Below are 112,904 nucleotides of genomic sequence, written 5' to 3' on the forward strand. Positions count from 1 at the left end.
GGCCGGCACTACCGCCTTGGAACCGGCCGCTGGCCGGCTCCATCCCGCGGCGGTCCTGACCGGCCGGTGAAGTCCGCCCGCCGCCGGGGTGGCAGCGGCCACCGGAAACCCGGATAATGCACAAAAGCCGGACGGGCACTCTGTTTCAGAGTCACTCGTCCGGCTTTTTCCGTGTCTGGGTACCCCAGCGTCGGCGCGCTCCCCGCTGGAGCCCGCCAACCCGCGCTGATCGGCCCCCCCGGCATGGTCCCAAACCCGCGGCCCCGATGGCCGCACAAAAACCAGGAGTTACCCGTCATGGGTCAGTCAGTTGTCGTGTTGGGTGCCCAGTGGGGCGATGAAGGCAAGGGCAAGATCGTCGATCTGCTCACCGAGGAAATCGGCGCTGTCGTGCGCTTCCAGGGCGGCCACAATGCCGGCCACACGCTGGTCATCAATGGCAAGAAGACCGTCCTGCACCTGATTCCGTCGGGCATCCTGCGTGAAGACGCCCTGTGCCTGATCGGCAACGGCGTGGTGATCTCGCCGGCCGCGCTGCAGAAGGAAATCGCCGAGCTGGAAACCTCCGGCGTGGAAGTGCGTTCGCGCCTGAAGATCTCGCCGGCCGCGCCGCTGATCATGCCGTACCACATCGCCCTGGACCAGGCGCGCGAACGTGCTGCCGGTGGCAAGGCGATCGGCACCACCGGCCGTGGCATCGGCCCGGCGTACGAAGACAAGGTGGCGCGTCGCGGCATCCGCATCGCCGACCTGCATTACCCGGCCCAGTTGGAAGAGCTCCTGCGCACCGCGCTGGATTACCACAACTTCGTGCTGACCAATTACCTCAAGACCGACGCGGTCGACTTCCAGAAGACCTACGACGAAGCACTGGCTTTCGGCGAGTACGTCGAGCCGATGAAGTCCGACGTCGCCGGCATCCTGCACGACCTGCGCAAGCAGGGTAAGCGCGTGCTGTTCGAAGGCGCCCAGGGCGCGCTGCTGGACATCGACCACGGCACCTACCCGTACGTCACCAGCTCCAACACCACCGTCGGTGGCGCACTGGCCGGTGCCGGCGTGGGCGCCGATGCGATCGACTACGTGCTGGGTATCGCCAAGGCCTACGCGACCCGCGTCGGCGGTGGCCCGTTCCCGACCGAGCTGGACGATGAAGTCGGCCAGGGCATCCGCGACCGCGGTGCCGAGTACGGCGCCTCGACCGGCCGCCCGCGTCGCTGCGGCTGGATGGACATCGTCGCGCTCAAGCGCGCCGTGGCCATCAACGGCATCAGCGGCCTGTGCATCACCAAGCTGGACGTGCTCGACGGCATGGAGAAGCTGAAGGTCTGCATCGCCTACGAATACCGCGGCAAGCGTACCGAGTATGCCCCGCTGGACGCGCAGGGCTGGGAAGAGTGCACGCCGGTGTACCTGGAGTTCCCGGGCTGGACCGAGAACACCCACGGCATCACCAACTGGGACGACCTGCCGCCGGCCGCCCGCGCTTACCTGCGCGCGCTGGAAGAGCTGGCCGGTTGCCCGGTCAGCATCGTCTCGACCGGCCCGGACCGCGACCACACCATGGTCCTGCAGGATCCGTTCGCCTGATCAGGCGCGTAGTCCCGGGCCATGTCCGGTATGGCGTGAAGGTCTAAGGCGTAAAGAAAAGCCCCGCGCAAGCGGGGCTTTTCCGTTGCCGAGCCCGGGTCAGCGCCGGCCGATGCCCATCTGCAGTTCCGACAGTTCCAGATTCTCATCGTGGTTGGCATCCAGGTTCTGGAAACGCATCTCCGATGAGCGACGCATCTCCTCGGCACTCAATTCGCCGTCGCCGTTGAGGTCGGCGATGCGGACCCATTCGGCCGCCGAGAACTCGCCGTCACGCTGCGGGCCGAGCACCGCCTGCACTTCCTCCACGCTCACCCGGTAATTGTGATCCGCATCGACCAGGCGGAAGAAAGCATCTCCGTCGTACTCATCGCGACTGACCTTGCCGTCGCCATTACGGTCCAGCATCGCGAAACGATCCGGCGCGGTGGCGGGCAGGTCCTGCGCCGCGGCGGCACTTGCGGCGACAGCGCCGCAGAGAAGGAGCAGGGCAACGCGGTGCGCGAGCATCATCACAGTTGTCTCCAAGACCGCAGGGGGAGGGGGGGGGCATGCCTTCAGCACGCAGTGTCCGCCGCGTGGATGCCCGGGGCAACGGCAATTTCCCGCATTCGCGCCAGTAGTTTTACTGGTTGCCCGCGCCCATCGGACCGGCGTGGCCACGTCCGCCAGCGCGGGGCCATGGCATGCTGTGCAGCCTCACCAATCAGCAGGGGCGACAGGGTGTCTGAAGATCACGTGGCCACCGGCATGAGCAGCGCGGACCGCGCGTTGCATGCGGTGGTGTCCGAGCTTGAAGCGTTGCTGCGCGGCGACGGGGAAACCCACTGGGCCGACTGGATGCAGCGGGTCATCACCCAGCTTGAGCAGGGCGATCCAGGCGCGCCGGAAAGCGTGCTGCGCGCCTATGGCGGCATGGGGTCGTTCAATGATGTTGCGTTGGGCCTGGATTACAGCAACGGCCACTTCCAGTGGCGCGCAGACGCGGGTGAACTCAATGAGCGCCTGGATGCACTGCGCGGTCGTGCCTGGCAACTGGCGCGGGCGATCCGGGACGCCCCCCCCGGTACGCGTTGATCAAAGGGCCTGCTGCCCCTTCAACACCGGATACGGATTGATCGATTCGCCTTTCCACCACTGCTTTTCCGGACCCAGTACATGGATCTCGAAATGCAGGTGGGGCGCCTCGGGACTGGCGTTGCCGGTGCTGCCGACATAGCCGATCACCTCACCGCGCTTGATCGTCTTCCGCTCGGCCAACCCATCGGCGTAGCGGTCCAGATGCGCGTAGTAGTAGCAGTAGCGACCGCTTGGCTCGAACTGGTACACCGTCAGGCCGCCCCGCACGCTGTCGAACAGTTTTTCCACGGTCCCGTCGGCGACGGCCAGTACCGGCGTCCCGTTCGGCGCCAGGATGTCGATCGCATCATGTACGCGGCCTTCGCTGCGCGCATCGGTGAAGGTGTCCTGCAGCTGATCGGCCCCTACGCCCTGCACGGGCAGCAGCAGCGCGCCCGCCGCGCCGCTTGTCGGTGCGGGTGTCGAACCGCCCGCGTCCGGCGCGGGCGGTGTGGCTGAGGTGTCGGCGGACACGGGTGTGGTGGCGGGCGTCGGTGGCGGCGGGGCATCAAGCGCAGCGCGGGCCGAACTGGTGGCCGATCCCACCTTGGCCGGTTCGGCGGCACCAAGCCGGGATGAGGGGCCCGGCCCCAGCAGCCAGTAGCCGACCACGCCGATCACCAGTCCTACTGCCAGCAGTCGAAAGGTCTTCATGGCTTACTCCTGCATCACGACCGGCACCGAGGCATCGACCGCAGCGGCGACCTGCAGCGCATCCCAGTTGGTCATGCGCACACAGCCGTGCGATTCGGTCTTGCCGACATGGCCGGGTTCGGGCGTGCCGTGCAGGCCGTAGTGGGGCTTGGAGATGTCGATCCAGACCACGCCGACCGGATTGTTCGGGCCCGGCGGCAGGACCGCCTTGCTGTCGCCCGCCTTGGCATCCCAGAACAGCTTGGGGTTGTAGTGGAAGGTGGGATCGCGGGAGATGCCCAGGATCTTCCATTTCCCGATCGGCAGCGGGTCATGCTTGCTGCCCGAGGACACCGGGAACTGCGCGTAGACTTTGCCGTCCGCATCGAACAGCCGCAGCGTGGAGTCGGATTTGTCGATCACCAGCTTGCTGGCCTTCGGCAGCGGGGCGGCCGCGATGTTCGGCACCTGGATCACGCTGCCGGCTTTGCCCAGGTCTACGCCCGGATTGAGCGTCTTCAACAGCTCGGGGGAGGCGCGGAAGCGCTCGCCCAGCGCTTCTTCGATCGAACCGAAGCCCAGGGTTTTCAGCTTGGCCTGCGCGGCCGGACCCTTGGGCACCGGCTGGAACGGACCGGCCACGTCTTCCGCGGTGAGCGTGTAGCGCACCAGCGGCGGGGCGGCATCCGGCTGCAGAGCCTTCCAGGTGGCATCGTCCAGTTCCCCACTGACCTTCAGCCCGCGTGCGGCCTGGAAGCCGGACACGGCGCGCTTCTGGTTGGAGCCGCGCTCCCCATCGATCTGGCCGGGGGAGAAGTGCGCGCGGTCCAGCAGCACCTGCGCATGCAGATCCGAGCGTGGACCGGTCGCCAGCGGTGTCGCGTCGGCGTCCGGGATCGCGGCGGGCGCGGGTGCCGTCTGTGCGACCGCCCAACCGGAGGAGGCCCCCAGGGCGAGGGCGAGCGCGGTGAGGCGGGCGATACGGTGCAGGCGAAGGGACATCGGCAACTCCAGCGGGAACGTGTTTCCACCATGCCTGCCGGGCGTGCGCACTTGCCGTGAAAAGCCTGACGGGGGGCTGAGCGGCGACGCGGGGGTAATGCCGGCGTTATGTGAATCCATTCACAGCGGGCTCACGGCCGTCGGTCAAGGCGCTGCGTTTGGCGCCGATACCAGCCCACCCCCCCACGTTTTTCGGATGTCTCATGGAATTTTTGCGGAACGTCAGCGTTGTCTGGCGTCTAGGTATGGGCTTTGGCCTGTTGTTGCTGCTGGTCGCGGCCGTCGTCGCCACCGGCGCCACCGGGAGTGCGGTACAGAAGCGCGCGATGCAGCAGGTGGTCGAGGTCAACGTGGCCAAGGTGCGGCTGCTCTCGGACATGCTCGATGCCAACAACCAGATGATGGTCGTGCGCCGGGAGATGCTGATCCGCCAGGGCGACGGTCTGGCCGAGGATGAGGCGCGCATCGCCGCGCTGGTCGCGCGCTATGAAGCCAGCTGGGCCGCCTACCAGGCCCTGCCCACGCAACCCGAGGACAAGGCCATCGGCGACGCCATCGCGGCCGCCCGCGCGGTGGCCCGTCCGCTCAACAAGCAGATGAGCGAACAGCTGCAGCAGGGCGATTTTGCCGCTGCCACGGCCCTGACCCTGGGCGCCGTGCAGGCCGCTGCCAAGGGCTGGAACCAGGCGCTCAGCGATGGCGTGGTCTACGAGGAAAAGGAAAGCCGCGAGGCCGCTGCCGAAGCGATCCGGCTGGGCGAGCGGACCCTGCTGCAGCTGCTGGTGCTGGGCGCGATCGCGCTGGTGGTCGGCATCGCCGCCTCCGTGCTGATCGGGCGCAGCCTGACCGGTCCGCTGGCCCGCGCCGTCGGCCTGGCCACCCGGATGGCCAAGGGTGATCTGGCCCATGACGTCCATCTGGGCGGTCGCGATGAGATCACCCAGCTCGGCAACGCCATGGCCACGGTCCGCCAGAGCGTCCAGGGCGCGATCACCGCGCAGCTGGACATGGCTCGCCAGCATGAGGCCGGTGCCATCAGCCATCGCATGGACGAAACGGCCTTCCCGGGCGATTTCGGCCGGATGATCCGCGCCACCAACGAACTGGTCGGTTCGCACGTGGCCGTCGAGTTCCACATGGTCGAGGTGATGCAGCGCTACGCCATCGGCGACCTGAGCCGTGATCTGGACAGCTACCCGGGCGAGAAGGCCGTGCTGACCACCACCATGGCCACCGTCAAGGCCAGCCTGATGGCGATCAACCAGCAGATCGAGACACTGGCTTCGGCCGCGCGTGCCGGCGACTTCTCCGTGCGCGGCGACGAGCCGGCGTTCCAGTTCCAGTTCCGCGCGATGGTCGCCCAGCTCAACGGGATGATGGCCAGCTCGCAGGCCAGCATCGCGGACCTGTCGCAGGTACTGCGCGCGATTTCCACCGGCGACCTGACCTCGCGCATGGACGGCCGGTACGAAGGTGTCTTTGCGCAGATGCGCGACGATGCCAACGCCACCGCGGTGCAGCTGACCGGCATCGTGCAGCAGATCCAGGGCGCGGCCGGCAGCATCAACGATGCCGCGCAGGAACTGGCGGCCGGCCACAATGACCTGTCGCGCCGTACCGAGCAGCAGGCAGCCAACCTGGAAGAAGCGGCGGCCTCGATGGAGGAGCTGACCTCCACGGTCCGGCAGAACGCCGAGCTGGCCAACCAGGCCGACCATGAAGCCCATGCGGCGGGTGCGGCGGTCAAGGCGACCGAGCAGGCGATCGCGCAGATGGCCGCGGTGATGAGTGAGATCGACCAGTCCTCGGCGCGTATCTCCGAGATTTCCTCGGTGATCGACGGCATCGCCTTCCAGACCAACATCCTCGCCCTGAACGCGGCCGTCGAAGCGGCCCGTGCCGGTGAGAACGGACGCGGCTTCGCGGTGGTGGCCACCGAGGTACGCACGTTGGCGCAGCGCGCCGGCACGGCGGCCAAGGAGATCAAGGACCTGATCGATGAGTCCAGCAGCAAGGTCAAGACCGGGTTGAGCGTCACCGTGCAGTCCGAAGCGGCGATCGCCCGCCTGACCCAGGCCAGCTCGCGCACCAATCAGCTGATGAGCGACATTGCCGCCGCGACCAAGGAACAGGCCGCCGGCATCGAGCAGGTGAACCAGGTGGTCGTGCAGATGGACCAGGTGACCCAGCAGAACGCGGCGCTGGTGGAGGAAGCCACCGCCGCCAGCCGCGCGCTGGAGCAGCAGGCGCACGCACTGACCGAATCGGTGGCGGTGTTCACGCTGGAGGACCCCGCTGCAGGCCTGCGCCGCCCAGCGTCACTGCAGGCCGCGTGACGGCACCTGCGCGCTGAGTTGGACGGAAAAGCCCCGCATCGGCGGGGCTTTTTTCATGCTGATCCAGCCGCCCGACGCAGCGGCGCGCCCCGCTCAGTCCTCGTTTTCTTCGGCGGCTTCGCGACCCTGCTGGCGGATCAGCGCTTCCTCGCGCGCATCGTTGATGGCGTGGCGCACGCCATCCAGGTCGATGGTGCTTTCATCCTGCTCGAACTCGCCGGTCAGCACGCTGTCCGGGAGCAGATCGCCGGCCTCGAACAGCGCCCACATCTCCTCGCCGTACCAGGTCTCCAGCAGCTCCGGCGCCCAGCGGCCGAGGTAGGCGGTGAGGTTGTTGACGTCGCGCAGCAGCATCGTGCGTGCGGCGTTGTTGCCTGCCGCGCTGACCACCTGCGGGAAATCGATCACCACCGGGCCTTCCGGGCCGACCAGTACGTTGTACGGCGACAGATCGCCGTGGATCAGCCCGCAGCACAGCATGCGCACGACCTGGCGGACCAGGATCTGGTGGAATGCGCGTGCCTGTTCCGGGCTCAGTTCGACCTCGCCCAGGCGCGCGGCGGAATAGCCCTCGGCATCGGTGACCAGTTCCATCACCAGCACGCCGTGGAAATAGCCATACGGCTCGGGCACGCGCACGCCGGCATCGCGCAGCTGGTACAGCGCATCGACCTCGGTGTTCTTCCAGGCCGCTTCCTGCTGCTTGCGGCCGTAATTGCTGGCCTTGCCCACGGCGCGCGCTTCGCGGCTGCCACGGACCTTGCGGCCTTCCTGGTACTGCACGCGCTGCTGGAAGCTGCGCTGGGCCATGTCCTTGTAGACCTTGGCGCAGCGCACATCGTCGCCGCTGCGGACCACGTATACCGCTGCTTCCTTGCCGCTCTTGAGCGGGCGGAGCACTTCATCGATCACGCCGTCGTCGATCAGCGCCTGCAAGCCTTGGGGGGTCTTCACGGTATCTCGGGAATCGGCGGGCGCGGGGCCTGCCCTGGAGGGGGAGGGATTTTCGCATCTTCGGGCCGAGGGAGCCATCGACACGGCACCCGGCGGCCGGGTTGTTCAGCTGTGTGCACGCCGGCGCCGGCTTGAAATCTGCTTCACATCCGCGCGGCAGGCTGGGGTCACTTCCCAAGGAGTGCCGCTCATGATCCTGTCCCTGCTGCGCCGCACCGGTGCCGTCCTGGCCCTGCTGCTGGCCGTCCCGACACTGCACGCCCGCCCCGCGGCGTCCGATACGGTGCTGATCGTGGTCAGCGGCGAAGGACGCGATCACGGCAAGACCCGGCCTGGCTTCGAGATGGACGAGTTCGCCCAGGCCTACCTGATCTTCCGCGACAACGGCCTGGCCGTGCAGGTCGCCAGCCCGCGGGGCGGGCCGGTGGAAGCCGACAGATTCGATCCGAAGGAGCCGTTCAACGCGCGCGTCCTGGCTGATCCGGCGGCGACCGCGCTGCTGGCCGATACCCGCGCCACCGCGACGCTCAGCGCGGCCGACTACGCGGCGGTCTACGTGGTCGGCGGCAAGGGCGCGATGTTCGACCTGCCTGCCGATGGCGCACTGCGCGCTCTGCTGGGCACGGTGCACGACCGCGGCGGCGTGGTCGCGGCGGTCTGCCACGGCCCGGCGGCGCTGGTGGAGGTGCGGCAGGCGGATGGATCCCGGCTGGTCGCCGGGCGCCGCATGACCGGCTTCACCAACGCGGAGGAGGGCGTGTTCGGCAAACGCTGGGCGAAGGAGTTCCCGTTCCTGCTGGAAACCGCGCTGCGCGAGCGCGGTGCGCACTGGGAGCAGGCGCCGCTGATGATGCCCAAGCTGGTGGTGGACGGTCGGCTGATCACCGGGCAGAACCCGTACTCCACCCCGGCGGTCGCAGAAGCGATCGTGCGCGCCATCGGTCGCACCCCGGTCGCCCGCACGCCGTGGCGCGATGAAGCCAGCATGGCGCTGGTGCAGCGCCTGCTCGACGGCGAGGGTGACGCGGTCAGGCGCACGCTGGCCAGCGACCGCACCGGCTATCACGACCAGTTGATCGGAGTGCTCGGTTACTACCAGTTGCAGGCCGCGCAGGACGACGCTGCGGTGCGTGATGCGCTGGCGATCATGCAGTTGGCTGCGCCCTACATGAGCGAGCCGCAGCTGCCGCTGGGCATCGCACAGGCACATTGGCGGCTGGGCGAGGTGGCGCAGGCGCGCAGCGTGCTCGGCAAACTGCTGGAATCCCACCCCGACATGGCCGAAGCTAAGCAGCTCAAGGCCACGATCGAAGGCTGACCCCATGCACGACGGCCTGCACATCCTGGTCATCGAGGACAACCCGGCGCTGCGCGCCGGCATGGCCACGCTGCTGGAGGCGCGTGGTCATCGCGTGGCCTTTGCCGCGGATGGCCGCAGCGGCCTGCAGATGGCGCTGGACGAACCTCCCGATGTGCTGGTGCTGGATCTGACCCTGCCGGGGATGGACGGCCTGCGCGTGTGCAGTCATCTGCGCGAACAGGCCGACCGCCACGTCCCCATCCTGATGCTGACCGCGCGCGATACGCTGGGCGACAAACTGATCGGCTTCCAGGCCGGTGCCGATGACTACCTGGTCAAGCCGTTCGCCGGCGAGGAACTGTTGGCGCGATGCTTGGCGCTCGCCCATCGGCACGGCCGACGCGACGGGCACGTGCTGCGCATCGGGTCGCTCGGCATCGACCGCCGTAGCGGCGCCGTGTGCCGCAGTGGGCAGACGATCGAGTTGCCACAGACGGCCTATCGGCTGCTGGTGCTGCTCGCCGAAGCCTGGCCGCGCACGGTGACCCGCAGCGAGTTGATCCGCCGTCTCTGGGGTGATGAAGCGCCGCCATCGGATCCGCTGCGCTCGCACCTGTACCTGCTGCGCCAAGCCTTGGACAGGCCGTTCGAGCGGCCGATGCTCAAGACCGTGCACGATGTCGGCTTCAAGCTGGAGGCCGACGCATGACGGCACCGGTGCACCGCCTGCGCAACCGCTTGATGCTGGCCTTCGCGGTGTTCGCACTCGCGGTGGCCAGCCTGTTCGGCCTGTACGTGGCGGTGTTCGTGTACAGCGTGGAAGATCGCTTCTTCGAGGCGATGCTTGAACAGGAAGCGCAACAGCAGCTGGAGCAGCGGGCCACCCGTGGGACGTGGTCGCCGCCGCGCAATGCCTTCATGACGATGCACGACAGCCCTGCGACGTTCCCGGCGGATCTCAAGGTCGCCTTCAATGCCGAGCCGTGGCGCCGCGAGATCGCCGGCACCGAGGGACGCCACTATCACCTGCGCGCGCTGCAGCCGGGCGGATCCGGTGCACCGGGGTGGCTGGTCGCCGAGGTCAGCCAGCAGCTGGTGGTCCGGCCGATGCGCCGCCAGATTCTGGCGTTGCTGGCCTGGTCCGGCGTGGCCGTGGTCGTGGTCGCGGTGCTGGCCGGTGCGTGGCTGGCGCGACGTACCACGCGGCCGCTGTCGAAACTCGCGGCACTGGTGGATGACATGGCACCGGCGCGTTTGCCGGTCGGGTTTGCGGGTGACTTCCCCGATGACGAGGTCGGTGTGCTGGCCCGTGGCCTGGACAGGCTGAGCGGGCAGGTGCGCGCCTTCGTTGCGCGCGAACATGCTTTCACCCGCGATGCCAGCCATGAGCTGCGCACGCCATTGGCCGTGATCCGCAGCGCGATCGAACAGCTGGCCCACGAACCGGGGCTGTCTGCGGCCGGGCGGTTGCAGCTCGACCATGTACAACAGTCCGCGCGTCACCTCGAACAGACCGTGATCACCCTGCTCACGCTGGCCCGCGAAGAGAACGTGGAACGGGACGCGACGCCGCTGGCGGTGCTGCCGGTGCTGGAACAGGTGGTGGTCGAGCAGGCGGCGCTGCTGGAGGGCAAGCCGGTGGTGGTGCGGGTCGATGTGCCCGGCGATGTGCGCCTGACGGTGCCCGGGCCGGTCCTGCACATGCTGCTGGCCAATCTGGTGGGCAATGCATTCGCGCACACGCGGGCGGGGGAAGTGCACATCGATGTCGCGGCCGGACGGCTGCGCATCCGCAACACGGCGCCGGCAGGCGACCCCGACACGATCGTGCGGCCCTTCGCGAAAGGCGAGGGCAGTGCCGGCTTCGGGCTCGGCCTGGCGATCGTGCACCGGCTGTGCGACCGCTTCGCCATCGACCTGCGCATCGAGGGAACCGAGCACGCCACGGTCGCCAGTTTCAGCGTCCAGCAAGGCCGCGCTCACGGCTGCCCCACGCAGGGCGTGGCAACGGGGGCCGGCCCGCTTCCGTCGACCGCAAAAGTACGCGATGCTCTGCCGAACGGGGGAGGGGCGGATGGGAAACAGGGACGAGGGCAGTATCCACGGTGACGTACCGGCGGGCATCGCGACCACCGCTGGCGGTGAGTCGCAGGCACCGGTGGATGATCAGGCACCGACCGACTGGTCGTTGCTGCCGGTCACGCACGGCAATGAAGATTCGATGGTCGCGGTGATCTGGCGCCTGCTGCGGCAGGAGCCGGCGCTGATGGTGAGCGCCGGCTACGTGTTCCTCTCCGTGCTGGGGTTGTGGTCGAGCTACTTCTTCTATTTCAAATTCCGGCTGTCGATCCTGGACTACCTGCAGGTCAGCGACTTCCTGGTCGCCGGGCTGCGCGATCCGGCCTACGTCCTGATCCTGCTGCTGGGCGCGCTGCTGGCAGTGCTGCTGGGCTGGCCGGAAACACTGCGTCGGCGCAACCCGGCCAAGGTGGCACGCCTGCGTGCGCGGCACTGGGGATGGCGGATGCTGTTCTCGGAGTCGCCGTGGATGAACTGGGAATTCTCCGGGCTGCGTCCGCTGACCGGTATGTGCATTGCGGTGGTCTGCTTCATGGCATTCGGCGCGGCGCTGTATGCCCTGAGCTCGGCCGAGAAGATCCTCGAGGGCAGGGGCGGTACGTCGGTGCAGGTCGTGCTCGGTGATGACGCGGCGGCGCTTCCCGGCACCGCGAAACTGCTGGGATCCAGCAGTGCCTTCGTGTTCCTGTGGTGGCCGGAGCAGCGGCGCGCCGAAGCAGTGCCGATCGGCTCGATCCGTCGGCTGCAGTCGATGCCTGTGCCGGTGAAGCCGGCGCCGGTGTCCAAGCCGGCCCCGGCGGCCCCCGCGCCGCGCTGAGATCAGCACGGCGCACCGCGCACGGCTCAGGCGAGCGTGCGCACCTTCGGCTCGCGGGCCCACTGGCGGGTGGCGGCAGCAGCGAGGAACGCCTTGGCATCCTCGGCCTCGACCACGCCGGCATCGTTGCCGACGCGGGCCACCTTCAGCAGCGCCTGTGCCCCATCGTCGGCGGCGATCGCCTTCAGATGCGCCCAGGCGTCGCTGACGAAGTCGATCGCGGCCGACTCCCTGCTCAGCTTCTTGGCCGCGTCATTGCTGAGCACGACGGCGACCGCATCGAAGATCACCGACGGCGTGCCTGCCAGCTGGCCGTCCGCCGCCAGCGTCTTGCCGTCACTGAGCTTGGCGCCACCGATCTTCGGCGCCACCAGCTTGACGCTGGCGCCGGCCTTGTCGGCGGCCTTGCGCAGGTTGGCGATCAGCGCGGCATCGGAGCCCTCGTCGAACAGGATGCCGATGCAGCGTCCCTTGAGCAGGTCCTTGGTGCGGCCGATGATGCGCACCTCCGGTGCCTTCGGGAAATCCTGCGCCGGGGTCTGCGTGGCGGCCGGCTCGGGCAGGGCAGGCATCGCCAGTCCGTCGGCGACCCGCTTGGCCAGCGCGTCGTCGATGTTGCGCAGGTGGCTCACGGTGCGCTCGCGCACCTTGACCGTCTCCACCTTGGACAGCTCGAACACGAGCGCCGAGGCCAGGTGCGCCTGCTCCGGGGCTTCCAGGCTGCGGAAGAACATCCTGGCCTGGCTGTAGTGATCGGCAAAGCTCTCCGCACGCACGCGGCCCTTGCGGCCATCATCCGGCGCGGTGGTGTGGCTGGGGAAGCCGTCGGGGGTCTCGCGCGGGGTGTCGCCCTGCAGGGAGCTGGGATCGTAGGCAACCCGCCCCTTCGGGATGCTCATCTGCATGTGGCCGTCGCGCTGGTGGTTGGCGAACGGACACTTGGGGGCGTTGACCGGAATCTGGTGGAAGTTCGGACCGCCCAGGCGGCTGAGCTGGGTATCCAGATACGAGAACAGGCGCCCCTGCAGCAGCGGATCGTTGCTGAAATCAATGCCCGGCGGCACGTTGGCCGGGCAGTAGGCGACCTGCTCGGTCTCGGCGAAAAAGTTGTCCGGCCAGCGGTCCAGCACCATGCGTCCGATCACGGTCAGCGGGACCAGCGACTCGGGAATGATCTTGGTCGAATCCAGGTGGTCGAACGGGAACGACTCGGCCTGTTCCTCGGTGAACAGCTGCACGGCCAGCTCCCACTCGGGGAAGTCGCCGGCGGTGATCGCCTCGAACAGATCGCGCCGGTGGAAGTCGTTGTCCGCGCTCTGCAGCTTGACCGCCTCGTCCCATACCGTGGACTGGAGGCCCAGCTTCGGCCGCCAGTGGAATTTGACGAAGGTCGATTCGCCGGCATCGTTGATCAGCCGGAAGCTGTGGATGCCGAAGCCTTCGATGGTGCGCAGCGAGCGCGGGATGGTGCGGTCGCTCATCGCCCACATGATCATGTGCATCGACTCGGGCATCAGCGACACGAAGTCCCAGAAGGTGTCGTGCGCGCTGGCCGCCTGCGGGAAGGCGCGGTCCGGCTCCATCTTCACGGCATGGATCAGGTCCGGGAACTTGATCGCGTCCTGGATGAAGAACACCGGGATGTTGTTGCCGACCAGGTCCCAGTTGCCTTCCTTGGTATAGAACTTCACCGCGAAGCCGCGCACATCGCGCGGGGTGTCGACCGAACCGGCGCCGCCGGCCACGGTGGAGAAGCGGGTGAACAGCGGGGTGCGCACGCCCACTTCGCTGAGGATCCGGGCGCGGGTGTACTCGCCGAGCGAGCGGGTCAGCTCGAAGTAGCCGTGCGCTGCGCTGCCGCGCGCATGCACGATGCGCTCGGGGATGCGCTCATGGTCGAAGTGGGTGATCTTCTCGCGCAGGATGAAGTCTTCCAGCAGGGTCGGCCCGCGCGGGGTGGCCCGCAGCGAGTTCTGGTTGTCACCGACCGGGATGCCCTGGTTGGTGGTCAGCACCGGGTGGCCGTTGCCCGCACGCTGGTGCAGTTCATCCCCCTCGCCGCGGACATCGGTGGCAGGTGCGGGGGCGTTCTTCGTGCTTTTCTTGCTGGCGGCCATGAGGCGACTCCGGGAGCTGGCGGGAAGGGGATCGCCTCACACTGGCGGCCGGGGCGTTAATCGAGGGTGCGAATACGCGGCCCTGCTTGCACCCGCGCTTCACATGCCGCATCCGGCCGCTGTGTGGGCGAGGCCCGGGCAGGTATCCTTGGGCGCGTCTTCTCCTGTGTTTTCCAGCCGCATGCGCGTTGAACCCGCCGACATCGAAGCCCTGTTTGATGCGATCCCCGACGTCCTGTTCTTCATGAAGGACTGCAACGGGCGCTATACGCACATCAACCAGACCATGCTGCGCCGGCTCGGCCTGAAGTCGCGCAAGGAGGTGATCGGGCGCACCGCAGCGGAGATCTATCCCACCGGGCTGGGCGCGGATTACGCGACCCAGGACGAACAGGTGCTGGCCGGCAAGGTCATCGAGAACCTGATGGAACTGCATCTGTTCGCCAACCGCGAGCCGGGCTGGTGCCTGACCTGCAAGCGGCCGCTGCTGGTCGACGGGCAGATCCGCGGGCTGATCGGAATCTCGCGCGACCTGGGGCAGAAGGACAGCCTGGGCACCCAGTACGAACAGCTCCGCCTGGCCCTTGCCCATCTGAATGCGCATTACGCGGAGAACGTGCGCATGCAGACCCTGCTCGACATCACCGGGTTCTCGCTGTCCAAGCTGGAGCGCACCTTCCGCAAGGTGTTCCAGATGACCCCGCAGCAGGTCCTGACCCGCCTGCGCATCCAGATGGCGGTGCACCTGCTGCATGGCCCGGACAGCATCGCCAGCATCGGCCAGGCCTGCGGCTTCACCGACCAGAGTGCCTTCACCCGCAAGTTCAAGGCCGAAGTCGGGCTGTCGCCCCGGGCCTACCGCGCCCAGATCGGCGAGCGCGCCGCCGCCTGAGGCGGGGAGGGGCTTCCGGCCTATGCCGCCGCGCGGCCGACAGGGTATGGTGTCGCACTTGTTGCCCGCCAATCGATTCCGATGCCCGCATCCCAGACTCCGGCTCCCGCCACTCCGCCCGCCGCTGCCCGTCTCGGGCACGCGCTGAAGCCCCGCCAGCTGATCATGATGGGCCTGGGCAGCGCGATCGGCGCCGGCCTGTTCCTCGGCTCCGGTGTGGGTGTCCAGGCCGCCGGCCCGGCGGTCCTGTTGTCGTATCTCGTCGCCGGCGCGCTGGTGATCATCGTGATGAACGCACTGGGCGAAATGGCCGCGGCCAAGCCGACCAGCGGCGCGTTCTCGGTGTATGCCGCCGACGCGATGGGGGCCACCGCCGGCGCAACGGTGGGTTGGCTGTGGTGGGTGCAGCTGGTGATCGTGATCGCCGCCGAGGCGGTCGGTGCGGCCGGCCTGCTCGCCACGGTATGGCCGGCGATTCCGGTCCCGATGGCGGCGCTGGCGTTCATGCTGTTCTTCACCGCGATCAACCTGCTCGGGGTGAAGAACTTCGGCGAGTTCGAATTCTGGTTTGCGATCCTCAAGGTCGCCGCGATCGTCGGCTTCATCCTGATCGGCGTGGCGCTGCTGATGGGCTGGCTGCCGGACGTGGCTTCGCCGGGCCTGCGCAACTTCACCGAGCACGGCGGCTTCATGCCCAAGGGGCTGGCCGGCATCGGCGCGGCCCTGCTGGTGGTGATATTCGCCTTTGGCGGCACCGAGATCGTGGCGGTGGCCGCGGCCGAAACCGAGGATCCCGAGCGCAGCATCGCCCGTGCGATCCGCACCGTGGCCTGGCGCATCCTGGTGTTCTACATCGGTTCGCTGAGCGTGATCATCGCGGTGGTGCCGTGGACCAGCGAGGCGCTGAAGTCGCCGTTCGCGGCGGTGCTGGAAGCGGCCAAGATTCCGGGCGCGGCGACGGCGATCACGCTGATCGCGGTGATCGCGCTGTTGTCGGCGTTGAACGCCAATCTCTACGGTGCGTCGCGGATGATGTATTCGCTGGCGCAGCGTCGCGAGGCGCCGGCGGTGCTGGGCTGGGCCGACCCGCGCCAGGTGCCGATCATCGCGGTGCTGGCCAGTGTGCTGTTCGGTTTCGCGGCGACGGTGATGGAGCTGCTGTTCCCGGACAAGGTGCTGCCGGTGCTGCTCAATATCGTGGGTTCGACGTGTCTGCTGGTGTGGACGATTTCGTTGTTGTCCCAGTTGATCCTGCGCCATCGTGCGAACCGCGATGGGACGCGTCTGCCGTTCCGGATGGCGGGGTATCCGTATCTGACGGTGTTCGGGTTGGGGGTGCTGGCGCTGATCTTCGGTCTGTTGCTGTCCGAGGCGCACACGCGGGTGCAGTTCCTGTCGATGGCGGCGCTGACGGTGGTGATTGCGGCGAGCAGTGAGATCGCGCGTCGGGTGCGTGCTGGTCGGGGCAGCTGACGGCCGACAGCCGACAGCCAACAGCCGCAGGTTTGAGCCTCCGCTCGCCTTGGCGGGCACGGGTGGGTTGTCGGGACCCGCTGCAAGTACGTCCATGTAAGCTCGTATGCCGCCATCCATGGCGGCATACGGTCCCGCCAACCCACCCGTGCCCACCCTTTGACAGGGGGCTGGTGGGCAATGGAAAGCCCAACGCAGAACGCAGCCGAGCTGGCGCTGCGCTGCTCGCTTCTCGAATCTGGATACTCAGCGCTCAGCGCTCAGCGCTCAATGCTCAATGCACGACGCACGACGCACGACGCACGATGCTCAGTGCTCAGTGCTCAGTGCTCAGTGCTCAGTGCTCAATGTTCAACGCCAACGCCAACGCCAACGCCAACGTCGATACAGATGCTGATGCTGATGCCTAGGTGATTGACTGCAACGTGACGCGACGACTGCATGACGTACTGACGCTCGTCTCCGCCGCGCGGCATCTGCGTTTGTTTTCTCATAGGCGACCGACCCATTGTCGAGGGGCTGGGGTGTGTGGGTTGGCGGGACCATGAGCGCCATGGATGGCGCGACATGAGCCTCCATGGATGGATTCACGGCGTGTCCCGCGAACCCACACACCCCCGCCCCAGCCTGCAGAATCTTAGGGCCGCTCTCCTCCAAAGCGCGCGGGAACCGGGAGTCGGGAGGCGGGGAGTCGGCAGCAGCCCATAACAAAAACGGCCCGCTTGCGCGGGCCGTCTGCTGTGGCCTCAGGGCAGGAGGGCTTAGACCTCCACGCCCTCGTCTTCCTTGTACGCATCGACCGGGATGCAGGCGCACATCACGTTCTTGTCGCCGTAGACGTTGTCCACGCGCGCCACCGGCGGCCAGTACTTCTGCTGGCGCAGGCTGGCCAGCGGGAAGGCCGCCAGTTCGCGCGGGTAGGCATGGGCCCACTCGCTGGCCGAGACCGCCGTGGCGGTGTGCGGGGCGTGCTTGAGCGGGTTGTCCTCGCGATCCAGGCGGCCGTCTTCGATCGCGGCGATTTCCTCGCGGATCTGGATCATCGCGTTGATGAAGCGATCCAGCTCGTGCAGCGATTCGCTTTCGGTCGGTTCCACCATCAGCGTGCCGGCGACCGGGAAGCTCAGGGTCGGGGCGTGGAAGCCGAAGTCGATCAGGCGCTTGGCCACGTCCTCGGCGCCGATGCCGGAGGTCTTCTCCAGCGGACGCACGTCCAGGATGCACTCGTGTGCCACCAGCCCGTTGCGGCCGGTGTACAGCGTCTTGAAGTGCGGGGCCAGGCGCTTGGCTATGTAGTTGGCGTTGAGCAGCGCGACCTGGGTCGCCTTGCGCAGGCCGGCGGTGCCCATCAGCGTGATGTACATCCAGCTGATCGGCAGGATCGAGGCGCTGCCGAAGCTGGCCGCGCTGACCATGCCGACATCGCCTTCGCCGCCCAGCACCTTCGGCAGGAACGGGGCGAGGTGCGACTTGACCGCGCACGGGCCGACGCCCGGGCCGCCGCCGCCGTGCGGGATGCAGAAGGTCTTGTGCAGGTTCAGGTGCGACACGTCCGAGCCCCACTTGCCGGGCTTGGCCACGCCGACCAGGGCGTTCATGTTGGCGCCGTCGGTGTACACCTGGCCGCCGTGCTTGTGCACGATCTCGCAGATGTCCACCACCTCTTCCTCGAACACGCCATGCGTGGACGGGTAGGTGATCATCAGCGCGGCCAGGCGGTCGCTGTACTTCTCCGCATTGACGCGGATGTCGTCCAGATCGACGTTGCCGTTGGCATCGGTCTTGGTCACCACGACCTTCATGCCGCACATCTGCGCGGAGGCCGGGTTGGTGCCGTGCGCCGAATCCGGGATCAGGCAGACGTCGCGGTGGCCTTCGCCGCGCGAGCGGTGGTAGGCGCGGATCGCCAGCAGGCCGGCGTATTCGCCCTGCGCGCCGGAGTTCGGCTGCAGGCTGACCGCGTCGTAGCCGGTGCACTCGACCAGCATCGCTTCGAGGCCGTCGATCAGTTCCTTGTAGCCGGTGGCCTGGTCGGCCGGGGCCAGCGGATGGATGTTGGCGAACTCCGGCCAGGTCACCGGGATCATCTCGGCGGTGGCGTTGAGCTTCATGGTGCAGCTGCCCAGCGGGATCATGGTGCGATCCATGGCCAAGTCCTTGTCCGCCAGCGAACGCAGGTAACGCAGCAGTTCGTGTTCGCTGTGGTGGGTGTTGAACACCGGGTGGGTCAGGAAGGCGCTGGTGCGCACCAGATCGGCCGGCAGCGCATCGGCGGTGGCCGCATCCAGTGCGTCCACGTCGACGGTCGCACCGAACAGCTGGCCGAGCGCGACGATGTCGGCGCGGGTGGCGGTTTCATCCAGGCTGATGCCGACCGCATCGCTGTCGATCGCGCGCAGATTGATGCGCGCCGCGGCGGCCTTGGCGTGGATCGCCTTGGCGTCGATGTCCTTGACGTGCAGGGTGTCGAAGAAGTGCTCGCCCACGTTGACGCCGGCGCTGCGCAGGGCAGCGGCCAGGATCGCGGCCAGGCGGTGGGTGCGGCGGGCGATGCGGGTCAGGCCTTCCGGACCGTGGTACACGGCATACATCGAGGCCATCACCGCCAGCAGCACCTGGGCGGTACAGATGTTGGAGGTCGCCTTCTCGCGGCGGATGTGCTGCTCGCGGGTCTGCAGGGTCAGGCGGTAGGCGGCATTGCCCTGCGCATCGACCGAGACGCCGATCAGGCGGCCCGGCATCGAGCGCTTGTACGCATCGCGGCAGGCCATGAAGGCGGCGTGCGGGCCACCGAAGCCGAATGGCACGCCGAAGCGCTGCGAGTTGCCGACCACGATGTCCGCGCCCCATTCGCCGGGGGCGGCGATCAGGGTCAGCGCCAGCAGGTCGGTCGCCACCGCGACCAGGCCGCCGCGCGCGTGCACGGCATCGGCCAGCGCCTTGTAGTCGCCGATATGGCCGAAGGTATCCGGGTACTGCAGCAGCACGCCGTAAGCCTCGGCTTCCATCGCCTCGGCCGGGGTGCCCACGCGCAGCACGATGCCCATCGGCTCGGCGCGGGTGCGCAGCAGTTCCAGCGTCTGCGGGTGCACGGCGTCGTGCACGAAGAAGGTGTCGGACTTCGACCTGGCCGAGCGCTTGGCCAGCGTCATCGCTTCAGCGGCGGCGGTGGCTTCATCCAGCAGCGAGGCGTTGGCGATCTCCATGCCGGTCAGGTCGGCGCACAGGGTCTGGAAGTTGATCAGCGCTTCCATGCGGCCCTGCGAGATCTCGGCCTGGTACGGGGTGTAGGCGGTGTACCACGCCGGGTTTTCCAGCACGTTGCGCAGGATGACGTTCGGGGTCAGCGTGCCGTAGTAGCCCTGGCCGATGAAGGTGCGGAACACCTGGTTCTTGTCGGCGATGGCGCGGATCTTGGCCAGTGCCTGCACTTCGGTCAGCGACTCGGGCAGGTCCAGCGGTGCCGGCGACTTGATCCCGGCCGGGACGATCGCATCGGTCAGCGCGTCCAGCGAGGCGTGGCCGACCACGTCGAGCATCTGCGCGATTTCGGCGTCGTTGGGGCCGATGTGGCGTTCGACGAACGCGTGGCTGTGTTCAAGCTCGCGCAGGGAGGGGGTGTTCTGGGACATGGCTGGCATCTCGGAGAGTGGGCACGCACGTTCGGAAGGCGGTCGGGCCAGGGCGCGTCGCGGGCGACAGCGATCCACCGGACCTTGCGGTCTTCCTGGGTGCCCCTCTGTCCTTTTGCCTGAGAGTTTAAAAGCGCGCATCTGCGTGCTTCGTGCCCCTTCGGCGCCGGCATTCGCCGGTCTCTCCAGAGTTTTGATGCGGGTGGTATCGGGCCTGAGCGATTACGGGCGTTGCGCCTTCGGCAGCGGGTGTCCGCTTCTCCCACCATGTAGCCCGGCGATTATAGCCCAGCGCTTTCGGCCGCTGGGCCTTTCCAGCACATGAATACGGGGCCGTCCGGACCCCGGAAACGTGCCCCCGGGCATGGTGCCGGGCGCGGCAAAGGCCTATGATCGCTGGATCCTCGTATTCATCTGGCGCCGCCCGTACCGGGCTGGCGCCCGCCGCGCATTGCGCACGGCCGCTGACGGAAGCCCGCATGACGCCCGCCTCACCCTCGACCCGCCGCCTGGCCCTGCTGCTCGCAGGCCTGGCGATGTTCGGTCCGTTCTCGATCGACACCATTTTCCCGGCCTTCCTGCTGCTGGGTGACCGCATGCAGGTGGACCAGGTCGCGGTGCAGCAGACCATCAGCGTGTACCTGCTGTTCTACGGCCTGATGAGCCTGGCGCACGGCCCCCTCTCGGATGCGTTCGGCCGCCGGCGGGTGATCATCGGCGGGCTGGTGCTGTTCATCGGCGCCTCGATTGGTTGTGCGCTGTCGCGCGACATGACCACGCTGCTGCTGTTCCGCGCGCTGCAGGGCGTGACCGCCGGTGTCGGCGTGATCGTCGGCCGCGCGGTGATCCGTGATCTGTACCACGGTGCCGATGCGCAGCGATTGATGAGCCAGGTCTCGATGATCTTCGGTGTCGCGCCGGCGATCGCGCCGATCATCGGTGGCTGGATCCTGCTGGGCGGCGGCGACTGGCCGTTGATCTTCTGGTTCCTGGTGCTGTTCGGCGTGGTGCTGCTGCTGGCCACCAGCAAATGGCTGCCCGAAACCCACCCGGTGGAAGCACGCACGCCGCTGTCGATGCGCGAACTGCTGCGCAGCTACGCGCGCATGGGGTCCAACCCGCGCCTGCTGCGCCTGGCCGCGGCCGGTGCGTTCAATTTCTCCGGCATCTTCCTGTACATCGCCTCGGCGCCGGTGTTCGTGATGCAGCACTTGCAACTGGGCGAGGGCGGCTTTGCGTGGCTGTTCATTCCGACCATCGGCGGCATGACCGTGGGCTCGTTCCTGTCCGGTCGCATGGCCGGGCGGATCGTGCCGCAGCGACAGATCGCGATCGGCTTCGCGCTGTGCGCGGTCTCGGCGCTGCTGAACTTCGGCTACGTGGTGTCGGTGCCGCAGATCGCATTGCCGTGGGCGGTGATGCCGATCTTCCTGGGCGGTGTCGGCATGGCGCTGATCTTCCCGATCCTGGCGCTGGCCGTGCTGGACATGTATCCGCATCAGCGCGGCTTGGCCTCGTCCATGCAGATGTTCATCCAGCTGATGATCAACACGGTGGTGGCCGGCGTGGTCTCGCCGATGCTCAGCAGCAGCCCCCTGCATCTGGCCCTGGGCTACGCGGCGTTCTTCGCCATCGGTGGCAGTTTCTGGTACTGGGAGCGGCACGCCGAGCGCCGCCGTGAAGTACTGACGCCCATCGAGTGACCCCCCTGCCGCACAGGCCCGCCAGGGGCCGTGCGGTATCCTTGGCGCTTTGACGCAGTCCGGATTTTCCCATGTCGACCACCTCCAAACTGCGCCGCGACATCCGCCGGCGCCGCGAAACCCAGGCCGCCAACCGCGAGCAGGCCACCGCCACGCCGGTTGAGCCGCATGCCGAACTGCGCGACCAGCAGCGCACGCTGCTGGCCGGCATCGTCCGCCGGGACGGCGAGTGGGTGCTGGGCATGGATGGTCGCATCGCCGGCCAGACGCCGAGCGCGGCGCGGGTGCTGGCCCTGATCATGCAGGCCGCCGAACTGCACGAACGCCAGGGAACGCCGGTGCGCCTGGTGTATTCGGATGCACTGAAGGACGCCGCGCATGCCGAGGCGAAAGCGGACGGCATGGATTTCGAGCAGTTCAAGGTCGAGCTGGCGGCAGCCTTGAAACCGAAGTCATAACGCCGCGCCCTGCGCGGATGCGTTGCGTGGCCGTGCCTGTCCCCCGGCTGCAGCCCCCGATGTGCGCATAAAAAAAACCGGCCTTGCGGCCGGTTTTTCGTTTTACCGCTGTCGCCGGGAGGGCCCCGGCGGCAGCCGTTACGGTGCCTTGGGGGCCACCGGTGCAGCCGCGGCCGTCGGAGCCTGCCAGCCACACATCTGGCCCTGGTTCTGCTGCTTGAGCCACTCGTTGACCGGGGTGAAGTATTCGATCATCGGGCCGGCATCGAGCTTGTCGCCGCCGGTGATTTCCTTCAGCGTGGCCTGCCACGGCTGGCTGGCGCCCTTGCTCAGCATCGCCCAGAACTTCTGCCCGGCTTCCTTGTTGCCGTAGAAGCTGCACTGGTGCAGCGGGCCCTTGTAGCCGGACGCATCGCACAGGCCCTTGTAGAACTGGAACTGCAGGATGCGCGCCAGGAAGTAGCGGGTGTACGGGGTGTTGCCTGGCACGTGGTACTTGGCACCCGCGTCGAAGAACTCCTCACCGCGCGCGCTGGCCGGGGCCACGCCCTGGTACTTGGCCTTCAGGTCCCACCAGGCCTGGTTGTAATGGTCCGGGGTGATCGAACCGTCGAACACGCCCCAGCGCCAGCGGTCGATCATCAGGCCGAACGGCAGGAACGACACACCGCTCAGGGCCATGCGCATCTGCGCGTTGATGGTCGCCTCGCGGCTTTCCTGCGGCGTGTCGACCAGGCCGATCGAGTTGAGGTACTGCGGCGTCATCGCGAGCACGATGGTATCGCCGATGGCTTCGTGGAAGCCGTCGTTGGCGCCACCCTGGAACAACGGCGGCAGCGGGTTGTAGGCCAGGTCGTAATAGATATGGCCCAGCTCGTGGTAGATCGTGGTGAAGTTCTCTTCGTTGGGCTTGATGCACATCTTGGTGCGCACGTCGCCGTCCATGTTCATGTCCCACGCGCTGGCGTGGCAGACCACATCACGATCCAGCGGCTTGATGAACTGGGTCTTGTCCCAGTACGACTTCGGCAGAGCCGGCATGCCGAGCGAGACGTAGAAGTCCTGCGCGCGCTCGGTCATCTGCTTGGCGGTGCGCAGTTCGGCCTCACGCTGCGCCTTGTACAGCGCCTCCACGTTCGCGCCGCTGCCGGCCTTGGCCAGCGCGCCGCTGAGGTTGGTCTGGTACTGCTTTTCCAGTGCGGCGGTGATGTCCAGGTTGCCGGCGCCGGGGTACGGTTCCAGCTGGTCCCACAGGTTGGACCAGTCCTGCTGCCACATGTTGCCGGTCAGGTGCGCGGCGATCAGGCCGCCGTTGACCTCGGCTTTGTCCTTGCCGTAGGTGGCGTCGAGCTTGGTACGTGCATAGCAGTGCAGCTGCTCGTACATCGGCTTGACCTGGTCCCACAGGCGGTCGGTTTCCGGTCCGATCTGGTCGGCGGGCATGTCGTAGCCGCTGCGCCACATCTGGCCGGCGTCGGCGAAGCCCATTTCCTTGGCGCCTTCATTGACCAGGCTGACGAAGCGTTCGTAATCGGCGCGCATCGGCTTGGTGGTGCCGTGCCAGCCCTGCCAGGCGTCGAGCTGCGTGTCGTAGTCGCGGCTGCGGGCGAGCACCTGCTCCAGGTCGCCGAGCTGGCGGCAGGTCTGCGGGTTGGCTTCGTCGGTGCAGTACTTGCCGGAGCCGTAGGCGCCTTCCATGCGGCTGGCGATGCGGGTCAGCTCGGAGAGCTTGGCCGGGTCGCGCGGGGCGGGCATGGAGGTCATCAGCTTGAGCAGGTGGATCTGGCGCTTGGTGTCTTCGCTCATGGGCTGGCCGTCGTACTGGCCGGCCTGGGTGATCCAGCCGTTGAGGACGGTAAGCCAGCGTTCGTTGGCCTTGGCCGCGACGCGCTCGGAATCGTCATTGATGTAGGTGGAGGAGAGCCACTGCGCCGAGGTCATTTCCGGGTACATGGCCTTGTACTCGGCGTTGACGCGGGCGATGAACTGGTCCGCGGTTTCCTTGGACTGGGTGGCGCCCGCAGCCGGTGCATCGGCGGGGGACGGTTCCTTCTGGCAGGCCGCCAGCGTCAGTGCGGCAGCACTGACTGCCAGGGCCAGCAGGAGCGGGCGGTGGTTCACGGGCACATCCTTGGGTGGTGACAGACCGGCGAAGGCTAGTGAAGCGCCGGGCGCACCGCAAGGGGCAGGGCAGCAGGGGCCCCCACACCGCCCCGTCGACAGTGGGCCGGTGCGCATGGAAACCGCCTTGTCATCCCTCGCATGCCGCGAACAGATCCCGGTCACGTTCATACACCGACGTCTTGACCTGCATCAGCCCGAGGACCGACGGGAACAGATTGTCGTGGTCGGTGTACTTGCCCGCGCGCTCCCGCACGCAGGCCAGGTTGAGCCCACGGTTGGCGGCGAAGGACGGCGAGAACCACATCGTCATCGGTACGCGGGTCTGTTCCTGCGGCGCGATCGCGTACGGCACGCCGTGCAGGTACAGACCCTTCTCGCCCAGCGACTCGCCGTGATCGGAGAGGTAGATCATCGCGGTGTCGTAGTCGTCCATGCCCTTGAGGGTGCCGATCGTGCGCGAGAGCAGGTGATCGGTGTACAGCAGCGCGTTGTCGTAACTGTTGGTGATCTGCTGGCGGCTGCACTTGCCGAGGTCCGGTGTATCGCAGGTGGGGGTGAAGCGGCGGAAGCGTACCGGATAGCGTTCGAAGTAGCTTGGCCCGTGGTTGCCCAGCTGATGCAGCACCACCACGCGGTCGCCGGGTCTGGCGCGGACCTGGGCGGCGAGGTCGTCGATCAGGATTTCATCCATGCAGCGCCCGTTGGTGCACAGGGGCGGGTGCTTGGCATCGTCCAGTGCCTGCATCTCCAGGCCCTCGCAGACGCCCTTGCAACCGGACTGGTTGTCGCGCCACAACGTGGCGATGCCGGCGTGGTCCAGCACGTGCAGCAGCGACTGGTGCGCGCGGATCTTCTTCTCGTCGTAGTCGTGGCGGCCGTAGGGCGAGAACAGGCAGGGCAGCGAGACTTCGGTGCTGGTGCCGCATGAATGCATGTCGGGGAAGTTGATCACCCCGGCCTGGGCCAGTTCCGGCGTGGTCTGCCTGGTGTAGCCGTTGAGCCCCCAGTTCTGCGCGCGCGCGGTTTCACCCATGACGATCACCAGCAGGCGCGGGCGGCTGCCGGCGGCACGCGGGGGCGCCTTGGCATCCATGCCGATCGGCAGCTTGGGGGCGCGCTGGATCGGATTGTCACCGCGCAGTGCCTTGGGCAGGCCGAGCAGGACGTTGCCGGGCGTGGCCAGGTAGCGCACTTCGCGTTGGTTGCGCATCAGCGACGACATTTCCTGGAAGGACAGCATCGCCCCGCCGAAGGCGATCAACGCCGAGAGCAGCAGAAAACCGATACGCCACAGCAGCGCCGCGCCCAGCGTGCGCCGGCGCAGCTGCACGCGCCACAGCAGCAGCATGGGTGCGAAGGCCAACAGCAGCAACGGCAGGATCAGGGTGGGCGTGATCAGTTCCCGGCTTTCCTTGTGGTCGGTCGCCAGCACGTTGCGCAGCATGTCCGCATCCAGATAGATGTGGTAACTGCCCATGTAGTGCGCAGCCAGTGCGGTGCAGATCAGCAGCACGCTGAGGACCACTTTGGCATTCCAACGCCAGACCAGCAGCCCCATCAGCAGGCTGTGCGCGCCGACCAGGAACAGGAACAGCGAGAGTGCGAATCCAATGCTGCCCGGGTGGGTCGCCATCGCGCTGTGCCAGAACAGGCCGTTGCAGGCGACCGCGAAGAACACGCTGGTGAGCAGGATCAGGGTCTCGGTGGTGCACTGCGGGCGCCAGGCGCGCAGGGTGGCCAGCGCCGGGAAGCGTGTAGCACGCGGGAGGGCGGCGCTCATGCCATGTCTCCCTGTGCACTGACGGGCGCCGCGCTGCGTTCGAGCACGCGGATGCGTTCCACCAGCAGGTACAGGGCCAGCGACACCGCCCAGCAGGTGGCCAGCGTCCACAGATCATGTGAGAGGAAATGCGCGCCACGCAGTTGCTGCGAGACCCCGAACACGCCGCCGGCCAGCAGGCCGACCGCGAGGCCGCGCCAGCGCCAGGCGGGGCGCACCATCAGGGCGAAGAAGTACAGGCTGATCCATGCAAAGCCTGCGCTGGAGTGCCCGCCAGGGAAGCACACCCCGCGCGGCATGCCCGGTGGGCGTGTGGCGAAGAGGCCGATGAACTCGCGGGTGCCGCCGTAGCGGGTCAGATCCCACGGGCAGTCCATGTTGGTGAATGACTTGAGCAGCGAGACCAGACCGGTGCCCAGCGCGACCGCCAGCACCAGGTACAGCAGCGGCCAGCGCCACTCGGCCGCACGCTCGCTGCGCCACGCGTGGAAGCACAGCACGATCGCCACGAGCGCCGCCACACTGCTGGCCCATTTGCCGGCCTGATGGATCAGATGCGTGGTGAACCAGGCGTTCTGCAGCGCCCACTGCTGGCCTTCCAGGCGATACCACTGGTCGGCCAGCCACTGGTCGCCCCCGGCGCCCATCAGCACCGCACTGGCGAGCAGGGTCAACGCCAGCGGAGCCCAGAGATGGTCGCGGAGGAAACCCGGCGTGGCCGTGGCAGCGGGCGCGGAGGAAAGAGCAACGGTGGACGCTGGGAACATGGACAAAGGGGCCGGCGGAGATTCCGGCGCCATGGTCGTCAGCGGGATGTCGGAGAGCGGTCGGAGCGATGTTGGCCGCCGGTTAAGCGCGACCGGCCGTTCAGTCTTCCTCGTCCTGCGCGGTGTCGGTCGCGGTCACCGCCGCGTGGCAGTCGGCCTGCCACGCGGTGCCCGGGAACAGCAGCCAGCGGTTGCGGTTCGCGCTGCCGATCTCGATCACGGCCGCGGGGTCCACGCAGGGACTGATCGCTTCATCCAGCACCAGCAGCCAGCGCTGCGCGGGCGCCTGCGCCAGCCACGGGCCGGCGGCCTGCCACTGCTGCTCCCACGGTGTCTTGAAACCGAAGTCGGTGACGGGGCGGTCGGCCTGCAGCAGGTTCTGCTCGCGCCAGGCGACCACGCCCAGTTCGGCCTGCGGGCCGATCCGCGCGCCCACCTGCCGCATCACGGCGGAGGCGGAGCTGTACGGATCCAGGGTCGGCATCAGTACCCAGCCATACAGATTCCAGAGCAGGAATGACGTCGCCACCACCAGCGCGCCGACACGGCGTGGCCGCCACCAGAGTGCCAAGGCCAGCAGCACCACGCCGAAGGCGAGCAGCCAGCCGCCGAGCACCGGCAGCAGGCTGTCGGGCATGGCGCGCCGTGCCAGTTGCGCATGCGCCCACGCACTGCCGTTCCAGAGCTGCAGGCCGATGTACAACCCGGCCGCGCCCAGCAGAACGACATAGGCCCATAGCAGCCAACGCAGCCCGCCACGACGCAGCAGGCCGGGCAGCAGGGGCGCGGCGGCCAGGCACAGCGCGGGCAGCATCGGGAAGATGTAGACCTCGCGCTTGCCAGGGCTGGCGCTGAAGAAGGCCAGCACCAGCAGGGCCCAGCCCAGCAGCAGCCACCAGCGCCCGTCCAGGCGCTTGAGGCGCCGCCACCATGCCGGCATCAGCGCGGGCAGCAGCAGGCTGCCGGGCAGCCACAAGGTCGCCATCACCTGCAGGTAGTACCAGGCCGGCTTTACGTGGTGCCAGGCGTTGGCGTAGCGGGTGCCGGTCTGTTTGAACAGCAGTTCACGCGCATACGCGTGCAGGGCCGGATCGGGCGAGTGCAGCAGTGCCACCCCCAACGGCGCCAGCCAGACCGCGGTGCCGAGCAGGAACGCCGGCAGCAGCCACCACAGATCGCGCGCGGTGCCCGGCGGCAGCGCCGTGGCACGGGTGCGCCAGCGCCAGAGGGCAAACGGCACCAGCACCAGCAGCGGCAGGAAGCCGACGCCCTTGGTCACCGTGCCGAGACCGGCCGCGAAGCCGGCCAGCCACAGCGCCGGCCGGTTGCGACCCTCCAGCAGGTGGCGCAGCAGCCCCCAGAGCGACAGGGTGGTCATCGCCACCAACACCATGTCGATCTGGGCCCGTTTGGCCATCAGGCCGAACTGCAGGCAACTGAACAAGGCGAGCATGGCCCACCACCCGACGCGCCGGGTCCACAGCCGCCGACCCAGATCCCAGGTCAGCCACAGGGTCAGCAGGGCAGCCAGCAGCGAGGGCACCAGGAAGGCAAGGGCCCAGCCGCCGAACAGCTGGTGGCTGGCCGCCTGCATCCACATGAAAACAGGGGGTTTTTCCGCATAGAGTTCGCTGCCGCGGTGGGGCAGCAGCCACTGGCCGGAGTCGACCATGGCACGGGCCGCCAGCACGAAACGCGGCTCATCCGGCGGCGAGGGCTGGCGCAGGCCGATGCCGGCCGCCAGCGCCACCAGCAGGGCAAGGCAGACCAGCACACGCGGCCAGCGCCGCAGGAAGAAGGATTCGGTCACGCCCAGGCTCATCGGCAAAACAGCCACTGTCTCCCCGACAGCGTAGGAAAAGCGTCGTAACCACCCCATTGCGACCGGATTCCGACATGGTTCCCGCTACCATGCGCCCAACCGGTCAAGAGAGTGTCCCATGCGGCTGCTGGTCATTGAAGACAACCGTCAGCTGGTTGCCAATCTTTTCGATTACTTCGAATCCCGGGGCCATGTGCTCGATGTCGCGCCCGACGGCGTGACCGGGCTGCACCTGGCCGTGTCGCAGCCCTATGACGCGCTGATCCTGGACTGGATGCTGCCGCGCATGGAAGGCCCGGAAGTGCTGCGACGGTTGCGCGCCGACCACGGTTCGGAAGTGCCGGTGATCATGCTGACCGCCCGCGACGAGCTGCCGGACAAGATCGCCGGTTTCCGCGCCGGCGCGGATGATTACCTGACCAAGCCGTTCGCGCTGCCGGAGCTGGAAGTGCGCCTGGAAGCATTGATGGTGCGTGCCAACGGTCGCAACCCGCGCAAGGTGCTGGAGGTGGCCGATCTCAGGCTGGATCTGGCCACGCTGGAGGCGCAGCGCGACGGCAAGCCACTGCACCTGTACCCGGCCTGCCGCAAGCTGCTGGAAGTGTTGATGCGCGCCAGCCCGGGGGCGGTCACCCGCCAGCAGCTGGAGTTCGCGCTGTGGGGCGACGAGCTGCCCGACGGCGACCTGCTGCGCTCGCATGTCTACGAGCTGCGCCGCAGCGTGGATGGCCCGTTCCAGCAGAAGCTGATCCATACCCTGCCGCGGGTGGGGTACCGCCTGGGCGTGTCGGCTGCGGACAGTTCCGATGCAGTGGCATAAGCGCGTGGCCAAGCCAGCGCCGATGCACCGGCGCATGGTGTGGTGGCTGCTGGGCTATCTGGCGCTGATCTCACTGGCGGTGTTCAGCGTGGGCAACTATGTGCATGAACACGCCGAGCACTCGGCATGGCGCGCGCTGCTCAACTCCGAGCTGGACAGCATCGTCAACCACATCGAACACGAGCCGCACTACCGGTGGCAGGATTCGGACACCCTGCGGCTGTTCTACATCAACGGCAGCCCTGCGGTGCCGGAGAGCCTGCGCACGCTGCACCCGGGCCTGCACGACGGGGTGATGGTCAATGACCGCCAGAGTGCGGTGATGATCCGTGAGACCCCGCAGCTGGGACGGCTGGCGCTGGTGCTGGACATCAACGATTTCCATGAGCTGGAACAGTTCGCCACGCGCTGGGTGTTGCTGGCCGGCGTGCTGATGATCATCGTCACGGTGCTGATGGCGTCCTTCGGCGTCGGCCGGTTGGTGCGCCCGCTGAGCTCGCTGGCCAGGCGCATCGATGAGCTGCACCCGGGTGTTCCCGGGCAGCGGGTGGAGGTGGACCCGCGTGCCAGCTCGGAGCTGTACGTCATCGCCAATGCGCTCAACGATTACCTGGCGCGCAACGAACAGTTCGTCGAGCGCGAGCGCGTCTTCATCAGCACCGCCAGCCATGAGCTGCGTACGCCGATCGCGGTGATCACCGGGGCCTCGGAGCTGGCACTCGGCCAGCCTGACATCCCTGAGCGTGCACGACAGCAGATGCAGCGCGTGCATCGCACTGCCCAGGGCGTGGAGCAGCTGATCCAGCTGCTGCTGGTGCTCGCGCGCGATCCTGCGCGGTTGGCCGCACTGGGCGAACGCATTCCCTTGGACCTGCTGGTACCGGACATCATCGAAGACCATCGTCACCTGATGGGCGACAAGGACCTGCGCATCGAGATCGATGGCCTGGCGCGGGTGGACATCATCGCGCCGCTGGGCGTGGTGCAGGCAGCGATCGGCAACCTGCTGCGCAACGCGATCGAGAACAGTGGCCGCGGCACCATCCACATCCAGGTCTCCGACCAGGCGGTGGTGACCCTGCAGGATCCGGGGCTCGGCATGAGCCCGGAAGAGATCGCGGCGGTCCACGCGCGCATGGCGCGGGGCGACCGCAACGAACAGAGCGGGATCGGCCTGGAGCTGATCGCCCGGCTCTGCGAACACCTGGGCTGGGCGCTGCAGATCCAGCCCTGCGTGCCGCGCGGAACCTGCGTGATCCTCGATCTGGGTGCTTCGCTGCCGGAGCGCAGTGACAGGGGCTCGCTGCCAGCGTCGTCACCGCCCTGATCGCTGCGCTGCAAAGTGTGGCCTCGTGAAGACAATGTTAAGCTCCGGAGGCGCCGCTCTATGCGGCGCTTTTTTTATCCCTTCGATCGACAGAGGATGGCGTGATGCCGACCGAACCCAGTACTGCCCTGATCACCAATGACATCGTCGGCCTCGGCCTGATCGCCGCCACGCTCGCCGTGATTTTCTGGGCCGCCAGCGGCCCGACGCCGTTGCTCAAGAAGGTGTTCGCCTGGGTGCCGGCGTTGCTGCTGTGTTACTTCATCCCGGCCATCTACAACACCGCCGGCCTCATCGATGGCCACAACACCTCGCTCTACAACCCGATCGCCCGTGACGTGCTGCTACCCGCCGCGCTGGTGCTGCTGACGCTCTCGATCGACCTGAAGGGCATCATGAAGCTCGGCCCGAAGCTGCTGGTGATGTTCTGCGCCGGCACGCTGGGCATCATCCTCGGCGCCATCGTGTCGTTCCAGACCATGTCCTGGATCCACCCGGCCACCGTGGCCGGTGATACCTGGAAGGGCATGGCGGCCCTGGCCGGCAGCTGGATCGGCGGCGGCGCCAACATGGTGGCGATGCGTGAAGTATTCGGCACCGATGCGACCACGTTCGGCCAGTTCGCCGTGGTCGATGTGGCCTGCGCGAGCCTGTGGATGGCGGTCCTGCTGTTCCTGGCCAACCGCGCCAAGCAGATCGATGCCCGCAGCGGGGCCGATACCCGCGCCATTGATGAGATGAAGGAGCGCATCTCGGCATACGAAGCCCAGAATGCCCGCATTCCCAGCCTGACCGACCTGATGGTGATCGTCGGTGTGGCACTGGGCGGTGTCGGCCTGGCGCATGCCATCGCGGCACCGCTGAGCGGGTGGTTCAAAGCCAACGTGAGCTGGGCCAGCCAGTTCAGCCTGGACAGCGCGTTCGTCTGGGTGGTGCTGTTGTCCACCGCGCTCGGCCTGGGCCTGAGCTTCACCCGCGCGCGGCGCCTGGAGTCGGCCGGTGCCTCGCGCCTGGGCACGCTGTTCCTGTACTTCCTGATCGCCTGCATCGGCATGCAGATGGATCTGCTCTCGCTGCTCGACCGTCCGTGGCTGTTCGCGCTCGGTGCGATCTGGATGCTCACGCACATCCTGGTGCTGTGGATCGCCGCCAAGCTGCTGCGTGCGCCGCTGTTCTTCTTCGCGATCGGCTCGCAGGGCAACATCGGTGCAGCGGCATCGGCCCCGGTGGTCGCCGCGGCATTCCACCCGTCGCTGGCCCCGGTCGGCGTGCTGCTGGGCACCGTGGGCTATGCCACCGGGACCGGGCTGGCCTATGTGACCGGCCTGATCCTGAAGTGGATGGCCGGCGCGTAGCAGGATCCTGATCGCGCGCTTCCCGGCAGCGTCCGGGACGCGCAATCCAGTAGTGCCGGCCGCTGGCCGGCTTCCCCTTCGTCAGAGTGTACTGAGGGCCGACCAACGGCCTACACCACATCTGGGAGATACGCGTGACACCTCATTGTTCTTCGTTCATTGCCGTCAGTCTGGATGGTTGCATCGCGCGCGCGGATGGCAGCCTGGACTGGCTCGACCTGGCCCAACAGAGCGTGCCAGCCGGTGAAGATTGTGGATACGCAGCCTACATGGCGCCGATCAAGGCGATCGTGATGGGGCGGGGCACCTTCGAGAAGGTGCTGTCGTTTCCCGAATGGCCGTATGCGGATCTGCCGGTCTACGTGCTGAGCCACTCCCTGCAAGCCGTTCCCGAGGCGGCGCCAAACTCGGTGCGGCTGCACGCAGGGACGTTGTCCACGCTGATGGAGGAGGTGGCAGCGCGTGGTCTGGACCGCCTGTACATCGACGGCGGCCGCACGGTGCAGTCCTTCCTTGCCGCCGGCCTGTTGCGGGAGATCACCGTGACCACGATTCCGGTGCTGATCGGTGGTGGCCTGCGGTTGTTCGGCGAGATGGGGGCCGAAGCGCGGCTGACGCATCGCGCCACGGTCGTGTATCCGTTCGGATTCGTGCAGACGCGCTACGCCATCGGCAGCGCAGACTGATATGACCGTCGGCCACGCGTCGGTCTGCGGGTCATCAACAAAAACGGCGGCGCTTTCGCGCCGCCGTTTTTTTGTAGCGGTGTCCCGATCAACGGTCGGGACCGTGCGGACGCTGCGGCTTCAGCAGCACCGTCCCCCGTTCTTGCCGCTGTAACGCGCCTCCTGGCGCTCGCGGAAGAACGTCTTGTAGTCCATCGGCACGCGGTCCGGATGCTTTTCCAGCACATGCCGGACGTAGTTGTCGTAGTCGGGAATCCCGCAGCACAACCGCGCGGTCTGCACCAGGCGCCGCCAGATGCGGCGGTGGGCCTGGTACTGACCGGCGGGGACAAGTTCGGTACTCATCACAGGTCCGCCATCTGGTGCGGCTCCAGCGCCACGTACGGGGTTTCCCTGTCGGTCCGCTGCGGGGTGCGGCGGGCCATGAAGATGGTCTTGATCGCGTAGAACAGGATCGAGAACACCACGAACAGGAACAACACGGTCAGGCCGGTGTTGACGTAGGCGTTGACCACGATCTGGTGCATCTGGCCCACGGTCTTGGCCGGCGCGGTCAGGGTGCCGGTGGCGATCGCATCCTGGTACTTGTGTGCCTGTGCCAGGAAGCCCTGTGCCGGGTTGCTGTCGAAGATCTTGATCAGGCCCGCATAGGTGGTGCAGATCAGCAGCCACACCGCCGGCACGCCGGTCACCCAGGCGAAGCGGTCACGCTTCATCTTGAACAGCACCACGGTGCCGAGCATCAGTGCGATACCCGCCAGCATCTGGTTGGAGATGCCGAACAGCGGCCACAGGGTCTGGATACCACCGAAGGGATCGACCACGCCCGTATAGAGCAGGTAGCCCCACAGCGCCACGCAGCCGGCGGTGGCGATGATGTTGGCGGTCCACGATTCGGTCTTCTTCAGGGCCGGGATGAAGTTGCCCAGCAGGTCCTGCAGCATGAAGCGACCGGCACGGGTACCGGCATCGACCGCAGTGAGGATGAACAAGGCTTCGAACAGGATCGCGAAGTGGTACCAGAACGCCATCATCGCGTTGCTGCCGCTCGGGATCGCCTCGTGCAGGATCTGCGCGATGCCCACCGCCAGCGTCGGTGCGCCACCGGCGCGGTGCAGGATGGTCGGCTCGCCGATGGCGGCGGCCGTAGCCTCCAGCTGCTCGGGGGTGATGACGAAGCCCCACGTATTGCTGATGTAGGCCGCAGCGGAGACCGCATCCGGACCGATCACGGCGGCCGGCGCGTTCATGGCGAAGTAGATGCCCGGATCGATGATCGAGGCGGCCACCAGCGCCATCACCGCGACGAACGATTCCATCAGCATGCCGCCGTAGCCGATGTAGCGCATGTGGCGCTCATTGGCGAGCAGCTTGGGCGTGGTGCCCGAGGCGATCAGCGCATGGAAACCGGACACCGCGCCGCAGGCGATGGTGATGAACAGGAACGGGAACATCCCGCCTTTCCAGACCGGCCCGTCGCCACTGGCGGCGAACTGGGTCAGCGCCGGCATCTTCAGTTCCGGCATGACGATCAGGATGCCGATCGCCAGCGCCACGATGGTGCCGATCTTGAGGAAGGTGGATAGGTAATCGCGCGGCGCCAGCAGCAGCCACACCGGCAGCACCGAGGCGACGAAGCCGTAGCCGATCAGCATCCAGGTGATCTGGATGCCGGTGAAGGTGAAGGCCGGGCCCCAGACCGGATCGGCGGCGACCTTGCCACCGAACCAGATCGCGGCCAGCAGCAGGATCAGGCCGACCACGGAAATCTCACCGATCTTGCCCGGGCGGATGTAGCGCATGTACACGCCCATCAGGATCGCGATCGGCATGGTCGCGATGACCGTGAACATGCCCCAGGGGCTTTCGGCCAGCGCCTTGACCACTACCATCGCCAGCACCGCGAGGATGATGATCATGATCAGGAAGGCACCGAACAAGGCGATGGTGCCGGGCACCGGCCCCATTTCCTCGCGCACCAGATCGCCCAGCGAGCGACCGTTGCGACGGCTGGAGAGGAACAGGATCATGAAATCCTGCACCGCGCCGGCCACGACCACGCCCACCACCAGCCAGAGCAGGCCGGGCAGGTAGCCCATCTGCGCGGCCAGCACCGGCCCGACCAGCGGGCCCGCACCGGCGATGGCGGCGAAGTGGTGGCCGAACAGCACGTGCTTGTTGGTCGGGACGTAATCCAGGCCATCGTTGTTGATCACCGCGGGCGTGGCCCGGGTCGGATCGAGCTGCATCACCTTGTCGGCGATGAACAGGCTGTAGAAGCGATACGCGATGAGATAGATGGAGACCGCAGCGACGACGATCCACAGCGCATTGATGGGTTCACCGCGGCGCAGCGCGACGGTGCCTAGACAGAATGCGCCAAGCAGTGCGATGACTGCCCAACCCAGTTTCGAAAAACCTTTCATGAGATTGCGTCTCCCTGGAGATCGTCGTAAGAGTCCGCCTTGGCACTGACGGGGTCAATGCAATGGCGGGGGCTTGCCGCTAGTACTTTGGTCGTAGGGTGGGTGGGGAGCGTGCCCGTGCACGTCATCGGAACATCACGCTTGGAACAATCGGTTGCGGGCATGACGGTTGGCCGGCGGGGCCGGCGAGGCCATCTTGTCGATAGATCACCGACCCTGGAGTCACCATGAGCAGCCCAACCCCGGTGCGCGTGCTGCGCACCATCCGTGGCATGGCCACCTCCGATGGCGCCGGCGTCCGCCTGACGCGGGTCATCGGTGGGCCGTCGCTGCCTGACCTGGATCCGTTCCTGCTGCTCGATGAATTCGGCACGGACCGTGCCGAGGACTACATCGCCGGCTTCCCCAGCCATCCGCACCGCGGGTTCGAGACCGTCACCTACATGCTCGACGGCCGGATGCGGCACAAGGACAACCACGGCAACGAGGGCCTGCTCACGCCGGGCAGCGTGCAGTGGATGACCGCCGGACGCGGCCTGATCCACTCGGAGATGCCCGAGCAGGAATCCGGCCAGATGCGCGGTTTCCAGCTGTGGGTGAACCTCCCTGCGCGCGACAAGATGACGGACCCGAAATACCAGGAGTTCGCGCCGGACCATATCCCGGTGATGGCGCCGGCCGAGGGCGTGCAGGTCAAGGTGATCGCCGGGCAGGTGGGTGACACCGTCGGGCCGATCGTGCAGCCGGCCACCGACCCGGTGTATCTGGACATCACCCTGGAGGCGCGCGCGGGCTGGAGCTACACGCTGCCCGATGGCCACAACGCCTTTGCCTACGTGTTCGAAGGGGGACTGGAGATCGGCGAGGGCGACGATGCGCGCTCGGTAGCCAAGCAGGAAATGGCGGTGCTGGGCGGCGGTGAGCAGTTGGCGCTGCGCGCAGGCGAAACCGGTGCGCGGCTGATCCTGGTGGCGGGCCGCCCGCTGCGCGAGCCGGTCATGCGGCACGGTCCGTTCGTGATGAACACCAAGCAGGAGCTGATGCAGGCCTTCGTGGATTTCCAGGAAGGCCGCTTCTGAGGCCCGTGGGCGCCGGTCGCAGGCCGGCAACCGCATGACACCTGACGGTGTAGGAGGCGCCGGCCAGCGGCCGGCGCTGCCATGGAGGACGGGATGAGTGCGGTGCACCGTCCCGTCCTCTTCCTCAGCGCCCGGCGGCGACAGCCGAGGGCGTCAGGTTCATGCCCTGCGCAAGCGACTGCAGCGAACCGAGTTCGCTCCTGTCGCCCGCGTACAACGCAATCTGCGCGAAGCGGTTCTTGTCGAACTTCACCACGGTAATGCGGCGGGTGTCGTAGCCCGGCGGTTTCTGGCCGCCCAGGTCGGGCTGGTACCAGTACAGCGTTTCACCCGCGAAGCTGCCTTTTTCCTGGCGCAGCGCGCGGTTCAACGGCAGCTCGGGGTTGCGGGCGCTCATGGTGAGGCTGAGCACTTCACGCCCATCGGCGGTCCTGGCCTTGCACAGGATCAGATCCCGCTGGGCCAGTTCCTGCCACTGCAGGCCGCTGCTGGCGGGCAGGGACGGACATTCGCTGGTGGATTGCGCCGCAACGGCGCCGGCAGACATCGACAGACACACACACACGACAGCGCGCAGGACGTTCATGGTTCCCCCAGGGTCGATGATCGCGTCCGTCGCTGACAGGCATTCCGGCGGCCGTCGACAACCCAGGCCGTGGTGGCGCATTCCCCGCGCGCGTACCGGATGACTCGCTGCCGTCAATGTCGGACGAGTGATCCGGACCTTAACGGAATGTGACTCAGTGTACAAATAACGGTTTCAGGTGAATCTTTCTCCACCGGGGTGCCGGGCAGCGCGCGGCCGCCCGGCCGGATCCTCAGCGGGGTGCGGCCCCCATCCATTTGTAGACGATGCCGCCGATCAGGCCGCCCAGCAGCGGCGCCAGCCAGAACAGCCAGAGCTGGCTCAGCGCACCGCTGCCGGCGAACAGGGCCACGGCGGTGGAGCGGGCCGGGTTGACCGAGGTATTGGTGACCGGAATGCTGATCAGGTGGATCAGGGTCAGGGCCAGGCCGATCGCGATCGGAGCAAAGCCCGCCGGTGCGTTGCCGTGGGTCGAGCCCATGATGACGATCAGGAAGAAGGCGGTCAGCACCACTTCGCACAGGAACGCGGCCGCGACGCTGTAGCCTCCCGGTGAGAGTGCGCCATACCCGTTGCTGGCGAATGCGCCGGCCTGGCTGCCATCGATCTGGAAGCCGGGCGCGCCGGAGGCGATCTGCAGCAGGATGAAGCCGGCCAGCGCACCGCCGAGCACCTGCGCGACGATGTAGGGGAGCAGGTCACGGGCCGGGAAGCGGCCGCCGGCCCACAGGCCGACGCTGACCGCTGGATTGAAGTGCGCGCCGGAGACATGCCCGAACGCATAGGCGCCGGTCAGCACGGTCAGGCCGAAGGCCAGCGCGACGCCCACGAAACCGATCCCCAGCGGATTGCCGTCGCCGCCGAACCTGGCGGCCAGCACCGCGCTGCCACACCCACCCAATACCAACCAGAACGTGCCCAGGAACTCGGCGGCCAGACGCTTGCCCATGCTCATCGATGTGCTCCACGTTATGCCCGGGGTGGGCAGGCGCAACGTAGCTGAATCGGGGTTCATCGGGGTGACGGTCACGTCAAGACCCGACGAACGGTTGGCCGCCGGGTGTGCGGCTCAGTACGCGGGCAGCGGAATGAACTCTTTGTCGTCCCCCGGAATCGTGCCGAAGCGGCCGGATTCCCAGTCGTGCTTGGCCTGCTCGATCCGCTCGGTGGAGCTGGAGACGAAGTTCCACCAGAGATGGCGCTGGCCATCGAGTGGCTCGCCGCCCATCAGCATCGCCTTGATCGGTGTCTTGGCGCGCAGGCGGCCGCGGGCGCCGGGCTCGGGGATGATCAGGTGCTGGGCGGGAACGTCCACGCCATCGAGCTGGGCCTGGCCTTCGAGAATGTAGAGCGAACGCTCGGCGTGGCCGGTATCCAGGTCGATCTCCGCATCGGCGTCGAGATCGATGGCGACGTTGAGGGTCTCGGCGAACACCTTGACCGGGGATTCTTCGCCGTACGCGCGGCCGGCGATGACGCGCAGCCACGCACCGTTGCGGCGCTGCTGGGGCAGGGTGTCGGCGGCATGGTGGTAGAACGCGGGATCGGTCTCTTCCGCACTCTTCGGCAGCGCCAGCCAGGTCTGCATGCCGTGCAGCGGATGGTCGTGCTCGCGCTCGAGGGCAGGCGTGCGTTCGGAGTGGGCGATGCCGCGGCCGGCGGTCATCCAGTTGACGTCGCCGGGGCGGATGACCTGGTCCGAGCCGAGCGTGTCGCGGTGGCCGATGGCGCCGGACCACAGGAAGGTGACGGTGGCCAGGCCGATGTGCGGGTGCGGGCGGACGTCGATGCCGGTGCCGGGGGAGAGCACGGCCGGGCCCATCTGGTCGACGAAGACGAAGGGGCCGACGCTGCGCGCCTGCAGGGTCGGCACGGTGCGGCGCACCTGCAGGCCACCGATGTCATGGATGCGGGGGGCGATGATGGTCGTCATGCGGGCGGTCTCGCTGGCGGGGACAGAGCGGGAGGATCGCATGCGGGGTGTGGGGGTGGGAGGCCTGTATCGGTAACAGGGTGTTCTGGTTGCACGCCGGCGGCGGAAACAACAACGCCACCCTGCGGTGGCGTCGTCGTTTCAGGTCACGGCGATCCTCAGATCACCGGTTCGCGCAGTACCGGCGAATCCCAGCCCGGGCGGGGCGCGAAACGGTCGCCATGGCGCTGCTGCAGGACCTTGAGCCGTTCGAGCAGGGCGTCGGCACCGGTGGCGCGGATGTACTGGATCGGGCCGCCGCGGAACGGGGCGAAACCGGTGCCGAAGATCACGCCGGCATCGAGCAGGTCGGCATCGGCGACGACGCCGTCGTGCAGGCAGGCCACCGCTTCGTTGAGCAGCGGCAGGATCAGGCGGTCCTCCAGATCGGCCGGCACCTCGTAGTTGGCGGGGACGTCCGGCTTCTGCGCGCGGCCGTTCTCCCACTTGTACAGGCCCTGGCCGTCCTTCTTGCCGCGCTTGCCCTGTTCCACGGTCGCCAGTGCGGCCGGCACCTGCAGGCCGAGAAACGGCGCCAGTTCCTTGCCCACGCCGGCCGCCACATCCAGGCCGACGGTGTCGAGCAGTTCGATCGGGCCCATCGGCATGCCGAACTTGACCGCGGCCTTGTCCAGCACCGGGCCCGGGACGCCTTCGGCATACGCGGTGGCGGCTTCAAGCATGTACGGGAACAGCACGCGGTTGACCAGGAAGCCGGGCGTGCCGGCGACCGGTACCGGAAACTTGCCCAGCGCCTTGCAGAACGAGGCCAGGCGGCGCTCGGTCTCCGGCGCCATGCCGTCGTGATGGATGATTTCCACCAGCGGCATCTGCGCGACCGGATTGAAGTAATGCAGGCCGGCGAACTGCGCCGGACGCTGGATGTGGTCGCGAAGTTCGTCCAGCGGGATCGAGGAGGTGTTGGTGGTCAGCAGCGCATCGGCCTTCATCTTCGGCTCCAGCGACTGGTACAACTCGCGCTTGGCCTCCGGGTTCTCGATGATGGCTTCGATCACCAGATCCGCCTGGGCCACGCCCTCGCCGGCAAGATCCGCCTTCAGGCGTGCCGCCACGGCCGGGCGCTTGCTGTCGTCCTTGACCCGCTTGGCGAACAGCGCCTGCGCGCGTTCCATGGCCGGCTCGATGAAGCGCTGCTCGCGGTCCTGCAGGGTCACGTTGAAGCCCTTGTAGGCCGACCACGCGGCGATGTCACCGCCCATCACACCGGCACCGACGACGTGCACGTGCTGGATGCCGTGGTCCTTGCCGCCGAGGGCCTTCAGGCGTTCGGTCAGGAAGAAGATGCGGATCAGGTTGCGGGCGGTCGGGGTGCCGGCCAGCTTGACCACGGCACGGCGTTCGGCATCCAGACGGGTCTGGATCGGGCTGCCGCCGGTGCGTGCCCAGGTGTTGATCAGCGCGTACGGTGCCGGGTAATGCTCCTTGCGCGCCTTGCGGGCGACCTGCTTGGCCATCTGCGGGGCGAGCAGCTTGCGGGCCAGCCAGGTATTGGTGATCCACGCGGTCGCGCGCTGTTTGAACGGGCGGGTGGTGCCCTTCAGCGCGAGCGACACGGCGGTATCGAGCAGCACGGCCGGTGCGACGACCTTGTCGACCAGGCCGATGTTGCGTGCGGCTGAGGCCGACAGGTTGCGGCCGGTCAGCATCATGTCCATCGCGGCCGGTGCGCCGACCAGCTGCGGCAGGCGCGAGCTGCCGCCCCAGCCCGGGAAGATGCCCAGCTGGGTCTCCGGCAGGCCGATCCGGGTGGAGGGATCGTTCGATGCCACGCGGTAACGACAGGCCAGGGCCAGCTCGGTGCCGCCGCCCAGGCAATGGCCGTGGATCGCGGCGACGGTCGGGCAGGGCAGCTCGGCCAGCTTCTGGTAGGTGCTCTGGCCACGGCGGATCGCGTCATTGACGGTGCCGCGGCGGTCGAATTCCTGGAATTCCTTCAGGTCCGCCCCGGCGATGAAGCCGGCCGCCTTGATCGACTGGATCACCACCGCCTTGGGCGGGTCCATCGCGATCCGCTCGATCAGGTCGCCCAGTTCGAGCAGCACGTCCTGCGACATGGCATTGACGCTGCTGTCCTGGCGGTCGAGGCTGAGCACGACGACGCCATCGTCACGGATCTGCGGGTGCCAATGCGAGAAGCGGAGCCCATCGAAGCCTGAGAGCATGGGAACGTTCCATCCGGTTGTGTATGGAGAAGGGGGCTATGATCCAGAGGTTGTTTCCTCCCCGTCAAATCCCTATAGCTGGGGGAGAGAAGCCGTCGATCCATTGCCTGGATCGGAAACCTTAACGGAACGGTGGTTAAAAGCTGGTGCGGCGCGGTGTGATCGCGCGCTGAACTTTTCCCGGGATTGGCAGTCTCATTGCCCGACGTCGGTTGGGCTGACAGGAGTGCGGCCCCCCATGGCCGAGGTTGAAACACCACAGGAGCTGGACCTGGAACTGGTCCGACGTGTGCAGCGTGGCGAGAGCGCGGCGTTCGATGTCCTGGTACGCAAGTACCAGCATCGGATCATCGCGCTGATCGGGCGCTACATCGCGGACTGGAGTGAATGTCAGGACGTGGCCCAGGACACTTTCGTCCGCGCGTATCGCGCGATCGGCAGTTTCCGGGGCGACGCCCAGTTCTATACCTGGCTGCACAGGATCGCCGTGAACACTGCCAAGAACCATCTCGCCGCCCACAACCGCCGCCCGCCCACCGATGACATCGAGATCGGGGACGCCGAGCAGTACGACAGCGGCACGCGCCTGCGCGACACCGACACGCCCGAGCGCGAGTTGATGCGCCAGGAGCTGGAGCAGACGGTGATGAAGGCGGTCTCCGCGCTGCCTGAAGAACTGCGCTCGGCCATCACCATGCGCGAGGTGGAGGGCCTGAGTTATGACGAAATCGCGCAGAAGATGGGGTGCCCGATCGGCACCGTGCGGTCGCGGATCTTCCGTGCCCGCGAGGCGATCGACACTGAACTTCGGCCGCTGCTCGATGTGGGCAGCGCCACCCGCGAGAAGAGCCGCGCATGAGCCACGATATGTCCAATGATGCTTCCCGGGGCGCGTCCCCCGATAAATTCGACGCCCATTACCGGCAGCAGTTGTCGTCGTTGATCGACGGTGAGCTGTCGGCCGATGAAGCCCGTTTCATGCTGCGTCGGCTGGAACACGATGAGTTCCTGTCGAGCTGCAACGAACGCTGGCAGATGCTCGGCGATGTGCTGCGGGGGCAGGCCTGCGCGCCGGCCCCGGTGGATTTCGCCGACCGTGTGCGCGCCTCCGTTGCGTCGGAGCCGGCCCCGGTAATGCAGGCCAGGGTCGAGCGCGGCCCGGACCGCCAGGAGCGTCGCGGCGGATGGCGACGCTGGGGTGGCGGTGCGGCGTTGGCCGCCTCCGTCGCGGCCGTGGCGATGTTCATGACCCGCGAGCAGTTGCCGGCGCCGGCACCACTGGACGCGCCGACCACCATCATCGCCAGCCAGGCCGAATTGCCTGCGGCGCCGGTGACCGAGGCGTCGGCCGCCGGACAGGCACTCGCCGTGGCGGCAGTGCCGGCCGCGGCCGTGGCGGCGGCCAGCCGCCGCCAGGACGTGGCAACTGCACGCCGCGCCAGCGCCAGTGCCACGCGTACCCAGCAGGCCGCGCGCAGCGCCGCCGAGCGCAGTGCCGAACCGCAGCGGGCGGTCGCCAGCCAGGCGCCGTTGACCCCGGCCGTGCCGGCAGCCACCCCGCGGCAGTTCCCGTTCGGTGAGGTCGGCAGCCTGCAGGCCAAGCCCTGGCCGCGGTCCAGCCTGGCCCCTGCCGCGGGTGGCGCGCTCAATGCGAGCTTCTCCACGCAGGCCCCGCAGGCCCCGCAGGCCGCGTTCTATCCGTTCGAGCCGCGTCTGCAGGAGTCGGCCGAGTCGGCCGAACCCGCGCGCCGGCACCGCGACTGAGCATCGTCGCCCTGACGTTCCGCTCCGGCCTGTGCGCCGGAGCGTTCCCCTCCTTTGTTCCCTGACCCGGAGGTTCGTGTCTGATGACCGCCCGTATCCGTACCCACGCCCTGGCGCTGATCGCCATGACGCTCCCGCTGGTGGCCTGCGCCCAGTCGCCGTCGCCGGCCACCTCGGCCGCCCCGGCGGCGGCCGCCGCACCGCGCGCGCCTGCACCGCAGCTGGTCAGCGGCCTGCCGGACTTCACCAACCTGGTCGAACAGGTGGGCCCGGGGGTCGTCAATGTCGAGACCACCATCGTGCGCAGCAATCGCCAGGCCCGCATGGCCGGGCCGGCCGACCAGGACATGCCCGAGTTCTTCCGCCGTTTCTTCGGCCCGGACTTCCAGATGCCGGGGCAGGGCGCGGACGGCCCCGATGACGGCACCCCGAGCATCCGCGGTCGCGGCATGGGCTCGGGCTTCATCATCTCCGCCGACGGCTACGTGTTGACCAATCACCACGTCGTGGCCGATGCCAGCGAGGTGAAGGTCAAGCTCGGTGATCGTCGTGAGTTCACCGCCAAGGTGGTCGGCAGCGACCAGCAGTACGACGTGGCCCTGCTCAAGATTGACGGCAAGAATCTGCCGACGGTGCGCGTGGGTGATTCCAATACGCTCAAGCCGGGTCAGTGGGTGGTCGCGATCGGCTCGCCGTTCGGACTGGACCACTCGGTCACCGCCGGCGTGGTCAGCGCGGTCGGCCGCAGCACCGGCGGCCCGGACCAGCGCTATGTGCCCTTCATCCAGACCGACGTGGCGATCAACCAGGGCAACTCCGGCGGCCCGCTGCTCAACACCCGCGGTGAAGTGGTCGGCATCAACTCGCAGATCTTCTCCGCTTCAGGCGGGTACATGGGCATCAGCTTCGCGATCCCGATCGACCTGGCCATGGGTGCGGTCGAACAGATCAAGAAGACCGGCCGGGTCAGCCGCGGCCAGCTCGGCGCGGCGGTCGGCCCCATCGATGGCCTGAAGGCCCAGGGGCTGGGCCTGCCGGACAGCCGCGGCGCGCTGGTCAACGAAGTGGTCGCAGGCAGCGCGGCGCTCAAGGCCGGTATCGAGCCGGGGGACGTGATCCGCTCGGTCAACGGCAGCCCGATCAATACCTTCAGCGATCTGCCGCCGGCCATCGGCGCGCTGCCGCCGGGCAGCAAGGTGCGCCTGAGCGTGCTGCGCGATGGCAAGGAGCGGGAGATCACCGCCACCCTCACCGAGCTGGCCGAAGACGCCGAGCGCGGTCCGGCCCGTCCGGCCGCGGAAACGACCAAGCCGGAGACCGGTGCCAATGCCCTGCTGGGGGTGGAGGTGGCCGATCTGACCGCCCCGCAGCGCCAGCAGTTGGGCCTGTCGGCGGGCGAGGGCGTGCGCATCACCCGGGTCAATGGCCAGTCGGCGCGTGACGCCGGGCTGTCGCCGGGCCTGGTGGTGCTGCAGGTCGGCCGGACCCCGGTCGGCAGCGTGGCCGCGCTGAACAAGGCGTTGGGCGGCTACTCCAAGGGCGATGTGGTCATGCTGTTGATCCGCGCCAACGGCAACAGCGCCTTCGTGGCGGTCAAGGCCGGGCAGTAAGCCCCGCCCCGCCTGCGTTTCCGGGCCCGCTTCGGCGGGCCCGGTCGTTTCTGGCGGGCCGATCACGCCAATCGCGGGCGGCCGCACGCGGGACCGGGCCGGCCATGCGATAATCCGCAGTCATCCTGACGACGCGACGCGCCGCCGCCACCTATGTCTTCTGATTCGATGCGGTTCATCCGCAACTTCTCCATCATCGCCCACGTCGACCACGGCAAGTCCACGCTGGCCGATCGCATCATCCAGCTTTGCGGCGGCCTCCAGGCCCGTGAGATGGAGGCGCAGGTGCTCGACTCGAACCCGATCGAGCGCGAGCGTGGCATCACCATCAAGGCCCAGTCGGTCTCGCTGCCGTATGTCGCCAAAGACGGCCACACCTACCACCTGAACTTCATCGACACCCCCGGGCATGTCGACTTCTCCTATGAAGTCAGCCGCTCGCTCGCCGCCTGCGAAGGCGCGCTGCTGGTGGTCGATGCGGCCCAGGGCGTGGAAGCGCAGTCCGTGGCCAACTGCTACACGGCCGTCGAGCAGGGGCTGGAAGTGGTGCCGGTGATCAACAAGATCGACCTGCCCACCGCCGACATCGACCGTGCCAAGGCCGAGATCGAGGCCGTGATCGGCATCGATGCCACCGACGCCGTGGCGGTCAGCGCCAAGACCGGCCTGAACGTGGGCGACGTGCTGGAAGCGATCGTGCATCGCATCCCGCCGCCGGTGCCGCGCGATACCGACAAGCTGCAGGCGCTGATCATCGACTCGTGGTTCGACAATTACCTGGGCGTGGTCTCGCTGGTGCGCGTGATGCAGGGCCAGATCAAGGCCGGCGACAAGCTGCAGGTGATGTCCACCGGCCGCAATCACCAGGTCGACAACGTCGGCGTGTTCACCCCCAAGCGCAAGGTGCTGCCGGCACTGAACGCCGGTGAGGTGGGCTGGGTGACGGCCAGCATCAAGGACGTGCACGGTGCGCCGGTCGGCGACACCCTGACCCTGGCCGCCGATCCGGCCGCCAAGCCGCTGCCGGGCTTCCAGGAAATGCAGCCGCGCGTGTTCGCCGGCCTGTTCCCGGTCGATGCCGAGGATTACCCGGACCTGCGCGAAGCGCTGGACAAGCTGCGCCTGAACGATGCCGCGCTGCGCTTCGAGCCGGAAAGCTCCGAAGCGATGGGCTTCGGCTTCCGCTGCGGCTTCCTGGGCATGCTGCACATGGAAATCGTGCAGGAGCGCCTGGAGCGCGAGTACAACCTGGACCTGATCAGCACTGCGCCGACCGTGGTCTATGAAGTGCTCAAGACCGACGGCACCATCATCAACATGGACAACCCGGCCAAGCTGCCGCCGGTGAACATGGTCGATGAGATCCGCGAGCCGATCATCCGCGCCAACGTACTCACCCCCGAGGAGTACATCGGCAACATCATCAAGCTGTGCGAAGAAAAGCGCGGCAGCCAGATCGGCATCAACTACCTGGGCAGCCAGGTGCAGATCAGCTATGAGCTGCCGATGGCCGAAGTGGTGCTGGACTTCTTCGACAAGCTCAAATCGGTCAGCCGTGGCTATGCCTCGCTGGACTATCACTTCGTGCGCTTCGATGCTGGCCCGTTCGTCCGCGTGGACGTGCTGATCAACGGCGACAAGGTCGATGCGCTGTCGCTGATCGTGCACCGCAGCCATGCCGACCGCCGCGGCCGCGAGCTGTGCGAGAAGATGAAGGAACTGATCCCGCGCCAGCAGTTCGACGTGGCGATCCAGGCCGCCGTCGGCTCGCAGATCATCTCGCGCACCACGGTCAAGGCGATGCGCAAGAACGTGCTGGCCAAGTGCTATGGTGGCGACGTTTCGCGCAAGAAGAAGCTGCTCGAGAAACAGAAGGAAGGCAAGAAGCGCATGAAGCAGGTCGGCCGCGTGGAAATCCCGCAGGAAGCCTTCCTGGCCGTGCTGCAGATGGACAAGTAAGGCCGGATGGCTTTCCCGGCAGCGGCGGGCGGCACCGGATCGGTGTCGCCGGACGCGCAGGGGCACACCACACCGCTGCAATCGTTCCCAAGGACACTGCATGAAATTGTTTGAGCTCCTCCTGGTCGTACTGACGTTGGCCTCGGGCCTGATCCTGCTGGCCGAAAAGCTGTACTTCGCCAAGCGCCGCGCCCAGCGCGCCGGCCTGCTGGACACCGAGCCGGTGATGGTCGATTACGCGCGGGCGTTCTTCCCGGTGCTGGCGATCGTGCTGGTGGTGCGCAGCTTCATCGCCGAACCGTACAAGATCCCGTCCAGCTCGATGATGCCCAACCTGCTGATCGGCGATTTCATCCTGGTCAACAAGTTCTCGTACGGCCTGCGCCTGCCGCTGAACAATGCCAAGGTGATCCCGTTCGGCGAGCCCAAGCGCGGCGACGTGGTGGTGTTCCACTTCCCGGGCCATTCGGACAACGATCCGGCCAAGGGCGAGAACTTCATCAAGCGCGTGATCGGCGTGCCGGGCGACCAGATCGAGTTCCAGGGCAATGGCCTGATCCTCAATGGCGAGCCGGTCAAATACGACAACAAGGGCCTGTACGCCGGCCACAACGGCCAGGGCGAGGGCAGTTCGCTGCTGGTCGAGCACCTGCCGGGCCGCACGCATACCGTGCTGGAGACCGATTACGCCCGCGGTGAAGGGCAGTGGACCGTCCCGGCCGGCAGGTATCTGGTGATGGGCGACAATCGCGACAACAGTGACGACGGCCGTTTCTGGGGCCTGCTGCCGGAAGAGAACCTCCGCGGCAAGGCATTCCTGATCTGGCTGAACTGCTCGGGCTGGTTCTGCAAGGACGGCTTCGAACCGTCGCGGATCGGCACGGCCATCCATTGATTCATGGCACACGCGTATCTGGGGAGAACGCAATGAAGAACAGGACATCGCAGCGCGGCATCACCTTGACCTCGTTCCTGGTGGTGCTCATCGTGGTCGCCTTCGGCCTGTACATCGGCATGAAGCTGTTCCCGATGTATCAGGAGTATTACGCCGTGCGTACGGCGCTGAAGAGCCTGGCCAAGGAGCCGGGCGTGGCCAACATGGAGCCGGCACGGGTCCAGGAACTGTTCTTCAAGCGCATTCACATGAGCTACTCCGAAAACCTCAAGCCCTCTGATATCAAGTTCGATCGCATCGATGGCGGCTGGAACTTGAAGGTCAACTACGAAGTACGTCGTCCGTTGATCGGCAACCTTGATGTCGTGGGCAAATTTGACACAAACCAGGATCTGACTCTCCGCGGTGCCGACTAAGACCTTCCAACGCGGTGACCTGATCGGTCACGCCTTCAACGATCCGGGCCTGCTCCAGCAGGCGCTGACGCATCGCAGCGCCGGCACGCCCAATAATGAGCGGCTGGAATTCCTCGGCGACAGCATCGTCAACATGATGGTGGCCCAGGCGCTCTACGAACGCTGGCCCAAGGCCGACGAGGGCGCGCTGACCCGTGCCCGCGCCGAGCTGGTGCGTGAAGGCGCGCTGGCGGTGATCGCGCGCGAGCTGCAGCTGGGCGAGCGCCTGATTCTGGGCCCCGGCGAGATGAAGACCGGCGGTCACCGCCGCGACTCCATCCTGGCCGATGCACTGGAGGCGGTCGTCGCCGCGATCTACCTCGATGCCGGGTTTGCCGCCTGCCGCACGGTGGTGCTGCCCTGGTTCAGCGCCTCGATGCAGGCCCTGCCGGCCACCGGCAAGCCCGAGAAAGACCCCAAGACGCGGCTGCAGGAATGGCTGCAGGCCCGACAGAAGGCGCTGCCCCAGTACGAGCTGGTGTCAGAATCGGGTGACGATCATGCCAAGACCTTCCGGGTACGCTGCGGCGTAACCGACCCCGCTGTCAGCACCGAAGGCGAAGGTGCCTCGCGACGGCTGGCCGAACAACAAGCGGCTGCCGCCGCCCTTGAGCAACTGGATTCCAAGTGAACGAAGCAACCCCCCATCGTTCCGGCAGCGTGGCCGTCATCGGTCGCCCCAACGTCGGCAAATCCACCCTGACCAACGCCCTGGTGGGCGCCAAGGTCAGCATCGTCTCCAACCGCCCGCAGACCACGCGGCACCGGTTGCTCGGCATCGCCAGCTACCCGGACGGCCAGATCGTGCTGGTCGACACCCCCGGCCTGCACCGTGCGCAGAAGCGCGCCATGAACCGGGTGATGAACCGCGCCGCGCGCGGCTCGCTCGAGGGCGTGGACGCCGGCATGCTGGTGATCGAAGCCGGCCGCTGGGATGACGAAGACACCCTGGCCTTCAACGTGCTCAGCGACTCGGGCATCCCGGTGGTGCTGGTGGTCAACAAGATCGACCGCCTGAAGGACAAAGGCGCCCTGCTGCCGTTCCTGCAGCAGGTCACCGAAGGCCGCACGTTCGCGGCCGTGCATCCGATCTCCGCGCAGAAGCGCAACGGCCTGGAGTCGCTGGTCCGCGACCTGATGAAGCTGTTGCCGGAAGCCCCGCCGATGTTCGGCGAGGACGAGATCACCGACCGCAGCCAGCGTTTCCTGGCCGGTGAACTGGTGCGCGAGCAGCTGATGCGCCAGCTCGGTGAGGAACTGCCGTATGCGACCACGGTCGAGATCGAGCGCTTCGTCGAAGACGGCAACCTGCTGCGCATCGGCGCGGTGATCTGGGTCGAGCGCGAAGGCCAGAAGGCGATCGTGATCGGCAAGGCCGGCACCCGCCTGAAGGAAATCGGGGCCAAGTCGCGCCTGCAGATGGAGCGCCTGTTCGGGGCCAAGGTCTTCCTGGAAACCTGGGTCCGCGTGCGCGAAGGCTGGTCGGACGACGAAGCCGCGCTCAAGGCGTTCGGCTACGAATAAGCCGGCCACCCCGGCCCCGGGCGGGTGAGTCATGCGCATCGACGATGAGCCGGCGTTCGTACTGCATGCCCGGGCGTGGCGGGAGACCAGCCTGCTGGTTGAAGTGCTGACCGAGCAGTACGGCCGGATCGGGGTGCTCGCCCGGGGGGTCTCCAGCCCGCGCAGCCAGGCGCTGCGCGCGGCTCTGCAGCCGTTGCAGTGGATCCGCCTGACCGCCGTGCAGCGGGGCGAACTGGCCCAGCTGCGTGGGGCCGAAGCGCTCGATGCCGCGCCGCGGCTGACCGGCGACGCGATGCTGGCCGGGTTCTACATCAACGAACTGATGATGCGGCTGGCACCCCGCCAGGACCCGCTGCCCGAGCTCTACGACCACTACGCGCAGGTGCGTGCGCGGTTGCGCGATGGCGAGCCCTTGGCCTGGACGCTGCGGCGTTTCGAGCGCGATCTGCTGGAGGCACTGGGTTTCGGCTTCGATCTGCTGCACGGCAGCGACGACGAGCCGGTCGACCCGGCCGCGCGCTACGAACTGGACCCGCAGGAGGGGCCGCGTCGGCTGCTCAGCGACCGCGGTGTCGATCAGCGCCGTGGCACGGCAACTGGCAGCGCCTTGCTGGCGCTGGCCGCCGATGCGATGCCCGGGCCCGAGGATCTGGGCAGCCTGCGCCGGCCGATGCGCGCGGTGCTGATGCACCACCTGGGCGGACGCGGCCTGAAATCCTGGGAAATGCTCGAGGATCTGGCCCGGCGCCGCCCGTAGCGCCGGGGATCTACTGCAGCAGCGCGTCGACCGCGACGCGGAAGCGGCCCTGGGCACCGGTGGAATCCGGGGCCTGGTGCAGCTGGCGGACCGCTCGCGCCAGGCGTGCGGCGCCGACGAACCCGCAGCTGGCCTGCAGCCGGTGCAGCTGCCCACGCAGGGCCCGCACATCGTCCTCGCGCAGGGCCTGGGCCACGGCGTCGCGTACCCCCGGCAACTCGGCCAGGAACAGTTCGCGCAGGGCGATCAAGTGGTGGCGCTGCCCATTCAGCGCAGCGAGGGCGGTGGTCTCGTCCCAATCCTGGCGCAGGCTGTCGGCATCCTCCGCGTCCGGGTCGAGCGGGGCCGACAGGCTGCCGGCGGTATGCACCAGCGCACGACGGACCGCCTTGAGCAGGTGCTCGCGGCTCAGCGGCTTGACCAGGGTTTCGCTGAAGCCGGCATCGCGCAGGCGCGAGTGGATCGAAGTATCGCCGTCGGCAGTGTGCGCCAGCGCCGGAGTGTCCGGTCGCGAGCGGCGCAGCTCCTGCAGCAGCTGGGTGCCATTGCCGTCGGGCAGGTTGACGTCGATCAGCCACAGGTCATGCTGGCTGCCGCGGGCGCGGTCCATGGCCGTGGCCAGTGAATCGGCGGTATCGACCTGGGCCGGCAGGGTTTCCAGCGCGGCCTTGAAGAAGCCGCGGCTGATGGTGTCGTCCTCGACGAGCAGGAATCGGGGCATGGGATCCCTCGGGGTCATCTGCATATGGGCTGCCTCCATGTCAGCTGCCTCCATAGTAAACGCGAAGGCTCCGCCTGCAAGCGGTTTCAGCGGGCGGCAAGTCAGTTGGAAGTTGGTATCTGCGACAATACGCACCCTTTTTGCCCGCAGCCTGTTGCCACGTGGCCCGAACCCGCTCCCGCCTCGACCGTACCCCCTTCCAGACCGACATCCTCGACCTCAGCCATGACGGCCGTGGCGTTGCCCGCCGCGACGGCGAGGGTGGCAAGGTCACCTTCATCACCGGCGCGCTGCCGGGCGAGGTGGTGACCGCCGAACCGACCGCGCGCAACCGCCATTTCGATGAAGCCCGGACCCTCGAGGTGGTACAGGCCTCGCCGCAGCGGGTGACCCCGCGCTGCCCGCATTTCGGCGTCTGCGCCGGCTGCGTGCTGCAGCACCTGGAGGAGTCGCAGCAGATCGTGGCCAAGCAGCGCGTGCTGATCGACAACCTGACCCGGATCGGCCACGTCAGCCCCGGCACCGTGCTGCCGCCGCTGGTCGGCGACAGCTGGGGCTACCGCCGCAAGGGCCGCTTCTCGGTGCGCCGCGTCGAGAAGAAAGACAAGACCCTGGTCGGCTTCCGCGAGCTGGATCCGCGTTTCGTCGCGGACCTGAGCCAGTGCCTGACGGTCATTCCCGAGATCGGCATGAAGGTCGGCGTGCTGTCCGAGTTCATCGAAACGCTCGATGGCAAACGCGATATCCCCCAGATCGAATTCATCGCCGGCGATGACGCGATCGTCCTGACCATCCGCCACATGCAGCCGCTCAGCGACGCTGACCGCGCGGCCTGGACCGCCTTCGGGCAGGAGCACGGCTTCGCGATCTCGCTGCAGCCCGGTGGCGTGGAGTCCGTGCATCCGCTGTGGCCGGCCGAAGTACCGCTGTCGTTCAAGCTGGCCCCGTGGGACGTCGAGCTGGCGTTCCGCCCGCTGGACTTCATCCAGGTCAACGCCAAGCTCAACGTGCAGATGATCGCGCACGCGCTCGCGCTGCTCGATGCCGGCCCTGACGAGCGCGTGCTCGATCTGTTCTGTGGCCTGGGCAACTTCACCCTGCCGCTGGCGCGTACCGTGCGCAACGTGGTCGGCGTGGAAGGCGATCCCGGCCTGGTGGCGCGTGCCAAAGAGAATGCCGTGCGCAACGGCCTGGAGAATGCCGAGTTCCATGCCGCCGACCTGACCCAGGACCAGCGCCAGGCGTCGTGGATGCGCCAGGGCTTCGACAAGCTGCTGCTGGATCCGCCGCGCTCGGGTGCGATCGAAGTGCTGCAGCAGCTGCCGCTGAAGCAGTTCAAGCGGATCGTCTACGTGAGCTGCCATCCGGGCTCGCTGGCGCGCGACGCCGGCTACCTGGTCAACGAGCAGGGTTTCACCCTGGTCTCGGCCGGCGCGATGGACATGTTCCCGCACACCGCGCACGTGGAAAGCATCGCGGTGTTCGAAAAGCGCTGACCGCGTTCGGGCTCAGCGGCGCTCTTCCGGCGCGGCGTTCTGCCACTGCCCCTGTGCATCGAACACATAGGTCTGCGGGTCGGTACCGCGCTCGGTGCCGTCCCCGGCGGTGACGTCGCAGCGGATTTCCGGCGCCTGCATGGTGTGCAGTTCGCAGTCCTCGATCGCCAGGATCTGCAGGCCCTGCTGGAAGGCGCGCAGTTCCTCGCGGGCAGCAGCATCGTCGATGGCCGCGGCACGATGATCGAGCTGCTCGATGAGCAGTTCGCGGACACGCTCACGCGGAGGAACCGGCGCGTCGACATCGGCGCGCTGCATCGCCCAGCCCATCCCCTGCGGGACGAAGCGCAGCATCCGGTAGCGGTTCTTGAGACCGATCTCCATGCCGACCAGGCACTCGTACGCGCCGGTCACCGTCGTGCTCGCGAAGCACGGCCCGTGGTCGAATCCGCGCGGCGTGAACATCGACTGCAGCACCAGATCCTGGGCGGAGGCGGCCGGTTTCTTCTCGGCCTCGATCATGGCCATGATGGCCGCTTCGATCTGCGCGTGCGTGGGTGGCGTAGCGGCGGACACGCCCAGCGGCAGCAACGACAGCAGCAGGGTGGGGAACAGGGGTTTCATCGGGCGTCCTTGCAGGGCAGCCGGCCAGTATAGAAGCAGCGCGTGGCCGCCGTGCCGGGATCGCCCCATACTGTGCGCATGGGCATCGAAATCGAACGCAAATACCTCGTCACCGGTGAAGGCTGGCGCACCGCCGCACACGCGGTGATTCCGATGGCGCAGGGCTATCTCAACGACACCGCCTCGCTCGACAGTGGCGCACAGAAGGCCTCCGTGCGCGTGCGCATCCAGGGGGAACAGGCCTTCCTCAACATGAAATCGCGCGAGATCGGGCATACCCGGCAGGAGTTCGATTACCCGATCCCGGTGGACGATGCGCGCGCGCTGCTGGCGCTGTGTGTCGGCGGGCTGATCGACAAGCGCCGGCATCTGGTCGAGCACGAAGGGCTGCTCTGGGAAGTGGACGAGTTCCTGGGCGAGAACGCCGGGCTGGTGGTGGCCGAAGTCGAGCTCGAGCACGCCGATCAGGCGGTCACGCTGCCCGACTGGGCCGGTGCTGAAGTGACCGACGAGGTCCGTTATTACAATCTGGCGCTGGCCGCGCACCCGTTTTCACGCTGGTCCAGCGCTGAACGCGGCTGACCGCCAGACCTTGTAAACGCCCCGCGGCACCCACAATCTGGCCAGATGAAAATCGATATCTGGTCGGATGTGGTGTGCCCCTGGTGCTGGATCGGCAAGCACCGGTTCCAGCAGGGCCTGGCGTTGCTGGGCGATGACGCGCCCGAGGTGGAGGTGCACTGGCACCCGTTCCTGCTCGACCCCGATGCGGGAACCACGCCCGTTCCACTCCGCGAGGCCTACGCGGCCAAGTTCGGCAGCGCCGAGCGCACCGAACAGATCCTGACCCAGACCCAGACCGCGGCGCGCGCCGAAGGCCTGCCGATGGACTTCGACCAGGGCCAGGTCCGGGTCACCACGCTGCCGGCGCACCGTCTGATGTGGCTGGCCGGGCGTGAAGGCGTCCAGGCGGCGGTCGGCGAGGCGCTGTTCCGCGCGCATTTCGTCGAAGGCCGCAACCTGGCCGACCCGCAGACCCTGATCGCCGCCGGCGCTGCCGGTGGTCTCGACGCCGGGCGCATCACTGCGCTGCTGGCGGGCGAGGAGGGGCTGGAAGAGATCCAGGCCCAGCTGGCACAGGCGCAGCGGTTTGGCATTCAGTCGGTGCCCACCTTTGTGATCGACGACAAGTACGCCATCCAGGGCGCCCAGCCGCCGGAGGCCTTCGCCCAGGCACTGCGCCAGATCGCGGCGGAGAGCTCGCCCGCAGGGGCTGCCAGGCAGGGCGATGGCTGCGGCCCGGACGGCTGCGAGGTCTGACGCTGCGCGCGGGTTCTGCGACAATGCGGCGGTGCGCCATGGTGGCGCCCCGTATTGGAGACACCCCATGCTCGTGATCGGCGTTGCCGGGACCGAACTCACCGCCCAGGAACGCGAATGGCTGCAGCACGACGCCGTGGCCGGCGTCATCCTGTTCAAGCGCAACTTCGCCTCGCGCGAGCAGGTGGCCGAGCTGTCGGCGGCGATCCGTGCCGCCGCGCCGCGCCCGCAGCTGATCTGCGTGGACCAGGAAGGCGGACGCGTGCAGCGCTTCCGTGAGGGCTACAGCGCCCTGCCGGCGCTGCAGGGCTTCGATGCCCTGTATGCCACCGATCCGCAGGCCGCGCTGGCCCTGGCCGAGCAGCACGCCTGGCTGATGGCCAGCGAAGTGCGCGCCAGCGGCGTGGACCTCAGCTTCGCCCCCGTGGTCGATCTGGGTCGCGGCAATCGGGCCATCGGCGATCGCGCTTTCAGCGCAGATCCGCAGGTGGTGGCTGCGTTCACCGCGGCCTATGTGCGCGGGATGCACAGCGTCGGCATGGCCGCCACGCTCAAGCATTTCCCGGGCCACGGCACCGTGCTGGAAGACACCCACTTCGACGATGCCAGCGATCCGCGCACGCTCGATGAACTGCGCGCGCTGGACCTGATCCCGTTCGCGGCCGGCATCCGCGCCGGCGCCGATGCGGTGATGATGGCCCACGTGGTCTACCCGCAGGTCGCGCCGGAGCCGGCCGGCTACTCGCCGCGCTGGATCCAGCAGATCCTGCGCGAGGAGATGGGCTTCCGCGGCGTGGTCTTCTCCGATGACATCGGCATGGCGGCCTCGTTCTCGGCCGGTGGCGTCAAGGCGCGCGTGGATGCGCATCTGGACGCCGGCTGCGACGTGGTGCTGGTCTGCCACCCCGAACTGGTGGAAGAATCGCTGCGCGCGGTCGAAGGCCGCACTCTCAACACTGCTGCGCTGCTCGGCCTGATCGGTCGCGGCGCGCTGGGCTGGGACGGCCTGCTGGCCGATTCCCGCCATGGCACCACCCAATCCCGTTTGCTTGACACCCTTGGAAGAACCGTCTGATGCCCAACCTCACCATTTCCCAGGCCCTGGCCCAGGCCGACCTGCTGGTCGACCGTCCCACCATCGACAAGGCCATCGCTGGCATCGCCGACGCCATCGCGCGCGATTACAAGGGCGAGGTCCCGCTGTTCCTGTCGATCATGCATGGCGCGCTGCCGTTCGCCGGCCAGCTCGCGCTGGAACTGGGCGCACGTGGCCAGGATGTGCAGTTCGATTACCTGCACGCCACCCGCTACCGCGGTGAAACCACCGGCGGCGACCTGGTCTGGAAGCACAAGCCGGCCACCGCGCTGTTCGGCCGCCGCGTGCTGCTGGTCGATGACATCCTCGACGAGGGCTACACGCTGCAGGGCGTGCGCACCTGGTGCCTGGAGCAGGGCGCGACCGACGTGCGCATCGCCGCGCTGACGGTCAAGCTGCACGACCGCGCGCTGCCGGACGTCAAGGCCGACTACGCCGGCATCGACCTGCCGGACCGCTATGTGTTCGGTTTCGGCATGGACGTCAACGAGACGCTGCGCTGCGTGCCGGCCATCTACGCGATGAAGGAATGATGGAACACATTTCCCTCGCCGTCATCGGCGGCACCGGCGTCTACAAGCTGGCCCAGCTCGACGACGTGAGCAGCCACCAGGTCGAGACCCGTTACGGCACGCCGTCCGGTCCGATCCGCGTCGGCACGCTGCTGGGCCAGCGCGTGGCCTTCCTCGCGCGCCATGGCGAAGGCCATTCGCTGCCGCCGCACAAGATCAACTACCGCGCCAACCTCGCGGCGCTCCAGCAGATCGGCGCGCAGCGCGTGCTTGCGCTCAACACGGTCGGCGGGATCACCGAGCACTTCGGCCCGCGCGTGCTGGCCTGCCCGGACCAGCTGATCGACTACACCTGGGGGCGCATCTCGACCCTGTGCGAAGAGCCGGGTACCGACGTGCTGCATGTCGATTTTGGCCATCCCTACACGCCGATGCTGCGCAGCAAGGTGCTGGCCGCGGCGAAAGTCACCGGCGTACGCCTGCAGGACGGTGGCTGCTACGGCGCCACCCAGGGCCCGCGGCTGGAAACCAATGCGGAAATCGCGCGCATGCGCCGTGATGGCTGCGATCTGGTCGGCATGACCGGCATGCCCGAAGCCAGCCTGGCCCGCGAGCTTGGGCTGGACTACGCCTGCCTGGCGATCGTGGCCAACTGGGCCGCCGGCTGTGGCGATGGTGATGAGATCACGATGGCCGAAGTGCTGGCCAATGTGGACGCTGCCTCCTCCGGTCTGCCCGAATTGATCGGTGAATTGGCACGGGGGTGATTGTCATTCCGGTACAAGGTTTGCATACTCCGCCAGTGCGCTGGTTGAGCGTACACCACCCATTCATAGAAGAAGGTCTCGCATCACCATGCCGAACGGTACCGTCAAGTGGTTCAACGACGCCAAGGGATTTGGCTTTATCTCGCCGGAGGACGGCAGCGCCGACGTCTTCGCGCACTTCTCCGCGATCAACTCCAAGGGCTTCCGCAGTCTGCAGGAAGGCCAGAAGGTCACCTATGACGTGACCCAGGGCCCGAAGGGCGCCCAAGCCTCGAACATCGTGCCGGCTGAGTGATTTTTTCAGCTGCGCATTGAAAACCCCGCTTCGGCGGGGTTTTTTTTATCAGTGAGGCCGCGCATGACCCCTCGTCGCACCATCGCCATCGTCGGCTACGGCACGGCTGGCCAAGCCTTGTCGATCCTGCTTTCACGTGAGCATCACGACGTGCACGTGTTCGAGCGTGCCGCCACGCCCGGTCCGGTCGGGGCAGGGTTCCTGCTCCAGCCCAGCGGCCTGGACGTGCTCTGGCAGATGGAGCTGCTGCCGGCGGTGCTCCGTCATGGCGCCGCCGTGCGCCGGCTGTACGGCGAGACCCCGTGCGGACGCGCGGTGATGGACATGCGCTATGCCGACCTGGATCCATCGCTGCACGGTGTGGGGATGCAGCGCGGCGCGCTGTTCTCGCTGCTGGCCGACGCGTGGGAGCACCCGGGCAACCTGCAGGCCGACACCGCCATCGTCGCGGTGGACGCCGCACAGGGGCGCCTGCGCGACGCACACGGGCACTGGCATGGCCCTTACGATCTGGTGATCGCCGCCGATGGCGCCGCCTCGTCGCTGCGCGCGCAGGTGCAGGGCACGGTGCTGGACCGCGAGTACCCGTGGGGCGCGCTGTGGTGCCTGCTGCCGCGCGCCGATTGGCCGCACATCGATGAACTGCGGCAGCGCTACGTGGCCGCGCGCAGGATGATCGGCCTGCTGCCGGTGGGGACGCGACCGGGCAACGACACGCCACAGCTGAGTTTCTTCTGGAGCCTGCCCCGCGACCGGTTCGCGCAATGGGAGCGTGACGGCATGGCGCGCTGGCTCGATGAGGTCGCCGCGCTGTGGCCGCAGGCGCATGAGCGCCTCGCCGGCGTGACCGGACCGGCGCAACTGGCCCGCGCCGGCTATCGCGATGCGGTGCTCTCGCGTTGGCATCGCGAGCGGCTGGTGCTGGTCGGCGATGCCGCCCACGCGATGAGTCCGCAGCTGGGGCAGGGCGTGAACATGGCCCTGATGGACGCGATGGCCCTGCGCGATGCGCTGCGCACGCATGCCGATCACGACGCCGCGCTGCAGGCCTACCAGGCGCAGCGCCGCGCCCACGTCGCGATCTACCAGTACTGGAGCCGCTGGCTGACGCCGTTGTTCCAGTCCGAGCGCGACGGCTGGGCGCGCGCACGCGATCTGTTGTTCCAGCCGATGGGCCGCGTGCCCGGCGGGCGCGGGCACATGCTCCGCGTGCTCAGCGGCACGCAGCACGGCTGGCTCGGCAGACTGCCGTTGTCGCCCGGCTTCGCGCAGGCGATGCGCGCGTTGCACGCACCCGATGGCATCAGCTGACAACGCGGCGTAGCGGTGCCTGCGCGCCGATGTGAGGACGTGAATAACATTCATTGACGGTGGACTCACCGTCGGCATGGGACAACAGCGTGGCAAACGCAGCGTACGCGGCTTTTCTTCCTGCGCCCCGTGCTGCTCACGCCGAAGCGGTGTCCGATTCCTGATCGCTTGGAGGCCCGCGACTGACGGGTGGTAGGGTGGTGCTGCGTTTGCGACCTACGGTCCGGTGGACCGATCGCAACCCAAGGAGATTGAAATGCTGTTCTCGGCCGAAACTCTGGAAAGTGAAATCCGCAAACTGCGCGGACTACTGCAGATGCTGCATGAGGATCAGCCGGACGTGATGGAAGACGTGTTCGAGTTCCATGTGACCAGCCTCATCACGCACGCCGCGCCGGAGCACCATCCGCGCATCCGTGCCGCCGCCCACGAGATGTTGACCGCGATCCAGCGGCAACCAGTGCGGCCCAATCCGCACGCGCCGGATATCCGGCTGATGCCGGACCTGCTGGTCTCGGCGGCCTGATCCACATACGTTGACTGAGTGACTGTTGTCGCGCGCTGCTCGACCTAGCGCGCCGGCAACGCGATGGCCTGGTCTTCGACGCAGGCCACCAGTCTTTCGCCCGTGCCCAGCACCGGCGCGATACCTGCGGTGAATCCTGAGAAGGCGGGCAGGATCGTCATTCCCTCGCGAAGCCAGAACGATGGCCAGCGCCGCTGCATGCCCGGCAGCCTGGCCAGTGGATGCAGGTGGCCGCACACCACGTGCAGGCCGGGGTGACGCTGCGGTGCGTGACGCAGCAGGAACGGTCCCTCCTGGACACGTTCACCCAGCAGTTCAATGCCGAGATCGGCTTTGGGCAGCACCCGGTCATGATTGCCCTCCAGCGCGCCGATCCAGAGCCCGGGATGTTGTTCGCGCCAGCCCTGCCATTGGCGGTACCACGCGGCGCGGTGTGCAGCGCCATGCAGTACATCGCCGAGTATCCACAGCTGGCGCACCGCGTGCTGCTGCACCATCGTGCCCAAGCGCTGCAGATCATCGGAGGTGCCCCCGCTGGGCAGGCCGATGCCCGAGCGCCGGAACAGGTCCGCCTTGCCCAGATGCAGATCGGCGATCAGCAGGCCCTGACGCGCGGGCCAATGCAGCGCACGCGCGCCAAGCAGCTGGACGGTTTCGCCGGCGAGGGTGATCGGCAGTTCAGGCGCCATGGCGTTTCTCCAGTTGCTGTGCGGCGCGCAGGACGCGGGTCTTCCAGTCTTCGTTGCTGAGCTGGCCGCGCAGTCGTTCGGCCCACAACGGGAAGGACAGCGGGCCCAGGCTGCTGGGGTGCTGCAGGCTCAACGTGCGAGCCTGGCAGGACGCCAACGCACGGGCCAGGCTGTCGAGATCGAGTTGATCGTGCAGCACCTCGTGTTCGGCCAGCGTCAGCAGGATGTGATCCGGATCATGCTGGCGCAGCACGTCGTACAGCAGCCCGCTGGAGGCCTGCAGCTGGCGCAGGCTGCGTGGCGTACGGCCAGGCAGTGCCGGCACCAGCATGCCGGACACGCGCGCGATGTCGCGGAACTGGCGTCGCGCCAGTTCGCCCAGGTTGAGGCTCTCGCGCAGATCCGTGAGCAGTCCTTCCGGTTCCAGCAGGGTGCGCACGCGCGCGGCATCGATTTCGACAGCACGGGCCGGCGCCAGCACGAACCCATAGTCGTTGGCCGCGTAGCCGAACGTATTGGTCTGCAGGCGCGTCCAGCGCATCGCCATCAACGCGGCCAGCCCTTCATTGACCTGGCGGCCGGCGAAGGGGTACACGAACACGAACTGACCGTCGCGGCGGCGGACGTGTTCCACCAGCAGCAGTTCGGGCGCGGGCAACGCGGACAGGCGCGCCTGCAGCGACAGCAGCGGCGCCAGCCACTGCATCTCCGGACTCTCCGGCGGGCGGGCCAGCACCGCTTCCATTTCATGCCCCAGCGCCTCGGAGAGCGGAAGGCGCCCGCCCTGCCAACGAGGCACCACACCGTCGCCGCCGCGCGCCAGTCGCACGTACGCGGTCAGATTCTCCAGGCGCACCAGTTCGAGCAGGCGCCCGGCGAACTGGAAGCGATCCCCCGGGCGCAGCCGGCTGAGGAACTGTTCCTCCACCGCGCCGAGCCGGCCGCCGCGAAGGAACTGCACCATGACGCTGCCATCGCTGGTGATGGTGCCGATCGACAAACGATGTCGCAGCGCGACGTGACGGTCATGCACGCGGTAAATGCCATCTTCATCGCGCACGACTTTGTGGAAATCCGGATACTGCGACAGCGCGCGACCGCCCTGCACGATGAACTCCAGCACGCCCTCCCAGTGCGCGGGGTCCAGTGCGGCGAAGGCATGCGTGCGTCGCACCTGCGCGAACAGCGCCTCGGGATCGAAGCCACCGCCGAGCGCGCAGCTCACCGCGTGCTGCGCCAGGACGTCCAGGGACAGCCGCAGCGGCCGGCGGGCCTCGATATGGCCCTGGGCCAGCGCACGTCGCGCCGCGGCGTACTCGACCAGCTCCAGCGCATGCGAGGGCACGCACACGATGTGCCCGGATTCGCCGGGGCGATGTCTGGCGCGGCCGGCACGTTGCAGCAGCCGGGCAATGCCCTTGGGGCTGCCGATCTGCAGGACCTGGTCGACACTGGGGAAGTCGACGCCAAGATCAAGGCTGGACGTGGCGACCACGCAGCGCAGCCGGCCTTCGCGCAGGCCTTGCTCCGCGGCGCGGCGCAGGGCCGGGTCGAGCGAGCCGTGATGCAGGGCGAGGGTATCCGGATCTTCCGGCCACACCGCCGACAGTGCCTGGTGCCACAGTTCGGCGTGGGCGCGCGTGTTGGTGAACAGCAGGCTGGTGCGCACCGCCAGCAGTTTTTCCAGGACACGCTGCAGCTGCGACAGGCCCAGATGACCGGCCCACGGGAAACGCTCGCCCTGGGCCGGCAGCAGCGTCTCCACGCTGACCGGGCGCGGCCGCGCGCCGGCCACCAGCGGCGCGTCGGGCACGTCCGGCAGCAGAACATCGCGCGCCTCGTCCAGGTTGCCGAGCGTCGCCGAGAGCCCCCACACCTGCAGGGTGGGCAGGGCATCGCGCAGGCGGCGCAGGTTCAACTGCAGCAGTACGCCGCGCTTGTTGCCCAGCAGTTCGTGCCACTCATCCACGACCACGCAGCGCAGGTGCTGCAGGCGCGCCATCGTGTCGGGATAGCTCAGCAGCAACGCCAGCGACTCCGGGGTGGTCACCAGCACATCGAGCCGGCCCTCGCGCGCCAGGCGCTTGTCGCGCGCGCTGGCATCGCCGGTGCGCAGGCCCACCTGCCAGTCCAGCCCGAGCGCGTCCAGCGGCTCACGCAGCGCGCGCGCGGTGTCGGCGGCCAGCGCACGCAGCGGCGTGATCCACAGGACCTGCAGGACCGGCACCGGTGTCTTCGCACGGCCGCGGGTCGTCCGTGGCGGCGGATCGTGCAGCGCCTGCAGCAGCGGACCGCCGAACATCGCCAGTGTCTTGCCGCTGCCGGTCGGTGTGTGCAGCAGGCCGGACTCGCCGGCCAGATAGTGCCGCCACATCGCTTTCTGGAAGGGCAGCGGCGCCCAGCCCCGGCTGGCGAACCACGCCGTCAGGCGGGCCATGGCCTCCCGTCGCGTCACCGCGCCAGCGCCTGCAGCTGGGCCAGGGTGTCGGCCTCGCTGGCCGGCTTGTCGTGCCGCCAGCGCAGGATGCGGGGGAAGCGCACCGCGATGCCGGACTTGTGGCGCTTGCTGCGGTTCACCGCTTCAAAGCCGAGTTCGAACACCTGCTCGCCACGGACGCTGCGCACCGGCCCGAACCGTTCGATCGTGTTAGCGCGGATCCAGCGGTCCAGCGCGAGGATTTCCTTGTCGTCCAGGCCAGAGTACGCCTTGGCCACCGGCACCAGGGTCTCGCCATCCCACACCCCGAAGGTGTAATCGGTGTACAGCGTGCTGCGCCGGCCATGACCGGACTGCGCATAGATCATCACCGCATCGATGGTCAGTGGATCGATTTTCCATTTCCACCAGTCGCCGCGCCGGCGTCCCGCCTGGTAGACCGAATCGCGTCGCTTGAGCATCAACCCTTCCACACCACGCTCGCGGGCGAGATCGCGGTGCCGGGCGGCGGCGCTCCAGTCCGCGACGCTGACCTCCGGCGACAGCATCAGGCGCGGGTCGTCCAGCGTGGCGAGTACGTCGGCCAGGCGCGCACGCCGTTGCGCGAGCGACAGCGCGCGCAGGTCTTCACCACCCAGCTCGAGCAGATCGTAGGCGAGCACGCGCACCGGCGTATCGCGCAGTGTCTTCGGCCCGGGCTTGAGCCGCTGGATGCGGGTCTGCAGCGCGGTGAACGGCAGCGGCAGTGCGTCGCCGTCGGCCCAGGCCAGCAGCTCGCCATCGATCACGCAGCCATCGGGCAACGCCATCGCCGCCGCGTCGATTTCAGGGAAGCGGCCGTCCAGCCGCTCTTCGCCGCGCGACCACAGCGCGACCTCGCCCTGGCGGCGCAGCACCTGCAGGCGGATGCCGTCCCACTTCCATTCCAGCAGCCAGTCTTCGATCGGACCAAGCGTGTCGACCTCCGCCTCCAGCGGCGAGGCCAGGAAGAACGGGTAGGGCTGCTGGCGATCTTCAGGGCGCTCTTCGGGTGACAGCAGGGCCGCCAGCAATCCGGGCGTCGGCACCCAGCTGCCGAGCATGCGCTGGGCGATGCGCGCGATATCGATCCCCGACCACTCCGCCAGTGCCTGCTGCACCAGCCGCTGTGAGACGCCCACGCGCAGCGCACCCGTCAGCAGCTTGTTGAACACCAGCCGCTCGTCGAAGGCGAGCTGTTGCCACGCCCCGGTGATGGCCGCGTGGCGTACCGGTTCGGGCTGATTGGCGACCGGCAGCAGTTTCTGCTCGATCCAGTCGGCCAGCGCGATATCCGCGCCGACCTGCAGCGGATCGTCCATCAGCAGGGTCAGCGTCTCGGCCAGGTCGCCCACCTGGTCGTAGCTGTCGTCCACCAGCCAGGTTGGCGTGTCGGAGATCTCCGCGACCCACGCGCGCAGCTCGGCGTTGCCGGCGATCTTCCGGCGCGCGCTGGTGACCTTGCCGCCGGCCAGCAGGAACAGCGCCCACGCCGCGTCGTGCGGGGGCGCCTGCTGGAAGTAGCGCACCAGCGCGGCGCGCTTGTCGCCGGTGGCAGTGCTGCGGTCGAGTTCACTGTAGAGCGCGGCGAAGCGTTTCATTCTTCGTCCCCGTAGCCGGTGGCGAAGGCCTCGGCGGCGACGCCGCGCTCGCGCAGGAAGCGGATCAGCGCGTCGGTGTTGCCGTGGGTGGCGATGACGCGGCGGGCACCGGTCTCGGCGATGGTGCGCAGCAGGTCGGGCCAGTCGGCATGATCGGAGACGACGAAGCCACGGTCGTAGTTGCGGCGGCGGCGGTTGCCGCGCACCCGCATCCATCCCGACGCGAAACCAAGCTGCGCGCGTTTGAAGCGGCGCATCCACGCACTCCCCGCCGCCGAGGGCGGGGCCAGGATCAGCTTGCCGGCGAACTCCGCACCGCGCGCCTGCTCGCTGACCGGCTCGGTGGCGAGCATCGGAATCCCGGCCTCGCGGTAGACCGCCACGCCGGTGGCGATCGCACCATGCAGCAGCGCCGGCTGCGTATCCAGCGGGAGCAGTTCGGCCAGGATCCGCTGTGCCTTGCCCAGCGCGTAGCAGAGCAGCACGGCCGCCTCGCCGCGCGCTTCGCATTCGCGCCGCCACGCCACGATGTCCGCCGCGACCTGCGACGTGTCCGGCCAGCGGTACACCGGCAGGCCGAAGGTCGCCTCGGTGATGAAGGTGTCGCAGGGCACCACCTCGAACGGGTCGCAGCTCGGATCGTGCTGCCGCTTGTAGTCGCCCGAGGCGACCCAGACCCGCCCCGCATGCGCGATCCGCACCTGGGCCGAGCCGAGCACGTGCCCGGCCGAATGCAGGGAGACCTCGGTGTCGCCGAGGGTGAAGCGTTCACCGTACGCGTGTGCGCTGCAGTCCACATCGCCCAGCCGCCAGCGCAGGATCGGCAGGGTCTGCGTGGTGCAGTGGTAGTGGCCCATGCCGTTGCGCGCGTGATCGCCATGGCCGTGCGTGATCACCGCCCGCGGCACCGGTCGCCACGGGTCGATGTGGAAATCACCGGCGGGGCAGTACAGCCCCTCGGGCCGGAGCACCACCAGGTCGTCGTTGTCGGCATCCGCGTTCATGCCTGCACTGTGCCGCCGGGCTCGTGCAGGAGGTGAGAATCCGCATGAACGGCGGCCTGCAGGGGGATGCGGCAGAATCGGTGCATCTGTCTGCAAGGAGCTCGCCGTGATGACATCAGCACTGCCCGCGTTCGAAACGCACGAGGTGAGCAACCAGCCGCCACCTTTCGGGGGGCGCAATCTATGGGCCGACGACGTCGCACTGGCCGAGGCAGTGCAGCGCGAAGGAGGCGCCGCGTTCGCGGGCCAGCTGGCGCGCTATGGCGGCCTCGCCGGCGATGAGCTGTACCGGATCGGCTTCGACGCCAATCGCGATCGGCCGCGCCTGCGCACCCACGATGCGCAGGGCCATCGCATCGATACGGTCGAGTTCCATCCGGCGTACCACCAGCTGATGACGGCGGCGAAGACGCACGGCGTGGCCGGGCTGTCCTGGCACGATGGTGGGCCGGGTGCGCATGTCGCGCGCGCGGCGTTGAGTTATCTGCATCACCAGGCCGAGGCGGGGACCAGTTGTCCGCTGACGATGACCCACGCCGCCGTCGCCGTGCTGCGCCAGGATCCGTCGCTCGCCGCCTGGGCGGACAAGGCGGCGGCCCCGCATTACGACCCGCGTGACGTGCCGATCGCGGACAAGGCCGGGATCACCCTGGGCATGGGCATGACCGAGAAGCAGGGCGGCTCGGACGTGCGCAGCAACACCACGCGGGCCGAGCCCCAGGTCGATGGCAGCTATGCGTTGGTCGGCCACAAGTGGTTCTTCTCCGCGCCGATGTCCGATGGTTTCCTGGTGCTGGCGCAGGCGCCGGGAGGCCTGAGTTGCTTCCTGATGCCGCGACGCCTGCCCGATGGCGACCGCAACGCGTTCCGGCTGATGCGCTTGAAAGACAAGCTTGGCGACTGGTCCAACGCCTCCAGCGAGGTGGAGCTGTGCGGTGCCTGGGCGCAGCGTGTCGGCGAAGAAGGGCGCGGGGTGGCCACCATCATCGGGATGGTCATGATGACGCGGCTGGACTGCATGCTCGGTGCCGCCGCCGAGATGCGCATGGCCCTGGCCCAGGCGCTGCACCACACACGGCACCGCAGCAGCTTCGGCACGCGGCTGAGCGAGCAGCCGCTGATGGCCAACGTCCTGGCCGATCTGGCGATCGAATCCGAAGCGGCCACGGTGTTCGCCATGCGTGTGGCACGCGCGGTGGACCAGTCCGCGGCCGATCCGCAGCAGGCCGCGTTCGCGCGCATCGCCACGGGCGTGGGCAAGTACTGGGTGTGCAAGCGTGCGGCCATGTTCGTCAATGAAGCGCAGGAGTGCCTCGGCGGCGCGGGCTATGTGGAGGAGTCGATGCTGCCGCGGCTGTACCGGCAGGCGCCGTTGAATTCGATCTGGGAAGGCAGCGGAAACATCCAGTGCCTGGACGTACTGCGTGCCCTGTCACGCGAACCGCAGGTGCTGCACGCGCTGGATGCGGAATTGAATGCGGTGGCCGGTGCCGATGCGATCTATGACGCCGCACTGCGGGCGTTGCGCGTCCAGCTCGCGGCCACGCCGGAGCAGGCACAGGCCCGCCGTATCACCGAACGCCTGGCGCTGCTGTTGCAGGCCGCGGTACTGCTGCGGGCGCAGAGTCCGAACACCTCCGTCTTCATCCGTTCACGGCTCGGGGCCGAGCACGGGATGGCCTTCGGCACGCTGCCGGCGGATATCGATGTCGGCGCCGTGCTGGGCCGCGCACTGCCATAACGCAGACGCCCCCTCCAAGGGAGGGGGCGTCGTGACCGACGTGATGCACTTGAAGGGGCGGCCGGACTCAGCGCTTGGCTTCGTTGGCGTTCTTGTTGGCATCGTCGGCGACGTCGCGCGCCTTGTCGGCGACCTTCTGCGCGGCATCGGCGGTGGACTCGCTGGCGTGGGCAGCCGCATCCTTGGCGGCGACCTTGGCTTCGCCGGCAGCCTCGGAGGTGGCCGCAGCAGCGCGGTCGAGTGCCTGCTGGGTATCGGCGGCAGCGCGCTCGGAGGCGGCCGCGGCATCGTCGGCAGCACTGCGGGTGGCCGCAGCGGCCTTGTCGACGGCTTCGCGCGCGGCGGCATTGGTGCTGTCGGCGGCCTGCGCGGCGTCACGGCGGGCCTGTTCGGCCTCCGGGCCCTTGCACGCGGCCAGGCCGAGCAGCAGGGAAGCGGCCAGCAGGGAGGTGGTCAGCGGACGGATCTTCATGTGGCGCTCCAGAACGGCGATGGATGGGAGGCCAGCCTATTCATGCGCCTGTGAAGACGCGGTGCGCGCGGCAGCGCGGCAAAGAACACCCAAAGAAAAAGCCGCTGGCGAACCAGCGGCTTCTTCAGACTTGCTTGAAGAAAGAAGTGATTACTTCTTGGCTTCTTCAGCAGCGTCCTTGGCCTGCTCAGCGGTGTTTTCCGCAGTCTTGGCAGCGTCCTTCGCCTGCTCAGCAGCAGCGTCGGTGGCAGCGCCAGCAGCCTGGGCAGCGGCATCAGCCGAAGCGTCAGCAGCGGTGGTGGCGGTGTCAGCAGCAGCCTGGGCAGCGTCAGCAGCCGGGGCGCCAGCAGCAGCGGCCTGGTCAGCAGCGGCCTGGGCGTCAGCGGCGGCTTCGTTGGCCGAAGCGGCAGCGTCAGCAGCCTGCTCCTGCTTCGAGCAGGCGGTCAGAGCCAGGCCCAGGGCCATTGCGATCAGCAGCTTGTTGATGCTCATTGTTGTGAATCCTCGTCGTTAGATTAGGCAACGCGCTATTGCGCGCCCGGCAACATGATGACAAGCCACGATTGGCTGTCAAGCGATCGCGCATTCAGTTTTGAGAAATGCGCGTTAAACCAAATCAAATCAATTCGATAGCGATGGCGGTTGCTTCGCCGCCGCCAATGCACAGGGTAGCAATTCCGCGCTTGGCGTCGCGCTTGCGCAACGCGTTCACCAGCGTGACCACCAAGCGTGCACCCGACGCACCGATGGGATGACCCAATGCGCAGGCACCGCCATTGACGTTGACCTTGTCATGCGGAATGCCCAGCTCGCGGATCGGCGCCATCGCGACCACGGCGAAGGCTTCGTTGATCTCGAACAGATCCACCTGGTCCAGCGTCCAGCCGGTCTTTTCCAGAAGCTTGTGGATCGCACCGATCGGCGCGGTGGTGAACCACTCCGGCGCCTGCGAATGGGTGGCGTGGCCGACGATGCGGGCCAGCGGCTGCAGGCCGCGGGCGGCGGCGTCCTCCTCGGTGAGCAGCACGACCGCGGCGGCGCCGTCGGAGATGCTCGAGGAGCTGGCGGCGGTGACCGTGCCGTCCTTCTTGAACGCCGGGCGCAGGGTCGGGATCTTGGCGATGTCCGAGCGGCTCGGCTGTTCGTCCTGTGCGTACTCGACCTCACCCTTGCGGGTGCTGACCTTCACCGGCACGATTTCTCCGTCGAAGGCGCCATTGGCCTGCGCGGCCTGCGCGCGGCGGACCGATTCGATGGCGAAGGCATCCTGGTCCTCGCGGCTGACCTGGTACTTCTCCACCGTGCATTCGGCGAACTCGCCCATGGCCTTGCCGTCGTAGGCATTGACCAGGCCGTCGTGCGCCATGTGGTCGATCACCTGGAAGTTGCCGAAGCGGTTGCCGGTGCGCGAGTTGGGGATCATGTGCGGGGCGTTGGACATCGACTCCATGCCACCGGCGACCACGATGCTGGCCGAGCCGGCCTTGATCAGGTCATGCCCCAGCATGATGGCCTTCATGCCCGAGCCGCACACCTTGTTGAGGGTGGTGGCGCCGGTGGAGACCGGAATCCCGGCGGCGATCGCGGCCTGGCGGGCCGGCGCCTGGCCGAGGTTGGCCGGCAGCACGCAGCCCATGATCACTTCGGAAACGTCCGCAGCCGGTACTCCGGACTGCTCCAGGGCCGCTGCGATCACGGTGGCCCCCAGGGTCGGGGATGGCACGCCGTTGAACTGGCCCAGGAAGGAGCCGATGGCGGTGCGCTTGGCGGCGGCGATGACGATGTTGGACATGTGCAATCTCTTTGGTGCGTGAGCGAAGAGCGGAATGGGAACGCGGGCGTTGGAAGCCGACGCATTTCCCGGCAGACTGCGTGGGGGTCGGTCCAGTATAGAGGGTCGGCATTGACCGCCGGTGTCTGCCCGGGAGGCAGGCAGGTGGGGAAGGTCCATTCACAAGGGGAGCAGGGATGAAGCAGGTTGTGATCGGCAGGTCGGCCTTGGCCGCGGCATTGGCGTTGGCATTGAGTGCCTGCGGAGGCGGAGGCAGCAATGTCCGCGGGGATCTGGAGCCGTCGCCGCCTCCGACCCAGCCCCCGTCGCCGCCCCCCACCACGCCACCTTCTCCACCGCCGACCACGGCGCCGACGCCGCAGCCGGCGATCGACGCGCACCTGGCCATCGTCCAGGCGGGGCCGGCGCAGTCCGCCGGCTGGACCGGTGCCGGCGTGCGCATCGGCATCGTCGATTCGGGCGTGAACCGTGAGCATCCCGCGCTCAGCGGGCGGGTGCTGGCGAACTACACCTACGTCGATCCGCGCGTGAACAACGTCAATGTGGACGACGTGGTCGGCCACGGCACCGTCGTCGCCGAACTGGCCGCCGGTCGCCGGGTAGGCAGCTGGCCGGGCGGCGTGGCCAGCGAAGCGCAGATCGTCTCGGCGCGCATCATCGCCGACAAGCGTCCCGTCGATGACGGCTCAGGCAGTGGCAACGAAGTGACCGGTGCGATCGGCCTGGACGGCGTGCATCAGGACCTGATCGCGGCCGGCGTCAAGATCATGAACAACTCGTGGGGTGGCCTGTACTGGACCAACCCGTCGGCCACCGCGCCGATCGCCCAGGAATACCGGCCCTTCATCATCAGCAACGGCGGCCTGGTGGTGTTCGCCACCGGCAACGAGAGCAAGCCCAATCCCTCCAGCATGGCGGCGCTGCCCAGCCAGGTCGGTCCGGGCGGCAGCCTGCCCGCCGCGGATCTGGAACGCGGCTGGCTGAGCGTGACCGCCGTCGATACCGCAGACCCGGGCAAGCTGGCTTCGTATGCCAACGCCTGCGGCGTCGCGGCGCAGTATTGCCTCGCCGCACCGGGCACGGTGGCCTATGTCGATCCGGCCAACAAGGGCGGCACGCCGGAGTACTACTATGGCTCGGGCACGTCCTATGCGGCGCCGCTGGTCTCCGGCGCGGCGGCGCTGGTGTGGCAGAAATATCCGTATTTCACCAACGACCTGGTGCGCCAGACGCTGCTGGGCACCGCGACCGATCTCGGCGCGGCCGGCGTGGACCGGACGTTCGGCTACGGCCTGCTCAACATCGCCAAGGCGATCAATGGTCCGGCCAGGCTGGACTGGGGCGATGTGACGGTCAATGTCGCCACGCTGGGGCTGGATTCGGTGTGGAGCAACGACATCAGCGGCAACGGCGGGCTGACCAAGCAGGGTGCGGGTGCGCTGACCCTGGCCGGCGCCAATACCTACACCGGTGACACCATCATCGAGCGCGGCACCCTCGCGCTGCGCGGCGGTGCGTCGCTGCGGTCCAACGTGCTCATCGCGCCGCAGGCGGGCAATCCCAATGCTGCGGCGCTGCAGTTCATGAACGGCACGACGCGGGTCAGCGGCAACGTGGACAATGGCGCCAGCGTGATCCTGCGCAGCGACAACATCGATGCGGTCATCGAAGGCAACTACATCCAGCGTGCCAGCGCGCAACTGGTGGTCGCACTGGGTGCCAACCCGCTCATGGTGAACGGCAGCGCCACGCTGGCCGGCACGGTGCGCGTGGACAGCATCATCAGCGGCTACGTGCCCCAGGACGGACGCACGCAGCCGCTGCTGCATGCCGATGGTGGGGTGACCGGCACCTTCGCCAGCGTCACCAACGGGCTGGCGCCCGGCACCCTGCTCCAGGCGAGCCTGCTGCATGCGAACAACGACGTCACCCTGGTCACCGACCGCATCAACGTGACCAGCGCGAGCCTGCAGGCCGGCCTCGGTGGAACCGCCCTGGCGTCGGCGGCGCGCGTGGAATCCGCGTTCGAGGTGCTCGATGGCAAGGGGGCGGCGCTGGACGGGTTCGCGGACGCGGCCGGCCAGCTGCAGCAGGTCGACGGGGCCAACGCCTTGCAGGCGAGCCTGGACAGCCTGTCCGGCAAGGCGCATGCGCTGGCGACGGCGGCGACCTTCGACAGCATCGACATGAACCGTCGTGCGCTGTCGGCACGGGTGGGTGACGTGCAGGCCGCGCCGCGCCTGCGCGGTGCCTGGCAGAGCGCGTTGGGCGAGGCGGGCCAGGGCAGCTTCGCCGGCAACGGGGTGGCGACCCGGGGCTGGATGATGGGCCAGGACATGGCGCTGGGCAGCCACGGCATGCTCGGTTTCGCGTTCGGCGAAACCCGCAGCTACGGCAGCCGCGAGTGGGGTAGTGACCGCGGCCGCGACCGTCAATCGCAGGCGCAGGTCTATGCGGGCTGGGGGACCGGCCGTGCGTATGCGATGGGCCAGATCGGCGCCGGCCAGTTCACCCGTGAGATCGATCGCCAACTGCTGCTGGGTGCCGGCCAGTACGGGGTCAATGCGCGCTACGGCGGCAGCTTCAGCGCGGCCAGCGTGGAGTCGGGTTACCGCTTCGGCAGCGCCACGGCATCGCTGACGCCTTACCTGGGCGCCGAGTACGCCCGGGTGGACAGCGACGGCTTCAGCGAAGCGGGCGGCATGGGCTTTGGCCTGCGCGCGCACGATGCCGTGAGCACGCGCAGCCAGGCCCTGGCCGGTCTGCGTGCCGAGCGTCGCTGGGGCGGCTGGTCGCTGCGCGGCTATGCCGAGTGGCAACAGCATCTGTCCAGCGACGGCCTGGCCTTGGACGCCAGCTTCGTCGGGGTCGAGGCCTGGGCACCAGTGGCCGGGTTGCAGCCGGCCCGCTCGGGCGGGCTGTTCGGGCTCTCGGTGGAGTCGTGGCTGAGCCGCACCAGCCGCCTGGCGTTCGGCTACGACCAGCGCTTCGGCCCGCGGGGCGATCTGCGCCAGGTGCAGTTGCGCTATTCGGCCGGGTTCTGACAGCCGGTCTCACTGCGACGTGTGTAAAAAAAGAGGGCGCGATCAATGATCGCGCCCTCTTTCGTTGTATCACCCAACGGCTCAGTTGCCGCGCAGGGTGCCCCGGCGCGGCGTGCTGGGACCCAGCGGCATCTTCAGTTTGCCGATCGACAGGATGCGCGATTCGGCGATCTGGTCGGCGGCGCGCTGCGGGGCGATGCCCTCGCTCTGCGACAGCGCGAAGATGCGGCCGAGGTTGTGGTAAATGCTGCGGATCAGGCGCATCGCACGCTCGCGGTTGTAGCCGTCGATCTCGAGCGAGACGTTCATGACACCGCCGGCATTGACCGCGTAATCCGGCGCGTAGAGGATGCCGCGGGCATGCAGTTCGTCACCCACTTCCAGGCTCGAGAGCTGGTTGTTGGCGGTGCCGCAGACGATCTTGCACTTCAGCCGCGGCAGCGTATCCGGATTGATCGCGCCTTCCAGCGCGCACGGCGCGAAGATGTCCGCGTTGACGTCGTAGATATCCTCCGGCTTGACCGCTTCGGCACCGTATTCGGTGACCGCACGCTCAACGCGCGCGCTGTCCAGGTCGCTGACGTACAGCTTGGCGCCGCGGTCACGCAGCAGCTTCACCAGTTCCATGCCGATGTGGCCCAGCCCCTGCACCGCGATGCTGGCCTTGCCGACTTCTTCATGGCCGAGCTTGTGCTGCATCGACGCCATCAACGCCTGCAGGGCGCCATACGCCGTGAACGGCGCCGGATCGCCGGAGCCGCCATGCACCTGGTGTACGCCGGTGACGTACTCGCTCTCCAGGTAGATGTTCTCCATGTCGTTGACATCGGTGCCGACGTCCTCGGCGGTGATGTAGCGGCCGCCCAGCGAATCCACGTAACGGCCGAACGCGCGGAACAGCACCTCGGACTTGTCGCGCTTCGGGTCGCCGATGATCACCGCCTTGCCGCCGCCCACGTTCAGACCGGCCAGCGCGTTCTTGTAGGTCATGGTGCGGCTCAGCCGCAGCGCGTCGGCCAGGGCCTCGTCGGTGCTGGCGTAGGGACGCATGCGCACACCGCCCAGGGCCGGGCCGAGCGTGGTGTTGTGGATGGCGATGATCGCCCTCAGACCGGCGTCGCGGCTGTGGCAGAACACCACTTGTTCGTGACCGGTGGTTTCGAGGGTTTCAAATAACATGGTGGCTCCGATGGTGCGAACGGTGGCGAACAGCGGTGAACGCGCCAGCAAAAGGTGGTTTGTAAAACAAAAAAAGCGACGTCGTCGGGTCTCGGACGGGTCGCGCGGCGCCATTCTAGTGCATTCCGGCGGAGGGTGTTGTCAGGGCTCTCCCGTCGCGTCGTCATTAAAGTTGCTGAAGCGCAGGCCGATGCCGTGGCAACGGTGTGGATGGCCGGTCATCGCAGGAAGAATCACGTGGGCGCAGTCGCAACAAGGCAAGTGCGGGATCCGGCGTGTGCAGGGCCGTGGGCGTGATCGGCGTGATGCTCGTAAGCGCCGCCGTGCTGGCGTTGCTGGGGGGAATCGGCCTGGTCCGCCACCGGCGTGCCGTGGCGCAGCCATCGAGGGGCCGTGCCGCCGCCGCGCAGGCGGGGGCAACGGCAGTGCCTGCCGCCGCTCTGTCGCCGGGCACCGATCCGGTCGCAGTGCTGCAGGCCGGGCTGCACACGCTCGCGCTGGTCCCCCGCAGTGGCGATGCCGCCGATGCCGCGGCCCCGCACACAGTGGAACTGCGCGATGCCGTCACGGCGTCGCTGCTGGCCCGTGACTGGTCGGCCAAGCACCTGCCACGCCGGCCGCAGCTGCTGCCGCAGCTGATCCAGACCGTCAACGACAGCGATGCATCGGCACGTGCGATGGCCGCGATCATCAGCCAGGATCCGGTGCTGACCGGCAACCTGCTGCGCATCGCCAACAGCCCGGTCTACCGGGTGCAGGCGCGCCCGGTGGAGACGCTGCAGCGCGCAGTCACCCTGGTAGGGACCGATGGCATCCGCCAGATCATCAGCGCCGTGCTGGTGCAGCCGGTGATGCAGCTGCAGTGCGATGCGTTTCCGCAGTTCAGTGCGGTGATCTGGGAACACGCGCTGCTGGCCTCGCGCGCGGCCGCCGACCATGCCCGGACGGTGACCCACGAAGATGGCTTCGCCGCGCAGTGGCTGGGCCTGACCCAGGGCCTGGGCGCGGCCCTGGTGATGCGCCACCTGCTCGATGCCTGTGCGCAGCAGTCGGTGGCCGCGCCGCCGCGTGCACTGGCGGCGGACCTGCTCGACAGCTGGACGCTGCCGGTGGCCAGCCGCATCGCGGCGGCATGGGAGCTGCCCAAGGCCGTGCACGACGCCTTGATCCGCCAGAGCGGCAGTGGACTGGCGGCGAGCCTGCGTTTCGCCCGCGCGGCGGCGGCGGCCAGCCTGCTGTGCCGGCACGGCCAGATCGGCCAGGTCCAGGCGCTGGCCCTGCTGGAACAACTGGACGGCACGCCGCCGCATGCGCTGCAGTGGATCTGGCGGCGCGTGCACGGGCGCGCGGTGGAGACCCTGGACGGTGATGAGGCCGAGCTCGAAGTTGCCGGGGCCGGCTGAGCTACAGCTGGGATTCCAGCGGCAGCCAGCTGATCGCACGCGCGCTGGCGCGCAACCAGAACCCGGTATCCGGTTCGGTATACAGCCACTGCGGTGGCTGGGCATCGCGTTCCAGCCAGCGGACGTCACCTTCCGGCCCCAGCGCCACCCAGTAGCTCTGGCTCGGGCTGGCCAGGCGCAGGTACTCCTGGCGCAGCTGCCCGGCCAGCACGGGGTCGTCGAACAGCACGCCCATCTCGGTGTTGAGATAGGCCGAACGCGGGTCGAGGTTGAACGAGCCCACGAAGCCCCGCCGGTCATCGACCATGAAGGCCTTGGTGTGCAGGCTGGCGCCGCTGCTGCCGAACAGGCCGCCGCCATCGACGTTGCCGCGCGATTTGAGCTCGTACAGCTGCACGCCACTGCGCAGCAGCGGCGCCCGGTAGTGCATGTAGCCACTGTGCACGGCGGCCACGTCATTGGCGGCCAGTGAGTTGGTGATCACCCCGACCTGGGCACCGCGCGCGACCATCGCGCCCAGCCCTTCGGTGCCGTCCTCGCCGGGCACGAAATAGGGCGAGATCAGCAGCGCCTTGTGCTGTGCGCTTTCCAGTTCCTCGACCAGGCGCGTCACCAGCCAGCCGGCCTGATCGTCGCGGCGATGCTTCATCGGCGGATCCGAGGCGATCTCCACGGTGGGCGTCCAGTGCAGGTCGAGCGCATCGCGGTAATAGGAGCGCTCCGCCTGCGAACGGGCCACGCGCGCCAGGTACGGCTTGGCACTGTCCAGCCGCGCTTCGTGTTCGCTTTCGCGGATCAGCAGGCGCAGCTGCGGTTCGGTGTAGAACGCCAGGGCGCGGATCGGCACCGCGGTGTCGCTGTTCCAGTAGTCGTCGAAGATCGTGTTGGCCTGCTGCACCGCCTCGCCGGCCACCAGCAGGTCCAGGTCGCGGAAGTTCACGTCGGGGCGGGCGCTGAAATATTCCTCGCCGATGTTGCGGCCGCCGACGATCGCCACGCGTCCGTCGGCGATCCATGACTTGTTGTGCATGCGGTGGTTGACGCTGAAAACGCGCTGCACCATCTCGACCAGGCGCCAGAGCCCGCTGCGGTTGCGGAACGGGTTGTACAGGCGGATCTCGATGTTGGGATGTGCATCGAGCGCCATCATCAGCGCGTCCTTGTCCTGCGCGTTCATGTCGTCGAGCAGGATCCGCACGCGCACGCCGCGCTCGGCCGCGCGGTACAGCTCGTTGGCCATGAGGTGGCCGATCAGGTCGTCGTGCCAGATGTAGTACTGCAGGTCCAGGCTGCGGCCGGCGTGCTGGGTGATCACCGCGCGCGCGGCGTAGGCGTCCAGTCCATCGGACAGGAAGGCGACGCCGCTCTGGCCGGGGTGTTCGGCCTGCAGGCGGACCAGCTCTCGATCGATCGCGGTCTGGTCGGCCTGCGTGGGCAGCACCGTGGAATGCTCGCCCACGGCCTGCGGGGTCAGGTGATCGGCCAGCAGCAGGCCGCTGAGCACCAGCAGGATCAGCAGGGCGACAACGATTCCCAGCCAGCGCAGCAGCCGGCGCCAGAGCGGTTTTTTCTCGGTCATGCCCCGATCGTAAGCGGCAGGGGCGTGCAGGGCGAGTGCTGGCGCGGTTTAGAAGCGCTCGTCCGGCGCCAGGTAACGCCACTGGCCCGGCACCAGCTTGCCCATCGCCACGCGGCCGATGCGCAGGCGGCGGATGCTGATGACCTCCAGCCCGACCTGGGCGCACATGTCGCGCAGCTGGCCCGGATGCACCGGCTTGATCGCAAAGCGCAGGCGGGTTTCGTTCTGCCAGCTCACCTTGCACGGTGGCAACGGCCAGCTGCGGAAGCTCAGGCCGTGCGCGAGCCGCTTCATGCCGTAGGGCGCCAGCTCGCCACTGACTTCGACCAGATATTCCTGCTCCAGCGTCGCACCGCGATCCTTCAGGTGCGAGATCACGCGTCCGTCCTGGCTGACGACCACGAGGCCGCTCTCGTCGTCGGACAGCGGCATCACCAGCTGCAGGGCGTGGAAATGCCGCTGCAGCAGGGTCACGCCGGTGGCATCGAGGTCGCTGCGGCTCTCCGGGGTGACCAGCGCGCACAGTTCGTCCGAGCGCATGCCGGCCGGCTTGTGCAGCAGCATGCTCACGGTTTCGGTACGGGTCGCTTCGGCGTTCTCGCGCAGCACGATCGTCTCGTCGGTGACCATCGTCTGCGGTTGTTCGACGACCTGGCCGTTGACGGTCACCCAGCCGCCCTCGATATAGCGCTGGGCGTCGCCACGGGAGCAGCCGATCAGGCTGGTCAGGCGTTTGTCGAGTCGGATCGGGTCGGTCATCGGGCAGGCAACATAAAACGGGAAGCGGGCGGGGAGTGTACTGGCTGGGGCCCGGCGCTGCGCGATGACAGCCGCCGCGGCTCAGCCCGGCGTGCGTTCCAGGTGGGTCAGGTACAGGCGCAGGTCGAACTCGAGCTGGTGGTAATCCGCTTCCATGTGGGTGCACAACTGGTAGAAGGCCTTGTTGTGGTCCGATTCCTTCAGGTGGGCCAGTTCATGCACCACGATCATCTTCAGGAACGGGGCCGGGGCCTCGCGGAAGACGGTGGCGATGCGGATTTCGCGGCTGGCCTTGAGCCGGCTGCCCTGGACCCGCGAGACCGTGGTGTGGGTGCCCAGTGCGTGTTTGAGGACCTGGAGCCTGCTGTCGTAGATCACCTTGGACAGGGGCGCGGACTGGCGCAGGTAGCGCTCTTTCAGGCCCTGGGTGTAGTCGTACAGCTGGCGGTCGTTGCGCACCGTGTGCAGCTCGGCGTAGCGGCGTTCCAGCCACGGCCCCAGCCGGTCGCCCGCGATCAGCTCGCGCACCTGCTGCTGCAGGGCGTCGGGATAGCCGGCGAGGTACTTCAGGGCAGTCATGCAGGCGGTTGGGGCGGGGCGGGCAGACCAGTATGATGGGCTCCGGAATCCCGCAACAACAGATGCTAGGCGTATGGCGAAGGCAAATCCCCTGCAGGAGCAGCTGCTCAAGGCTGGGCTGGTCAAGAAATCCCAGGTCTCCCAAGCCGCCCGTGAACAGGTGAAAGCCCGCCACGGCAAGGCCCCGGTCGCGCCCAGCGAGAGCCAGCGCGAGGCCGAACGCCTGCGCGCGGAGAAGGCCGAGCGCGATCGCGCGCTGGAAGCCGACCGCAAGGCCAAGGCCCACGCCCAGGAACTGCAGGCCCAGGTCCGCCAGATCATCGAGGCGCACAAGGTCAAGCGGGACGGCGAGAGCGAGTACCGCTTCAACGACGGCACGCTGATCCGCACCCTGCTGGTCAACAACGTGCTGCGCCGCCAGCTGGCCTCGGGCAGCCTGGTGATCGCCCGCCACGGCGACGGCTTCGAACTGCTGCCGCGCGCCGCCGCCGAGAAGGTCCGCGAGCGCGATGCCAGCGTGATCGTGCTCGACAACAGCCAGCCCGGCAGCGAACCGAGCACCGGCAACGCCGAGGACGATGCGTACTACGCCCAGTTCCAGGTGCCGGACGACCTGGTCTGGTAAGCCTCGCCTGAAGCGTTCACCCGGTGCCGCGCGCGTTCAGCCCTACGTCGGCTGGGCACCGGGGCCCGGGTCTATGCTGGAGACCTGACACCGGCATGGGAGATACATCATGGCGACAGGTTGGGCAGGCGACGGCGCGGTCCAGGATCAGATCGACGCCACCGTCGATGACGCCATCCAGCGGGCGCGCGCACAACTGCGCGACGGCCCCGGGCTGACCCACTGCGAACAGTGCGAGGCACCCATTCCCGAGGCGCGGCGCAAGGCCGTCCCCGGCGTTCGCCTGTGCGTGCGCTGCCAGGAAGAAGAAGACGCCGCCCAGCACGAAGGCAGCGGCTACAACCGGCGCGGCAGCAAGGACAGCCAGCTTCGGTAGGTGCCGACCGTTGGTCGGCACGCAATAACGCATACCGACCAACGGTCGGTATCTAAAACCGGCGTGGCACGCTCCCTCAACCGTCCCCCTGGATCCCGCCGGGTGCCTGCGACGGATCCCGCCACCGGCGTACCGTGCGCTGGAAGAACATGTTGTTCGGCATCTGCAGCACCGTGCCTTCATGGCCGTTGCCGGTTTCCTGCAGCGTGGTGTAGATCAGGTTGATGTCGATCACCCGGCCCTTGAGCCCGGGCTTCTCGCCGTTCTCCAGCAGCTCGATGTAGTCGTGCAGGCGGAACGGACGTGTGGTGAAGATCAGCAACGTGCAGAAGATGTTGGACAGCACGCTCCACGCGGCGAAGAACGCCACCGCGCCGACGGCGGCGAAACCGGTGAAGGCAGTCCACAGCACCGAGGCCGATGCGCCGACGATGCTCAGCACGATCAGCACCGCACCGAAATTGATCACGAAGCTGCTGATGCGGCGCGCGCCCATCACCATTTCCGGCGGCAGGGTGTAATGCTCACCGAGGCGGCGGATCAGCCTGCGCGCGATCAGGCGCAGCAGCCAGGCCACCAGCACGGTCACCAGGATCTGCAGGGCAGGGACACCGTATTGCAGCCAGTCGTGGGTCCAGGCGGGCAGATGGTCTTTCATGGGGGCGGAATTCCTTTGCAGCGATAGTGCCGATCCCGCCATGGTAATGCCGATGCGCGTCAGCGCATCGTGGTGCCCGCTTACTGCACGGGCCTGCCGTACACGTCGAACGCAGCGATCATGGTGGAAGCGCACAACGGCGCATTCTGTGCGTACTGCACACAGACATCCGGCGCCTCGGGCGCCAGCGTGACCCGGATCTGCAGCGGGCTCCACGGCAGCGTGCAGCCGGTGGCCAGTGAGAGCAGCACGGCCAGGCAACTGGATGACATGGGGATACTCCTTGGCGAGCGCCGGTAGTGACAAGGGATTGGATGCCGCTGCCACCGGAAAGGTTTAAAGGCCGCGCAGAAAAAGAAATCCACCGGCGGCTTAAACCTTTTCCATGCCCCCCGCATCCAACGGATATGCTCGACACGACCATGCCCACTTCCAGCGCCCCGACCGAGGCCGATGCCGCCGATGACCACGCCCTGGTGCGTGCCGCGGCGGCCGGTGACGTCGCGGCGTACGAGCGCATCTACCGGCGGCATTCGCCGCGGGTGTACGCCGTGCTGTGGCGCCTGTGTGGCGGCCATTCGGCCCGCGCCGAGGATGCCCTGCAGGAGGCCTTCCTGCAGGCATGGCGCGCGCTGCCGGGCTTCCGTTTCGAAAGCAGCCTGGGCACCTGGCTGCACCGCTTGGGCGTCAACGCCGCGCTGATGGAGCTGCGTGCCAACGCCACCGGCGATGCACGCGATGCCGGCGAGGAGGGCTGGGAGTCACTGGCGATGCTGCCGGCCCAGGACCGCTGCGCCGGCACCTCGATGGACCTGGAGCGGGCGCTGGAAACGTTGCCGCCACGGGCCCGGGCGGTCCTGGTCCTGCATGACATCGAAGGGTGGAAACACCAGGAAATCGCTGACCAGCTGCAGATGGCCGTCGGCAGTTCCAAAGCACAGTTGCACCGTGCGCGCGGCCTGCTGCGTGCGCGCCTAGGAGAAACCGCATGAACCCCCATGATTCCGATCACGACGAGCTGACTGCACACCTGCATGCCCTGCCGACCGAGCGCGTCCCGCCGGCGCGGGTGTGGCAGGCCATCGCCGCCCAACTGCCGGCCCAGAGCGCGGCCCCGTCCCCGGCGGCGACCGTGCCCACGTTGTCAACGCGTCACCGGCGTCGGCGCTGGCCGCTGCGCATCGGGCTCGGCCTGGCGGCCGCGCTGGCGGTGCTGATGGTGGTGCCGACCCCGGTCCCGCATACGCCGGCACCGTCGCTGCTGCAGCGCCAGGCCGATGCGATGGCCGGCGAGTACCAGCAGGCCATCGCGGCCCTGCCCAATGCCGAGGTCACCGAGGAATGGCGCCCGGCCCTGCACGAACTCGACGCCAGTGCGGACAACATCCGTGCGGCCATCGCTGAAAATCCCCGCTCGCGCTATCTGCTCGGGCAACTGCAGCGTACCTATGCGCTGCGGCTGGAACTGACCCAGCAGGCGGTGTTGTCCACCGGCCTGCCCACCTGAAGGAGAACCCCATGCGTATTCCTCTGTCCCTGATCGCCGCGCTCGCCCTGTGCCTGCCGCTGGTCGCCCAGGCCGCTACCAGCATCAACGAGCGCCATCCCCTGGGCGCTGGCGGGCGCGTGGAAATCAGCAACATCTCCGGCAAGGTCACTGTCCGTGGCTGGGATCGCAGTGACGTGGCGCTGACCGGCTCATTGGCCGACGGGCTCACCCTCAAGCAGGACAAGAGCAGCAACCGCGTGCGCTGGGAAGTGGAGTATCCGCGCGGGCGCAGCAACGGCGGGGCGACCCTGGAGCTGCGCGTGCCGCGTTCGGTGGAAGTGCAGCTGGGCACCATCAGCGCGGACATCGACGTGGCCGACATCGACGTACGCCGCCTGCAGGCCAACAGTGTCAGCGGCAGCATCACCGCGGCCGGGCGCAGTGGCGAGACCACGTTGAACACGGTCAGCGGCAGCATCCGTTCGCAGCTGCAGACCGCACGGCTGGATGCGCGCACGGTCAGCGGCCAGCTGCTGGCCGGCGGTGGGGCATCGGGGGAAGTGGCGGCCGAATCGGTCTCCGGCCGGGTCAATGTCAATGCCGGGCGGATCCAGCGGCTGGCGGTGGAAACCGTCTCGGGCAGCCTGGACGTGAGCGCGACCGGCATGGCGCCGGGCGGCAAGGTGACGATGCAGACGGTCAGCGGTTCGGTCGCGCTGAAGCTGCCGGTGAACGTATCGGCGCAGTTGAACGTCAAGACGTTCAGTGGCGGGATCCAGTCCGATGCCGGGCAGGTGGAGAAGCCGCGCTATGGCCCGGGCAGCAGCCTGGATGCGCGTCTTGGCTCGGGCGATGGGGATATTTCGATCAACGCCCATTCCGGGAGCGTGCGGGTCAGCCTGGGCCGCTGAGTGCGGCCACCGCACCGGCCGATGCCGGTGCGGTCGGCAGCAATGTCAGCCGGCTTTTTTCAGTGCCAGGGTATTGCCCAGCACTTCGATCTTGCCGCCACCCTTGCGGAAGGCAGCCAGATCCGCAGCGATGCTCTGGCTGCTGACGGCGGAATTGGACCCTTGCTTGCGGTCAACGCGAACGGTGTTGCTTGCCTTGGGGGAGGTCTTTGGCGTACGAGCCATGGATGCTCCTGCTATGGATGAAGCGTGGAAGAAAACGTCGACAGATCCTGCTGTTGTCGACGGTAGTCCTGCCGCACGAGGCGGCAATCATCGCCGCCCATGTCGAACTGGCGGCAGATCGCGGGTCGCTGCGAGTAGATCGTGCAGCGCAGGTGATAGGGGTCGATCGCGGCGCACCAGCCTTCTTCGTTGCGTGCCATCACCGTGCCGCCACGCGCATCGGTGTCCAGCAGATAGCCGGGCACGTTGTCGTCGGGCATCACGGTGACGGTGAGCCGGCAACACACCGCATCGCAACGACGGCAGTCGATGGGGTCGGGCTCGGACGATGTAAGGAGTGCAGCCAGGCGTTCGCCCAATCTGAGTGTCTCTTTGGCGGCTCGGGGTGAAGCATGCTGTGAACGAGCCGGATCACAGCGATGAGCGATCCCGGCACCGCGGACAGGCCGACGGTGGCAGTATCGAAGAGGACGGTGGCCAGTCAGGCCCGGAAGACGATGCTGGGTGCATCAAGCGCATTGCGCTTTGAAGCCGAAAGATGATAGCGCTTTCGGCGTAACGTTTTGTTAATAAGGCCTTTCACGCCTCTTCAGGCCTTGTGGGACAAGGCCTGGCGCAACAGCGGGGTCAGTGGGCGGCGGCCAGTGCCAGCCCGTGGACTACACCGAAGGACGGATTGCCGCGGACCAGGGTCGAGCCCGGGAAGGCGTTGGCTACCGCCTGCTGCAGATAGCCGGCGCGCGACATGCCGCCGGTCAGGAACACGGCGGCCGGGTCGTGGCCGATATCGCTGCGCACCTGCTCCAGCAGGGCGGTCAGCTCGCCGAGGTAGCCGCCGGCGGCGGTTTCCAGCCGCGCGGCGTCGATCTGCACCTGCAGGCCACGCTCGATGAAGTCCAGCGCACTGTCATGGCGGGTCACGCTGCTCAGGGCGATCTTGCAGCGCTCGACTTCGCGGTACAGGCGCGCGGTATTGCCGGTGTCCTGCAGGGCGGTCAGGCGCGGACCGAACGGCGCATCCACGTCGCGGTAGGTGTGCTGGCGGAAATCGCGCTGGCGGGTCATGTCCTGGACCATCGCCGCTTCCACGTAATGGTGGGCCGGCACCCGGGTGATGCCGCGGCCGAACAGCGGCATGTAGCCGCCCAGGCTGAGGGCCAGGTCGATATCGGTACCGCCGCGGGCGATGCCCCAGGCGCGGTGGATGGTCGGGGCCTGGCCACCGCCGACGCGGGCATGCGCGACGTCGGTGGTACCGCCGCCGATGTCCACCACCACGGCGTCGTGCTCCTGCGGGCTCTCGGCGTGGTAATGCATCGCGGCGGCCGCCGGCTCTTCGAGGAAGTCGATGCTGTCGAAGCCGGCCGCGATCGCCGCGCCATGCAGGATGTCCAGCGCCTGTGCGTTGCCGGCCTCGCCGATCGAGCTGCGGAACTGCACCGGGCGGCCCAGCGTGGCGGTGCGGATGGGGGTGTCCAGCTGGCGCGAGGCGGTCAGGCGGATGTGCTCGAGGATGTGCGTGGCGATGCCGGCGATGGTCTGGCGCGCGCGCGGGTGCAGGTTGTAGCCGAGCATCGACTTGGGGCTCTGCACCAGGTTGCCTTCGTTCTCTTCGAAGTAGGCTTCCAGCGCGTCGTCGCCGTAGACCGCGTTCTGCAGCAGGGTGGTGGAGCTGAGCGGGGCGCGCATCTGCTCTTCCATCCACTGCCGGCGCACCACGCGCAGGGCCTCGCGGCGCAGTGCATCGGGCGTGCGCTCCTGGCCGGCGGCGCGGGCATCGCGCGCGGCCGCATCGACCAGCCGGGCCAGATCGTGCTCCAGCGCCGGGGTCAGTTCGAAGTCGTTCGGGTCGCGCATCACCTCGGGGAAATACACGGTGGTGCGGAACTGTTCGGCCTGGCCGAACTGGATCGGCACGACCTTGCCGTCGATCACCACGGCGGCGGCGGAGTTGCTGGTGCCAAAGTCGATGCCGAGTTTCATGCGCGGGCCGGGCCGGTGGTCAGGGGGCGCGCACTTTGCGGCAACGGGACCGCCGACGCAAGGGCAGGGGGTAACGGGCGGTTACAATGGCGGCCGTTTCGTTACCGAAGAGCTGTCGATGTCCGCCATTCCCGCCTGCCCGCAGTGCACCCTGGAAAACACCTATGCCGATGGCGCGCTGTTCATCTGCGCGGACTGCGGCCACGAGTGGGCGGCCGGTGATGGCGGCGGCGAGGCCCTGGTGGTACGCGACAGCAACGGCAACGTGCTGGCCGCCGGCGACACCGTCACCGTGATCAAGGACCTGAAGGTGAAGGGCTCCTCGATCCCGCTCAAGCAGGGCACCGTGATCCGCAACATCCGTCTGGTCGAGGACGATGCCGAGCACATCGAAGGCAACTCGGAAAAGATCAAGGGGCTGGTCCTGAAGACCTGCTTCCTCAAGAAGGCCTGATCGGCCTCAGTCGGCGTGGGCGCCCCGCTGGCGCCAGCGCTGCAGGCTGTCCAGCTTGGCCTGGTAGCGGGATTGGAGCGCATCGCCGTTTTCCGCGGCCAGGTCACGCGCGCGCTGCATCTCCTGCGAGGCGCGGTTCGGGTTGCCGGCCAGGAAGTAGGCGCGGGCCAGGGCGAAGTGGAACGGGTGGGCCGTGTCATACAGGCGCACCGCGCGGCGGTAGAAGCGGACGGCCCCTGCATAATCGCGCCGCTGTTCCGCCCGTGCCCCGAGGATGTACTGCGCGAAGGGGTCGTTGCGCTGCACCCGGGCCAGACGGTCGTCCAGCCGCTCGGCCTCCCGGGTATCGCCCAGCCGACGGTAGAGCGCGCTGGCGTTGCTCAGGCTGGCACCGTGCCGTGGCTGCAGCCGCAGGGCGGTTTCATAGTCCCTGCGGGCCTGGGCGGTGTCGCCAATGCGCGCATCGAGCACGCCGAGATTGTTCCAGCTCCCCACGAAGTCCGGCGCCATGCGCAGCGCGGCCTGGAAGTTGGCGCGCGCGCCGGCGGAATCCCCGGCGGCCATCCGGTCGGCCCCCCGGTTGTTGTAGAAATGGGCCAGTGCCCGCTGCCGGTTGATCTTCTGCGGCCCGTAGCGGTCATACAGCACGTTGTGGTCCAGATCGACGGTGCCGCTGCGCCCGTCCAGCACGATGCCGGCATTGACGTGGCCAACGCTGTAGATCACCCCGGAGGCCTGGTACCAGCTCACCACCTGGGCCACCTCCTGCACATGCGCGTCGATGCCGGCGAGGTTGGCCAGGGTGACGAACAGCAGGGTGAACGACAGGCAGTTGGCGCGCCGGGTCTGCCATGTCTCGCCGATCGTGTGGGTTGCATCGGCGTCGTAGGCCAGGTGCAGTCCCTGCGCGTCGAAGATCATCTCGACCAGACGCTGCAGGCGGCGCTCGCGCGAGTAACCGGGATCGATGACCCGCTCGTGCAGCAGGGCCAGCAGCGGGGCCGGCACGTCCAGAATCTGCGCCGGCGTGGGCAGGGCGGTAGTGCCCGGTTCGGCGGCGATGGACGGCGGCGTGGTGTCGGCCGCCCAGACCGGCGCGGCGGCCAGGGCCATCCACAGGATCACTACTCTGCATGCGGTCATCGCCGTCACCTCGCGGGGCGCTGGGGTCCGTCGGGCCCAGTCTAGGCGCGTTGTCGGAGGGCGGCGTGCCGTTCATCGGCTGTCCGCACCATCCACAGAGGATGTGGACCAGCGGTCGACAAACATGTGGATAACCGTGCGCAGCCACTGCGCGGCAACGGGTCTGTGAAGGTGGTCAAAAAAACACCGTCCGGCTTGCCAGCGCCGCCGCGACGGCCAATCATGGCGGCATGCACTTTGAACCGATCCCCCTCCCTGCCGGGCAGCTCGCCGCGCTGGAAACCGCCTACGCCGTGCCGCCGCGGGCGTACCACAACTGGTCGCACGTGCAGGCCGTCCTGCAGCACTGCCGCACGGTCGCCGAGGCCGGGCCGGGCTGGAGCCGTCCGCGCGAGGTGCAGCTGGCTGCGCTCTACCACGACGCCATCTACGACGCGGGCCGTGGCGACAACGAAGCGCGCTCGGCGGACATGGCGCGCGAGGCCATCGCGCGCTGGTTGCCGGATGCCGGGATCGATGCGGCGCGCGTGGTCGAGCTGATCGAACTGACCGCGCGCCACAGCAGACTCGCGCCTGGCGATGTGGACCCCGAGGCCGCGCTGTTCCTGGACTGCGACATGGCCATTCTGGGTGCGCCGGCGGCGGTGTTCGATGCCTACGACCGGGGCATCGCGGAGGAATACGCCGGCCACGTGCCGGGCTTCCTGTTCCGGCTGAATCGACGACGCTTCCTGAAGCAGGTGCTGGGCCAGCCGCGCATCTTCCTGAGCGACTTCTTCCACCAGCGCCTGGATGCGGCGGCGCGCGACAATCTCCGTCGCCGGGTTGAGCGCTGAACCACGCCCGCTACACTGTGCGCGCTGTTTTCCCTCCGTGTGTGGCCATGTCCGTGTCCGTTCCAGATTCCGATCCGCGTCCGCAGCCGCCGGAAGAACCCGGCCCCAACGAGTGCTGCGGCAGCGGCTGCCCGCTGTGCGTGCTGGATCTGTACAGCGATGAGCTGCAGCGCTACCGCGCTGCGCTGGCGGCGTGGAAACAGCGCCACCCCGAGGCCACCGACTGAGCAAAGGTGCTGCGATGTCGCTTCCCCTGCCACGCTCCTCCCGCTGGCCGCCGACGCATCACGGACGGGTCGCCCTGGCCACGCTGCTGGCCTTGGGACTGTTCATCGCCACCGCGCTGTGGACGCAATGGGCACGGGATGACCTGGACTGGGTGCAGGCCACGCTGAGCCTGTACCTGCACGGGCCGTGGGGGCTGGCGTTGCGCAGCGCCTACTGTGTCCTGGCGCTGGCGATCATGCTGCTGGCCCTGTCCCTGCATGCCAACAGCCGTTCACCGCGCCGCAGTGCGGCCGCACCGCTGCTGTTCTCGGTCGCCGCGCTGGGGCTGATGGGGGTGGCGATCGGCGACAGCTGGTTGCCCGGGCGCGCGCCCCTGCTGGCACCGCTGGTGCACGGGGTGTCGGCGAATACCGCCTTCCTGTGCGTGAGCGTGGCGATGCTGCTGCAGAGCTGGTACCTGCGCGCCGACCCCCGCTGGCGCGACTGGGCCGGTCCGGCGTGGTGGTGGGCCTGGCTGTGCTTCGTGCTGTTGTGGCTCCACGTGCTCTGGCGCGGGCCGCCGCGCGGCGCCGGTCAGAAGCTGGTGATCGCAGTGGTGCTGGTCTGGCTGGTGTCGGTGGCCTGGCAGCTGTGGCGGCAGGCACGCCGCGACGCGCGCTGAGCGTCCGGCCACGCTGTGTACATGCCCTTGGCAGGGCAGGGGCGTATCGTTGGCGCACTAGTCATGGGATGCGCGACGATGCGGCGAGCCGGTTGGGGGATGATGCTGGGTGTGGTGCTGGCGGGGATGTCCGGACAGGCGCTGGCCGCGCCGCCGCAGCAGCTCAGTCACGGGCGTTTCGAGAACGTGCCGGTGTACCTGCCGGACGGTCGTCCGCAACGGGTGGTGGTGTGGTTCGACGGCACCGCCGGCCATGCCGACAGCCAACAGCGCATCGATGCACTGCGTGCCGAGGGCGCCCTGGTCGCCCAGATCGATGTCGCGCATCTGCGCCAGGTGCTGGCCCGCGAGAAGAGCGGTGACTGCGCATTCGGGGCCGGTGACGTGGAGAATTTCTCGCGCTGGTTCCAGGCCTACCTGCACGTCCCGGGCTACCACCTGCCGCTGATCGGCGGCGATGGCGAGGGCGCCGCGCTGGCCTATGCCGTGGCCGCCCAGGCCGACACCCAGGTGTTCGCCGGGCTGCTCACCACCGGCTTCTGCCCATCGGGGGTACGCGAGCGCAAGGTCTGCGGTGCCGGCAGCAGCCATGGCCGCCTGCAGCCGGCCGAACTGAATTTCCCGTGGTTGAACGCGGCCGGCGATGTGCATTGCCCGGCCGGCGAGTCGGCCGCGTTCGTGCGCAGGGTCGGCATGGGGCGCCAGTTCGAGCGCACCGCACGGGGCGACGCGTTGCCCGGCCTGCTGGCCGCGGCAAAGGTGATCGGGGCGCAGAAGGGCGTCAGCCTGGCGCCGCCGCCGGATGATCTCAAGGGCCTGCCGGTGGTCGACGTGCCCTCGAGCAAGGCCGGCGATACCTTCGCCATCTTCGTCTCCGGCGACGGCGGCTGGGCAGGCCTGGACAAAGAGGTGGCCGCCTCGTTGAGCGAGGCCGGGGTGCCGGTGGTCGGCGTGGACTCGCTGCGCTACTTCTGGACCGCACGCACCCCCGAAGGCTTCGCGCGCGACCTGGAGCGCATCGCCAATCACTACAGCCGCCAGTGGCAGCGCCGCAACGTGGTGCTGGTCGGTTTCTCGCAGGGGGCCGATGTACTGCCGGCGGCGATCAATCAGCTGTCACCGGCCACGCGGGAGTCGGTGTCGATGATTGCGCTGTTGTCGGTCGGCAAGACCGCGGACTACGAATTCCATGTCAGCAACTGGCTCGGCGGCGGCGGCGATGGCCTGCCGATCGCGCCGGAGGTGGCCCGGCTGCCGGCCGGCAGGACGCTGTGCGTGTACGGCCAGGACGATGGGGACGCGCTCTGCCCGTCGCTCCCGCCCGGTGGCAACGCGCAGATCATCGCGCTGCCCGGCGATCACCATTTCAAGGGCGATTACGATCGTCTCGCGGACACCATCGTGCAGCACCTGCCCGCGCGTTGAGCGCCAGCGCCAGCGGCCAGCACCGACGCTGCGTGCCGGCACGCGATCAATCGTGCCGGCGCGGGTCCAACGAGATCAGCCGGGTTGCATCGAGCAGGGCGGCAGGCAGGTGCACGCCGCCTGGCGCGGCCAGATAGCGGGCCCGCCAGACCGGCGCGAACTTCGACTTGAAGCGACGCAGCCCGCTGAAGCCATAGAAGCGCTCACCGTGCCGCGCCACCACATTGGCGAAGCGGTTCCAGCGCCCGGCCAGGCGATGCTGGGCGAGCCCGGACAGCGGCGCCATGCCCAGCGAGAACCGGTGGAAGCCCTGTTGGCGCCCCCACAGGAACAGCTCGATGAACAGGAAATCCATGGTCCCCTTGGGCGCGTCATCGACATGCCGCATCAGGTCGACCGACAGTTCGTTCCCGGCCGGCGCCTGCCACAGATTGGCGAAGGCCACGATACGGCCCTCGGCCTCGACCAGCGCCACCGGGAAGCGTGACAGGTAGGCCGCATCGAAGCTGCCCAGCGAGAAGCCCTTTTCATCGCCGGCCTTGTCGTCCAGCCACTGCTGGGAGACCACCGACAATGCCGGCAGCAATGCTGGTACGTCCTCGGGCGTCGCAACCCGGAAGCTCAAGCCACCGCGCTTGCCGCGGTTCCAGGCCTGGCGCAGATCGGCGCGATCGCGGCCTTCCAGCGTGAAGTCCTGCAGCGGCACCATCGCCTCTTCACCGAGCTTGACCAGGGTCAGGCCGAGGTCGAGGTAGGTCTGCCAGTGCGCTTCACCGACCTGGTAGAACACCGGGCGCAGGCCCAGCCGGTCGGCCTCCTCGCGGAAGCGCCAGATCAGCGCGCGCACCACCTCCGGTGGGCCGACCGGATCGCCCATCGCGATCAGCGAACCGCCGTAGCGCTGCATCATCACGAAGCCGCGCTGCGAATCATCACGCAGCACCGCCTTGTCCGCGGTGAGCACCAGGCAGGCCTGGGTGTCCTCGGCGGCGGCCAGGATCGGGGCGAGCGCGTCCAGCGTGGACGCATCGGCGGCTGGCAGCGGACTGCGCGTGCTGTGCAGCAACCGCGCCAGGCCGAAGATGGTCAGCGCGATCGCCACCAGCAGCAACGCACGCAACGCACGTGGCGCGTTGCCCTGCAGCGCGAACTGCCACCACAGCTCGTTCTGGTATTCCACGTGGCTGTAGACGAAGAACAGCAGCCAGATCACGGCGACCAGGACCAGCCCGAGGTTGCGGATCCACGGCCATGACCAGGCTTCATCCAGCAGCGCACCCTGGCGGTAGAACTCGCGGCGCGAGGCCCACAGCGCCGCGGCCACCAGCAGCGCCGACAGCGCGATCAGTACCTGCCCACCGCGCAGCCAGATCGGCAAGGGGGAGAGCACACAGATGCCGAGTGCGAGCATCCACGCGGCATGGCTGCGTCGCTGCAGGCCCTGGCCGATCAGCAGCAGCGCGACACCCGCCAGACTGCCCAGCAGGTGCGAGGTCTCCAGGATCGGCAGCGAGGCGGTGACCAGGTGCCGGCGCGACGTGGGCAGGGTGCCGTCGATCACCAGCGCGGCGCCGACGCTGAACACCGCCAGCGCGATGATCTGGGGCAGCCACGGGCGCAGCGCGGTCCAGCCGACCCGGGTCGCCCCGGCACCGGCGCGCAGCGGGCGGCGCAGCGCCGGCGCGACCGCCAGCACCGTGGCCAGCAACAGCGGCAGCACGTAATAGGTGACACGGTAGATCAGCGCGGCGGCCAGCACCGCGGCCGGGGCCACCTGCGGCAGCAGCTTGAGCAGGCTCCACTCGAACACGCCCAGGCCGGCCGGCACGCTGGAGATCAGGCCGGCCAGCACCGCCACCAGATACAGCCCGACGAAACCGGGCAGACCGGTCGGGGTATCCATCGGCAGCAGCACATAGAAGGCCGCGCTGGCCAGCACCAGCTCGACCACGCTCAGCGCGGTGACGCCCAGCATGGTGCGCCGGTCGGGCAGCCACAGCGCGTGCCCGCGGATCTGGAAACTGCGGCCCTCGCGGCCGACCAGCAGCACCGTGCCCGCATACGCGAGCAGGCCCGCAATGCCGATCGCGCGCACCGCCTGCACCGGGATCGGCAGGGCCAGCGCCGCCGCGCCCGGTTCAAGCACGAAGGCCAGCGCCAGCAGCAGCCACGCGCCGAACACGAAGCCCAGGGTGCTCATCAACACGACCTGGCCGATCTCGCCCAGGCTCAGGCCGGCACGGCCATAGCCGCGCAGGCGTACCGCCCCCCCGGTGAGCGCGGCAAAGCCCAGCGTCTGCCCCAGCGTATGCGCGAGGAACGCGGTGATGCCGACTCGTGCCGGATGCAGGCGCTTGCCGCTGCGGCGCAGGCCGATCGCATCGAAGCCGATCAGGCACGCATAGCTGGCCAGCCCGAGCAGCACGGTCAGCGCGATCTGTCCGGCGCCGAGATGGTGGAAGGCCTCGCGGATCGCGCGGTAGCCGTGCGCGTCGAATTCGTTGGCCAGGCCGCGCAGGGCCAGGGCCAGGATCACCAGCGGGATGACGACGGTGGCGGCGCGGCGCCAGGGGGCGCGGGCCGGGGTTGGAGCAGCGGCGGTGTCGGTCATCGGTACAGCGTGCTCCGGGGTGGGCGATGAAGGAGTCAACGCAGGCGTGGCCGCCTGGCCGGCAAATCGTGCGCCTGATGCCGACGCTTGCCAAGCGGGTGCGCTGTGCATGCTGTGGCCGCTTTGCGCGCAGCATCCGGCAGGCGCGCGCCGCATCGGTGACAATGCGGTTTCATCCAGAGGAGTAATTGCCATGTTGGAACGTTTCGATGTCGGCCCGCGCATGTCCGAAATGACCGTGCACAACAAGGTCGCCTATCTCTCCGGGCAGATCCCCGAAGACACCAGCCAGGACATCACCGGCCAGACCCGTCAGGTGCTGGAAGAAATCGACAAGCTGCTGGCGCTGGTGGCCAGCGACAAGCAGCACATCCTGCGTGCGGAGATTTTCCTCGCCGACATCGGCGATTTCGCCGGCATGAATGCCGCGTGGGATGAGTGGGTGGTGGCAGGCATGACCCCGGCACGCGCCACGGTGGAAGCCAAGCTGGCCGATCCGAGCTGGAAAGTCGAGATCGTGGTGACGGCGGCCCTGCCGTAACCGCACCCTCCCGCGGCCGTCGCGAGGCGTCCAGCGCCCCGCGTTACGGCCGGCGCGCGCTGACCAGGTCGATGCAGTCCACCGGACACGGCGGGATGCAGAGCTCGCAGCCGGTGCACAGATCGGCGATGACGGTGTGCATGTACTTGGCACCGCCGACGATCGCATCGACCGGGCAGGCCTGGATGCATTTGGTGCATCCGATGCAGTCCGCTTCGATCACCACCGCGACCTGCGGTGCCTTGTGTTCGCCGCGCGAGCGGTCGAATGGCACCGCCGGCACGCCCAGCACATCCGCCAGCGCGCGCGCGCCCGCATCGCCGCCGGGCGGGCAGTGATCGATGCCCGCCGCGCCACGCGCCATGGCCTCGGCATACGGGCGGCAGCCGTCGTAGCCGCATTGCCCGCATTGGGTCTGCGGCAACAGTCGATCGAGGCGTTCGGTCAAGGTGTCGATGGTGGGGCTCATGGCGTGGCGGTGGCTGCGCGGTGGGGCATCAGGCCCGGCTGTGCCGGGCAGTGGGCGTGCTCGCCGGTTCCGCCCGACGGGACTTGATGGGCTTGCCGCGATACCAGGGCTCGTGGGCGAGCGCGAGCATGGGGCGGTCTTCGCGGCTGTCGCCGTAGGCGTGGATGCGCAGGTAGCGCGCGAGGTCGTAACGCCGGCGGATGTGCTCCACCTTGCGCGGCCCGCAGTCGCCCTCGGCGTAGCGCCCGGTGAGGCGTCCGTCGCGGCTTTCCAGCCGGTTGCAGATCAGGTCCAGCCCCAGCGCCTCGCACCACGGCCGCAGATACAGGTCCAGCGAGCCGGACACGATCACCACGGTGTGCTGCTGCGTGAGGTGCCAGTGGATCTGGTCGAGCATCTCCGGCCGCATCACCTCGGGCAGCACGTCACGCGCATAGCCCGCGGCCTGCGCGGTGATGTCCTCGACATGGCGGTCGGTGAAGGTCAGGCGGGTGACGCGCGCGCGCAGGCGCTTGGCCGAGATCAGCTTGAGGCGGTAGGCCAGCAGCCACGGACCCACTTTCCACCAGGCCCGTGCAAGCTGTTCGGGGGTGGCCACACGGCGCAGGAAGCGGCCGTAGGTATCGCAGGTGGTGACCGTGTGGTCGAAATCGAACAGCGCCAGTTCCAACCCACACCTCCAGGCAGAAGAGCGTGGCAGGGCGACCGCGTGGCCGCCCTGCCGCCGCGGTCAGCGGATCGGCATGCCCGGCAGCGCGGCGCTGTCGGCGTCCAGCAGGGCGAGCGCGCCACCGTCGAAACCGGCCGACAGGATCATGCCTTCGCTCAGGCCGAAGCGCATCTTGCGCGGGGCCAGGTTGGCGATGAACACCACGCTGCGGCCGACCAGCTGTTCCGGCTCGCCGTAGCTGGCGCGGATGCCGGAGAAGATCTGGCGCTTGCCCAGGTCACCGGCATCGAGTTCGAAGCGCAGCAGCTTGTCCGAGCCTTCCACGAACTCGCAGACCAGCACCTTGCCGATGCGCAGATCCAGCTTGGCGAAGTCGTCGATGCCGATGTAGGCCGGTGCGGCCTCGCCATCGGCCGCAGCGACCGGCGCCGGTGCGGCAGCGGGCTTGGCCGGTTTGGCCGGGGCGGCGGGGGCCGGGATGGCGGCCTGCAGGGTGTCCTTGGAAGCGTCGGTCATGGCGTCGATTTTTTTCGGGTCGATACGGGTGAACAGGGGCTCGTACACCGCGATGGTGTGCGCGGTCAGCGGGGCGGCGATGTCGGTCCAGGCGTGCACCGGCGCGGCCAGGAAGGCCTCTGCCTGCGCGGCGGTGGCCGGCAGCACCGGCTTGAGCGCGGTGACCAGCACGCGGAACAGGTTCAGGCCCTGGGTACAGACCGACTGCAGCTGCGCGTCCGCGCCCTCCTGCTTGGCGATCACCCACGGCTTTTCATCGTCGATGTAGCGGTTGGCCTCGTCGGCCAGTGCCATGGTCTGGCGCAGCGCGCTGGCCGGATCGTTGCGCTCGTACGCCTCGCGGATCGGCGCCAGCGCGGCGACGAAGCGGTCGTACTGGGCCGCATCGGGCAGCGCAGCGGCCAGGCGACCTTCGAAGCGCTTGCTGATGAAGCCGGCGCAGCGGCTGGCCAGGTTGACGAACTTGCCGACCAGGTCCGCGTTGACGCGCGCGATGAAGTCGCCCAGGTTGAGGTCGAGATCGTCCACGCCGCCGGAGGACTTGGCCGCGAAGTAATAGCGCAGCGCTTCCGGTTCGAGCCCTTCATCCAGGTAGGTGCGGGCCATCACGAAGGTGCCGCGCGACTTGGACATCTTGGCGCCGTCCACGGTCAGGTAGCCGTTGACGTGCAGGCGGGTCGGCGCACGGTGGCCGGTGCCATGCAGCACCGCCGGCCAGAACAGACCGTGGAAGTTCACGATGTCCTTGCCGATGAAGTGGTGCAGCTCGGTGCTGGTGCCGGCGCGCAGGTGCGCGTCGAAGTCTTCGCCGGTCTTCGCGCACAGGGCCTGGAAGCTGGACAGGTAACCGATCGGCGCGTCGAGCCAGACGTAGAAGTACTTGCCCGGGTGGCCCGGAATCTGGAAGCCGAAGTACGGCGCATCGCGCGAAATGTCCCACGCGCGGAGGCCGCCTTCGGCGTTGAGCCACTCACCCAGCTTGGCCTTGACGCCGGGCAGGGCGACGTCGCCGGCCAGCCACTCGCGCAGGAAGCCTTCGAAGCGGCCGACCTCGAAGAAGAAATGCTCCGAATCGCGGATTTCCGGCGTGGCGCCGGAGATCACCGATTTCGGGTCCTTCAGGTCGGTAGGACTATAGGTGGCACCACACACTTCGCAGTTGTCGCCGTACTGGTCCGGGGTGCCGCAGTTCGGGCAGATGCCCTTGATGTAGCGATCCGGCAGGAACATGCCTTTGGCCGGGTCATAGAACTGGGCCACGGAGCGGCGCGCGATGTGGCCTTCGGCCTCGAGCTTGAGGTAGAAGGCTTCGGTCAGCGCCTTGTTGGCCGCCGAGTTGGTGGAGTCGTAGTGGTCGAACGCAACGCCGAACGCGGCGAAATCGCGCTCATGGCTGGCCTGGATGTTGGCGATGAAGGCCTCCGGGGTCACGCCGGCCTTTTCGGCCGCGAGCATGATCGGGGTGCCATGGGTGTCATCGGCGCAGACGAACCAGGTCTTGCCGCCGCTCATTCGACGCGCGCGCACCCAGATGTCAGCCTGGATGTAGCCGACCAGGTGGCCCAGGTGCAGCGGGCCGTTGGCGTAGGGCAGGGCGGTGGTGACGAGAGCGGTGCGGGTCATGATGGGCGCTGTTGCCAGGGGAACCGGGGATTATCGCACGCCAAAACGCAGTAACCCGGCCGAAGCCGGGTTACGGGGGCTGGAACCCGCGCCGGGCTTACTCGCGGACCCAGGTCTGGGCGCGGCAGATGAAGGCCACGCAGCCGGACACGTCCAGCTTGGCGCCGCCGGTCTGCAGCTTCATCTTGGACTTGTAGGTCTTGCCGTTGCCCGGATCCAGGATGGTGCCGCCGGACCAGGCGTTGGCGCCATCGGCCTTCAGGTTCCACAGGATGGTCATGCCCTTGACCGGCTTGTTCTTGTTGGCGCCCTCGCAGCCGTCGCAGACCGGATTGGGGCCCTTGTCGGAGTGCAGGATGTCCACGACCTTGCCGGTCAGGGTGCCGTTGGTGGCCTGGGTGATCTCCACGATCGACTTCACCTTGCCTGTCTTGTCGTCGATGGTCTTCCAGCGGCCGACGGCGCCGTCGGCGGCGCTGGCCGACATCGCGGCCATCATCAGCGGCAGCGCCAGCAACAGGGTCTTGAAAGTCTTGCGCATGTTCCCCTCCCAGGGATGTCCGTGAACGCCGGCGCAGGCGGCCGGTACAGGGCCGACTGTATACCCATTCGCTCCGGTACGGAACGTGCCCGGCGCACGGTTCAGCCGGCGTCGGCCGGGATCTCGTACAGCTCCAGCGGCAGGTCGTCCGGGTCGGCGAAGAAGGTGAACCGGCGGCCGGTGTACTCGTCCACCCGGATCGGCTCGCAGGCCACGCCGGCCGCGGTCAGCCGCTCGATCATCGGTTCCAGCGCGTGCACGCGGAAGGCCAGGTGGCGCAGGCCCTGCGCCTCCGGGCGGCTGGGGCGGGGCGGTGCGCCCGGGAAGGAGAACAGCTCCAGCTGGCTGCCGTCGGGCAGGGCCAGGTCGAGCTTCCAGGAGTCGCGCGCCTGCCGGTAGTTCTCGGCGATGACCCGCAGCCCGAGCACGCGCGTGTAGAACGCCTTCGAGCGTGCGTAGTCCGCGGCGATCAACGCCACGTGGTGCACGCCGAACAAGAGAGAAGTGTGCGTATCGTTCATTGCAGGGTGTCCAGCCAGCGCCGGGCGATCTGCAGCGCCAGCGGATAGGGTTCGGGGGCGTTGCGGTTGCTGAGCACGATCACCGTGAGGCGCTGCGCCGGATAGCGCAGGATCACGTTGCGGAAGCCGATGCTCTCGCCGCTGTGCCACTGCGCGCCACCGTTGAGACGCCAGCCGAAACCGTAGAACGGCACGTCCGGCTCGGCGGTGCGCGTGGCAGGCGAGAACATCTGCTTCAACGATGTCGCCTTCAGCAGGCGCTGGTCATAGAGCGCCGCGTCCCAGCGGGCCAGGTCATCCAGCGACGCATACACGCCGCCATCGCCGAGCACCGCACTGGTCGGGCTCTGGTCGGTGCGCTGCCAGCGCCCGTCTTGCTCGCTGTAACCGTAGGCGCGGCGCGCGATATCGTACACGCCGTCCTGGTGGGCGACGCTGTCGTGCATGCCGAGCGGCAGGAAGATGCGCTGGCGCAGGAAGCGGGCGAAATCGGTGCCGGAGGCCTTGCCGACCACCAGCGCCAGCAGCGCGTAACCGCTGTTGCTGTAGCGGTAGGTCGTGCCCGGGGCGAAGTACGTTCGATCCTGGCCTTCCAGTAGATGCAGGACATCCTGGTCATGCACCTGCGCGGTCGCGTCGGCGGCCATCAGGTCTTCGTAATCGAGCAGGCCGCCGGTGTGGCTGAGCAGCTGGCGCAGGGTGATCGCATCCGCCGCAGCCGGCAGCGAGGGCAGCCAGCGTTTCACGGGATCGTCCAGGGTCAGCGCGCCATCTTCGGCCAGCAGCAGGATCGCCGCGGCGGTGAACTGCTTGCTGACCGAGGCCAGGCGGAAATTGGTCTGCGCAGTCACCGCGGTGCCATCTTCCAGCACCGCCAACCCGTAGCCGCGACGGAACACCGGTTTGCCGTCGTGCAGTACCAGCACTGCCGCGCCCGGAACCTGGCCGTCGTAGCGCTGCATCAGCGCATCGATGCCCGGGTCCGGTGGCGTCAGCACCGGCGCTGCCACGACAGCACCGCTCCCGGCGATGCACATCGCACTGATCCACACACGCAGATGCCGGACGATGTGCATGCTCGTTTCCTTCGGGGGTCAGGGCGCAGGTGTTGTCGCACCCTTCTGGCTGGCGATCCAGCGGGCGATCTTGGCATCCAGGATGTCCAGCGGCATCGAGCCGTCGCGCAGCACTTCCTCATGGAAGCGGCGCGCGTCGAAACGCGGCCCCAGCGCCGCCTTGGCCTTGTCGCGCAGCTCCATCATCTTCAGCTCGCCCAGCCCGTTGGCCAGGGTCTGGCCGGGCAGGGCCATGAAGCGCTCGACTTCGGCGGTGGCATCGGCGGCGCTCATGTCCGCGGTCTTGACCAGGTAATCGACCGCCTGGCGCTTGCTCCAGCCCTGCGCGTGCACGCCGGTGTCGGCGGACATGCGCGCGGCGCGGGTCAGCGCGGCCTGCAGGTAGCCGATGCGCTCGTACGGATCCCGGTAGACGCCCAGTTCCTCGCCCAGCGATTCGGCGTACAGGCCCCAGCCTTCGACGAAGGCGATGTCGCCGCCCAGGCGACGGAAGCGCGGCAGCTTGTCCAGTTCCTGCTGCAGGCCCAGCTGCACGTGATGGCCCGGGATGCCCTCATGCAGGAACTGCATCGGCGCGGACCAGCGGCGGCGGCTCGGCAGATCGCCGGTGTTGATGTACAGCACGCCCGGGCGCATCCCGTCCGGCAGCGGCTGCTGGTAGCTCACCGCGCCGGCGGTGGCCGTGCGCTCGGGCTCGACCGCGCGGATCTCCATCGGCGCCTTCGGCAGCGTGCCGAGCAGGGTCGGCAGGCGCGCATTGACCTGGCTCTGCAGCTGCTTGTACCGGTTGATCAGCGCATCGGCGTTGGCGTACTGGAAATCGCGGTCGGTACGCATGGTGCGCAGCAGCTTCTGCTGCGAGCCGCGAAGCCTGTTCTCTTTCATGATCGTGGCGATCTGCGCCTGCAGCGAGGCCACGCGCTGTTCGGCCAGTGCATGGATCTGCTCGGGCGTCAGCGTGGAGGCGGTGCTCTGCACGATGGTCTGCGCATACCAGGCCTTGCCGCCGGGCAGGCCGGCCAGGCCATCGGTGCTGCGCGCGGCGGGCAGGTACTCGGTGGCGATGAAACCGCGCAGGGCGCGGTAGGACGGCATGATGCGGAACTCGATCATGCGCTTGTACTCGGCGGTGATCCGCGCCTTGTCGGCCGCCGGGAAATCCTCGGGCAGGTTGCGCACCGGCGCCCAGAAGATGCTCTCTTCGGCGGTCGGCTTGATCACCGCATCCAGCTGCGGCAGCACTTTTTCCATCAGATCGCGCGGCTGCACCACGCCGGCGGCCATGCCCTGGCGCATGTTCGCGATGGCCTGTTCGAACAGGGCGGGAATGCCCAGCGAACGGCGCGACCAGCCGTCGTAATCCTGCACCGTGTTGAACGGCTGCGCGCCGGAGCCGGAGCCGAGGATGGCCATGATGCTGCCCAGGTTGTAGTACTGGCTCACCGGCAACATCCAGCCGGGGAACTGCTCGGCGGCCAGCGACATGCGCGCGTCGCGCACGAAGATCTCGTAGCTGAGCAGGTCCTGGCCGCTCAGTCCGTCCGGACCGATCTTCTCGACCTTGCCCAGCCATTCCACGGTGAAGTCATGCGACTGCTGCCGATAGGCGGCCGAAAGGATGTTGGAGAGCTGGTCGTTGTGGCGGCTGTCGCCCTGGAAGGTGGCCTGCAGCGGATTGAGCCGCATCGAGGCATCCCAGTATTCGTCGTAGATGCGGTCCAGCTGGGCGGCCTTGCTCTGCTGGCGCACCAGCGGCTGGCGGGCCGGGGCGGCGGCCGGGCGTGCACGCGGCTTGGCCTTGGGCTTGGCGGCGGGCCGGGACTGCGTCGCGGCGGGCCGGGTGGCCTTTTTCTTGGCAGCTTCGGCCGGGGCGGCGGCGCTGAAGGCCATCAATGCGGCGATGGCAAGCGCCAGGGCGCGGGCGGGGTGGGGCATCGGCTGTTTCCGTAAACGCACAGACACGGGAGCTTGCCCGATTCGCCTGCGTACGGCCAGCATCGCTCCCCGGTCAGCTTTGTCATGTACGGCGCCCAGTCAGCTGCGGCAGCGCAGGGCTGCCGCAGGCATCAGCGATCGCCGGCGCGGGTGAACGGCATGGTTTCCGGGGCGACCGCGCCGCCGGAGATGATGAAACTCATCGCCTGGTCCACGGTCCAGTCGGTGGGCGTCAACAGCTCGACCGGCACGATTTCCAGATAGCCCGACGTCGGATTGGGGGTGGTGGGTACGTATACAGCGGCCAGCTCGCGGCCGCTGCCTTCTTCCTTCATCACCCGCGTCACCAGGCCGACCGACTTCATGTCGCGATGCGGGAAGTCGATCAGCACCACGCGCTGGGTGCTGCCCGGTTCGGTCTGCAGCATGTCCAGCAGCTTCTTGGCGCTGTCGTAGATGATGCTCGCCAGCGGGATGCGCTTGATCACCGCACCGAACCAGCGCAGCAGGCGCTGGCCGATCACGCGGCGGCTGAGCACGCCGACCGACAGGATCACCAGCAGGGTGGCGGCCAGGGCGATGATGTCCTGCATCCACTCGACCTTGATCCAGCCCAGGTAATGCGGGAACGAGGCGGCGATCTGCTCGGACAGCGGCACCACCAGCGGGCTGGAAATGCCCGAGAGCAGCACGAACACGAATTTGACCACCACCCAGGTCAGCCAGATCGGCAGCAGGGTCAGCAGGCCGGTCAGGAACAGCCGCTGCAGGGAGGGACGCGGAACGAGTTGGGGGGCTTCGGGCGACATCCGCGCATTGTAGCGGGGGCGATGCCCGGTTTACGCTGCCGGTCCCCGCAGGACGCGGGGTCCGGGGAGAACACTGTGGTGAGGAATGGACTGAAATGGGTGGTCGTCTCGATCCTGAGCCTGCTGCTGGCCGTGGCCGGACTCTGGGCCGCCTCGCGGTTCTGGCCGCTGCCGGCCGAGCAGCGCGAGGCGATGCGGCTGCTGCAGGCACCGCTGCCCACGCCCGGCGCGAATGGCTTCAGCGCGTTGTGGACCCTGCGCCATGACGGCCTGGATGCCGCCGGCCGCGAGGCCGTGATGGCGCAGGATGCCGCGCGTTGGCGCCAGGGGACGCCCGGCCAGCGGCCCCAGGACTCCAGCGCGGACGGGCGCTACCCCACGACCCTGCGTCCGGGCTCGGCGAGCTGCGGCCGCCGGGCCGTCGGCTGTCTCGAGGCGGTGCGCGCCGACCCCGACAGGTTCCAGGCCGCGCATGCCGGCCACGAAGCGTTTCACCAGCGCGTGGCTGCGATCGCCGGCTACGGTCACTTCGTCTCCCCGTTCACGCCGTTCGACACCGATCCGATGGTGCCGCTGCCGGCCTTCCAGCCGGTGTTCGATCCGGTGTCCGCGCACGCGCTTGCCCATGTGCGTGGCGACAGTGGCGCCGCACTGGCCGGTGCCTGTGGGGACATCCTCAGTGGGCGCCGGATGGCCGGGCAGGGCGACACCCTGGTCACCAGCATGATCGGCGCGGCGATGGTGGAGAGCAACGCGCGGGTGCTGGCCGACATCCTGGTCGAACTGCCCGCGGATGCGCCCGTGCCTGCGGTCTGCGACGCTGCTCTGGCGCCAATGACGCCTGACGAGCAGAGCCTGTGCACCGCGATGCGCGGTGAGTTCGCGCTGGCCGGGGCGGGGCTGCGTCTATCGAGCGGGGATCCGGAGGGAAATCGCCTGCTGTTGGATGTGCCACGCACCCAGGCACGCATCGCGCCGCGCTACGCGTGGGCATGCGCGGCGAGCGCCGAGCTGGTGGCCGCGCGGGATGCGCCCACGCCGATTCCCGGGCCGGCGCAGGATCGCTTCGCCTGCATCGCCAATCCGCTGGGCTGCACCCTGGCCAACATCAGCGGACCGGACATGCGGCAGTACGCGGGCCGCCCGCAGGACGCCGCCGCGATGCTGCGCCTGGTGGCGGCGCAGCGCTGGCTGCGGCAACAGCCCGTGGCGGCGTCCGTGGCGCTGCAGACGTTGCCGGAGGCGCTGCGCTCGCCCACGCGCACGCCGGTGCTCAGCGAAGAGGGGCAGTGGTTGCAGGTGGATCGGCGCGTGGTCGTGGACGAGCTCGGGCCGACACTGCGGGTGCCGATGCGCGCGCCGGCACGGTAAGCGGCGCGCGGTTGGCGGCGTCCTAGCGGTCGTCCGTCGCCTCCAAGGGCTGGAATGCACTGCCATCGCCCACCGTCTCCAGCGTCCAGCGGCGTGGCGAGGTGAGGGTCTCCCAGCGCACGCTGTCTTCGTCCGAGTCGATGCTGCCCTCGGTGTAGCGCACGCGGCGGGTCGCGTAGTTGATGCTCAGGCTTTCGGTGTGGCCCGAGTTGCGCATCAGCGAGCTGTTGTCGTAGCCGATCAACGCGAAAGCGCCGTCCTGCCAGCGGAAGGTGAAGCTGGCCGAACCCGTCGACCAGCTGCCGGCGTTGGAGAAGAAGTACAGCGTGGTGCGCAGCGTGCCGCGCACGATCGAGACGCCGGGACCGTCCTCGAAGACATCGGACAGGTTCGGCGCCTCGTGGCGGGTGATCAACGTGTGGTTCTGCGCGGCGAGCGTGTAACCGCCCGCCGGGCCAGCGAACGCAATGGCGAGCATGCGCGGGTTGCTGTCCAGCGGGCTGATGCCGAAGCCATCGTGTTCGACGATGTTGCGCGGGTCCTGCTGGCGCAGCACCAGCACGAGATCATCGCGTTTGTCGCCGTTGAGATCGCCGCTGAGCTGTTCCTCGATGCGCCACCCGGACGGCAGGAAACCCTCGGCCGTGGTGGCGCGCGCCGGCAGCACCGGATAGTCGACCGGCGGTATCCGCAGTTCCTGCGCAGACGCGGTCAGGGCGGTGAGCAGCAGCGGGGTCAACAGGAGCAGGCGCATGGTCTTCCGTGGCGGTGATCAGGCGCGCGAGCATAGCAAGCGCGACATGACTCACCCCGCGCGTTGGCGTGCCTCGGGCTTGAGCCGCAGGTAGACCTGCTTGCGCACGCGGGCGATCACCTCGCCGTTGGCATCGACGATGTCATTGCTGAACCAGTGCAGGTATTTCCCGCCGCTGGCGGTGGCGGCGCGCAGCTGGTCGAGCAGTGCCTCGTCCAGCCGGAACTCGGCCACCACCGTGCCGCGTCCCGGCTTGAGGAACTCGATCTCGCCGGCGCGATCCCAGACGTAGTAATCACGGCCGAGGTTCTGCATCACGGTGAGCATCCAGAACGGATCGGTCATCGCGAACAGGCTGCCGCCGAAATGCGTGCCCACGTAGTTGCGGTTCCACGGGCGCATGCGCAGCTCGACGCGCACATGGCGGTAGTCCGGACTGACATCGGTCACGTGGATGCCGGTGAACAGGAACGGCGGCCATAGATTGATGCCGTGGCGGAAGACGGAGGCCTTCATTCGGATCACGTCACGCTGGGGAGGTGATCGGAGTCTACCATTCGCTTGCGTATGGTGGGCGGTGGAGGCTCAGCCGGGGCCGCCGTCGTCGACCGCATAGCCGTTCCGCCCTGCGGCCTTGGCCTGGTAAAGCGCCGCGTCGGCCCCTTCGAAATAATGCCGGGGCTCCGTGCCGGGGCTCGGGATGCGGGTGAACACGCCCGCGCTCAGGGTGATATGCGTGGTCGCGCCGCGGCCGGCTGGAATCTCCAGGCCCTGCGCCCGGGCCACCAGATCCTGCACCACCTGCACCGCGCCTTCCGGCGTGGTGTCGGGCAGGATCAGCGCGAACTCGTCGCCGCCGAAGCGGGCGGCCATGTCACGCGGACGACGCGCGTGCGCACGGATTTCCTGGGCGATCCGGCGCAGCACGGTGTCGCCGGCCTGATGACCGAACTCATCGTTGTGGCGCTTGAAGTGGTCCACGTCGATCAGCACCAGACTCAGCGGCCGCCCGCTGCGGCGGCCGGCGTCGTGCTCGGCCTGCAGGGTCTGCTCGAAGCGCAGCCGGTTGCCCAGCCCGGTGAGCGCATCGCTGTTGGCCTGGCGCCGCCAGGCGCTGACCCGCCACAGCGTCCATGCCAGCAGCACGGTCAACATGCTGGTCAAGGCCGCGGCCGGTGCGAACCAGAGATTGCCCGCACGCAGCAGGGCGAAGCTGAGCAGCAGCGTCAGCGGCAGGGCGAGCACCCCGCTCAGCCACGCCCGCGGCAGCGTCAGCAGCAGGCAGCACAGCGCCACCAGCAGCCCCGTGAGGGCACTCTGCCACGCAGACGGCAGCGGGTTGATCACCTTGTCGGCAAGCAGCATCGAGGCGACATTGGCCTGGTACTCGCTGCCACTCATCCAGCGCTCGCGGGTGGTCGGGGTGAGCAGTCGCGTCGCGATGCCGCTGGCGGTCATGCCGACCAGCACCAGGCGCCCGCGCAGCAGCGCCGGGTCGACGTCGCCGTCGAGCACATCCGCGTAGGACACCTGCGGGAACCGTTCGGGCGGTCCGGCGTAGCGCACGCGCACGTAGTGGTCGCGGCGCCACTGGTAGGGCGAAGCCACCGTCGGCTGGTCGTCGTGCAGGCCGGGCAGCGGACCCTGCGTGTCGGCCAGTGCCAGTCCAAGCGCCGGCCAGTGCGGTGCGCCGATCCCGGCGGTGAGGTACAGCCCACGCGCGACGCCATCGCCGTCGACTTCGATATCAGTGTGGCCCAGGCTGGCCGCGTTGGCGGCGATCAGCGGGATCGGCAGCAGTTCCTCGGCCATGCGCGGGCCACTGGCCGGCGCGGCCAGCACCGGCAGCACCACGTGTCCGTTGCGGCGGATCGCCGCCGCCAGTTCGGCATCCTGGGTGCTGTCCTGGCGGTCCGGTTCGGACAGCATCAGGTCCAGCACCACGCGCTCGGCGCCGGCGTCGGTGAGCCGGTCCAGCAGGCGTGCGTGGGTGCCGCGCGGCCACGGCCACTGGCCAAGCTGCTGCAGGCTGTTGTCGTCGATCGCCACGATCAGCAGGCGCGCATCCGGCGTGTACTCCCAGCCGCCGACGTACGCGTCGTAGACCGCCTCATCCTGTTTCCAGAACCACTGCCAGTGACTGGCCACGACCGCCAGCGCGCCGACCAGGGCGGCCAACACGATGCGGTGCGGCCAGGGCAGATGCAGGGGGGTCACAACAGCAGCCACAACAGCAGTGCACCACCCCCGGCGGCGTAACAGGTGCGGCACGGCAGGGCGATCTGCTGCGCCGGCGAAAACGGACCGGCGTAACCGTCCTCGTCGATGTACTGGACGCGCACGTGCAGCGTGCCGCGCCAGGGGCGCTTGATCGACACCTCCGGCTGGTCGAGCTCGCGGTCGAGCAGCGGCGCGCTGAAATCGCCGCGGCGGTCCAGCTGCACGCGATAGCGCTGGCCGGGTTCGCCGGCCTGCCAGCGCAGGGTCAGCTGGCCTTTGGCGGCTTCGGGCGGCTGCAGGGCCGGGTCGACCGGCAGATCGGTGATGGTCAGCGGCAGAGGCTGGCCGAAACGGCCGCGATGGCCGTTGCGGTCCACCGACGCCACCCGCCAGACGTAGTCGCCGGGCGCCAGGTCCTGGCCCGGACGCAGATGCGTGCCGCGGCCGTCCTGCTCCAGCACCGGGGCGAGGAACTGCGGATCGCGGGCGATCTGCAGCACGGTGCGCTCGGCATCGGCGACCCGGGCCCACTCGAAGCGCGGTCGGGCACTGTTGACGGTCTGGCCATGCAGCGGGCGCACGGTCAGCGGTGCGACCGGCTGGTCACGCACCTCGAAATCCTGCCCGGCATCCAGGCCTTCGACCTGCGCCGCGCTGACCGCCCGCACCAGCACGCGGAGCTCGCCCGGCGGCAGGTCGGGCAGGGTGAGCGCGGTGGCGTCGGTGTCGCGCGCGAACAGCAGCACGTCGGGTTGATCGGCGCGGACGACTTCGACCCGGTAGCCGACGGCGTCCGTCACCGGCTGCCAGGCCAGGGCCGCGGGCAGGGTGGCCAGCCGCTGCGGATCGGTGGACAGCACGGGCGCGGGCAGCAAGGCTTCCGCGCCGGCCGGTCGGGCATCGAGCGAGGGGCTGCGCGTGGCCTGGCCACGGGTGACCAGGCGCTGGCCGCGGCGGTTGCCGACCTGCACGCGCCCTTCCAGCACTTCGGTCGCCGCGCCGCGGCCCTCGAGGCCGGCGCTGACCCGGAACACGGTGCCACGCACGCTGCTGGTCGCGGTGGGCGCATCGATGATGAAGCGCGACGCCGGACCATTGGCGGGCGTCACCCGGTTGCTGGCGCGGCCCTGCTCCAGGCGCAGGCGGGTGTCGACCATGCCGGTGTGGCCGTAGCGGGAGAGCTGATCGAAGCGCAGCCGCGAACGTTCGCGCAGCTGCAGGCGCGAGTCATCGGCGAACACCACGGTGACGCTGGCATCCTCGCCGGTGACAAGTTCCTGGCCGATCCGCAGCAGATCGCCTACCAGCACATCGCGGCGGGGCTGGCCGTCGGCCTGGCTCTGCACCGGGCCGCGGACGGCGAGCACCCGTGCCGGGGCGGGCTGCACCTGCAGCCAGGCCACCGGGAAGCGCAGCTGGCTGCCGGGCGGCAGGCGGTAGGGATCGGCGATGCGGTTGTGCGACTGCAGCTGTTCCCAGGCGATGGTCGGCTTGAGATAGCGGGCGCTGAGGTCCCAGATCGTATCGCCGGGCCGGACCCGGTAGGTCCAATCCTGGGCCAGGAGCGGCGCGGCGGACAGCATCAAGGCCACCAGCACCAACAGGCGGGCAGCCAAAGAGAAACAAGGCAATCGGGTCAATCTCACGGTCGTTCACGGCCCTGCAAGGCGGGGCGCAGCCAAGTAGGCCGCCATGGCCCAGACCTCATCCTCCCCGATGGATCGCGGCCTCCAATGGGCCGCGGCGGCATTATTGCCCGGGAGCCGTGCAGGGTTTCTGAACGTGATTCACGTCACACATCGAGGACGAGCGTTCGGATAGACGACTTTGCAGGGCCAGCGCCCCGGCAGGCGCTGGCCCTGATCGATCAGAACAGCAGCGACGCCATCCGGCGGCGGTACTGGCCGACCAGATCTTCATCCTCGATCACCTTGAAGGCGTCGATCAGCAGCTTGCGCGGGCGACCGTCGTCATACGTACGGTCCCGCCGCAGCATGTCCAGGAACTGCTCCAGCGCGGCGGCGTCCTGCCCGGACAGCAGCAGCTGCACGCCACGCAGGTGGCGGGCCTGCAGATCGTCGCCGTTCGCGGCAATGCGGGCGTCCAGCACCTCGGGAGCCGGCGCGTCCTGCAGCGCGCTGGCGAACTCCAGGCGGGCCCGGGCGCGCACGGCGCGATCATCGGTGGACAGATTGGCCGGCAGCGCATCGATCAGTGCCGTGGCTTCGGCGGTGGCGCCGGTCTGCAGCAGGGCCAGGGCGAGGTCGAGCTTGAGCTCCTCCTTGTCCGGCTCAGCGGCGATGGCCGCGCGCAGCACGTCGACCTGGGCCTGCGGATCGAGCGGAGCGGCTTCGACGGCGTCCTCGGCCTCGGCTTCTGCTGCGGCCTCCAGCGGCATCACGCCATGCTGGGTCAGGAACTCGCGCAGCTGACCTTCCGGTACCGCGCCGGGGAAACCATCGACGATCTGCCCGCCCTTGACCAGGAACACGGTCGGCACCGAGCGGATCTGGAAGGCGGCCGCGATCTGCTGTTCCTTGTCGACATCGACCTTGGCCAGCTCGAAGGCACCGTGGTATTCGCCGGCCAGCTTTTCCAGCATCGGGCCCAGGGTCTTGCAGGGGCCGCACCAGGTGGCCCAGAAATCGACCAGCACGGGGGTCTGCAGGGATTTCTGCAGGACCTCGGTCTCGAAGGTCTCGGTGGTGGCGTCAAATACGTGCGGCAGATCGCTCATGGTTTCAGATCAACGGGAAACTGGAGAGGAAGTGTATGGTGCCGCCCGCCGCCGGACGCAACCCCACGGGCGGAATCGGCCGGGAACGGCGACAATGCAGGCCTTGTGAACAGGCCGGGTGCAGCATGTCGGGACTTCATCGTTGGGAACGTGCGCTCGGCATTGCCGCCGCCGTGTTGTTCGTGGGCGCAGTGCTGGGCTTCGGCGCGGCGCTGCCGCTGTTCGATCCGATCGGCCACCCGGTCGCGCTGCTCGGCGCGATGGGCGTACCGCATGCGCTGGCCTTCAACATCGTCGGCTTCGCGCTACCGGGCCTGCTCGCCAGCCTCGTCGCCCTGCGCCTGCTGCTGCGGGTGCCGCGGACGGCGCCCTGGTCGATGCGGGTGGGCGCGCAGCTGCTGATGCTGGCCGGGGTCGGCTTCACCGCGATGGGGGTGTTGCCGCTGGATACCAGCGATCTGGACAATCCGGCCAGCCAGTACCACGCCAGTGCGTGGATGGTCTGGGTGCTGGCCTTCGTGCCCGGGGCGGTGATGTCCGGGATCGGCGCGCTGCGGCTGCCGGCGTGGCGGGCCGTGGGTGCGCTGCACCTGGCCTGCGGGCTGGGCGTGCTGCTGTCGGCCTTCGCGCTGCAGGTGCTGCTGCCGGCGCCGCTGGCCCAGCGGGTGGCCTTCGGTGTGTGGCTGGTCTGGCTGGTCGCGGTGCTGCCGCTGGCCCCGGGCGCGCGCCGCGCCTGAGCGCGGTTCGCCCGCTGCTGCGCCCCGGCACCGCGCCGGGGCCAGGGCAGGGTGATGACGTATTCGGCCAATCCCCAGTCAATTCAATGAGATGACGGGTTTGGGCGATGCGGTGGGCACCGTCGATTGGAGCCCTTTGCCGCACTGCGGTACCCTGTGCCGCTTTGCCGCCGCACTAGCGTTTTTATGACCAGCGTCGAACCCAACGTTTACGATCCGCAGCAGGTTGAATCCGCCGCCCAGCAGTATTGGGATGCCACCCGTGCCTTCGAGGTCACCGAGACTTCGGACAAGCCGAAGTTCTACTGCCTTTCGATGCTGCCGTATCCGTCCGGTGCGCTGCACATGGGCCACGTGCGCAATTACACGATCGGCGACGTGATCAGCCGCTACAAGCGGATGACCGGTCACAACGTGCTGCAGCCGATGGGCTGGGATGCGTTCGGCCTGCCGGCCGAGAACGCGGCGATCAAGAACAAGACCGCGCCGGCCAAGTGGACCTACGCCAACATCGAGCACATGCGGGGCCAGTTCAAGGCCATGGGCTATGCGATCGACTGGTCGCGCGAGTTCGCCACCTGCACGCCCGAGTACTACGTGCACGAGCAGCGCATGTTCACCCGCCTGATGCGCAAGGGCCTGGCCTACCGCCGCAACGCGGTGGTGAACTGGGACCCGATCGACCAGACCGTGCTGGCCAACGAGCAGGTCATCGACGGCCGCGGCTGGCGCTCCGGCGCACTGGTGGAAAAGCGCGAGATCCCGCAGTGGTTCCTGCGCATCACCGATTACGCCCAGGAACTGCTGGACGGCCTGGACGAACTGCCGGGCTGGCCGGATTCGGTCAAGACCATGCAGCGCAACTGGATCGGCCGCTCGGAAGGGCTGGAGATCCAGTTCGACGTGCGTGATGCCGACGGCAGCACGCTGGACCCGCTGCGCGTGTTCACCACGCGTCCGGACACCGTGATGGGCGTGACCTTCGTGTCGATCGCCGGCGAGCATCCGCTGGCGCAGCATGCGGCGAAGTCCAACCCGGCGCTGGCCGCGCTGCTGGCCGAGATGAAGCAGGGCGGCGTGTCCGAGGCTGAACTGGAAACCCAGGAAAAGCGCGGCATGGACACCGGCCTGCGCGCCATCCATCCGGTCACCGGCGCCCAGGTGCCGGTGTGGGTCGCCAACTTCGTGCTGATGGGCTACGGCACCGGCGCGGTGATGGCCGTTCCCGGCCACGACCAGCGCGACAATGAATTCGCCAACAAGTACGGCCTGCCGATCCGCCAGGTCATCGCGTTGAAGTCGCTGCGCAAGGAAGAAAGCGCGTACGACGCCACCCGTTGGCAGGACTGGTACGGCGACAAGACCCGCGAGACCGAGCTGGTCAACTCCGAAGAGTTCGACGGGCTGGATTTCCAGGGCGCCTTCGAGGCATTGGCCGAGCGTTTCGAGCGCAAGGCCCAGGGCCAGCGCCGCGTCAACTACCGCCTGCGCGACTGGGGCGTGAGCCGCCAGCGCTACTGGGGCTGCCCGATCCCGGTGATCTACTGCCCGAAGTGCGGCGCCCTGCCGGTGCCGGAAGAGCAGCTGCCGGTGATCCTGCCGGAGAACGTCAACTTCGTCGGTACCGGTTCGCCGATCAAGGCCGATCCGGAATGGCGCAAGACCACCTGCCCGGACTGCGGCGGCGCGGCCGAGCGCGAGACCGACACCTTCGACACCTTCATGGAGTCGAGCTGGTACTACGCGCGGTACACCTCGCCGGGTGCCCGTGATGCGGTCGACAAGCGCGGCAACTACTGGCTGCCGGTCGATCAGTACATCGGCGGCATCGAGCACGCGATCCTGCACCTGATGTATTTCCGTTTCTTCCACAAGCTGCTGCGTGATGCGCGCATGGTGGACAGCAACGAGCCGGCGCAGAACCTGCTGTGCCAGGGCATGGTGATCGCCGAAACCTACTACCGCCCGAACCCGGACGGCTCCAAGGACTGGATCAACCCGGCCGATGTCGATGTGCAGCGCGACGAGCGCGGCCGCATCGTCGGGGCGACCCTGATCGCCGACGGCCAGCCGGTGGTGATCGGTGGCACCGAGAAGATGTCCAAGTCCAAGAACAACGGCGTGGACCCGCAGGTGATGGTGGGCAAGTACGGCGCCGATACCGTTCGCCTGTTCTCGATGTTCGCCGCCCCGCCGGAACAGTCGCTGGAATGGAACGAAGCCGGCGTGGATGGCATGGCCCGCTTCCTGCGCCGCCTGTGGGCACAGGTGCAGAAGCACGCCGCCGACGGTGCCGCCCCGGCGCTGGACGTGGCCGCACTGAACGCCGAGCAGAAGGCGCTGCGCCGCAAGACGCATGAAACCATCGGCAAGGTCGGCGACGACTACGGCCGCCGCCACAGCTTCAACACCGCGATCGCCGCGGTGATGGAACTGATGAACGCGCTGGCCAAGTTCGATGACGTCAGCGAGCAGGGCCGTGCGGTCCGCCAGGAAGCGCTGCGTGCCACCGTGCTGCTGCTCAATCCGATCACCCCGCATGCCAGCCATGCGTTGTGGCAGGTGCTGGGCCACGCCGAGGAACTGCTGGAAGACCAGGCGTTCCCGCAGGCCGATCCGGCCGCGCTGGTGCGCGATGCGGTGACGCTGGCGGTGCAGGTCAACGGCAAGCTGCGCGGCACCATCGACGTCGCCGCCGATGCCCCGCGCGACCAGATCGAAGCGCTGGGCCTGGCCGAGCCGAACGCAGCCAAGTTCCTGGAAGGTCTGACCGTGCGCAAGATCATCATCGTGCCCGGCAAGATCGTGAACATCGTGGCGGCCCCGCAGGGCTGATCCTGTCGTGCCACCGGGTGCCTGCGCGCCCGGTGGCACGGATCTCCTAGAACCGATACGGGCGGCGCCGCGCGGGCGGTCCGGTATCAAGTCCTGTTCACGCGGCATCCGGCACGATCACTGCTTGTTGCCGCGACCGCCCGGCTCCTACAGACTGTGTCCATGACCCGATTCCTGCTTGCCCTTGTCCTGACCGCAACCCTCGCCGGGTGCGGCTTCCATCTGCGCAACAAGTTGATGCTGCCGGCCGATACCGCGGCGGTGCAGGTGGTCTCCACCGCGCCTTACAGCGAACTGGTCAAGTTGCTGCGCCGTGGCCTGCAGGCCTCCGGGGCGCAGATCGCCGACAGCGACAGCAGCGAGCCGGCGGCCCAGCTGCAGGTGCTGTCCGAGCGTTGGGGCGATCTGCCGATCGCGATCGATGCCCAGGGCCGTGCCCAGGAATACAGCCTGCGCTACGCCGTGATCTTCATCTTCCGCCGCGAAGATGGCAGTGAGCTGGTGCCGCAGCAGGTGATCGAACTTTCGCGCGATTACGTGTCGCCGCCGACCGACGCCACCGGTACCACCACCGAGCGCGAAATCCTCGCCGACGAACTGCGTCGCGAGATGTCCGCCTCGATCATGCGCCGCATCGACAGCGTGGTCCGCGCCGAACTGGAGCACGGCCGTGCCCCGGCCAAGCCGGGTACCCCGCCGGTGGAGACGCCGGTCGAGCTGCCGGCGGCCACCCCGGCTTCGACGACCCCGACGCCGGCGGTACCCGCCGACGTTCCGCAGGGGCGCTGAGTCCGGTCCGCCTGCGGATCGGCCTGCCCGCATGGAACTTCGCCCCGAACAGCTCGCCAGCCAACCGGCCAGCCAGTCGTTGGCACCGGTCTACCTGATCGCGGGGCCCGAGACGCTGCGCGTGCTTGAAGCGGCCGATGCCGTGCGGGCACGTGCCCGCGCCGATGGCGTCAACGAACGCGAAGTGTTCGATGCAGATGGCCGCGACTTCGACTGGAACCAGCTCGACGCCAGCTTCAACGCGCCCAGCCTGTTCAGTGCGCGTCGCCTGATGGAACTGCGCCTGCCCAGCGGCAAGCCGGGCAAGGAAGGCGCGGAGGTGATCAGCCAGTTCTGCGCCAATCCGGCCCCGGACGTGATCCTGCTGATCACCTGCAACGAATGGAGCAAGGCGCACCAGACCAAGTGGGCCGATGCCGTCGGCCGCGCCGGGGTGATCTCGGTGGCCTGGGCGATCAAGCCGCATGAACTGACCGAGTGGATCGAGCGCCGCCTGCGCGGCAAGGGCCTGCGCGCCGATCCCCAGGCCGTGCAGCGCCTGGCCGAGCGGGTGGAGGGCAATCTGCTGGCCGCCGCCCAGGAAATCGACAAGCTGGCCCTGCTGGCCGATGGCCAGACCCTGGACGTGGAGACCATGGAGTCGCTGGTGGCAGATGCCGCCCGTTACGACGTGTTCCGCCTGGTCGAAGCGACCTTCTCCGGCCAGCCCGCCGCCGTGCTGCGCATGATCGCCGGCCTGCGTGCCGAAGGCGAAGCCGTGGCCGCGCTGACCCCGATCGTGATCCGCGAACTGCTCTCCACCGCCGGCCTGGCGCGGGTGCAGGCGCGCGGTGGCAACCTGGCCGCGGAAATGAAGAGCCGTGGCATCTGGGAATCGCGGCAGGCGCCCTTCAAGCGCGCGCTGCAGCGTCACCCCGAGGTCAAGCGCTGGGAGCGCTTCGTGGCCGAGGCCGGGCTGGTGGACCGCATCGCCAAGGGGCGCGCCGACGGCGATGCCTGGCTGGCGCTGGAGCGGTTGCTGATCGCCGTGTCCGAAGCCCGTGCCGTGCGCCTGCTCGCCCGGGCCTGAGCCCATGGGGCTGCGCATCTATTACGGCGGGACCTTCGATCCCGTCCATCTGGGCCACCTGGCCATTGCCCGTGCCGCACGCGACCAGCTGCAGGTCGCCGTGCGCCTGCTGCCGGCCGCCGATCCGCCGCACCGCGCCACCCCCGGCGCCGACGCCGCGCAGCGCCTGGCGATGCTGGGCCTGGCCATCGGCGACGAGCCCGGCCTGCTGCTCGACCGCCGCGAGCTGGACCGGGCCGCGCGCAGCCCCGGCGTGCCGTCCTATACCGTCGATACGTTGCGCGAGCTGCGCGCCGAGCTGGGCCCGCGCCAGCCGATCGCCTGGCTGGTCGGCGCCGACAGCCTGCTGGCCCTGCCCAGTTGGCACGCGTGGACCGCGCTGTTCGATCTGGCGCATTTCATCGTCGCCGACCGCCCGGGCAGCCCCTTGGCCGACGCGCTCGACCCGGTCCTGGCACAGGCCCTGGACGGGCGCTGGGCCAGTCACGAGCGCGCGCTGTTCACCGCCCCGGCCGGGCGCCTGCTGCGCCTGCAGGCCCCGCTGCGCGAGGAATCGGCCACCGCCGTGCGGACCCGGATCCAGGCCGGTGGCCCCTGGCAGCAGCTGCTGCCCGAGCCGGTGGCCGGCTATATCCTCGACCACCGCCTGTACGGCGCGACACCGTCGTGAATACGCGCGGGCGCGCCGCCCCGTATAATCGACCCCACATTTATCGAGTTGACCCGCTTTGAGCAACCAAGCCCAGCCCCAGACCATCAAGGTCCAACTGCCCAATCCGGCGCCCTCCGTTCTGCAGCTGCTCGAGTGCGTGCGCGGGGCCACCGAAGAACTGAAGGCGAAGGATCTCGTTGAGATCGACGTCATCGGCCGCTCCAGCGTCGCCGATTACATGGTGATCGCGTCGGGTACCTCCAGCCGTCACGTCAAGTCGATCGCCGACGAAGTGGTGAAGTTCGCCAAGAAGCTGGGTGTGATGCCGCTGGGCGTGGAAGGCGAGCGCGAAGCCGAGTGGGTGCTGGTCGATCTGGGCGACGTGATCGTCCACGTGATGCTGCCGCGCGTGCGCGAGTTCTACGCGCTCGAGCGCCTGTGGACCGTGGGCGA

104 protein-coding genes and 1 riboswitch (1 of these 105 running past the window's edge) are annotated in these 112,904 nt (G+C 68.3%); of the genes, 55 read left to right on the forward strand and 49 right to left on the reverse strand.

The window, feature by feature from the left end; genetic code table 11:
- The first annotated feature begins 297 nt into the window (after window positions 1–297).
- Window positions 298–1,590: an adenylosuccinate synthase gene (locus HH110_RS07700; RefSeq protein WP_088432983.1), complete on the forward strand. Its 1,293-nt coding sequence runs from the start codon at window positions 298–300 to the stop codon at window positions 1,588–1,590.
- 99 nt (window positions 1,591–1,689) lie between these two features.
- Here HH110_RS07700 and HH110_RS07705 read toward each other — a convergent pair whose 3' ends face one another.
- Complete coding sequence (locus HH110_RS07705) at window positions 1,690–2,103, reverse strand: EF-hand domain-containing protein (protein WP_176989158.1); 414 nt, start codon at window positions 2,101–2,103, stop codon at window positions 1,690–1,692.
- A gap of 210 nt (window positions 2,104–2,313) precedes the next feature.
- On the opposite strand from HH110_RS07705, the gene HH110_RS07710 reads away from it, so the two are divergent.
- A complete protein-coding gene (locus HH110_RS07710) occupies window positions 2,314–2,667 on the forward strand; it encodes a hypothetical protein (RefSeq protein WP_176989159.1) in 354 nt (117 codons plus the stop codon).
- On the opposite strand, the gene HH110_RS07715 is transcribed toward HH110_RS07710, so the two are convergent.
- Both HH110_RS07715 and HH110_RS07720 read right to left on the reverse strand, forming a co-directional pair.
- On the reverse strand, window positions 2,668–3,363 hold the full coding sequence (locus HH110_RS07715; protein WP_176989160.1) for a M23 family metallopeptidase: 696 nt from the start codon (window positions 3,361–3,363) through the stop codon (window positions 2,668–2,670).
- 3 nt (window positions 3,364–3,366) lie between these two features.
- Window positions 3,367–4,344, reverse strand: a complete 978-nt coding sequence (locus HH110_RS07720; RefSeq protein ID WP_176989161.1) for a L,D-transpeptidase — start codon at window positions 4,342–4,344, stop codon at window positions 3,367–3,369.
- A gap of 203 nt (window positions 4,345–4,547) precedes the next feature.
- On the opposite strand from HH110_RS07720, the gene HH110_RS07725 reads away from it, so the two are divergent.
- Window positions 4,548–6,680 (forward strand): methyl-accepting chemotaxis protein, encoded by a 2,133-nt coding sequence (locus HH110_RS07725; RefSeq protein WP_176989162.1) that lies wholly within the window; start codon window positions 4,548–4,550, stop codon window positions 6,678–6,680.
- Between the two features lie 93 nt (window positions 6,681–6,773).
- On the opposite strand, the gene HH110_RS07730 is transcribed toward HH110_RS07725, so the two are convergent.
- The gene (locus HH110_RS07730; protein WP_176989163.1) at window positions 6,774–7,634 is read right to left on the reverse strand and encodes a PA4780 family RIO1-like protein kinase; all 861 of its coding nucleotides are present in this window, start codon (window positions 7,632–7,634) and stop codon (window positions 6,774–6,776) included.
- Window positions 7,635–7,824: 190 nt separating this feature from the next.
- Here HH110_RS07730 and HH110_RS07735 point away from each other — a divergent pair, with 190 nt between their 5' ends.
- Genes HH110_RS07735 through HH110_RS07750 form a run of 4 tightly spaced genes read left to right on the forward strand, consistent with a single transcriptional unit; the run spans window position 7,825 to window position 11,830 of the window.
- Entirely contained in the window at window positions 7,825–8,952 is a 1,128-nt protein-coding gene (locus tag HH110_RS07735; RefSeq protein WP_176989164.1) for a DJ-1/PfpI family protein, read from the forward strand.
- Window positions 8,953–8,956: 4 nt separating this feature from the next.
- Window positions 8,957–9,643: a response regulator transcription factor gene (locus HH110_RS07740; protein ID WP_176989165.1), complete on the forward strand. Its 687-nt coding sequence runs from the start codon at window positions 8,957–8,959 to the stop codon at window positions 9,641–9,643.
- Complete coding sequence (locus HH110_RS07745; RefSeq protein ID WP_176989166.1) at window positions 9,640–11,043, forward strand: HAMP domain-containing sensor histidine kinase; 1,404 nt, start codon at window positions 9,640–9,642, stop codon at window positions 11,041–11,043. Before HH110_RS07740 ends, HH110_RS07745 begins: the two co-directional genes overlap by 4 nt.
- On the forward strand, window positions 11,009–11,830 hold the full coding sequence (locus HH110_RS07750) for a hypothetical protein (protein ID WP_176989167.1): 822 nt from the start codon (window positions 11,009–11,011) through the stop codon (window positions 11,828–11,830). The genes HH110_RS07745 and HH110_RS07750 overlap by 35 nt, the downstream gene beginning before the upstream one ends.
- Window positions 11,831–11,856: 26 nt before the next feature.
- Here the strand turns inward: HH110_RS07750 and HH110_RS07755 are convergent, their stop codons facing one another.
- Window positions 11,857–13,947 carry a catalase gene (locus HH110_RS07755; RefSeq protein ID WP_176989168.1) on the reverse strand — a complete coding sequence of 697 codons (2,091 nt, stop codon included), beginning with the start codon at window positions 13,945–13,947 and terminating at the stop codon, window positions 11,857–11,859.
- A gap of 181 nt (window positions 13,948–14,128) precedes the next feature.
- Here HH110_RS07755 and HH110_RS07760 point away from each other — a divergent pair, with 181 nt between their 5' ends.
- Window positions 14,129–14,839, forward strand: coding sequence for an AraC family transcriptional regulator (locus tag HH110_RS07760; protein ID WP_176989169.1), 711 nt, complete (start codon window positions 14,129–14,131; stop codon window positions 14,837–14,839).
- Window positions 14,840–14,914: 75 nt separating this feature from the next.
- Window positions 14,915–16,312 carry an amino acid permease gene (locus HH110_RS07765; RefSeq protein ID WP_176989511.1) on the forward strand — a complete coding sequence of 466 codons (1,398 nt, stop codon included), beginning with the start codon at window positions 14,915–14,917 and terminating at the stop codon, window positions 16,310–16,312.
- A 761-nt stretch (window positions 16,313–17,073) separates the two neighbouring features.
- Here HH110_RS07765 and gcvP read toward each other — a convergent pair.
- Window positions 17,074–19,953, reverse strand: a complete 2,880-nt coding sequence (gene gcvP, locus HH110_RS07770) for an aminomethyl-transferring glycine dehydrogenase (protein ID WP_176989170.1) — start codon at window positions 19,951–19,953, stop codon at window positions 17,074–17,076.
- An 88-nt stretch (window positions 19,954–20,041) separates the two neighbouring features.
- A riboswitch (glycine riboswitch) is annotated at window positions 20,042–20,143 on the reverse strand.
- Window positions 20,144–20,423: 280 nt separating this feature from the next.
- Between gcvP and HH110_RS07775 the strand changes: the two genes are divergently transcribed.
- Window positions 20,424–21,647, forward strand: a complete 1,224-nt coding sequence (locus HH110_RS07775; RefSeq protein WP_176989171.1) for a multidrug effflux MFS transporter — start codon at window positions 20,424–20,426, stop codon at window positions 21,645–21,647.
- A 71-nt stretch (window positions 21,648–21,718) separates the two neighbouring features.
- On the forward strand, window positions 21,719–22,105 hold the full coding sequence (locus HH110_RS07780) for a hypothetical protein (protein ID WP_176989172.1): 387 nt from the start codon (window positions 21,719–21,721) through the stop codon (window positions 22,103–22,105).
- A gap of 138 nt (window positions 22,106–22,243) precedes the next feature.
- Here the strand turns inward: HH110_RS07780 and HH110_RS07785 are convergent, their stop codons facing one another.
- From HH110_RS07785 to HH110_RS07800, 4 genes are all read right to left on the reverse strand, one after another.
- Window positions 22,244–24,226, reverse strand: a complete 1,983-nt coding sequence (locus HH110_RS07785; protein WP_176989173.1) for a M2 family metallopeptidase — start codon at window positions 24,224–24,226, stop codon at window positions 22,244–22,246.
- A 130-nt stretch (window positions 24,227–24,356) separates the two neighbouring features.
- Window positions 24,357–26,009: a phosphoethanolamine transferase gene (locus HH110_RS07790; RefSeq protein WP_176989174.1), complete on the reverse strand. Its 1,653-nt coding sequence runs from the start codon at window positions 26,007–26,009 to the stop codon at window positions 24,357–24,359.
- Window positions 26,006–26,776 (reverse strand): phosphatase PAP2 family protein, encoded by a 771-nt coding sequence (locus HH110_RS07795; RefSeq protein ID WP_176989175.1) that lies wholly within the window; start codon window positions 26,774–26,776, stop codon window positions 26,006–26,008. The genes HH110_RS07790 and HH110_RS07795 overlap by 4 nt, the downstream gene beginning before the upstream one ends.
- A 100-nt stretch (window positions 26,777–26,876) precedes the next feature.
- Window positions 26,877–28,586 (reverse strand): glycosyltransferase family 39 protein, encoded by a 1,710-nt coding sequence (locus HH110_RS07800; protein ID WP_342589232.1) that lies wholly within the window; start codon window positions 28,584–28,586, stop codon window positions 26,877–26,879.
- Between the two features lie 130 nt (window positions 28,587–28,716).
- Here HH110_RS07800 and HH110_RS07805 point away from each other — a divergent pair, with 130 nt between their 5' ends.
- The 4 genes from HH110_RS07805 to HH110_RS07820 all read left to right on the forward strand — a co-directional run bounded on the left by HH110_RS07805 (window position 28,717) and on the right by HH110_RS07820 (window position 32,786).
- Window positions 28,717–29,418: a response regulator transcription factor gene (locus HH110_RS07805; protein WP_176989176.1), complete on the forward strand. Its 702-nt coding sequence runs from the start codon at window positions 28,717–28,719 to the stop codon at window positions 29,416–29,418.
- Window positions 29,405–30,745: a HAMP domain-containing sensor histidine kinase gene (locus tag HH110_RS07810; RefSeq protein ID WP_176989177.1), complete on the forward strand. Its 1,341-nt coding sequence runs from the start codon at window positions 29,405–29,407 to the stop codon at window positions 30,743–30,745. Before HH110_RS07805 ends, HH110_RS07810 begins: the two co-directional genes overlap by 14 nt.
- Before the next feature lie 104 nt (window positions 30,746–30,849).
- Window positions 30,850–32,100, forward strand: a complete 1,251-nt coding sequence (locus tag HH110_RS07815) for a DUF819 domain-containing protein (RefSeq protein ID WP_176989178.1) — start codon at window positions 30,850–30,852, stop codon at window positions 32,098–32,100.
- 134 nt (window positions 32,101–32,234) lie between these two features.
- Window positions 32,235–32,786 (forward strand): dihydrofolate reductase family protein, encoded by a 552-nt coding sequence (locus HH110_RS07820; RefSeq protein ID WP_176989179.1) that lies wholly within the window; start codon window positions 32,235–32,237, stop codon window positions 32,784–32,786.
- A gap of 120 nt (window positions 32,787–32,906) precedes the next feature.
- Here the strand turns inward: HH110_RS07820 and HH110_RS07825 are convergent, their stop codons facing one another.
- Together HH110_RS07825 and HH110_RS07830 are read right to left on the reverse strand one after the other, a co-directional pair.
- Entirely contained in the window at window positions 32,907–33,131 is a 225-nt protein-coding gene (locus tag HH110_RS07825; protein ID WP_019183464.1) for a YbdD/YjiX family protein, read from the reverse strand.
- Window positions 33,131–35,212, reverse strand: coding sequence for a carbon starvation CstA family protein (locus tag HH110_RS07830; protein ID WP_176989180.1), 2,082 nt, complete (start codon window positions 35,210–35,212; stop codon window positions 33,131–33,133). Before HH110_RS07830 ends, HH110_RS07825 begins: the two co-directional genes overlap by 1 nt.
- A gap of 227 nt (window positions 35,213–35,439) precedes the next feature.
- Here HH110_RS07830 and HH110_RS07835 point away from each other — a divergent pair, with 227 nt between their 5' ends.
- Window positions 35,440–36,291: a pirin family protein gene (locus tag HH110_RS07835; RefSeq protein ID WP_176989181.1), complete on the forward strand. Its 852-nt coding sequence runs from the start codon at window positions 35,440–35,442 to the stop codon at window positions 36,289–36,291.
- A 124-nt stretch (window positions 36,292–36,415) separates the two neighbouring features.
- Here the strand turns inward: HH110_RS07835 and HH110_RS07840 are convergent, their stop codons facing one another.
- The 4 genes from HH110_RS07840 to HH110_RS07855 all read right to left on the reverse strand — a co-directional run bounded on the left by HH110_RS07840 (window position 36,416) and on the right by HH110_RS07855 (window position 41,032).
- Complete coding sequence (locus HH110_RS07840; RefSeq protein ID WP_176989182.1) at window positions 36,416–36,877, reverse strand: hypothetical protein; 462 nt, start codon at window positions 36,875–36,877, stop codon at window positions 36,416–36,418.
- 232 nt (window positions 36,878–37,109) lie between these two features.
- Window positions 37,110–37,832: an aquaporin Z gene (aqpZ, locus tag HH110_RS07845; RefSeq protein WP_176989183.1), complete on the reverse strand. Its 723-nt coding sequence runs from the start codon at window positions 37,830–37,832 to the stop codon at window positions 37,110–37,112.
- Window positions 37,833–37,946: 114 nt separating this feature from the next.
- The gene (locus tag HH110_RS07850; protein WP_176989184.1) at window positions 37,947–38,810 is read right to left on the reverse strand and encodes a pirin family protein; all 864 of its coding nucleotides are present in this window, start codon (window positions 38,808–38,810) and stop codon (window positions 37,947–37,949) included.
- Window positions 38,811–38,968: 158 nt separating this feature from the next.
- Window positions 38,969–41,032 (reverse strand): 3-hydroxyacyl-CoA dehydrogenase NAD-binding domain-containing protein, encoded by a 2,064-nt coding sequence (locus tag HH110_RS07855; RefSeq protein WP_176989185.1) that lies wholly within the window; start codon window positions 41,030–41,032, stop codon window positions 38,969–38,971.
- Window positions 41,033–41,270: 238 nt separating this feature from the next.
- Here HH110_RS07855 and rpoE point away from each other — a divergent pair, with 238 nt between their 5' ends.
- The 9 genes from rpoE to recO all read left to right on the forward strand — a co-directional run bounded on the left by rpoE (window position 41,271) and on the right by recO (window position 49,996).
- Entirely contained in the window at window positions 41,271–41,891 is a 621-nt protein-coding gene (rpoE, locus tag HH110_RS07860) for an RNA polymerase sigma factor RpoE (RefSeq protein WP_176989186.1), read from the forward strand.
- Window positions 41,888–42,796, forward strand: a complete 909-nt coding sequence (locus tag HH110_RS07865; RefSeq protein ID WP_176989187.1) for a sigma-E factor negative regulatory protein — start codon at window positions 41,888–41,890, stop codon at window positions 42,794–42,796. The genes rpoE and HH110_RS07865 overlap by 4 nt, the downstream gene beginning before the upstream one ends.
- A gap of 83 nt (window positions 42,797–42,879) precedes the next feature.
- The gene (locus HH110_RS07870) at window positions 42,880–44,406 is read left to right on the forward strand and encodes a DegQ family serine endoprotease (protein WP_176989188.1); all 1,527 of its coding nucleotides are present in this window, start codon (window positions 42,880–42,882) and stop codon (window positions 44,404–44,406) included.
- A 168-nt stretch (window positions 44,407–44,574) separates the two neighbouring features.
- A complete protein-coding gene (lepA, locus tag HH110_RS07875) occupies window positions 44,575–46,365 on the forward strand; it encodes a translation elongation factor 4 (RefSeq protein ID WP_176989513.1) in 1,791 nt (596 codons plus the stop codon).
- A 100-nt stretch (window positions 46,366–46,465) separates the two neighbouring features.
- Window positions 46,466–47,260 (forward strand): signal peptidase I, encoded by a 795-nt coding sequence (lepB, locus tag HH110_RS07880; protein ID WP_176989189.1) that lies wholly within the window; start codon window positions 46,466–46,468, stop codon window positions 47,258–47,260.
- Between the two features lie 32 nt (window positions 47,261–47,292).
- On the forward strand, window positions 47,293–47,676 hold the full coding sequence (locus HH110_RS07885) for a DUF4845 domain-containing protein (RefSeq protein WP_176989190.1): 384 nt from the start codon (window positions 47,293–47,295) through the stop codon (window positions 47,674–47,676).
- Window positions 47,666–48,346, forward strand: a complete 681-nt coding sequence (rnc, locus tag HH110_RS07890) for a ribonuclease III (protein WP_176989191.1) — start codon at window positions 47,666–47,668, stop codon at window positions 48,344–48,346. Before HH110_RS07885 ends, rnc begins: the two co-directional genes overlap by 11 nt.
- Window positions 48,343–49,239: a GTPase Era gene (gene era, locus HH110_RS07895; protein WP_176989192.1), complete on the forward strand. Its 897-nt coding sequence runs from the start codon at window positions 48,343–48,345 to the stop codon at window positions 49,237–49,239. Before rnc ends, era begins: the two co-directional genes overlap by 4 nt.
- Before the next feature lie 31 nt (window positions 49,240–49,270).
- Window positions 49,271–49,996 carry a DNA repair protein RecO gene (recO, locus tag HH110_RS07900; protein ID WP_176989193.1) on the forward strand — a complete coding sequence of 242 codons (726 nt, stop codon included), beginning with the start codon at window positions 49,271–49,273 and terminating at the stop codon, window positions 49,994–49,996.
- Between the two features lie 10 nt (window positions 49,997–50,006).
- Here the strand turns inward: recO and HH110_RS07905 are convergent, their stop codons facing one another.
- The gene (locus HH110_RS07905) at window positions 50,007–50,741 is read right to left on the reverse strand and encodes a response regulator (RefSeq protein ID WP_176989514.1); all 735 of its coding nucleotides are present in this window, start codon (window positions 50,739–50,741) and stop codon (window positions 50,007–50,009) included.
- Window positions 50,742–50,878: 137 nt separating this feature from the next.
- On the opposite strand from HH110_RS07905, the gene rlmD reads away from it, so the two are divergent.
- Window positions 50,879–52,213, forward strand: a complete 1,335-nt coding sequence (rlmD, locus tag HH110_RS07910) for a 23S rRNA (uracil(1939)-C(5))-methyltransferase RlmD (RefSeq protein ID WP_176989194.1) — start codon at window positions 50,879–50,881, stop codon at window positions 52,211–52,213.
- Window positions 52,214–52,225: 12 nt separating this feature from the next.
- Here rlmD and HH110_RS07915 read toward each other — a convergent pair whose 3' ends face one another.
- The gene (locus HH110_RS07915) at window positions 52,226–52,837 is read right to left on the reverse strand and encodes a hypothetical protein (protein ID WP_176989195.1); all 612 of its coding nucleotides are present in this window, start codon (window positions 52,835–52,837) and stop codon (window positions 52,226–52,228) included.
- Window positions 52,838–52,915: 78 nt separating this feature from the next.
- Here HH110_RS07915 and HH110_RS07920 point away from each other — a divergent pair, with 78 nt between their 5' ends.
- The 8 genes from HH110_RS07920 to HH110_RS07955 all read left to right on the forward strand — a co-directional run bounded on the left by HH110_RS07920 (window position 52,916) and on the right by HH110_RS07955 (window position 58,664).
- Window positions 52,916–53,419, forward strand: coding sequence for a CYTH domain-containing protein (locus HH110_RS07920; RefSeq protein WP_176989196.1), 504 nt, complete (start codon window positions 52,916–52,918; stop codon window positions 53,417–53,419).
- 45 nt (window positions 53,420–53,464) lie between these two features.
- On the forward strand, window positions 53,465–54,157 hold the full coding sequence (locus tag HH110_RS07925) for a DsbA family oxidoreductase (RefSeq protein ID WP_176989197.1): 693 nt from the start codon (window positions 53,465–53,467) through the stop codon (window positions 54,155–54,157).
- A gap of 67 nt (window positions 54,158–54,224) precedes the next feature.
- The gene (gene nagZ, locus HH110_RS07930) at window positions 54,225–55,232 is read left to right on the forward strand and encodes a beta-N-acetylhexosaminidase (protein ID WP_176989198.1); all 1,008 of its coding nucleotides are present in this window, start codon (window positions 54,225–54,227) and stop codon (window positions 55,230–55,232) included.
- Window positions 55,232–55,786, forward strand: coding sequence for a hypoxanthine-guanine phosphoribosyltransferase (locus tag HH110_RS07935; RefSeq protein WP_019183441.1), 555 nt, complete (start codon window positions 55,232–55,234; stop codon window positions 55,784–55,786). Before nagZ ends, HH110_RS07935 begins: the two co-directional genes overlap by 1 nt.
- Window positions 55,786–56,532 (forward strand): S-methyl-5'-thioinosine phosphorylase, encoded by a 747-nt coding sequence (locus tag HH110_RS07940; protein WP_176989199.1) that lies wholly within the window; start codon window positions 55,786–55,788, stop codon window positions 56,530–56,532. The genes HH110_RS07935 and HH110_RS07940 overlap by 1 nt, the downstream gene beginning before the upstream one ends.
- A gap of 88 nt (window positions 56,533–56,620) precedes the next feature.
- Window positions 56,621–56,827, forward strand: a complete 207-nt coding sequence (locus tag HH110_RS07945; protein WP_019183439.1) for a cold-shock protein — start codon at window positions 56,621–56,623, stop codon at window positions 56,825–56,827.
- Between the two features lie 63 nt (window positions 56,828–56,890).
- Entirely contained in the window at window positions 56,891–58,138 is a 1,248-nt protein-coding gene (locus HH110_RS07950; RefSeq protein ID WP_176989200.1) for an NAD(P)/FAD-dependent oxidoreductase, read from the forward strand.
- A 256-nt stretch (window positions 58,139–58,394) separates the two neighbouring features.
- Complete coding sequence (locus tag HH110_RS07955) at window positions 58,395–58,664, forward strand: hypothetical protein (protein WP_176989201.1); 270 nt, start codon at window positions 58,395–58,397, stop codon at window positions 58,662–58,664.
- A gap of 44 nt (window positions 58,665–58,708) precedes the next feature.
- Here the strand turns inward: HH110_RS07955 and pdeM are convergent, their stop codons facing one another.
- The 4 genes from pdeM to HH110_RS07975 are packed head-to-tail and all read right to left on the reverse strand — an operon-like array spanning window position 58,709 to window position 64,413.
- Window positions 58,709–59,353, reverse strand: coding sequence for a ligase-associated DNA damage response endonuclease PdeM (pdeM, locus tag HH110_RS07960; RefSeq protein WP_176989202.1), 645 nt, complete (start codon window positions 59,351–59,353; stop codon window positions 58,709–58,711).
- Window positions 59,343–61,790 (reverse strand): ligase-associated DNA damage response DEXH box helicase, encoded by a 2,448-nt coding sequence (locus tag HH110_RS07965; protein WP_176989203.1) that lies wholly within the window; start codon window positions 61,788–61,790, stop codon window positions 59,343–59,345. The genes pdeM and HH110_RS07965 overlap by 11 nt, the downstream gene beginning before the upstream one ends.
- Window positions 61,791–61,804: 14 nt before the next feature.
- Entirely contained in the window at window positions 61,805–63,409 is a 1,605-nt protein-coding gene (locus HH110_RS07970; RefSeq protein WP_176989204.1) for an ATP-dependent DNA ligase, read from the reverse strand.
- Entirely contained in the window at window positions 63,406–64,413 is a 1,008-nt protein-coding gene (locus tag HH110_RS07975; protein ID WP_176989205.1) for a ligase-associated DNA damage response exonuclease, read from the reverse strand. Before HH110_RS07975 ends, HH110_RS07970 begins: the two co-directional genes overlap by 4 nt.
- Before the next feature lie 109 nt (window positions 64,414–64,522).
- Here HH110_RS07975 and HH110_RS07980 point away from each other — a divergent pair, with 109 nt between their 5' ends.
- A complete protein-coding gene (locus HH110_RS07980; RefSeq protein ID WP_176989206.1) occupies window positions 64,523–66,154 on the forward strand; it encodes an isovaleryl-CoA dehydrogenase in 1,632 nt (543 codons plus the stop codon).
- 67 nt (window positions 66,155–66,221) lie between these two features.
- Here the strand turns inward: HH110_RS07980 and HH110_RS07985 are convergent, their stop codons facing one another.
- The 3 genes from HH110_RS07985 to HH110_RS07995 all read right to left on the reverse strand — a co-directional run bounded on the left by HH110_RS07985 (window position 66,222) and on the right by HH110_RS07995 (window position 68,418).
- On the reverse strand, window positions 66,222–66,626 hold the full coding sequence (locus HH110_RS07985) for a hypothetical protein (RefSeq protein WP_176989207.1): 405 nt from the start codon (window positions 66,624–66,626) through the stop codon (window positions 66,222–66,224).
- Between the two features lie 150 nt (window positions 66,627–66,776).
- The gene (locus tag HH110_RS07990) at window positions 66,777–67,118 is read right to left on the reverse strand and encodes a hypothetical protein (protein WP_019183430.1); all 342 of its coding nucleotides are present in this window, start codon (window positions 67,116–67,118) and stop codon (window positions 66,777–66,779) included.
- A gap of 124 nt (window positions 67,119–67,242) precedes the next feature.
- Window positions 67,243–68,418, reverse strand: coding sequence for a thiolase family protein (locus HH110_RS07995; protein ID WP_176989208.1), 1,176 nt, complete (start codon window positions 68,416–68,418; stop codon window positions 67,243–67,245).
- 176 nt (window positions 68,419–68,594) lie between these two features.
- Between HH110_RS07995 and HH110_RS08000 the strand changes: the two genes are divergently transcribed.
- Window positions 68,595–71,462, forward strand: coding sequence for a S8 family serine peptidase (locus tag HH110_RS08000; protein WP_176989209.1), 2,868 nt, complete (start codon window positions 68,595–68,597; stop codon window positions 71,460–71,462).
- A gap of 81 nt (window positions 71,463–71,543) precedes the next feature.
- On the opposite strand, the gene HH110_RS08005 is transcribed toward HH110_RS08000, so the two are convergent.
- A complete protein-coding gene (locus HH110_RS08005; RefSeq protein WP_176989210.1) occupies window positions 71,544–72,641 on the reverse strand; it encodes a Glu/Leu/Phe/Val dehydrogenase in 1,098 nt (365 codons plus the stop codon).
- Window positions 72,642–72,928: 287 nt separating this feature from the next.
- On the opposite strand from HH110_RS08005, the gene HH110_RS08010 reads away from it, so the two are divergent.
- Window positions 72,929–74,044 carry an HDOD domain-containing protein gene (locus tag HH110_RS08010; RefSeq protein WP_342589235.1) on the forward strand — a complete coding sequence of 372 codons (1,116 nt, stop codon included), beginning with the start codon at window positions 72,929–72,931 and terminating at the stop codon, window positions 74,042–74,044.
- A gap of 1 nt (window position 74,045) precedes the next feature.
- On the opposite strand, the gene HH110_RS08015 is transcribed toward HH110_RS08010, so the two are convergent.
- The 3 genes from HH110_RS08015 to HH110_RS08025 all read right to left on the reverse strand — a co-directional run bounded on the left by HH110_RS08015 (window position 74,046) and on the right by HH110_RS08025 (window position 76,961).
- Window positions 74,046–75,623: a phospholipase D family protein gene (locus tag HH110_RS08015; RefSeq protein ID WP_176989211.1), complete on the reverse strand. Its 1,578-nt coding sequence runs from the start codon at window positions 75,621–75,623 to the stop codon at window positions 74,046–74,048.
- A 48-nt stretch (window positions 75,624–75,671) separates the two neighbouring features.
- Window positions 75,672–76,382 (reverse strand): rRNA pseudouridine synthase, encoded by a 711-nt coding sequence (locus HH110_RS08020; RefSeq protein WP_176989212.1) that lies wholly within the window; start codon window positions 76,380–76,382, stop codon window positions 75,672–75,674.
- A gap of 81 nt (window positions 76,383–76,463) precedes the next feature.
- On the reverse strand, window positions 76,464–76,961 hold the full coding sequence (locus HH110_RS08025) for a M48 family metallopeptidase (protein WP_123730546.1): 498 nt from the start codon (window positions 76,959–76,961) through the stop codon (window positions 76,464–76,466).
- Between the two features lie 73 nt (window positions 76,962–77,034).
- Between HH110_RS08025 and HH110_RS08030 the strand changes: the two genes are divergently transcribed.
- Together HH110_RS08030 and HH110_RS08035 are read left to right on the forward strand one after the other, a co-directional pair.
- The gene (locus tag HH110_RS08030) at window positions 77,035–77,586 is read left to right on the forward strand and encodes a DUF2058 domain-containing protein (protein ID WP_176989213.1); all 552 of its coding nucleotides are present in this window, start codon (window positions 77,035–77,037) and stop codon (window positions 77,584–77,586) included.
- A gap of 109 nt (window positions 77,587–77,695) precedes the next feature.
- Entirely contained in the window at window positions 77,696–77,962 is a 267-nt protein-coding gene (locus tag HH110_RS08035) for a DksA/TraR family C4-type zinc finger protein (RefSeq protein ID WP_176989214.1), read from the forward strand.
- Window positions 77,963–78,038: 76 nt separating this feature from the next.
- Here HH110_RS08035 and HH110_RS08040 read toward each other — a convergent pair whose 3' ends face one another.
- Window positions 78,039–78,620, reverse strand: a complete 582-nt coding sequence (locus tag HH110_RS08040) for a mechanosensitive ion channel family protein (RefSeq protein ID WP_176989215.1) — start codon at window positions 78,618–78,620, stop codon at window positions 78,039–78,041.
- 80 nt (window positions 78,621–78,700) lie between these two features.
- A complete protein-coding gene (locus HH110_RS08045) occupies window positions 78,701–78,892 on the reverse strand; it encodes a hypothetical protein (RefSeq protein ID WP_176989216.1) in 192 nt (63 codons plus the stop codon).
- A gap of 135 nt (window positions 78,893–79,027) precedes the next feature.
- Between HH110_RS08045 and HH110_RS08050 the strand changes: the two genes are divergently transcribed.
- From HH110_RS08050 to HH110_RS08060, 3 genes are read left to right on the forward strand one after another with little or no spacing between them, the layout of a single operon-like run.
- Window positions 79,028–79,612, forward strand: a complete 585-nt coding sequence (locus HH110_RS08050) for an RNA polymerase sigma factor (protein ID WP_176989217.1) — start codon at window positions 79,028–79,030, stop codon at window positions 79,610–79,612.
- A complete protein-coding gene (locus HH110_RS08055; RefSeq protein WP_176989218.1) occupies window positions 79,609–80,127 on the forward strand; it encodes a hypothetical protein in 519 nt (172 codons plus the stop codon). Before HH110_RS08050 ends, HH110_RS08055 begins: the two co-directional genes overlap by 4 nt.
- An 11-nt stretch (window positions 80,128–80,138) precedes the next feature.
- Entirely contained in the window at window positions 80,139–81,020 is an 882-nt protein-coding gene (locus HH110_RS08060; RefSeq protein WP_176989219.1) for a DUF4097 family beta strand repeat-containing protein, read from the forward strand.
- Between the two features lie 45 nt (window positions 81,021–81,065).
- Here HH110_RS08060 and HH110_RS08065 read toward each other — a convergent pair whose 3' ends face one another.
- From HH110_RS08065 to HH110_RS08075, 3 genes are all read right to left on the reverse strand, one after another.
- Window positions 81,066–81,245, reverse strand: coding sequence for a hypothetical protein (locus tag HH110_RS08065; protein ID WP_019183415.1), 180 nt, complete (start codon window positions 81,243–81,245; stop codon window positions 81,066–81,068).
- An 11-nt stretch (window positions 81,246–81,256) separates the two neighbouring features.
- On the reverse strand, window positions 81,257–81,505 hold the full coding sequence (locus tag HH110_RS08070; RefSeq protein ID WP_019183414.1) for a YkgJ family cysteine cluster protein: 249 nt from the start codon (window positions 81,503–81,505) through the stop codon (window positions 81,257–81,259).
- Between the two features lie 367 nt (window positions 81,506–81,872).
- Window positions 81,873–83,228 carry an Hsp70 family protein gene (locus HH110_RS08075; RefSeq protein ID WP_176989220.1) on the reverse strand — a complete coding sequence of 452 codons (1,356 nt, stop codon included), beginning with the start codon at window positions 83,226–83,228 and terminating at the stop codon, window positions 81,873–81,875.
- A gap of 118 nt (window positions 83,229–83,346) precedes the next feature.
- Here HH110_RS08075 and HH110_RS08080 point away from each other — a divergent pair, with 118 nt between their 5' ends.
- The gene (locus HH110_RS08080; RefSeq protein ID WP_019183411.1) at window positions 83,347–83,682 is read left to right on the forward strand and encodes a zinc ribbon domain-containing protein YjdM; all 336 of its coding nucleotides are present in this window, start codon (window positions 83,347–83,349) and stop codon (window positions 83,680–83,682) included.
- A 6-nt stretch (window positions 83,683–83,688) separates the two neighbouring features.
- Here HH110_RS08080 and HH110_RS08085 read toward each other — a convergent pair whose 3' ends face one another.
- The gene (locus HH110_RS08085) at window positions 83,689–84,825 is read right to left on the reverse strand and encodes a tetratricopeptide repeat protein (protein ID WP_176989221.1); all 1,137 of its coding nucleotides are present in this window, start codon (window positions 84,823–84,825) and stop codon (window positions 83,689–83,691) included.
- A 230-nt stretch (window positions 84,826–85,055) separates the two neighbouring features.
- On the opposite strand from HH110_RS08085, the gene HH110_RS08090 reads away from it, so the two are divergent.
- The 4 genes from HH110_RS08090 to HH110_RS08105 all read left to right on the forward strand — a co-directional run bounded on the left by HH110_RS08090 (window position 85,056) and on the right by HH110_RS08105 (window position 87,975).
- Window positions 85,056–85,661, forward strand: coding sequence for a hypothetical protein (locus HH110_RS08090; RefSeq protein WP_176989222.1), 606 nt, complete (start codon window positions 85,056–85,058; stop codon window positions 85,659–85,661).
- Window positions 85,662–85,708: 47 nt separating this feature from the next.
- Window positions 85,709–85,888, forward strand: a complete 180-nt coding sequence (locus tag HH110_RS08095; RefSeq protein WP_176989223.1) for an oxidoreductase-like domain-containing protein — start codon at window positions 85,709–85,711, stop codon at window positions 85,886–85,888.
- Window positions 85,889–85,902: 14 nt separating this feature from the next.
- Window positions 85,903–86,550 (forward strand): DUF998 domain-containing protein, encoded by a 648-nt coding sequence (locus HH110_RS08100; RefSeq protein WP_241696479.1) that lies wholly within the window; start codon window positions 85,903–85,905, stop codon window positions 86,548–86,550.
- Between the two features lie 78 nt (window positions 86,551–86,628).
- Entirely contained in the window at window positions 86,629–87,975 is a 1,347-nt protein-coding gene (locus HH110_RS08105; RefSeq protein ID WP_176989224.1) for a virulence factor family protein, read from the forward strand.
- 46 nt (window positions 87,976–88,021) lie between these two features.
- On the opposite strand, the gene mprF is transcribed toward HH110_RS08105, so the two are convergent.
- Window positions 88,022–90,586: a bifunctional lysylphosphatidylglycerol flippase/synthetase MprF gene (gene mprF / locus HH110_RS08110; protein ID WP_176989225.1), complete on the reverse strand. Its 2,565-nt coding sequence runs from the start codon at window positions 90,584–90,586 to the stop codon at window positions 88,022–88,024.
- 193 nt (window positions 90,587–90,779) lie between these two features.
- On the opposite strand from mprF, the gene HH110_RS08115 reads away from it, so the two are divergent.
- A complete protein-coding gene (locus tag HH110_RS08115) occupies window positions 90,780–91,127 on the forward strand; it encodes a RidA family protein (RefSeq protein ID WP_019183404.1) in 348 nt (115 codons plus the stop codon).
- Between the two features lie 43 nt (window positions 91,128–91,170).
- Here the strand turns inward: HH110_RS08115 and rnfB are convergent, their stop codons facing one another.
- From rnfB to HH110_RS08155, 8 genes are all read right to left on the reverse strand, one after another.
- Window positions 91,171–91,596 carry an Rnf electron transport complex subunit RnfB gene (gene rnfB / locus HH110_RS08120; protein ID WP_176989226.1) on the reverse strand — a complete coding sequence of 142 codons (426 nt, stop codon included), beginning with the start codon at window positions 91,594–91,596 and terminating at the stop codon, window positions 91,171–91,173.
- Window positions 91,597–91,624: 28 nt separating this feature from the next.
- Entirely contained in the window at window positions 91,625–92,266 is a 642-nt protein-coding gene (locus tag HH110_RS08125) for an HAD family hydrolase (RefSeq protein ID WP_176989227.1), read from the reverse strand.
- A gap of 60 nt (window positions 92,267–92,326) precedes the next feature.
- Window positions 92,327–94,405, reverse strand: a complete 2,079-nt coding sequence (gene metG / locus HH110_RS08130) for a methionine--tRNA ligase (RefSeq protein WP_176989228.1) — start codon at window positions 94,403–94,405, stop codon at window positions 92,327–92,329.
- Window positions 94,406–94,502: 97 nt separating this feature from the next.
- The gene (locus HH110_RS08135; RefSeq protein WP_070425636.1) at window positions 94,503–94,946 is read right to left on the reverse strand and encodes a DUF2147 domain-containing protein; all 444 of its coding nucleotides are present in this window, start codon (window positions 94,944–94,946) and stop codon (window positions 94,503–94,505) included.
- Window positions 94,947–95,047: 101 nt separating this feature from the next.
- Entirely contained in the window at window positions 95,048–95,467 is a 420-nt protein-coding gene (locus HH110_RS08140; RefSeq protein ID WP_176989229.1) for a VOC family protein, read from the reverse strand.
- Window positions 95,464–96,504: a serine hydrolase gene (locus HH110_RS08145; RefSeq protein WP_176989517.1), complete on the reverse strand. Its 1,041-nt coding sequence runs from the start codon at window positions 96,502–96,504 to the stop codon at window positions 95,464–95,466. The genes HH110_RS08140 and HH110_RS08145 overlap by 4 nt, the downstream gene beginning before the upstream one ends.
- A 57-nt stretch (window positions 96,505–96,561) precedes the next feature.
- On the reverse strand, window positions 96,562–98,478 hold the full coding sequence (locus HH110_RS08150; RefSeq protein WP_176989230.1) for a DUF885 family protein: 1,917 nt from the start codon (window positions 98,476–98,478) through the stop codon (window positions 96,562–96,564).
- A gap of 131 nt (window positions 98,479–98,609) precedes the next feature.
- Window positions 98,610–99,287 carry a DUF502 domain-containing protein gene (locus HH110_RS08155; protein ID WP_070425632.1) on the reverse strand — a complete coding sequence of 226 codons (678 nt, stop codon included), beginning with the start codon at window positions 99,285–99,287 and terminating at the stop codon, window positions 98,610–98,612.
- A 99-nt stretch (window positions 99,288–99,386) separates the two neighbouring features.
- Between HH110_RS08155 and HH110_RS08160 the strand changes: the two genes are divergently transcribed.
- Entirely contained in the window at window positions 99,387–100,658 is a 1,272-nt protein-coding gene (locus tag HH110_RS08160; RefSeq protein WP_176989231.1) for a hypothetical protein, read from the forward strand.
- Between the two features lie 22 nt (window positions 100,659–100,680).
- Here the strand turns inward: HH110_RS08160 and HH110_RS08165 are convergent, their stop codons facing one another.
- The 5 genes from HH110_RS08165 to trxA all read right to left on the reverse strand — a co-directional run bounded on the left by HH110_RS08165 (window position 100,681) and on the right by trxA (window position 106,369).
- The gene (locus HH110_RS08165) at window positions 100,681–101,412 is read right to left on the reverse strand and encodes a hypothetical protein (protein WP_176989232.1); all 732 of its coding nucleotides are present in this window, start codon (window positions 101,410–101,412) and stop codon (window positions 100,681–100,683) included.
- A gap of 51 nt (window positions 101,413–101,463) precedes the next feature.
- Entirely contained in the window at window positions 101,464–101,928 is a 465-nt protein-coding gene (locus HH110_RS08170) for a DUF4442 domain-containing protein (RefSeq protein WP_176989233.1), read from the reverse strand.
- Window positions 101,929–101,997: 69 nt separating this feature from the next.
- Complete coding sequence (locus HH110_RS08175; RefSeq protein WP_176989234.1) at window positions 101,998–103,629, reverse strand: CHASE2 domain-containing protein; 1,632 nt, start codon at window positions 103,627–103,629, stop codon at window positions 101,998–102,000.
- Window positions 103,626–105,215 (reverse strand): FecR domain-containing protein, encoded by a 1,590-nt coding sequence (locus HH110_RS08180; protein ID WP_342589236.1) that lies wholly within the window; start codon window positions 105,213–105,215, stop codon window positions 103,626–103,628. The genes HH110_RS08175 and HH110_RS08180 overlap by 4 nt, the downstream gene beginning before the upstream one ends.
- A 284-nt stretch (window positions 105,216–105,499) precedes the next feature.
- Complete coding sequence (gene trxA, locus HH110_RS08185; RefSeq protein ID WP_176989235.1) at window positions 105,500–106,369, reverse strand: thioredoxin; 870 nt, start codon at window positions 106,367–106,369, stop codon at window positions 105,500–105,502.
- A 125-nt stretch (window positions 106,370–106,494) separates the two neighbouring features.
- Between trxA and HH110_RS08190 the strand changes: the two genes are divergently transcribed.
- The 6 genes from HH110_RS08190 to rsfS form a co-directional block, all read left to right on the forward strand.
- Window positions 106,495–107,106: a DUF998 domain-containing protein gene (locus HH110_RS08190; protein WP_176989236.1), complete on the forward strand. Its 612-nt coding sequence runs from the start codon at window positions 106,495–106,497 to the stop codon at window positions 107,104–107,106.
- A gap of 186 nt (window positions 107,107–107,292) precedes the next feature.
- Window positions 107,293–109,941, forward strand: coding sequence for a leucine--tRNA ligase (gene leuS / locus HH110_RS08195; protein ID WP_176989237.1), 2,649 nt, complete (start codon window positions 107,293–107,295; stop codon window positions 109,939–109,941).
- A 162-nt stretch (window positions 109,942–110,103) separates the two neighbouring features.
- Window positions 110,104–110,730 carry an LPS assembly lipoprotein LptE gene (lptE, locus tag HH110_RS08200; RefSeq protein WP_176989238.1) on the forward strand — a complete coding sequence of 209 codons (627 nt, stop codon included), beginning with the start codon at window positions 110,104–110,106 and terminating at the stop codon, window positions 110,728–110,730.
- 31 nt (window positions 110,731–110,761) lie between these two features.
- Window positions 110,762–111,799 carry a DNA polymerase III subunit delta gene (holA, locus tag HH110_RS08205; protein WP_176989239.1) on the forward strand — a complete coding sequence of 346 codons (1,038 nt, stop codon included), beginning with the start codon at window positions 110,762–110,764 and terminating at the stop codon, window positions 111,797–111,799.
- Between the two features lie 4 nt (window positions 111,800–111,803).
- Entirely contained in the window at window positions 111,804–112,469 is a 666-nt protein-coding gene (gene nadD / locus HH110_RS08210) for a nicotinate-nucleotide adenylyltransferase (protein ID WP_176989240.1), read from the forward strand.
- Between the two features lie 58 nt (window positions 112,470–112,527).
- Window positions 112,528–112,904: the 5' portion of a ribosome silencing factor gene (gene rsfS, locus HH110_RS08215; protein ID WP_121038588.1), read on the forward strand. Its footprint extends 55 nt past the window's final position; 377 of the gene's 432 nt are visible here — the first part of the coding sequence; the start codon lies at window positions 112,528–112,530; its stop codon lies beyond the right edge, outside the window.

It is taken from the genome of Stenotrophomonas sp. SAM-B (genome assembly GCF_013387485.1).
Taxonomy (GTDB): domain Bacteria; phylum Pseudomonadota; class Gammaproteobacteria; order Xanthomonadales; family Xanthomonadaceae; genus Stenotrophomonas; species Stenotrophomonas maltophilia_AA.

Coding starts and splice junctions, on each gene's coding strand:
- HH110_RS07700 (WP_088432983.1), top strand. CDS start 298: ATGGGTCAGTCAGTTGTCGTGTTGGGTGCCCAGTGGGGCGATGAAGGC.
- HH110_RS07705 (WP_176989158.1), bottom strand. CDS start 2,103: ATGATGCTCGCGCACCGCGTTGCCCTGCTCCTTCTCTGCGGCGCTGTC.
- HH110_RS07715 (WP_176989160.1), bottom strand. CDS start 3,363: ATGAAGACCTTTCGACTGCTGGCAGTAGGACTGGTGATCGGCGTGGTC.
- HH110_RS07720 (WP_176989161.1), bottom strand. CDS start 4,344: ATGTCCCTTCGCCTGCACCGTATCGCCCGCCTCACCGCGCTCGCCCTC.
- HH110_RS07725 (WP_176989162.1), top strand. CDS start 4,548: ATGGAATTTTTGCGGAACGTCAGCGTTGTCTGGCGTCTAGGTATGGGC.
- HH110_RS07735 (WP_176989164.1), top strand. CDS start 7,825: ATGATCCTGTCCCTGCTGCGCCGCACCGGTGCCGTCCTGGCCCTGCTG.
- HH110_RS07740 (WP_176989165.1), top strand. CDS start 8,957: ATGCACGACGGCCTGCACATCCTGGTCATCGAGGACAACCCGGCGCTG.
- HH110_RS07745 (WP_176989166.1), top strand. CDS start 9,640: ATGACGGCACCGGTGCACCGCCTGCGCAACCGCTTGATGCTGGCCTTC.
- HH110_RS07750 (WP_176989167.1), top strand. CDS start 11,009: ATGGGAAACAGGGACGAGGGCAGTATCCACGGTGACGTACCGGCGGGC.
- HH110_RS07755 (WP_176989168.1), bottom strand. CDS start 13,947: ATGGCCGCCAGCAAGAAAAGCACGAAGAACGCCCCCGCACCTGCCACC.
- HH110_RS07760 (WP_176989169.1), top strand. CDS start 14,129: ATGCGCGTTGAACCCGCCGACATCGAAGCCCTGTTTGATGCGATCCCC.
- gcvP (WP_176989170.1), bottom strand. CDS start 19,953: ATGCCAGCCATGTCCCAGAACACCCCCTCCCTGCGCGAGCTTGAACAC.
- HH110_RS07775 (WP_176989171.1), top strand. CDS start 20,424: ATGACGCCCGCCTCACCCTCGACCCGCCGCCTGGCCCTGCTGCTCGCA.
- HH110_RS07780 (WP_176989172.1), top strand. CDS start 21,719: ATGTCGACCACCTCCAAACTGCGCCGCGACATCCGCCGGCGCCGCGAA.
- HH110_RS07790 (WP_176989174.1), bottom strand. CDS start 26,009: ATGAGCGCCGCCCTCCCGCGTGCTACACGCTTCCCGGCGCTGGCCACC.
- HH110_RS07795 (WP_176989175.1), bottom strand. CDS start 26,776: ATGTTCCCAGCGTCCACCGTTGCTCTTTCCTCCGCGCCCGCTGCCACG.
- HH110_RS07805 (WP_176989176.1), top strand. CDS start 28,717: ATGCGGCTGCTGGTCATTGAAGACAACCGTCAGCTGGTTGCCAATCTT.
- HH110_RS07810 (WP_176989177.1), top strand. CDS start 29,405: ATGCAGTGGCATAAGCGCGTGGCCAAGCCAGCGCCGATGCACCGGCGC.
- HH110_RS07815 (WP_176989178.1), top strand. CDS start 30,850: ATGCCGACCGAACCCAGTACTGCCCTGATCACCAATGACATCGTCGGC.
- HH110_RS07825 (WP_019183464.1), bottom strand. CDS start 33,131: ATGAGTACCGAACTTGTCCCCGCCGGTCAGTACCAGGCCCACCGCCGC.
- HH110_RS07830 (WP_176989180.1), bottom strand. CDS start 35,212: ATGAAAGGTTTTTCGAAACTGGGTTGGGCAGTCATCGCACTGCTTGGC.
- HH110_RS07835 (WP_176989181.1), top strand. CDS start 35,440: ATGAGCAGCCCAACCCCGGTGCGCGTGCTGCGCACCATCCGTGGCATG.
- HH110_RS07840 (WP_176989182.1), bottom strand. CDS start 36,877: ATGAACGTCCTGCGCGCTGTCGTGTGTGTGTGTCTGTCGATGTCTGCC.
- aqpZ (WP_176989183.1), bottom strand. CDS start 37,832: ATGAGCATGGGCAAGCGTCTGGCCGCCGAGTTCCTGGGCACGTTCTGG.
- HH110_RS07850 (WP_176989184.1), bottom strand. CDS start 38,810: ATGACGACCATCATCGCCCCCCGCATCCATGACATCGGTGGCCTGCAG.
- HH110_RS07855 (WP_176989185.1), bottom strand. CDS start 41,032: ATGCTCTCAGGCTTCGATGGGCTCCGCTTCTCGCATTGGCACCCGCAG.
- rpoE (WP_176989186.1), top strand. CDS start 41,271: ATGGCCGAGGTTGAAACACCACAGGAGCTGGACCTGGAACTGGTCCGA.
- HH110_RS07865 (WP_176989187.1), top strand. CDS start 41,888: ATGAGCCACGATATGTCCAATGATGCTTCCCGGGGCGCGTCCCCCGAT.
- HH110_RS07870 (WP_176989188.1), top strand. CDS start 42,880: ATGACCGCCCGTATCCGTACCCACGCCCTGGCGCTGATCGCCATGACG.
- lepA (WP_176989513.1), top strand. CDS start 44,575: ATGCGGTTCATCCGCAACTTCTCCATCATCGCCCACGTCGACCACGGC.
- lepB (WP_176989189.1), top strand. CDS start 46,466: ATGAAATTGTTTGAGCTCCTCCTGGTCGTACTGACGTTGGCCTCGGGC.
- HH110_RS07885 (WP_176989190.1), top strand. CDS start 47,293: ATGAAGAACAGGACATCGCAGCGCGGCATCACCTTGACCTCGTTCCTG.
- recO (WP_176989193.1), top strand. CDS start 49,271: ATGCGCATCGACGATGAGCCGGCGTTCGTACTGCATGCCCGGGCGTGG.
- HH110_RS07905 (WP_176989514.1), bottom strand. CDS start 50,741: ATGCAGATGACCCCGAGGGATCCCATGCCCCGATTCCTGCTCGTCGAG.
- HH110_RS07915 (WP_176989195.1), bottom strand. CDS start 52,837: ATGAAACCCCTGTTCCCCACCCTGCTGCTGTCGTTGCTGCCGCTGGGC.
- HH110_RS07920 (WP_176989196.1), top strand. CDS start 52,916: ATGGGCATCGAAATCGAACGCAAATACCTCGTCACCGGTGAAGGCTGG.
- HH110_RS07925 (WP_176989197.1), top strand. CDS start 53,465: ATGAAAATCGATATCTGGTCGGATGTGGTGTGCCCCTGGTGCTGGATC.
- nagZ (WP_176989198.1), top strand. CDS start 54,225: ATGCTCGTGATCGGCGTTGCCGGGACCGAACTCACCGCCCAGGAACGC.
- HH110_RS07935 (WP_019183441.1), top strand. CDS start 55,232: ATGCCCAACCTCACCATTTCCCAGGCCCTGGCCCAGGCCGACCTGCTG.
- HH110_RS07940 (WP_176989199.1), top strand. CDS start 55,786: ATGGAACACATTTCCCTCGCCGTCATCGGCGGCACCGGCGTCTACAAG.
- HH110_RS07945 (WP_019183439.1), top strand. CDS start 56,621: ATGCCGAACGGTACCGTCAAGTGGTTCAACGACGCCAAGGGATTTGGC.
- HH110_RS07950 (WP_176989200.1), top strand. CDS start 56,891: ATGACCCCTCGTCGCACCATCGCCATCGTCGGCTACGGCACGGCTGGC.
- HH110_RS07955 (WP_176989201.1), top strand. CDS start 58,395: ATGCTGTTCTCGGCCGAAACTCTGGAAAGTGAAATCCGCAAACTGCGC.
- pdeM (WP_176989202.1), bottom strand. CDS start 59,353: ATGGCGCCTGAACTGCCGATCACCCTCGCCGGCGAAACCGTCCAGCTG.
- HH110_RS07965 (WP_176989203.1), bottom strand. CDS start 61,790: ATGGCCCGCCTGACGGCGTGGTTCGCCAGCCGGGGCTGGGCGCCGCTG.
- HH110_RS07970 (WP_176989204.1), bottom strand. CDS start 63,409: ATGAAACGCTTCGCCGCGCTCTACAGTGAACTCGACCGCAGCACTGCC.
- HH110_RS07975 (WP_176989205.1), bottom strand. CDS start 64,413: ATGAACGCGGATGCCGACAACGACGACCTGGTGGTGCTCCGGCCCGAG.
- HH110_RS07980 (WP_176989206.1), top strand. CDS start 64,523: ATGACATCAGCACTGCCCGCGTTCGAAACGCACGAGGTGAGCAACCAG.
- HH110_RS07985 (WP_176989207.1), bottom strand. CDS start 66,626: ATGAAGATCCGTCCGCTGACCACCTCCCTGCTGGCCGCTTCCCTGCTG.
- HH110_RS07990 (WP_019183430.1), bottom strand. CDS start 67,118: ATGAGCATCAACAAGCTGCTGATCGCAATGGCCCTGGGCCTGGCTCTG.
- HH110_RS07995 (WP_176989208.1), bottom strand. CDS start 68,418: ATGTCCAACATCGTCATCGCCGCCGCCAAGCGCACCGCCATCGGCTCC.
- HH110_RS08000 (WP_176989209.1), top strand. CDS start 68,595: ATGAAGCAGGTTGTGATCGGCAGGTCGGCCTTGGCCGCGGCATTGGCG.
- HH110_RS08005 (WP_176989210.1), bottom strand. CDS start 72,641: ATGTTATTTGAAACCCTCGAAACCACCGGTCACGAACAAGTGGTGTTC.
- HH110_RS08015 (WP_176989211.1), bottom strand. CDS start 75,623: ATGACCGAGAAAAAACCGCTCTGGCGCCGGCTGCTGCGCTGGCTGGGA.
- HH110_RS08020 (WP_176989212.1), bottom strand. CDS start 76,382: ATGACCGACCCGATCCGACTCGACAAACGCCTGACCAGCCTGATCGGC.
- HH110_RS08025 (WP_123730546.1), bottom strand. CDS start 76,961: ATGACTGCCCTGAAGTACCTCGCCGGCTATCCCGACGCCCTGCAGCAG.
- HH110_RS08030 (WP_176989213.1), top strand. CDS start 77,035: ATGGCGAAGGCAAATCCCCTGCAGGAGCAGCTGCTCAAGGCTGGGCTG.
- HH110_RS08035 (WP_176989214.1), top strand. CDS start 77,696: ATGGCGACAGGTTGGGCAGGCGACGGCGCGGTCCAGGATCAGATCGAC.
- HH110_RS08040 (WP_176989215.1), bottom strand. CDS start 78,620: ATGAAAGACCATCTGCCCGCCTGGACCCACGACTGGCTGCAATACGGT.
- HH110_RS08045 (WP_176989216.1), bottom strand. CDS start 78,892: ATGTCATCCAGTTGCCTGGCCGTGCTGCTCTCACTGGCCACCGGCTGC.
- HH110_RS08050 (WP_176989217.1), top strand. CDS start 79,028: ATGCTCGACACGACCATGCCCACTTCCAGCGCCCCGACCGAGGCCGAT.
- HH110_RS08055 (WP_176989218.1), top strand. CDS start 79,609: ATGAACCCCCATGATTCCGATCACGACGAGCTGACTGCACACCTGCAT.
- HH110_RS08060 (WP_176989219.1), top strand. CDS start 80,139: ATGCGTATTCCTCTGTCCCTGATCGCCGCGCTCGCCCTGTGCCTGCCG.
- HH110_RS08065 (WP_019183415.1), bottom strand. CDS start 81,245: ATGGCTCGTACGCCAAAGACCTCCCCCAAGGCAAGCAACACCGTTCGC.
- HH110_RS08070 (WP_019183414.1), bottom strand. CDS start 81,505: ATGCCCGACGACAACGTGCCCGGCTATCTGCTGGACACCGATGCGCGT.
- HH110_RS08075 (WP_176989220.1), bottom strand. CDS start 83,228: ATGAAACTCGGCATCGACTTTGGCACCAGCAACTCCGCCGCCGCCGTG.
- HH110_RS08080 (WP_019183411.1), top strand. CDS start 83,347: ATGTCCGCCATTCCCGCCTGCCCGCAGTGCACCCTGGAAAACACCTAT.
- HH110_RS08085 (WP_176989221.1), bottom strand. CDS start 84,825: ATGACCGCATGCAGAGTAGTGATCCTGTGGATGGCCCTGGCCGCCGCG.
- HH110_RS08090 (WP_176989222.1), top strand. CDS start 85,056: ATGCACTTTGAACCGATCCCCCTCCCTGCCGGGCAGCTCGCCGCGCTG.
- HH110_RS08095 (WP_176989223.1), top strand. CDS start 85,709: ATGTCCGTGTCCGTTCCAGATTCCGATCCGCGTCCGCAGCCGCCGGAA.
- HH110_RS08100 (WP_241696479.1), top strand. CDS start 85,903: ATGTCGCTTCCCCTGCCACGCTCCTCCCGCTGGCCGCCGACGCATCAC.
- HH110_RS08105 (WP_176989224.1), top strand. CDS start 86,629: ATGCGGCGAGCCGGTTGGGGGATGATGCTGGGTGTGGTGCTGGCGGGG.
- mprF (WP_176989225.1), bottom strand. CDS start 90,586: ATGACCGACACCGCCGCTGCTCCAACCCCGGCCCGCGCCCCCTGGCGC.
- HH110_RS08115 (WP_019183404.1), top strand. CDS start 90,780: ATGTTGGAACGTTTCGATGTCGGCCCGCGCATGTCCGAAATGACCGTG.
- rnfB (WP_176989226.1), bottom strand. CDS start 91,596: ATGAGCCCCACCATCGACACCTTGACCGAACGCCTCGATCGACTGTTG.
- metG (WP_176989228.1), bottom strand. CDS start 94,405: ATGACCCGCACCGCTCTCGTCACCACCGCCCTGCCCTACGCCAACGGC.
- HH110_RS08135 (WP_070425636.1), bottom strand. CDS start 94,946: ATGCGCAAGACTTTCAAGACCCTGTTGCTGGCGCTGCCGCTGATGATG.
- HH110_RS08140 (WP_176989229.1), bottom strand. CDS start 95,467: ATGAACGATACGCACACTTCTCTCTTGTTCGGCGTGCACCACGTGGCG.
- HH110_RS08145 (WP_176989517.1), bottom strand. CDS start 96,504: ATGTGCATCGCCGGGAGCGGTGCTGTCGTGGCAGCGCCGGTGCTGACG.
- HH110_RS08150 (WP_176989230.1), bottom strand. CDS start 98,478: ATGCCCCACCCCGCCCGCGCCCTGGCGCTTGCCATCGCCGCATTGATG.
- HH110_RS08155 (WP_070425632.1), bottom strand. CDS start 99,287: ATGTCGCCCGAAGCCCCCCAACTCGTTCCGCGTCCCTCCCTGCAGCGG.
- HH110_RS08165 (WP_176989232.1), bottom strand. CDS start 101,412: ATGCGCCTGCTCCTGTTGACCCCGCTGCTGCTCACCGCCCTGACCGCG.
- HH110_RS08170 (WP_176989233.1), bottom strand. CDS start 101,928: ATGAAGGCCTCCGTCTTCCGCCACGGCATCAATCTATGGCCGCCGTTC.
- HH110_RS08180 (WP_342589236.1), bottom strand. CDS start 105,215: ATGCTGTCCGCCGCGCCGCTCCTGGCCCAGGATTGGACCTACCGGGTC.
- trxA (WP_176989235.1), bottom strand. CDS start 106,369: ATGAGCGATCTGCCGCACGTATTTGACGCCACCACCGAGACCTTCGAG.
- HH110_RS08190 (WP_176989236.1), top strand. CDS start 106,495: ATGTCGGGACTTCATCGTTGGGAACGTGCGCTCGGCATTGCCGCCGCC.
- leuS (WP_176989237.1), top strand. CDS start 107,293: ATGACCAGCGTCGAACCCAACGTTTACGATCCGCAGCAGGTTGAATCC.
- lptE (WP_176989238.1), top strand. CDS start 110,104: ATGACCCGATTCCTGCTTGCCCTTGTCCTGACCGCAACCCTCGCCGGG.
- holA (WP_176989239.1), top strand. CDS start 110,762: ATGGAACTTCGCCCCGAACAGCTCGCCAGCCAACCGGCCAGCCAGTCG.
- nadD (WP_176989240.1), top strand. CDS start 111,804: ATGGGGCTGCGCATCTATTACGGCGGGACCTTCGATCCCGTCCATCTG.